This is a genomic window from Prochlorococcus sp. MIT 0603, from assembly GCF_000760215.1.
GTDB lineage: Bacteria > Cyanobacteriota > Cyanobacteriia > PCC-6307 > Cyanobiaceae > Prochlorococcus_E.
This window is the reverse complement of record NZ_JNAW01000001.1, coordinates 230687-327752: the sequence shown is the minus strand read 5'-3', so window position 1 is coordinate 327752 and position 97066 is coordinate 230687. Positions and strand designations below refer to the sequence as shown.

Genomic DNA, 97066 nt, shown 5'->3' with positions numbered 1-97066 from the left:
AGCGATTCCGACTTCATGGAGTCGAGTTGCAGACTCCAATCCGGACTACGACATTCTTTAAGGGGTCCGCTCCACATCACTGTCTCGCTTCCCTCTGTAAATGCCATTGTAGCACGTGTGTAGCCCTACACGTAAGGGCCATGATGACTTGACGTCGTCCCCACCTTCCTCCGGTTTGTCACCGGCAGTCTCCTTAGAGTGCCCAACTTAAGGCTGGCAACTAAGGACAAGGGTTGCGCTCGTTGCGGGACTTAACCCAACATCTCACGACACGAGCTGACGACAGCCATGCACCACCTGTCACTGCGTTCCCGAAGGCACCCTCAAATTTCTAAGAGGTTCGCAGGATGTCAAATCCTGGTAAGGTTCTTCGCGTTGCATCGAATTAAACCACATACTCCACCGCTTGTGCGGGCCCCCGTCAATTCCTTTGAGTTTCACACTTGCGTGCGTACTCCCCAGGCGGAACACTTAACGCGTTAGCTACGACACCGAGGGGGTCGATTCCCCCGACACCTAGTGTTCATCGTTTACGGCCAGGACTACAGGGGTATCTAATCCCTTTCGCTCCCCTGGCTTTCGTCCATGAGCGTCAGTTATGGCCCAGCAGAGCGCCTTCGCCACTGGTGTTCTTCCCGATATCTACGCATTTCACCGCTACACCGGGAATTCCCTCTGCCCCTACCACACTCTAGCCCTACAGTTTCCACTGCGATGATGGAGTTAAGCTCCACGTTTTTACAGCAGACTTGAAGGGCCGCCTGCGGACGCTTTACGCCCAATAATTCCGGATAACGCTTGCCACTCCCGTATTACCGCGGCTGCTGGCACGGAATTAGCCGTGGCTTATTCCTCAAGTACCGTCATATCTTCTTCCTTGAGAAAAGAGGTTTACAGCCCAGAGGCCTTCATCCCTCACGCGGCGTTGCTCCGTCAGGCTTTCGCCCATTGCGGAAAATTCCCCACTGCTGCCTCCCGTAGGAGTCTGGGCCGTGTCTCAGTCCCAGTGTGGCTGATCATCCTCTCAGACCAGCTACTGATCGAAGCCTTGGTGAGCCATTACCTCACCAACAAGCTAATCAGACGCGGGCTCATCCTCAGGCGAAATTCATTTCACCTCTCGGCATATGGGGTATTAGCGGTCGTTTCCAACCGTTATCCCCCTCCTGAGGGCAGATTCCCACGCGTTACTCACCCGTCCGCCACTAACCCGAAGGTTCGTTCGACTTGCATGTGTTAAGCACGCCGCCAGCGTTCATCCTGAGCCAGGATCAAACTCTCCGTTGTATATCAGGCCCTATTGCTAAAAACTTTTAAAGCTTTTAACTCAGTCTGATTTGCTTCATCCACTTTGAAAGCACTGGCGTACAAATTCAAGTAGTTTTAGCCTCCTTATGATTTAAGGGTTCAAAGAGTGCACTAAGAATATTTCCTTGTGACTTTCCGAGATCTCAGATCCGGTTATTGCTATTGGCTAAAAATATTTTCTTAACCATGGGCGTGAATCCCATGAGATCAAGATAATAGGCCAAAGCAATTAATTTTTGACGGGACCTCACACTTATATCGCATTTACATTCAAAAAACACAAAGTTAATTGAACGCGATAAAAGCGTCAGTTCCTAAACTTTTTAGTTGTCCAGGTTCTGCTTTAACCATTTAAAAAATCGTTAAAGCAACTGTGATCTCTAAATTTAAAGACCACCCTAGAAACCTACACCAGCGAGTGAGTAACTCATTCGATGATGTAAGGGCTCACTAACAAAGCGAAAGAAACTTTACGCTTGATTAAATCAGCCTTGAATTAGTGGAATACCAATTCACATCCAGTCCTCGATTTTAGACCACAAACCTCTCTATGCGCAACAAAGAAATATAGAAACTCTTACTAGATCATCTTGATTTTCTTATCTATGATGAAAACAACTTGTCCCAACAAGTTTTTGAGAATTGCATCAAAAAACAAATAAATGCCAGAAAGATTTAGTCAAGAGCGTCAAAGAGTGCGTCCTAATTCCAATGAGGAAGCAGTCATCAAAAGAGCTCAGGAGCATTTTGAGCGAACTCTAATCAAAATAGATGGTCAATTTGCAGGGAGCGTAGCGGCCTTAGAACATCCAGCTAACAATGACGCACTCAACTATGGAGAACTCTTCCTAAGGGACAATGTTCCTGTAATGATTTATCTCCTTACACAGAAGAGATATTCGATAGTCAAGAAATTCTTAACGGTATGTCTTGATCTACAAAGCACAAGCTACCAAACCAGAGGAGTATTCCCAACAAGCTTTGTAGAAGAAAATGATGAGCTTATAGCTGATTATGGGCAAAGATCTATCGGGAGAATAACTTCTGCTGATGCAAGCTTGTGGTGGCCAATTTTATGCTGGCTATATGTAAGGAAGAGCAAAGATACAACATTTGGGGTTAGTCAAAAAGTTCAAAGAGGAATCCAACTTCTATTAGATCTAGTTTTGCATCCAACTTTTGAAGGGACTCCAGTCCTTTTTGTTCCTGATTGTTCATTTATGATTGATCGTCCCATGGATGTCTGGGGCGCTCCTCTAGAAGTAGAAGTTCTTCTTTATGCATCGTTAAGTAGTTGCATAGAGCTAATGGATTTAAGTAGTAAGCATCAAGTAAGTCGTTTACTAGATCAAAGACTTTTGCTTACTAGACAATGGGTTCATGACCTTCGTCAATTCCTTTTAAAGCATTATTGGGTTACAAGCAAAACAATGCAAGTACTGAGGCGAAGACCCACCGAACAATATGGAGAAGATCAACATCAGAACGAATTTAACGTCCAACCACAAATAGTTCCTCCTTGGCTCCAAGATTGGCTGGAAAACAGAGGAGGTTATCTTATTGGGAATATTCGAACAGGCAGGCCAGACTTTCGCTTTTATAGCCTTGGCAACTCTCTTGCATGCATGTTTGGAGTCTTAACTGCACCTCAACAGCGGGCACTCTTTAGATTAGTACTCCATAATCGATCACATTTAATGGCTCAAATGCCTATGAGAATATGTCATCCGCCCATGGAAGTAGAGGAATGGCAAAATAAAACAGGCTCAGACCCAAAAAATTGGCCCTGGAGTTACCATAATGGTGGGCATTGGCCAAGCATCCTGTGGTTCTTTGGAGCTTCAATTCTTCTACATGAACAAAGATATCCTCAGGCAGATGTACTGCTAATGGGACAAATGAGATCTTTATTAGAGGAATGCTATTGGAGCCAATTAAATCAATTACCCAAGCAAAAATGGGCGGAGTATTTTGATGGCCCTACTGGTACATGGGTGGGACAACAATCAAGAACATATCAAACATGGACAATTGTAGGTTTTCTTTTAATGCATCATTTTCTCAAGGTATCCCCTCAAGATGTTTCAATGCTTGATTTAAACCAATAAAAATTAAACTTAAAAAAGGCCCAAGGTCAAAGACTTATCAATAGGCAAACATGCGCCGATCCCCAAATATATTGTCAATAAAGTACCAAACAAGAAGAAAGTCATTGCTACAGGCCTTCTAAAAGGATTGGAGAACTTATTTACATTTTCTATAAAAGGAATAAGCATTAAGCCAAGAGGTATAAGGGTTTGCAATGCAATCCCAAGAAGCTTATTGGGAACGACTCTTAGAATTTGAAAGACTGGGTATAAGTACCACTCAGGCAAAATTTCCAAGGGGGTAGCAAAAGGATTTGCTTTATCACCAAGAAAAGCTGGGTCTAATACTGCTAGGCCTACTATGCAAGCTATAGTTCCAAGAATTACTACAGGAAATATATACAGGAGGTCATTTGGCCAAGCAGGCTCTCCATAATAATTATGGCCCATACCTTTTGCGAGTTTGGCTCTTAGTTTTGTATCTGATAAATCTGGCTTCTTAAGAGTTGACATAATTGAAAGAAAAGTGATTTTTTAGATAAAAGTTGCGAATAAGGGCTCAAAAATCTTTTATTTTGAAAATCTAATTTATAGAGGTCCTGATATTCCCTGTTTTCTTATCATTAGGAAATGCATGAGCATAAAAATGGCAAGTGTCCATGGCAATACAAAAGTATGCAGACTATAAAAGCGAGTAAGTGTTGTTTGCCCTACGCTTTCCCCGCCTCTTAACAGTTCAACCATAAAGTCTCCAATAACTGGGATTGCAGCAGGCACACCTGAAACAATCTTTACAGCCCAATAACCTACCTGATCCCAAGGCAATGAATATCCAGTAACACCAAAAGCTACTGTAATTACAGCCATTACTACCCCTGTAACCCAAGTAAGCTCTCTTGGCCTTTTAAACCCACCTGTCAAATAAACTCTAAAAACATGCAAAATCAGCATCAACACCATCATTGAGGCACTCCAACGATGCACTGATCTAATCAACCAACCAAAACTTACATCTGTCATTAAATAACTGACTGAGTTATAAGCTTCAGTGACAGTGGGCTTGTAATAAAAAGTCATTGCAAACCCAGTTGCAAATTGAATCAAGAAGCAGACAAGTGTGATGCCTCCAAGACAATAAAAGATGTTTACATGTGGAGGTACGTATTTTGAAGTGACATCATCTGCGATGTCTTGAATTTCAAGCCGTTCCTGAAACCAATCGTAGACAGGTGAGGAATTTGCCATTGATCAGATGAGCTTGATACTTAATAACAACACTCTACTGAATGTGCCCCATGGTTCGTGCAATTGATTAATCCAATGCTTCCAACTGTAAAAACCTGTTCAAAATATTTTCGGCAAATCATTGCTGGACTAATCACTTGCTTACTTATTTTCTCCCTAGGAGCAGCACCTGTTTTCGCCCTTAATGATGGGCAGCAACTTGTCTTAGAAACCTGGAACTTAGTAAACGAGGGGTTTTTAAATCCTGACAAATTCAATGATGTTCAATGGCGTCGATTACGGCAACAAGCTCTCGAAAAACCAATTTCTACATCAGATGAAGCATATTCAGCTATTGAGACAATGCTTCTACCTTTAGGAGATCCATATACAAGACTTTTGCGACCAGCTGATTACAAAGCCTTAAAAGAAAGCAATATTGGCAGTGAAATAAATGGAGTAGGACTACAGCTAGGTGCAAGAAGTAATGATGGAGAGATTGTTGTAATAGCTCCTTTAGAAGGTTCTCCAGCGGCAGATGCAGAAATCCCTAGTGGATCCTTACTTCGGAAAGTTGATAATAATTCTCCAAAGAGACTTGGATTAGAAGCAACAGCATCCAAATTAAGAGGGGAGAGTGGTTCAAAGGTTTTATTGGAGATTGAAACGCCAGATCAAGAAATTAAGGAAATTATTCTTGAAAGAAGAAGTGTTGATTTAAGACCAGTAAGAACAAAGCGAATCAGAACGGAAAAGCACACTCTTGGGTATGTAAGAATCACTCAATTCAGCGAAGGAGTGCCTGAAGATGTAAAAGAGGCTTTAAAAGAGCTTTCGGAAAAAGATGTAGAAGGTATTGTATTGGATTTACGTAATAATTCAGGAGGATTAGTTAGTTCAGGCCTTGCAGTAGCAGATGGGTTTTTAAGTGAAAAGCCAATTGTTGAGACAAAAAACCGCGATGAAATAAAAGACCCAATTCCTTCAAGCAAAGATACTCTTTATGACGGCCCTTTAGTTACATTAGTGAATAGTGGCACAGCTAGTGCCAGCGAAATCCTCGCAGGAGCGCTCCAAGATAATGAGAGATCTGTTTTACTAGGTTCAAGGACCTTTGGCAAAGGTCTAATTCAATCGCTTACAAATTTGAGCGATGGCAGTGGACTAGCCTTAACTGTTGCTAGCTATCTAACCCCATCTGGTAGAGACATTCAAAATCTAGGAATAGAACCTGACCGATATCTTGAAATGCCTGAACCTCTAAACCCTGGAGGACCAGAGGATAGGTGGTTACAAGATGCTGAATTATTTATGGAAGCAAATCTTGATCTTCAAAAAATAGAACAAAATACAGAAGAAATTGAACTTGAAAATAATATTTCTTCCAATCCAAAAGAAAATAAGTTGGAGAATAATATTTCATCCGATTCAAAAGAAAATAAGCTGGTAGATAATATTTCCTCCGATCCAAAGAAGATAGACACTTGATTTTATTTAATAATTAATGTCAAAAAGAACTTATTACGATCCTATACATCAAGGAATAACTCTTGACGATGAGATTCCAGAGGAAAGGATGATAATTAGATTAGTCGATTCACCACCATTCCAAAGACTAAGAAGGATCAAACAACTTGGGCCAGCTTCTCTAACATTTCATGGAGCAGAGTCCAGTCGATTTAGTCACTCGCTTGGGGTTTTTCATATTGCAAGAAGGGCATTTAAAAAGATATTAAGAATTAACCCAAAGTTAGAGAAGTACAATGCCTTGCTATATGCTTCTGCACTTTTACATGATATTGGCCATGGACCATTAAGTCATACAAGTGAGGGTATGTTTGGGCTAAAACATGAAGAATGGTCTGCAAAAGTCATTAATGAGAGCCTAGAGATATATCAAAGCTTAAATGATCTCAACCCAAGTCTAAGTAGTCAAGTTGCTGATCTAATAGCAGGAAAAGAAATTGATTGCAAATTAATAAGGTCTTTAGTCAGTAGCCAATTAGATTGTGATCGTCTTGATTATTTAATGAGAGATAGTCATAGCATAGGTGCACATTATGGGAAAATTGATTTAGAACGAATTCTCTCAGCACTAACACTTGCTCCTGATGGTGATCTTGCGATAGATCCAAAAGGTTTAATGGCTGTAGAGCATTATTTAATAGTAAGGAATTTAATGTATAGAGCAATATATAATCATAGGCTAAATGAAGTAAGTAATTGGCTTTTAGAAAAAATAATTGAAACTGCTAGACAATTTGGAGAGAAAAAAGTCTGGGTTGACAATTGCTTAGCAAAATGGCTTTGGGATCCAAAGAAAATTAATCTTGAAACTTTTCTAGCAAATGACGATATGCGTACTCTTTACCATCTTTCAAGGTGGAAAGAAGATGCACCAGAGCCTTTAAAAAGTCTGTGCAGCAATTTTCTTAACAGGAAACTCTTAAAAGCAACTAATATAGAAGACTTAGGAACAGATTTTCAATTAGAAGCTCTTGTAATAACAAGAAATCTTGCTGAGAAAATCAATCTAGACCCGATTATTTGTTGTGGGTTACGGCATAATAAATTCTTTGGATATCAGCCTTATAAAAGCGGTCTTAGAGTTTGGGATGGCAAACAATTAAAAGCCCTTGAGAAAGAATCATTTTTAATAGATAGATTAATTAGCCCATCAAAAACAGCATGGTTAATTTATCCAAAGGGAATCGAAAGTGAACTTAAGAAAAAATTATTAGAATTAAGAGATAAGCAAGCTTATGGTTAATTCTAATAACATCATGGAAATTGATTCAAAAAGAGATAAAGTTATTTTCAGCTCTGTTCTTAAGAAGAACTGGCGTGATAAGATTGAGTTAAATTTAAAAGATTATAAAAAAGATAAAATAACATTCGACTTAGGTGAGGCTACTTTTACTTCAAAGGATATAATTTTTATCAATAAAGTTTGTCAAAAGCAAAAAATTCAAATCATTAATATTGAGTCAACTAATCCACAAACTATTATAAGTGCTTCTGGCTTAGGATTTAAGACATTGCTTAACCCTAAAGAGAGCACATTAAAACAAAGAATCAACTCTAAAGATTCAAATAATGACTTTAAAAGTAAAAATGATTCTTCAACAATATTTTTACATCAAGGTACTCTTAGGTCCGGTGAAGTCTTAGCCGTAAATAATGATGTGCTTATTGTTGGAGATGTAAATCCTGGTGCTTCTGTATTAGCTGGTGGGAATGTAATGATTTGGGGAAGGCTATTGGGAATAGCTCACGCAGGGAAAAATGGAAATATAAAGGCCAAAATAACCGCCCTTCAATTAAGGCCAGTTCAATTGAGAATCGCAAACAAAGTAGCAAGAGGGCCTAAAGAGAAGCCTGAAGAGGGTTTAGCTGAAGAAGCACGCTTAGAGGATGATGTAATTGTCATTAAACCCGCAACAACAATATAAAAAAAGACATCCAGTTAAACAAGAATGCTTGCAATATCAGAAGGAAGAGTAATCATTCGATAACTGAATTTAAGATTTTGCATAATTAACATTGTTATTAGGTGAAATCCAATTAAAATTATTCAACTTCGAAGAGGTCCGTGACGTTAGATACAAGAGTGATCCTTATCTGCTCAGGCAAAGGTGGAGTAGGCAAGACAACTCTCACAGCAAACCTCGGCATTTCCCTGGCTAGAAAAGGTTCTCCAACTGCTGTACTAGATGCTGATTTTGGTCTTCGTAATCTGGATCTATTATTAGGTCTAGAAAATCGAATCGTTTATACAGCACAAGAGGTTCTTGAAGAGACTTGTCGTCTTGATCAAGCATTAGTTAAACATAAACAGGAACCAAACCTCTCTTTGCTTCCTGCTGGCAATCCAAGAATGCTTGATTGGCTTAAGCCAGAGGACATGGTCAAAATAGTTGGCATGCTAAGCAATCAATTTGAATACGTGTTAATTGATTGCCCTGCAGGAGTCGAAGATGGTTTCAAGAATGCAGTCGCAGCATCAAAAGAAGCAATTATTGTCACCAATCCAGAAGTCTCAGCTGTTAGAGATGCTGATAGGGTAATTGGCCTTCTTAATACTCACGGCATTAAGCCTGTTCAATTAGTTCTGAATAGAGTTCGACCAAAAATGATGGAGAGTCAAGAGATGCTATCCATCGAAGATGTAACTGATATTCTCGCGCTGCCTTTATTGGGTTTGGTTCTAGAAGATGAACAAGTCATAGTCAGTACCAATAGAGGAGAGCCTCTCACCCTTATTGGGAGTAATTCACCTGCAGCAAGATGTTATTCCAATATCGCAGGACGTCTTAAAGGAGAAGAAATTGATCTTATTGATCCTTCTCAAGAAGGTTCAGGTCTTCGAGACAAATTCCGTCGTTTGATGCAAACAAAAATCTTCTAAAATCTATGACCCTCAGAGACATCTTAAACAAATTGCTAGGAAGGCAACCTGCAAGTGCTGCTAAAGCTCGTGAAAGGCTCCAGTTAGTTCTAGCTCATGACAGAACTGATTTAAGTCCAGACCTCTTGGACAAAATGAGAGCAGAAATCCTTGATGTGGTTGCGAAATATGTTGAAATTGACTTGGAAGGAGGAGAAGTCAGCCTTGAAACAGAAGACAGAATGACTGCATTAGTAGCAAATCTTCCTATAAAAAGAACGCTTTCAGGACAAATCAAAATGAAACAACAGGAGTCAAATAGTGAATCAATATCGAAGGTGTCAGAAGAAGCATCTTCTTAAAGATTTCACAACATCTAAGAATCATATTTATTAAAGGAAAATCAACGACTCAAAATCATTAAAAATGAATTAAATTTGTTTGATAAGAGTAGCTATCTGATTGGAAAACATTCGTCATTCAATTATTGTTAATGAAATTAAGCCGGCTTAGCTCAGCGGTAGAGCAGCGCTTTTGTAAAGCGAAGGTCATCAGTTCAAATCTGTTAGCCGGCATACAAGCAGTTGATCAATCACTAAGGTTTTTAAGAGCTCCTCTTCCTGAAAAAATCCATGCAATCAAAATTAGAATTAATAAATTCAGAAACCTAAGCTCAAAGAGCTTAGAAGTAACAACTATTGCTGTATTTAGAACCCAATGAAATCCAGCTTGAAGTATGACTACTAATAGAAGAAGCCAAGTCATCACTGTTCTACCTCTAAAGGTATAACAGCACCAATTCTTAATATCTGCCAGCTTCCTGGGGCTTTCCATTCAATCAAAGTACTTGCCTGACCAGATGGTTTAGGCCAAGGCAATGGTCCTAGCAATGGCAGCTGCGGGAAGCATTTGGATACAGCCTTCGGGTCCAGTAGTGGATCATGTCCAGAAATATTTGCACTTGTAGTTGCCAAAGGGCCACTCTTCTCAAGGAAATTAATAGTGAAATCACATGCAGGAACTCTCATTCCAATTGAACTGCCAAATGGATTAAGATTATCAACTAACTCTTTAACGGCAGGAACAACAATAGTTAGAGCGCCTGGCCAGTAAGCAGATCCAATCTTAAAGGCATCTTCTAATGCCTCAGGCATAACGAATTCAAGTAATTTCTCTGACGACGATCCCATCAAAATAAAAGGCTTAGTCATTGGTCTATTTTTTATTTTCCATAAGCAAGAAGCATTCTCAGGACAGGCCGCCAAAGCAGGCAATGTATCAGTTGGGATTAATACTGGAGAGCCTTCTTTCAATAAAAGAAGAAGATCATCATTAAGGAATATAGGGATTTGCATTCTCCTAGAAATATCGCTTACCAATGTCGTGCTAAAGCAAATCGTCTAATCCCTTCAAGATCCGTTGCAAAATCAACATCCACAAAACCAGCTTCAGTCAAAATCTTCAAAGCTTTTTCACTTTGATCAAAGTTGTGCTCAAACATCATCCACCCGCCCGAAGAAAGTCCTTTAATGGCTCCTTCAATAATTTCACGGCAACAATCCATTCCATCATCGCCACCACATAGAGCCAAGTGAGGCTCATGATCTAATACAACTGAATCAAGTTTTTCTAGATTGGAGCTTGGAATATAGGGGGGATTAGCAACTAATAAATCAATTTGACCCCACCAAGGCTCTAAAGGTTCCCACCAATGACCTAAATGCAATACAACCTGAGAATTTCCAGCTAACTTTTTTATATTTTTTTCTGCTAAACAAATAGCACCCTCGCTGCAATCAACTGCATGACCAATCCATCCAGGGAAAGATTTTGCTAATGCAACTGCGAAAGCACCAGATCCTGTACCCAAATCTGCCCATAAACCTGATGTTTTTAAAGCAGGGTTGATTTTTTCTAGTGCAATATCAATTAACAATTCACTCTCTTGTCTAGGAATCAAGGCAGAAGGGTTTACCTCTAACTCAAAGTCTCTCCAAGGACATTTCCCTAAAAGATACTGCAAAGGAGTCTTATCATTTAAATGCTTAAGCCAAAGAGATGAGAGTCTTTCGAGTGAGATGTCTAGCTGATAAGTTTTCCTTTGAAAGATTTTCAAACTTTGCAACTCACTCCAGCCTAATCCTCCCCCTATATCTAATAACCAATCCAAATCCACTGCTCTGCCACCTTTTTTGAGTTGATGCCTCCTCCAATTTAAAATTTCAATAGCTGACACAGACTTTCCCAAAACAATCTAATTAAGAATTTGGACCATGTTGCAAATCAAAAAGAGCTTGAGATAAATAAGATGGTTTTTTTCTTAGTAAATGATGACCTGAGTCCTTTTTCTCGACCAAAACTAAATCAATGTTTGCTATAGCCCCCAAGTCACCAGAATCTTTGAGAAATTTTGTTTTACAATTCCATCGAAGACCTTTCTTAGAAGAAATCCATGTTTTTAGCAATACATCTTCTCCATGCCAAAAGGGCATAATGTATTTTATCCTTAAATCCACTACAGGAAGTTCATATCCCTGATCAGATAAATACTTATATGAAAGCCCAACATCACTAAGGGCATTAATTCTAGCCTCTTCTAGCCACAGCAAATATGAACCATGCCACATAACACCTGCGTGATCAGTGCTTTGAGGTAAAACAATCTTATTAAGAAGCCAAGGCTTTATATCAAGATCTCCAGCCATAAGCTTGCCTTTAGGTCTCAAATAAAAAACTATCCAAGATTATTATTTGAAAATTGAAATTGAAAATTCGGAGAATTAGGCCCTATTAATTAAGTAAGAGCCCTTCTTAGATCTGAACCTTTAGGATTTCTACTTTCTAAAAAGTACTTAGTTTTTTGGACCAAGCTTGCCTTTACCTGAATCAGAGAAGAAGCTTGATTTTTCTCCATCATTAGTGGAGATATATAGACCTACTAAGAAGATCGTTGGAACTCCAACGAAAAGCAAGCTGATAATAAAACCGAAATTGGTGGTTTCCATGAACTCAAAAAGCCGCTAAATGAATTAAGAGATCTTAAGACTATAAAATGGATAAGAGCCAACTCGAATGTAAAAGGCTTGAAGAATTAGATGTTGTAACGAGAAACTTATCAAAGTTACAATTTTAATACCCAAATAAAGAGTTCAAGTTGGAAGGTCCTTAGATAGTGCTTCCTGGATCAAAGCCTGCATATTTCCTGGAGGAGATTGAGGTTTCGTAAATACAACAACTGAAGATTGAACGAGCGCTTGGCAAGAAAGTCTCCAATTAGACGGACGATTACTTAATTTCTCTTTCTCTATATCTGAAAGAGGTGACAATGCTCCCTTTTTCGCTCCTTCAATAGAAACAAAGCAAGTTATGCATTGCCCATAGCCCCCACAATTTCCCAATACGCCTTTAAGTCCATAAAGAGTAATACCTTCCCGCAAGATAACTTCTCGAAGATTTTCGCCTTTTTGACAAGTTACATCTCTTCCTTCCCTAACGAAACGGATAGTTGGCATGGTTCGAAAAGTTACAAAATGGAAACTCAATTGTGACTCCTCATTCGGCCAAACGTGGCTAAATAACTGTCAAGAAAGACATTTAGTCTGATTTTTTAACTGTTTAAAGTCCATTTTTAAAATTGCTGGAATATCAACAGTCATTGCAGCTGGCCATAACCTTCCCATCTTGGCTAGAAGAACCTTTACGATCATCGGGTCTAGCTGCATTAAGCAGCTTCGTTATTCGAAACCTTTACCCATGGGATTGCCCTGGTATCGGGTGCACACAGTCGTAATCAACGACCCCGGCCGACTCTTGGCCGTGCACCTCATGCACACAGCTTTGCTAGCCGGCTGGGCCGGCTCCATGGCCCTATATGAATTGGCCATATTTGATCCTAGTGATCCAGTCTTGAATCCTATGTGGCGCCAAGGCATGTATGTCATGCCATTCATGGCCCGCTTAGGCGTTACAAGTAGCTGGAATGGTTGGGACCTCACTGGAGGTGTCGGCTCATTCGACTTTGATTCATTAGGGTTCTGGGGAAAAGCTCTTCCGTATTCAACTTTTGAAGGCGTAGCAGCTGCTCATATCCTCTTCAGTGGTCTTATGATGCTGGCAGCTATCTGGCATTGGACCTACTGGGATCTTGAACTCTGGGAAGACTCTCGAACCGGAGAACCAGCTTTAGATCTTCCAAGAATTTTTGGGATTCACCTATTGCTCGCAGGTCTTGCTTGCTTTGGTTTCGGAGTATCACTTTCCTCTGTAGGAATGTGGGTTTCCGATTCATATGGTCTTTCTGGACATGTCGAAAAAGTTGCCCCGGTATGGGGTGCAGCTGGTTTCAACCCGTTTAACGCTGGTGGAATAGTTGCAAACCACATCGGAGCAGGTCTTATAGGAATTATTGGAGGAGTCTTCCACATAACCAATAGACCAGGCGAAAGACTCTATAGAAATCTCAGGATGGGAAGTCTGGAAGGAGTTCTTGCAAGTGCATTAGCCGCAGTTCTCTTTGTATCGTTTGTTGTTTCAGGAACCATGTGGTATGGATCAGCAACAACTCCAATTGAGTTGTTTGGTCCAACCAGATATCAGTGGGACTCTAATTATTTCAAAACTGAAATTAATCGCAGAGTTGAAGCAGCTATGAATGATGGTGCTTCTAAAGCAGAAGCTTACGCAGCCATCCCTGAAAAACTTGCTTTCTATGACTATGTAGGAAATAGTCCTGCAAAAGGAGGCCTATTCAGAGCAGGTGCTTTAGTCAATGGAGATGGAGTTCCAACTGGTTGGCAAGGACATGTTTCCTTTACTGACAAAGAAGGTAATGACCTCGAAGTACGAAGAATGCCTAACTTCTTTGAGAACTTCCCTGTAGTTCTTGAAGACAAAGAAGGCAATGTTCGTGCTGACATCCCATTCAGACGAGCAGAAGCCAAATACTCCTTTGAGCAAATGGGCATTACTGCAACTATCTATGGTGGTGAGTTGAATGGTCAAACCTTCACAGATCCAGTTGTAGTAAAGCGTTTGGCTCGCAAAGCACAACTTGGTGAATCATTTAAATTTGATCGAGATCGGTACAAGTCTGATGGTGTGTTTAGAAGCTCACCAAGAGCATGGTTCACATATGCTCATGCATGTTTTGGATTGCTCTACCTATTTGGACATTGGTGGCACGCTGCCAGAACTCTTTACCGTGATACCTTTACTGGTGTCGATCCAGATATTGGAGATCAAGTTCAATTTGGTGTCTTCAAAAAACTTGGAGATGAATCTACTCGTCGTGTTCCTGGGCGTGCTTAATCGCAAGGAATCTTTAGCCACTATCTAAAATCCCTATGGAAGCTTTCTCCTACGTCCTTATTCTCACTCTGGCAGTAGTGACTTTATTCTTCGCTGTCGCGTTTCGCGATCCTCCGAAGTTTGACAAGTAAATGACTAAAAAAGCCCTGCATTAATAAAGCAGGGCTTTTTTAATGGCTTAATTGATAAATAAAATAAAAATCAAGCCTTATATCTATATATCTATCCTTTACCCCTTTCCATAAGCGCAAAGGATAGATAAAGTAAAATTAAACACTATTTTACCCCCTAGGGCACCATGCAATGCCCCTCATGCCAGAACACTGATAGCAGAGTATTGGAATCAAGGTCTGCAGATTCAGGGAAATGTGTCAGAAGACGCAGAGAATGTCTTAATTGTGACTTCCGTTTCACCACCTATGAGAGGGTGGAAACTGTTCCTATAAGCGTTATTAAACGCAGTAACTCTAAAGAAACATATAGCAGAAGCAAATTGATAAATGGTCTTACAAGAGCATGTGAAAAAACTTCTATTAGCAATGAAAAAGTCGAGATGATTGTTGATGAAATTGAAAGTCAACTACAACAACGCAATAACAAGGAAATAAGTAGCTGTGATTTAGGAGAAATGATCCTTCTCCATTTAAAAGAAATTAATGAAGTGGCATATATTCGATTTGCTTCGGTTTATCGACAGTTCAATGGGATCAATGATTTCATTGAAACATTAGAAAGTTTTAAACCTTCTCAGGAATTTGCGACAATTGCTTAATAGCTGAGGTGTAGAGTAGTGTCTCATATCCTTTTGGTTGGCAGGCCCAAAGGAAACACTATCGCATTGCCTTATAGGCATACTGCTAGCAAAACATGTCTGACAATTCCTCTTCTCCTGCAAAAGAATTAGAGATAGAAGAAACTGGAGAAGCAAATCCTCAAGCTGAAATAGCAACTGAGGGCAATGTTGATTCAAAACCTCAAGAGGCTTCTGAAGAAGAATCATTTGCTCAGGAAGATATTCCTTCAGCTGATGATCCAAATAGCAGAGTTAAAAAGTACGACTTTAACGGAGCCGGTTTTTCGCTTGAAGAGTTTGACTCATTATTAGGTAAATACGATTACAACTTTAAACCAGGGGATATTGTTAACGGAACAGTATTCGCCCTGGAGACAAAAGGGGCAATGATTGACATAGGGGCAAAAACAGCTGCCTTTATGCCAATGCAAGAGGTTTCAATTAACCGTGTAGAAGGGCTTAGTGATGTACTTCAACCATCTGAAATAAGGCAATTCTTCATAATGAGTGAGGAGAATGAAGATGGTCAATTATCACTTTCAATTCGTAGGATTGAATATCAACGAGCATGGGAAAGAGTACGTCAGCTTCAGAAAGAAGATGCAACGATTTACTCAGAAGTTTTTGCAACGAATAGAGGTGGAGCATTAGTAAGAGTTGAAGGGTTGCGAGGTTTTATCCCTGGATCTCATATCAGCACCAGAAAACCCAAAGAAGAGCTAGTTGCAGATTTTCTACCTCTCAAATTCCTTGAAGTTGACGAAGAGAGGAACAGATTAGTTCTTAGCCATCGCAGAGCGCTTGTTGAAAGGAAAATGAATCGTCTAGAAGTAGGTGAAGTTGTAGTTGGCGCAGTTCGTGGCATAAAACCATATGGAGCTTTTATTGACATAGGAGGAGTGAGTGGACTTCTCCATATATCAGAAATCAGTCACGAGCATATTGAGACCCCTCATTCTGTCCTCAATGTGAATGATCAAATGAAAGTAATGATTATTGACCTAGATGCAGAGCGAGGTCGAATTTCTCTTTCAACAAAAGCCTTAGAACCTGAGCCTGGAGATATGCTTACAGATCCTCAAAAAGTATTTGACAAGGCAGAAGAGATGGCAGCTAAGTACAAGGAAATGCTATTAGAGCAAGCTGAAGAAGGAGAAAACCCAATAGCATCAATGGAAGTCTGAATTAGGAATCTCAAATGCAAGAGATCCTTCTTAGAGGGAAGCCAATCAAAAAAGTAAGTGGCGTTATCTTCGATAAAGATGGAACATTAGTTAACAGAGAAGAATACTTAATTGCCATAGCTAGATTAAGAGTAAAAGAAGCTGAGAATATATTTAGGGATTCAAATTATCACGCAAATGACATAAGTTCTCTAAGGAAAATGCTATATAATTCATATGGATTAGACCAAAATAATATTAATCCAAATGGTTTAATTGCAATAGCTTCAGAAAGAGATAATTTAATTTCTACTGCAACTATATTTTCAATATTTGGAGAAACATGGGCAAACTCTTTAAAAATGGCAACTAATGTCTTTGAAAAGACATTAGAAGAGATATCAAAATCAACTATTAAAAGCAAAAGTGGTAGCCTTCTCCCAGGATTCAAAAACTTAATCAAAGACTCTCAAATTAAAAAGATCAAGCTAGCCATTATTAGCAATGACTCAAATGAAGGAATAAGAGAGTTTTTAAAATATAATCAACTTGAGAATCAATTTCTTTTTTATTGGAGTTCTGACAATCAACCAGCAAAACCTGATCCAAATGCTGTGATAGAACTATGCAAATCAATGGGTTTAAGCCCATCAGAATGCGCTCTAATTAGTGATGCCGATACAGACATGAGAATGGCACATGATGCAGGCATTTCACTGGCTATTGGATATACAGCTGGCTGGAAGGAGCCACCTTTACTCTATGAACATGATCAACTAATCAGCCATTGGAATGAATTAGGATTCCATTAAGCTTATAAAATAAAAATACAAGTAAATAAATAGCTTTGAGCAACTTCGTTTTTACTTCCGAGTCAGTTACGGAAGGGCATCCCGACAAAATTTGCGATCAAATTAGCGATGCAATATTAGATGCATTGTTAGAACAAGATCCAAGCAGCAGAGTTGCCTGTGAGACTATCGTCAATACAGGATTATGCTTAATTACTGGGGAAGTTACTTCGAAAGCAAACGTAGATTTTATTAATCTTGCACGAGAAGTGATTAAAGAAATTGGTTATTGCGATGCAAAAGCAGGAGGCTTTGATGCTAATAGCTGCTCTGTTCTTATTGCCCTAGATCAACAATCTCCAAATATCGCTCAAGGTGTTGATAATGCGGATGATCATAGTGGAAACCCTTTTGACAAAACAGGTGCAGGTGATCAAGGGATAATGTTTGGATTTGCCTGTGATGAAACACCTGAACTCATGCCATTACCAATAAGTCTTGCGCATCGTCTGTCTAGGCAACTTGCGAAAGTAAGACATGAAAAGCAATTAGGGTATCTTCTGCCTGATGGAAAAACACAAGTCAGTGTTATTTACGAAAATAATGAACCAGTTGCAATTGATACCATAGTTATTTCAACCCAACACACAGAACAAGTTGATGGGATTTCAACTGAAGAAGGGATAAGAAGCCAAATCAGTAAAGACCTATGGGAATTTGTTGTCAAGCCAGCAACAAAAGACCTTTCCCTAAAACCAATCAAAGATAAAACCCGTTTTCTAGTTAATCCAACTGGAAAGTTTGTAGTCGGTGGTCCGCAAGGAGATGCTGGTCTTACTGGCAGAAAAATTATCGTAGATACATATGGAGGATATGCAAGACATGGAGGTGGTGCTTTTTCAGGGAAAGACCCTACGAAAGTTGATAGATCAGCGGCATATGCAGCAAGATTTGTAGCAAAATCTCTTGTTGCTGCAAAATTTGCTCGTCGTGTAGAAGTACAACTTAGTTATGCCATAGGAGTAGCAAACCCAGTTTCAATTTTGGTAGAAACATTTGGTACTGCAAAGTTATCGAATGAAGAATTAACCGATTTAGTAATAAAGAATTTCGACCTTCGTCCTGAAGCAATTATTGAGCAATTTAATCTGAGGAAACTCCCAATGCAAAGAGAAGGGCGTTTTTATAGAGACATTGCATCATATGGACATTTTGGGAGGCCAGATCTAACTCTGCCATGGGAAGATGTCCTTCAAAAATCGAGAGAATTAAACCAAAATCATAAATAAGTCATTGATGTCATCCAATGCACCACTTGTGCTAGGAATAGACCTTGGCACAAGTGGTGTTCGTATAGCTTTAATTAATAATAGATATGAGATAGAACATTTTTCATCCATTAATTATTTAGATGGTTTAGAGAACTGCGAGGGCTGGAAAAAAAGCTGCATGATACTAATTAATGAAATACCTTCTCAGATAAAAGAAAGGCTAATTGGATGTTCTATTGCTGGTACTTCAGGGACACTAATGGGGTGTGATTATGCAGGCAATGCTCTTGGGAAAGCATTGCCATATTTCAAAAAATACATCGTAAAAAACAAGTTTTTGCAAGAGCATTCCACAAACATTCCTCTTCCAGATGGTATTGGAAGAGCATTTCACTTGATTAATATTTTTGGAGAAGAAATCTTACTAAGACATCAGGCAGACTGGATTAGCGGATGGTTACTAGATGATTGGACATGGGGAGAGGAAGGAAACAATATCAAACTTGGCTGGGATCTTTTAAAGAAATCATGGCCAAAAAGTTTCAAGAAGCTTTCTTGGCTAAATGCTCTTCCAAAAATTGTCTCTAGTGGAAAAATAATTGGGAAAATTTCATCAATCAGAGCAAAAGAATTAAATCTTCCTAAAAAACTACAAATCATAGCAGGAACTACTGACTCCAATGCTGCTGTACTTGCAACAGATGCAGCTGCTTCTGAAGGTATTACCATTTTAGGCAGCACTATTGTAATCAAACGTTTTGCAGAGTTTCCGCTTAAAGGCAAAGGAATTACAAACCATTTAGTTGCTGGGCAATGGCTAGTAGGAGGAGCTTCCAATGCAGGTTGCTCAGTTCTTAAAAAATTTTTTAATGATAAAAGTTTAATTGAATTGAGTAGACAAATTAATCCCGAATCAGATAGTGGTTTAACGCTGCTACCTCTTCTATACAAAGGGGAACGGTTCCCTATTGATGACCCCAATTTAGAACCAATTCTTGAGCCAAGACCAGTTAGTGACTCTCTATATCTTCATGGACTACTTGAAGGTCTTGCAAGAATCGAAGCACAAGGTTGGGAAAAAATGAAGGAAATGCAGTTAGGAAAGCCAACAAAAATAATTACTATTGGTGGAGGTGCTAAGAACCCTCAATGGAGAAGAATTAGGGAAAGACAAATTGGCATACCCATTCATAGCTGCTCAAGGCAAGCAGCAGAAGGGGTTGCACGTCTTGCATGGAAAGGAATTATATAGCCAGGCATTAATGAAAGATCTTTTTTCATTAACCGAGGATTCGAAAATGGAAGAATTTCTTTTATAGGAATAAGTGTTGATATAAGATAAATAATGGCTACTTATTTTTTAGCTCTAAGCCGGGATAGCTCAGTTGGTAGAGCAGGCGACTGAAAATCGCCGTGTCCGCAGTTCAAATCTGCGTCCTGGCACCATTAATTCTTAATTTCAGAAGAATAGATGATTCTAGAAATATCTAGGTATATTTATTAATATTGCCCCTAGAAGTGAAACAACCTTAATTTCTAAACGAAGTAATATACTTATTTGAAAAATATTTTCAATCTCAAACTAATCTTCCAAGAAGGTATTAAAAGCAAGGTCTTTAAAATCAAATCTATAGATTATCCTTTTCTAATCACATGATCTATTATCAGATTAAAATTAACTGAAAATGCTAAACCCTAACTCCTACTATAATAATGCTGATAGTTTTGCCATAGTTTTTGATGAGGCTTGGAGGTCCAGTGATTTTGTAAATGATGAAAAATTAACTGTCGAAGAAAAGATACGCATGATCATCGACCAAAATAAAGAGCATCCATATATAAAAAGCTCTCCTTCAGAAGCATTCAATGTTGCAAAGTTTCGCCTACGTTTGCTACAGCTTCAATAACAAAAATCAATTCTTTGATTTTAAATACCATAATTTATAAATTATTAATCTCTATCAGTGAGATAATTTAATTTCGGTCAAATTCTTTTGGAAAACACAAAACAATTACCAAACCTTCAGCTCTTTAGGCTTAGCTTATTTCAAGGGTGTTTAGGCTGCCTAGCAGTAATTTTTGCTGGGATGCTTAATCGCATAATGATTACTGAACTCGCATTCCCAGCTATTCTTGTGGGAGGTGGGCTAGCTTTTGAACAGTTGGTTGCACCTTCAAGGGTCCTATTTGGAAACATTTCAGATAGCTGGCCAATAAAAGGTCGGAAAAGAACCCCATATATTTATTTAGGCTCAGCAGGTTTCTGTTTTTTAGCTGTTTTATCAATACCCATAATTTTCTTAACTGAAAGATCGTTAACACAGGGTTCGTTAACAGCAATTGCAATAAGTGTGATTGGTCTTTGCTCTCTTTTTGCTTTATATGGGTTAGCAATCTCAATGGCTACAACACCTTATTTGGCTCTAATTATTGATCTGACTAATGAAAAGGAAAGGCCTAAAGCTGTTGGTGTGATTTGGTGCATGCTAACGATTGGAATTGTAATTGGGGCAATAGCGATATCTATTACAACCAAGAACCTTGATGGGATTACAGATCCAAGTTTGCTCCAACCAACACTTCAACAATTTATGATTAAGGTTAGTGGGATTATTTTCGCAATAGCAATACTTTCATGCTGGGGCATAGAAAAAAGTGAACATAAGGCATATAAAACTCTTACTAGTAAAAGCAAAGAGATAGGATTAAGAGATGCATGGTCTCTAATTACTTCAAGCAAACAAATATTTATTTTCTTTAGTTTCTTAATCTTTTATACGTTAGGTCTTTTTCTTCAAGATCCAATTTTAGAAAGCTTCGGTGCTGAAGTATTTAGTTTGCCTATTTCAAAAACTACATTGCTTAATGCCTATTGGGGTATAGGCACATTAGTAGGATTATTAATTGGTGGGTTATTAATAATACCTAGAATAGGTAAATATTCAGCAGCAAAGCTTGGATGCTGGATGATTGCTTATTCTTTAGGACTAATAATACTTAGTGGTGTTATTGGCAATAGTAATTTACTATTTGGCATCTTATTTATATTTGGCATAGCTGCTGGAATAGCAACAAACAGTGCATTATCTTTGATGCTTGATCTTACCCTTCCTCAAGTAGCAGGAACCTTCGTAGGCGTATGGGGTCTAGCACAAGCCTTGTCAAGAGCGATGGGGAAGCTAATGGGAGGTGGACTACTTGATTTAGGTAGAATTTTCAGCGGTCAGGACAATCCTTTATCTGCCTTTGCATTTGTATTCACTGTAGAAATAATTATAGTTTTATCTTCAATATTAATACTTAACTATGTAAATGTTAACAAATTCAAAAAGGAAACTTCTGCTAAAATGGAAACGTTAATAATGTCGGAGCTAGAATGAATAAAAATAATTCAAGATACCTTTTATTTTAATAATTATCCTCATGAAAATGATCTCAAAAAATGACCTAGAGAATCGCCTTTCTTATATATATAATTCAGGATCTACTAGTTACAGCAAGAGAAGATTATCAGGGAGCAAAATGAAAACATATATCATGCATTGCAGAAGTAAATGCATGCCTGGCCAACAAAGTCTATTTACAAATAATCCTAATTCTAAACCAAGAGAAGTAAGCAAAAATAGAATGTCGCAGATTAGGGATGCTTTTAAGCTTGCCAATTATGTAAAAGAAAACAATGTAATTGGAGAAAAATCAACCCAAAACTCTAAAGATCTATTTACCTACGAACAATTCCACCCACATAGTGATGAAGCACTTCTTATGGCTATTCAAGCTGTATATATACAAGTCTTTGGCAATTTACGGCCAATGGAAAGTGAGCGGCCAAAAGACATTGAAAGAAGATTGAGGAATGGTGATATCTCAATAAGAGAGTTTCTTAGAAATATATGTAAGTCAGACTTCTATAAAAAGTATTATTTAGAGAACGTTAATCAAAGTAAATGTATAGAGCTTAGTTTTATGCATCTTCTAGGAAGGCCTTTAATTGATAACAAAGAGTTTGAAAGTAATATCAAACTAATTAATGAGGAAGGTTTTGAACGTCATATTGATTCTTTAATTGATTCTTTAGAATATCAGGAAATATTTGGAGAAGATATTGTCCCATATCCAAGATTCTGGAACTCACCATGTGGCAGCACTACATCAATCTTTAAAAAGACAACCTCCTTTAGGATAGGTTCTGCTTCCAGTGATAACGTAACTTATTAAGCAAGCCTCCTCCGCATGACTATAAAAAAGACTTCTTCCAACGAAAGGCCAGGAAATAGATCATCACAAACACCTTCAGGGAAAAAAGTCCCTATGGCCATGTCAATGATGGTTAACTCTATGGTAAGAATGATTCAAAAAGGTAGTAATAATAAAACCTCACTAGATTCTGAAGAGTCATTAAATACTACAAATGGAGATTGAGACATTTGTAGCTAAAAGCCAAGGAGAATGGGTTTCAATGAGAAGTGGGCACTCATTAGCATTTAAACAATTTGAAGAAGTTATTAGCACTATCAAAATCAAACAAATTCCAAAAGAAGACTCAAAAGTTATAGATTTTTTGAAAAAAAATGGATATTCAGAACGCGAGACTCCATCTCCATTCGAAATTTTTTGGGAAGGAGAATCTAACTGGGATGGCAATGATGATACTTTAAGTGGATCAAGCCTATTGATTCCTATTCCAAACTCTAATAATGAAGGAATTATTTTAAGGAGCGCAGGATATGCTGAAAAAGGAAGTGCAATCTCAAAATACAAATTTCTTTCAGATCATACTTTCGTTCTATCAACCGAATACGAGCAAATAATTGCAGAAGAACGTATTTGGTTCATTAACTCAAATACAAGATGCCGTTCCTCCGTTCTTTTTTCAAAAGAATCAAAGGGAATTCTTCAAACTTCCTTTGCCTCAGAAATACGTATAATTAACGAATAAGGATGAAGCCATGAATGGAGAGCATGATAAGAAAATTACTAGGTTTCTGAATACACTTTGTGGGAGTTATAGTAATAAGAAACAAGCTCAAAAACAGCCTAAAGTATACGCACATATCAACATATACTTTAGACTTCTACCATGGGAGTTGTTTCAAAGTATTAGCTTATATTCGGAGCAAAGTTATAACTATTCACCTTGGTCACCGTATAGACAAGCTGTCCATAAATTATCAACTGATGAAAATAATTTGTTATTAGAGAACTATGAAATATATCCATCGGAAAGATTTGCAGGTGCAGGCTTTAACAAACAGATTCTATTATCAATTAAAAAAGAAAATCTCTTAATTAGAAAAAATTGCCAAATGAAATTTAAAGAGATAAGCAAAGGAACATATGTTGGATCTTTAAAAAAAGCTGGTAAATGTATTGTAGAGAGAGATGGTAGGAAAACATATTTAGTGAGCAAGGTGAAGTTTAATAAGAGCAAATTCAAAACTATAGATCAAGGATTCGATATTGAAACAAATAAAAGATTATGGGGATTAGAGGATGGCTTTTTCGAGTTTGAAAAAATACGTTAATCTAAATATTAAATATATTTTGATTGGAATTTCTTAGCTTTTAAGCAGACAAATTTATTTTCATCATATACTCTTTCAATGACATGCTTTATATCAATATTAAGCATATTATTCTTGACCAGTTTCTCAACACATATCAACGCTGCATATCTACAAGCCCAATAAGGTGTTTCCTTCTCGTTTAACCAAGATTCTAAATTTTGAGTAAAGAATTCAATGTCAATTTCCATAGACAATAATATGGCTTGAGGTTTAAATTTCATAAAATCAGGCCACGACTTATCTAAACAATAGTCTACTAATTCCATACTTTTTTTCCTTTGTATTTCTACACTAATTTGAGCATTTCTTAAGAGTATTAAAAGAAAGTAAATGGCTCCATAATCCTTTTTAAATCGCTTTAATTCATCTTGCAAAGCTGGGAATATATAATCAAATCTCATATCTAATAGAGAGCTCAAGGAAGAGTATGCTTTGCAAAAGTCTGTACTAAATAGTCTTTTTATCAATGTTTTAATTTCATTTTGCTTTTGATACTTGTTAGCAGGTCTTATTGCTTTTGGATTATCTAATAAAACAAGATCAATTAAATCTAAAGCATTTGATTTTCCTCGATCATCACTAATTTCAGGCCAAAGTAAATCTATAGCTCGTAATCTGAAAAACGGAGATATTGGAGTTTGAATAATGCTTTCGATTAAGTCATATTCTTTAGCATCAATAATATCTTGAACTGCACATTGGCGATCATTTTGATTAGCAGAACTCAAGTGATCCCTTAACAGGTCAACATTTTGAGATTTGCCTGTCAGGATTTTAATTGCTGCTATAGAAGCACCTTTTACACCTATAGGTATTACCTCACTACTAAGAATTGCATTTATTTTAGATAACTGTGATGTTGCCCCCATCTTTGCCAAGCTCTGAATTAGAACTCTATGGTTTTGATTATTTTCCTCCAATAAAGATCCAATAAGATTATGAATTTCTATATTATCGCAACCAATTTGTTGCAATGCCCAAGCTGAATTCTCAACAATATAAGGGTCTAAGCTCTTAAGGTTTTTTGCTATATGAGGTATTGCTTTTTTTGATCCCATTCGTCCTAAAATTTCAATCGCTTTTCTTTTTGCAAGAAGAATAGGCTTCTCAGCAGATTGGGATTTTACTAAATCCAAAAGAGCTTTTTCGGATTCAGGAGAGGGGTATTTTGCAAGATGAAAAACTGCTTTATAATAATCACTAGATAGATTTAAATCTTGTAAAGGGGTTTTTAAAATACTTAGAGCATCATTTTTGCTTAATTTTGGAAGAGTATCAAAAGCCCCTAAGTTCATCAGTTAAGGAAATCAGGCCAAGTATAAATATATGATTAAAATTAAGATTTTTAATAGATCACTACTTATAAAAACAATTGAAAGAAATCAATAGCCAAAAAAAATTTCCGGAAAGAACTGATTTGAGCGAAGAAGAAGCTTCCGAGCTTGCTTTGGAATTGCAAAAAAAACTAAGGGATGGAGAAAAACCTGAAACAGATACAATTTTAATCAAGAAACTAGTTACTGGTCTAGGAGACAAGAGAGGCCTCCTAAGACGAACTTTTTCAGAAAGTCTTGGCATGATTGGCAAGTCTGCTTTGCCAGAACTTCGATATGCCTTACTGAATAGCTGCAATGTAACGGTTAGAAGAGCAGCAGCTAAAACACTAAAACTTATTGGGGATCCATCTGCCTTACCTGACCTGCTGCAAGCACTTCTTCATGACCATGATCCAGTAGTACAAGGTTCAGCCGTAGGAGCTATGGCAATCTTTGGGGAAGAAGCAGCAGAACTTTTAATAGAAGTTTTGGCGAAACCAAATTCCTCTGAATTACAATGCGGACTTGCAAGCTGGGGGATTTCTTTTATTGGAGCAAGAGCAGGAAGAGTGCTTAAAAGATCAGCTCTTTCAACAAATAAGAAAGTACGTGCATCTTCTATTGCTGCTCTAGGAGACCAAATTCAATTATTTTCTGATAAAGAGGCAAAAAAAATTCTCTGCGATGCTGTAAATGATCCTTCAATAGAAGTACAGATAGAAGCTATTAAATTAATAGGATTCCTTAATGATCATGAATGGGATATCAATCTTATAGCTTCAAAATTAAATGAAGCAAGTCCGGAAATCAGAAGACAGTCTGCATTGACTCTCATGAAATTAAAAGCAATCAATCATATTGCCATCATGAATAATATACTTTTAAAAGAAAAAGATACAGATGTGAAAAATATTCTCAAACTATGCATATCAAATCTTGATGGCATGTCTAAATCAAAATAATGATATTTATAATCATTTATTTAGAACATCCAAAGCACTTTCTCTAACAATTGAATCCAAAGATATATCATCTGCAATCATAACAAGGAAATCCTTAATACTAGGATCAGTTATCTCAGATAATGCAGTTATCTCAGATAATGCAGTTATTGCAGCTTTTGCTCTTAATACATTATTATCCCTACATAATGATTTCAAGCATGGCAGAGATTGATTTCCAAGCTGCCTGAGCAAAGAAACTGTTATTAATATAGATTCAACTGAATCGTCCTTTATAGCAATTTCAATTAAGCTTTTGATTTCTTCTCTTAAATCATCAAGAGAATTTGAAGATGCAACTATTGTTAGGATTTTTAAGCAACTAATTCTTTGAATATTCTCTTTGCTAAGAAAATATAATTGAATAATCTCTTTTACAATTGCTTTCCCAAAAGAAGCAAGTGCCTTAACAGATTTCCTCCTAAGCACAACATTTTTACTATCTAAATTTTTTGTCAATATGGCTATAGACTCTTCTGGCCAAAATTTCTTCATATTTGAAAATGCTTGTTGATTAATATTGGGATTTGGGTGAACAAAATCAACAAAAATATTATCTATGGAAGGTATTTCCTCCTTATCTGACATTTCTAAAAATATTCGAACTATTTATCAAGCTAATGCATTTATCAAATAATCAAGTAGGTTCTTAAACTCTGCCGCAGACTGTTGGCCCATATCATTAGGAACATCTAAATTATCTCTAATAAAAGTGAATGCCTCAATATAAGCTGTAGTTGGAAGTAACTGAGCTCGAATTACCTCACGCATTCCAGCTATTCCCCATTCATCTAGTGGACCTGTTCCACCAGTAACTAAACAGTAATTAATCAGTCGCAAATAATGATGAATATCTCGAGAGCATTTATCTTTATTTGCCTGATTATACGATTCACCTTCTCCAGAATAAACATGATCTAAAGCCTCAGAAGTAAATCTATCTATATGAATAGAAAGTTTTTCAGCTGCTTCTAATCGAGAAGAAGCTCTATCAAAAGATCCTTTAACAGATTCGATGTCGCTAAGAGTAGGGAATCTACCTGCCGCATCAGCCGATGAAATTACTGTAGTAACTGCTGATTTCATTTTCCGATTCCTCCAAAATAAAAAACAAATGTGGTAATCATAAAATCACCATCAACTCAATGCAGTAATAACTCTGTCAAAATAAGAGGCTGCCTCTGCAGCAATATCTTTACACTCTGCACCTGATCCAGAATTTATACCTTCAAACATTTTTCTTCCAGTATTGGTTTCAGTCATAATTGCAACTGTTGCAATCTTCATAATCTCAATTGCTCGAATTGCATTTGCGAGAGGAACACCTAATGCTACATAGGTTTCTTTCAATCCATTAATACATCTATCATCTAAAACAGATGGATCACCAGAAAGGAGCGCATAACTTACATATCTAAGAATAATTTCTCCATCCCGCAAGCATGCAGCCATCCTTCGTGTTGGATAACAATGACCCCCAGGTTGCGTAAGTCCAGTATTTTCACAAACCATTCCTGATATAGCATCTGCAGCTATACAAGATACATTTTGAGTAATTGCAAGGGTTGCATCTATTCTTTTATTTGCATCAGCAACATATTTCCTTAACATAGTAAGCTCTGCACTCCCAATGGGAGATCCTTTAGAATCAGCAGTGACTACAGCTCGTGAGAATGCATCAAGCATCTGGAATATCTAAAAAGCCAGAAAGTTATGTGATCAAAGTGCCCATTACCTAGTATGCAAAAGCACTAAGATCCAATTTAACTCTACTTGAAGCATAGATAAGGCGATGGGATGGCACTCTGCAACGCTTCTTAACTGAAGCATTCTATAGTTATTGAAGATGGCAAACTATTTCAAGAAGAACCTCAATTATCAATAAGTTCTCTGGATTTTAAGCTAGCCTTTTATTGCATTGATTCAAGAAACCTTGAAAGCATCTCAAAAGGAACTCAATGACTCCATAGAAGAATTGAGGAATTATAGTAATAGGCTTACGAAAGAAATTACAACTATGTCGCAGAAACTGCGGATATCAAAAGAAAAAATACAAGCATCAATAAATGAAAATTTGGAATTAAAAAATATAGCCGAAGCAATTAAAGTTCTAATAAATGAACAAAAAAAGATTTCTAATCCAAATAACAACTTAGGTGCAAATCAAGATTTAACTGATTCTTAATTATTCAACTATCTATCAAGAAAAAGTAATATTATGAACAATACACTTTCTTTCCTTAATGGTCTTAACGAAGAGCAATCTAAAGCAGTAAATCACTATGAAGGACCATTGCTTGTTGTTGCCGGTGCAGGAAGTGGGAAAACAAGGGCTTTAACTCATAGGATAGCGCATTTAATAACAGATTATAACGTTGATCCAACAGAAATTCTTGCAGTTACTTTTACAAATAAAGCTGCAAGGGAGATGAAAGAAAGGCTAGAGATATTACTCACTAAAAAGCTCTCTGAGAATGAATTCACTCAACCATTAGAAACATTACATATATCAATACAAGGACAACTTCGCAATCGCATTTACAGGGAAATAACTAAAGATCTATGGATAGGAACATTTCATGCATTATTTGCAAGATTACTACGCTTAGACATTGAAAAGTTCATAGACAACGAAGGACTAAAATGGACTCGTCATTTCTCTATTTATGATGAAACTGATGCTCAGAGTTTAATAAAGGAAATAGTGACTCAGGACATGCAACTGGATCACAAAAGATTTGAGCCTAAAAAGATTCGTTGGGCAATAAGTAATGCAAAAAACAAAGGTATTCTTCCAACTGAATTAATGGCAAAAGCTGAAGGCCAAATAGGTAAGATAACTGCCCAAGTTTATAGTATTTACAGGAAGGCTCTTGCTGCTAACAATGCTTTAGACTTTGATGATCTTCTCTTACTCCCTGTACAACTACTACAGCAAAATAAAGAGGTTAGAGAATATTGGCATAATAGGTTCAAACATTTATTAGTAGATGAATACCAGGATACTAACTGGACTCAATATGAATTGATCAAATTATTAGTTACCAATGGAGAAGAGCCCTCTCTTTTTAAAAAGTGGATAAAGCGTTCTGTTTTTGTAGTTGGAGATGCGGATCAAAGCATATACAGCTTTAGAGCCGCTGACTTCAGAATATTAATGGGTTTTCAAGAGGACTTTAGTAACACAGTTACTGATAATTCTTCCTCAAACATTATCAAACTTGAAGATAATTATAGGTCCACTTCAAATATACTTGAAGCGGCAAACTCATTAATCTCTAATAATAAAGAAAGGATCGATAAAGTATTAAAACCTACGCGCAATAGTGGTGACTTAATAAAGCTTACAAAGTGTGATGATGAAATATCTGAAGCAGAAGCTGTAGTTCATAGGCTAAGGATTATTGATGCAGCTAATAATAATATTAATTGGAGAGATATTGCAATTTTATATAGAACTAATGCTCAATCAAGAGTTATTGAAGAATCTTTAGTGCGTTGGAATATTCCATATATTGTTGTTGGTGGTTTACGCTTTTATGACAGGAGAGAAATAAAGGATGTTTTGGCATATTTAAAACTGCTAATTAATCCATCAGATAGCGTAAGCTTGCTAAGAGTTATCAACGTACCCAAAAGAGGAATTGGTAAAACAACTATTCAAAAATTTACAGATGCAGCGGGTCAATTGGGTATTCCGTTATGGGAAATAGTTACAGACACAGAAGCCATCCGCACTCTAGGAGGACGGTCTTCTAAAGGATTATTGGCTTTTAGAGAAATAATTCAAAGTTTGCAGGCACAAGCAAACAACTTAGATCCTTCTGAAATCATTCAATTAGTTTTAGAGAAAAGTGGGTATTTAAAAGAACTAATTGCAACGGCAACTGATGAAGCTGAAGAACGGAGGAGAAACCTTCAGGAGCTAGTAAATGCTGCTCTTCAATATCAAGAAGAGAATGAAGGCTCTGACTTAGAGGGTTTTCTAGCTACTGCTGCTCTTGCCAGTGATGCAGACAACAAAGAAAACTCTGTTGATCGGGTGACTCTAATGACCTTGCATAGTAGCAAGGGACTTGAATTCCCAGTGGTTTGTCTTGTTGGAATGGAACAAGGGTTATTCCCAAGCTATCGTTCTCTAAATGAACCAGCTTCTTTAGAGGAAGAGCGTAGGCTATGTTACGTGGGCTTAACTAGAGCAAAAGAAAAGTTGTGCCTCTTTCATGCTACTGAAAGAAGACTATGGGGCGGAATGAGAGAGCCTGCTGTTGCGTCAATATTCCTTTCCGAAATTCCCTCTGAACTTCTTGAGGGTGACTTGCCACTTTCAGGGGGGACCGCTCTAAGAAAAGACAATCACCTTGAGAGGTTAACCCGTCTAGACAGATCTCCACATTCATCAAAACCCCATATTGACTCTGAGCAGGAACCAAAGAATTCAATTAGACGTCGTCACTCCGGTCCAGCTCCTGGCAAGTCATGGTCAAAAGGAGATTTAGTTATTCATTCAAGCTTTGGCAAAGGAGAAATTACTCATATTTTTGGGAGCGGAGAAAAAATATCAATTGCTATTAAATTTGATGGAATGAGTCCAAAGATTCTTGATCCAAGGCTTGCACCAATTGAACTAATCCAGCAAGAGCATCCTAATGACCAAAGCAATTAGTATTGGAAATGATAAGTAAAGACTCTAATTTCGTAATCACATGAGGACCCGTGAAAATCGGGAGTTAAAAAATAATCTTCCAGGTGTACTTAAGGATCTTTTGAAAGATTTAGTTACAGCTGCAGATTTAGCTGGAATCCAAAGAATTGCCTTAGTTGGCGGGATTGTTCGTGATCATATTATTGCTCTAACTCAAAACAAATCAATCGAGAAAATTCATGATGTAGATCTTGTCGTGGAAGGCTCTGCAGAAATTCTTGCAAAAAATATAAAAAGCCTTCTTGGTGATTCCAGAGTCGATATCATTCGTTTAAATCCAGATTTTCAAACAGTTGAATTAAAAATTGATGATGTTTCCTTTGATATTGCGAGAGCAAGAATAGAGAATTATCTAATACTTGCAGATAATCCCGAAATAGAGCCCAGTTCTATTGAGAAAGATTTATTAAGACGCGATTTCACAATTAATTCTATGGCATTCGATCTTAGGCATAATAAACTAATAGACCTATTTGAAGGGAGCGATTCAATATTAAGGGGGGAAATTAAATTTCTACACCATAAAAGTGTTGCAGAAGATCCAACCAGAATAATTAGAGCTGCACGTTATTCAGCAAGACTAAATTTTGACCTCTCTAAAGAATCATTACACCAAATAACCTCTACAATCAAGACATGGCCTTGGTTGTCTGTACTTGAAAATTCAAGTAAGAATACTCCTCCAGCTCTCGCCAAAAGGCTTGAGATGGAGCTTAGACTTTTATTAGAGAAAGAAGAGAATTGGGAAAAAGGCATTGAACTATTGCAGCAATGGGGTGCATTAATATTGCTTGACGAAAATATTCAAAATGATAATCAATGGAAACGGAGAGTTCACTGGGCAGTTCGATTGGGAATCAATCCCTTAACTGCATTTATTGCAGGGGCAGCAAATCCATTACATATAGCAACGAGATTACAAATACCAGAATGCCAGAAAAACTTTTTACTTGAAAGTTCTCAAATTACCAAGCACTTTCATTCGCTAAACATGTCAAACACAATTCAAAAATGGGGAGCAGCAAGATGGTGTAATGAGATTGAATCTTCTAATTGGAAAAAGGAATCTATAGGTATTGCAATATGCTTAGGCATACCAGTTTGGAAGCCTTTATTACGATGGTGGGCTAAATGGAGTCTAGTCAAAGCAAAAACATCAGCAAAAGATCTTCTTGCAAATGGATGGCCAGAAGGTCCACTTTTAGGAAAAGAATTAAAAAGGCTTAGAGATATAGAACTTGAAAAATATTGAATGACCTTCTGACTAAATCAAGGAGGTAACAAAGCCAATTCGATACCAATAATTAGACTCATACATCAGTTCCTCGGCCAAATCAGATTGACAAGAGATCACTAATGGGCCGCATGTTTGAGGGTCTATCAATAACTTCTTTACAACATTCAGATCCCCAACGTCAGATGAACTTGCATCAGGAACAAGATTTATACAAGCAGGAAGTTGGTTATTTGGATTTAGCAAAGCCAAGTAATGGCTATTTGCAGGAGAAAGAGAGCTTTCATAACCTGACTTAAGGAGACTCATTGCTCCTTGAAAACTTGGTATTGAACTAGCGAAAAGGTTTATTTTAATTAAAGGCAAGTTTTGCGCAGAATTTCTTTTATTTGTTACTTGAATCATTTCACCTAAATGTCCAAGCAAACCAAAGCCAGTGATATCGGTACAAGCGTGAATCCCAGAACTATTTGACGTTTTTTCCTGCAAGCTATCTACTAGGCAATCTTGACTCTGAGAAAGTTCTAGCAATGCACTGTCAACGTATCTAGAAGGTAATGATCCTTGCATTGCTGCAGCAAAAACAACACCACTACCAATTGCTCTACTAATAAGAATGTCATCACCAGGTTGCAATCCACACTTTCCCCAAAGCTTACGATTCTTAGGAAGCAATCCATTCATAGAAAGAGACAATTCGATTCCCATAGCAATATTTTCATCTAAACCGGATCTTGATTCAAACGTATGTCCTCCTATCAGCTTGGCGCCTTGAGGGCCTAAAACGGACTGAATACCTAATAGACATTGGGTCAAAATTTCTTTCTGTAAAGAGCCATCAGCAGCTGGAAGTGTAATCACAGCTTGTGCAGAGGAAACAGAAGCACCTCTTGCCCATAAATCAGAACAAGAATGCAATGTTGTAAGGCGAGCATTCAACCAAGGGTCACTAATCAAAGCAGGGAAACCATCAACACTTTGTAGCCATGAGAGTCCTTCTTGAGAAGAATCAATTAAGGCAGCATCTACTGGATTATCGGATAACTCAGAAAGCTCGGATTCTTTTAAAGCTGCTGTCAAAGTTTGATAAGCAACTTTTGCAGCACAACCTCTACAGGCCAATTTGTTATAAGCCTGATCTTTCATAATTGAAGTCTTCTGAAACTTTCTAATGAAACTAATATCTATAGTTTTCTTTAATTGCCAAAAGCAGGAGTGAGGTCCTATCAAAAAAGGTCCCCAAATCAAGAATGCTCTAGCTGCAGTCAAAGTGCTTTGCGCACCAACTAATTTCAAAGCTAATTTTTGAGGCTGCCAAGGCATCATTAAACTTCCGCGCAAAGAAGCTTCAATGTTCTTTGCCAAAGGCCTTGCAGCCTTAACCGCCCAAACACCCGATGGGGGAGGATGGTTATTGCATAGCGCAGCACAATCACCAGCTGCCAAAACATTTGGGCCAAAAGATGTAACGAAGGCGGAAGAAGTTTGAACTCTTCCAAAATTATTTACCTTAAGGCCACTGCGCTGAAGCCAGTGTGGGGCTTTACTTCCTGTGCAAATTATGGCAGGTCCAGATAATACCTCTTTAGGATTTATCAAATGAATATTTGCTAAATCCAATGATTTCTTCAAACGTTTATTTAATTTCTTAGGAAAAGCCTGCAATCTTAATTTTCTTGAAGGCCATCTATTTCTCAATGCAAATGAAATCTCAAACGCAGCAAGGCCTGATCCAATAACAGTAAATGACTCATAGCTTCGCATTAAAGACTCATCATCAAACTGCTTTATCCATTCATAAGCTTTTAAAAAAGGCTTGATAGGCATCACAAGGTTGTTATTTCTAATTTCAGAATTGCATTTATCGAGATTAGTTTCAGAACCAACATCAAGGCTTAATAATGAAAAAGCTATAGAAGGACGATTATTTAACACCAATTTCTTTTCATAAAGGTCTAGAGAATTAATTTCACCTAGAATAAAAGAAACCCCTGCTCTATCTGCCAATTTCCTTAAATCTATTGCTACCTCATCAAACTGATACAAGCCCGAAACAAGTCCAGGGAACATACCAGAATAAATCGTTGAACTATCTCTATTTATCAAAGTGATTAAACACTTTGGTCTTAAATGGGGATTCATTATCCAACGCTGCAGAATAAGTGCATGGGTATGACCACCTCCTGCTAAAACAAGATGATCAATCAACATTTACCTTCAGAAATTCAGGAACAAGATAATGATTTTTGTTTCTTAACGAATGCAAGGCTAGGAATTTTGGGGGGAAGTGGGCTCTATTCAATAGATGGTCTTGAAAATATCAAGGAGATAGTCATAGAAACACCTTATGGAAAACCTTCTGACAGTTTGCGCATAGGTGATTTAGGAGGAATGGAAGTCGTTTTCTTAGCTCGGCATGGAAGAGATCACACATATACTCCAACAGAAGTCCCCTATAGAGCAAATATTTGGGCATTACGTTCACTCAATGTTCGATGGATACTTTCTCCATCAGCAGTGGGATCGCTACAAGAACAAGTCCGGCCTTTAGATATGGTTATACCTGATCAATTTATTGATAGAACACATCAAAGGCCATTAACTTTCTTTGGTGAAGGTGCTGTTGCTCATGTCACAATGGCAGACCCATTTTGCCCAACACTTTCAAGATTACTTGCGGAAGAAGGAGAATTGCTAATGCCTGAAGCTCGTCAGCTGCATAAAGGTGGAACATATCTTGCTATGGAAGGGCCTGCATTCTCGACTCGTGCCGAATCACAACTGTATAGAAGTTGGGGATGCAACGTCATAGGTATGACAAATCATACTGAAGCACGATTAGCTAGAGAAGCTGAAATAGCATATACATCATTATCTATGGTTACAGACTATGATTGCTGGCATGAAGCCTTTGGAAATGTAAGTGTAGATATGGTTATAGATAACCTTTATGCAAATGCAAAAGTTGCAAAAAATATAGTAGAAGCTATGGCTAAACGCATCTCATCCTTAAGACCTAAAAGCGAAGCTCATAAAGCTTTAAAAAACAGCCTAATGACTTCTAAAGATAAAGTCTCAGAAAAAACACGCAAAAAAATTAACTTATTTACAGAAAATTACTGGGGTAAATTCAATAAATAAAATCACTGTTAAGAACCAACCTAGAGATTAGGCAGAACCAACACCAGTATAAGAACCATAGAAGAAGATCCCTAATACAAAGATCACTGCAATTCCCCCTGCAGTTGCTACTAACCACAATGGTAATTGCCCCTCTGTCCAACGGCGCTCCCAAGAAACTGCTGGGCGGCCATCAGGGAGCCTGTCAGGAAGGCGACCATCAGGCCCCTTTAATTTAGCGCTCATGATTAAAGAAGAATTTAATTAAAGAAATAGCTTGAGAACAAAATCCCTAGAACAAAAACAAGCAAAAGCCCTAAATAAAGGCTTGTTCGGTTCAGCTCAACCGAAAGCTTGTTTGGATTTGGATTAACTTGCATAGCTAAAAAATAAGTCGTAAATCAACGACGGATGAACTGCATTGCTGCAATAGCACCCAAGAAAAATACTGTTGGGATTGCCAATGCATGAACTGCAAGCCAACGCACCGTAAATATTGGATAGGTGCGGACTTCAACAGCCTGTAAAGGAGAAGAAGAGTTTGTCATTGGTTATTTCAGGCGCAGGTCAAGTTGAGCTTTGGATTCAAAGCGTTGTGACACTACTGGAGCCTTAGTTTCAGAAGCCTGAAAATAGGTGTCTGGTCTAGGAGTTCCAAATGCATCATAGGCAAGGCCTGTAGATACAAATAAAAATCCTGCAATAAAGATCGCTGGCAGAGTCACGGCATGGATAATCCAATAACGGACACTGGTGATGATCTCAAAAAACGGGCGTTCCCCGGTGGAGCCGGCAGCCATAGCCTTTCGCGTATTAGCTGCTTGATCCTACAAGGGTGTAACTAAAGTTAGGTCTGGTGTATCAGCATGGTTACAGAGCGTTGTGGATTAAGACCATCTTTATGCATGCCCTGTCCAACGCAAAACATGCCCTCTTTCCCCTAGTGCAAAGCCTTTAGAAGGATTGCCCGAAGAATTTTCTACAAAAAGCAAGCGAATAAAGTTTGTTGGGGTTGCGTAACCAATTGGATCTTTTTTCCAAGTTTTCCCATCATCTTTGCTGACTAAAAGTGTTCCATTTCCTCCTGCCGCCCAAATACCCCCTTGCGGATCCCATGCCATATCCAAATAGTTATAACCATTTACTAATGGAACTATCGGTTTAGACCAACTTTCCAAATCATCTGGTTTTTCATTAAGGCGAATCTCTGCGCCTCTTGAAAGCATCCACAATTGACCATTAGGCTGAAAACCTAATGTTTGGACTCTTTTACTACTAGCTCTTTGATGAGACTGCCAAGTTTGATCTTCCTTATCCAAGGTGACAAAGAAATTCCCTAAACTACTAACGCTCACATAGGATCCATCAGATCTTCTACGAAGATCACGGACACCACCAGATGCTTCTGAAACCCTTCCTTCCCAATTGTCACCACCATCATTAGTTCTATATACTGCGCCTGCTGTAGTAGCCAACTCTGCTGAACCTTTATCAAGCGTAGTTATTAAATAAGGGTTTCCTGGTAATTTATTTCCAAGAGACAAACGGGTCCAGTTTTTTCCGGCATCTTCACTATGCATAACAAGATTAGGTTGACCAACAAGCCACCCTTCATCACCCTTGAAGTCAATACTGATTAATCTAAAATTCTCTTCACTTGGAATTTCCAAACTTCTCTCTTCCCAAGTTGATCCGCCATCAGAAGTTTCAAGAATCAACCTATTAGCACCTACTAAGAAACCATGCTTGTCATCTACAAACGCGATATCAAGAGGATTATCATTACTTGATAATTCAATCCCTTCCCAAGGGCTGACAGTTTCAAAAGGCAGTCTTGTTGTTGTAACACAACCAGTTAGTGTTATTCCAAGAGCAAAGATCAGAATTAAATTCAAGGAAAAGTTGATTAAACGATTCATGAAGAAGTTAGTGCAAGGAGTAAAGGGACAAAAAGCAAGCAGCAGCAAAAGCTAAACCGCCGAATATAAGTACATTCTTCTGACCAGGAGGAAGAGTATTAAACCCAAACCCATATATAACGTTATCTTCAAATCCATCAGAAGGTTTAAATTTAGCGCCAATATCTTTATAAGCAGCAAACCTAGCTCTACATACTGGGCATCGGAACTTCTCCTGATTAATTTCTAAAAAGGGAGTTCCTGAAGGGATTTGATATTTACGAAGGCCTTCCTTAGGATCATAAATATAACCACAGGAAATACACTGAAACCTATTCAAGGAAAAGTCCTCTTGTAGGCCAGAAAGTTCCTGATCTGATATTTCATCTGCACGGATAGGACTTTCACCAATTGCCTCGGCTTTTGTCGGATCTAATGCAGGGTTTTGTTCATCGCTCACCGTTTGGAGTTTCACACAACCTAACTCTATCGAGGAAAGTGCGCTTAAGTGAGTGTAAGACTAATAAACAAGTATTTAATGCATCATGTTTGCTCTTGAGGGTTACGACGCATTTCTTGGATTTCTCTTAATATCGGCGGCTGTTCCAGTTCTTGCTTTAACAACTAATAAACTTATTTCTCCAAAAAGCGAGCCAGGAGAAAGAGAACTCACATATGAATCTGGAATGGAACCTATTGGAGGGGCATGGATTCAATTCAATATTCGTTATTACATGTTTGCGCTTGTCTTCGTTATTTTCGATGTTGAAACAGTTTTTCTTTATCCCTGGGCGGTAGCATTTCATAAATTAGGCTTACTTGCATTTATAGAAGCACTTATTTTTATTTCAATTCTGATAGTTGCATTAGCATATGCATGGCGAAAAGGTGCACTTGAATGGAGCTGATCCTTTGACTAACTTTTCTTCACCAAAAACAATTCGAGATATTCGTTCAGCCACGTGTGGTCCTATTGGGGCCCCTACAGTGACAAACGAATTAAGCGAGAACATAATTCTTACGAGCCTCGATGATTTACATAATTGGGCAAGGTTGAGCAGTTTATGGCCGCTACTGTATGGAACTGCATGTTGTTTTATTGAATTCGCTGCACTAATTGGCTCTAGATTTGATTTTGACCGTTTTGGACTAGTCCCTCGAAGTTCTCCAAGACAAGCAGATCTACTAATTGTTGCAGGAACAGTAACCATGAAAATGGCGCCTGCTTTAGTAAGACTCTACGAACAAATGCCTGAACCTAAATATGTTATTGCAATGGGGGCTTGCACGATTACTGGTGGAATGTTCAGTGCAGATTCAACTACGGCAGTACGTGGTGTAGACAAGCTCATCCCAGTAGACCTTTATTTACCAGGCTGTCCTCCAAGACCAGAAGCGATTTTCGATGCAGTTATCAAGTTACGCAAAAAAGTAGGAAATGAATCATTTACTGAAAGGGCACAAATAGCTCCAAGTCATCGTTATTTCACTGTCTCTCATCAAATGATAAGAATAGATCCATTAGTAACTGGTGCCTATCTCCAATCAGCAAGTCAGAAAGCAGCTTTAAAAGAAGGGAAAGAAGAAGCAATTCAAACAAAGCTTCAAGAAAGACAAACAACACAAGATTAAATTATTTGCTATGACTGAGAACAATCAAGATCAAGACAATACAATCCCTGAGAATAAACCTCAGGAAGAAGTCTCAATTCAACCTCAAGCTGGGTATGTAAGCAAATTACTCACGAAAGAATGCCTTGAACACGAGATTGTTGAGCCTGATCATATTGGGGTTGAAATTATTCATGTAAAACCAGAATCCCTATTGGCAATTGTCTCGAAACTAAAAAGCGATGGATTCAATTACCTTTCTTGCCAAGGCGGCTATGACGAAGGTCCTGGTAGGAATATCGTTTGTTTTTATCATTTAATTTCACTTGAAGATTATAAAAACAATTCTCATCCCAGAGAAGTTCGTATAAAAGTATCTCTATCAAGAGATGGAGACTTAAAAGTCCCTTCTCTATATAAGATTTTCCGAGGCTGCGATTGGCAAGAAAGAGAAACATATGACATGTTTGGCGTCAACTTTGTGGGGCATCCTCATCCCAAAAGGCTATTAATGCCTGAGGACTGGAAAGGATGGCCTTTAAGAAAAGATTATGTACAACCAGATTTTTATGAAATGCAAGATGCTTATTAAAGATCTTTTCTATCATTTTTATAAACACGTATTACAGCCATTGCAAGACGCCTAGGATCATGCCTTAGGACTGATGTAGAAGAAGCGCTAAATTCTTGGAGTGATGCAGTACAAACTTTATACCCTTTTGCTCTAAGACTATTCAAATCACATTGAACCGGTTCAGCTCCTTTGGAAAGATAGTACTCAAGCAAAGCTGATGGAGCTAAATCCTTCTGAGCAAGAATAGAATTAAAAATTCTTGTTGTAATTCCAAAGCTTGCTAATTGAGCTTCAATGGCTCTGACATGTCCTGTTGCATCAAGACCATCAGTTTCGCCTGGCTGGGTCATTAAGTTACATACATATAGCTTTGTAGCCTTACTCCGTTGAATCGCTTCAACAATCTCAGGGACTAATAGATTAGGCAAAAGTGAAGTATATAAACTTCCAGGACCTAATATAATTAGTTCAGCATTCTCTATAGCTTCAATTGCACTTGGTAGAGCAGAGGGTTGTTCTGGGTAACAACCGATTCTCGCAATTGGAGAACGAACTTGACTAATTGCTGACTCACCTTCAATTCTTTCCCCATTCTCAAGCTCTGCCCATAAACGCACATCAGCATTAGTAGCAGGCACCACCTGTCCCTGTACAGCCAAAACTCTGCTGGAAGCAGTAATTGCTGTTTCCAAATTACCTGTAATCGAAGTTAAAGCAGATAAGAAAAGGTTGCCAAAACTATGCCCAACAAGACCTGTCCCAGAAGAAAAACGATATTGAAAAAGTCTTGTAAGAAGAGACTCTTCGGTTGATAAAGCTGCCAAACAATTCCGTATATCCCCTGGAGGTTGAACGCCAAGCTCTCGCCTTAATATTCCACTACTGCCTCCATCATCAGCAACGGTAACAATGGCTGTAATCCTATTGCTATACCTTTTCAAGCCTTGCAACAATGTTGAAAGGCCCGTACCCCCTCCTATGGCTACAATATTTGGTCCCCTGTTAAGTTTACTTTTTGCCAGCAAAGCATCTATTAAAACATCATCTTTTTCAGGTGCTACCGCCTTCTGAATTGATTTAAAGCTTCTACTCTGACCTAAAATCAAAAGTGAAATACCAACAAGCAAAACTATTGGTCCAGTAATACTTCCAGGCAAAAACTTAGTAATCATTCCTATTAAAAGAAACATTACTTCTATGAGCCAATAAATCGGTCGTAAATCAGCCCATATAGTGACTCCAAACAATGCAACTATTAATCCAAAGCCTGATGTAAGCATCCATCTCTTAACGACCAATCCCGGCACAAGCCATCCAAGTGGTCTTTGAATTCGCCATAGAAAACTTAATTTCCCAGCTCGTCGGGAATTCTTTTTACGCCATCTTAAAGATTTGCGCTTTGTAGAAATCCTTTCTTTCAATAGTCTAAGAGAGAGGACACGTTCAGAATCTAAATGATTGAATTTAAATGAACTCTAAGAGAAACTACTTTATAGTCCAATCAAACAAATATTGATATGCAAGATTTATCAACTAAGACGTTAGAAAAACAAATCTCACCAGTAGTGGAGATGGATAATTTATCAATGGGTTGGGGTTCAAATTCTGTACTAAACAAAGTAACTCTCAAAATGAAGCCAGGAGAAAGGATAGCAATTATTGGCCCATCTGGTTCAGGCAAATCAACAGTCCTGAGATTATTAGCAGGGCTATTACTGCCATCAGCTGGAGATTTAAGATTGTTTGGAATTCTCCAAAATTATCTAAGGCTAGACCAAGATTTACCACCTGATGTAAGATTAGTTTTTCAAAATCCAGCGCTAATTGCCTCTCTAACAGTTGGAGAAAATGTAGGATTTCTTTTACACAAGAATTCAAATATTAGTGAAAAGAAAATCAAAGATATTGTGACTTCATGTCTTGAAGAAGTTGGTTTATATGATGTTGCGGATAAATTTCCAGGACAACTAAGTGGCGGAATGCAAAAACGAGTAAGTTTTGCAAGAGCTTTAATCAATGACCCTTTAAAGCCATCAACATCAATGCCACTATTACTATTTGATGAACCAACAGCAGGATTAGATCCTGTAGCAAGCACAAGAATCGAAGACTTAATAGTTAAAACTACAACTTTGGCAAAAGGTTGTTCAATAGTAGTTAGTCACGTAAAGAGCACTATAGAAAGAGCTGCTGAAAGAGTTGTAATGCTATATGGGGGTGAATTTCAATGGGATGGATCTATGGAAGATTTTAAAAATACTCAAAACCCCTTCATTAAACAGTTCCGAACAGGTAGTCTTGAAGGACCAATGCAACCTAAAGAGATTTCATAATTATGCGTCGCAGCTACCGTGATGCCATTGTCGGCTTCTCCCTTATAGGAGGGGTGGTAATTTTTTCAGGTCTAACTTTTTGGCTTCAAGGAATAAAAGTGAGCAAAGGGACATGGTCTATTACTGCAAAATTTACAGATGCAACAGGTCTATCTGAAGGGACACCAGTTACTTTTAGAGGGATTCAAATAGGAAATGTAAAGCAAATCACTATTACACCAAAAGATGTACAAGCAAAAATAAGAATTAATAGCAAGGATATTATTTTATTTAAACCAGTTTCTGCAAAAATTGAGACAAGTTCACTCCTTGGAGGTGATGCTCAAATCTCTATTATTAGCCAAGGCAAACCAATTGATAAATTAGATTTAAAACCAATTGGGAAAAAATGTTTACCAAAACTAATTCTTTGCGAAGGAGACTATATACAAGGAGCCGACCTTACGAATATATCAAGACTAACTGGTGATATAAATAAACTTCTAAATGAAGCTGAAAACAATGAGGTTATAAAGAAAATTGTTGCTTCTATTGAACAATTTGATAGTACCCAAGAAAATCTAGATGAATTGATTAGGCTCTCAAAGCAAGAGCTTAATAAAGCAAAACCAATAGTAGAAGATCTTAAAAGAACAGTGGATCATATGAATAACATCTTAGGTTCAATAGATGATCCAAAGGTACTTGGGAATATAAAATCAAGCACTAATTCAATTCGTTCTTTTACAGCAAAGATTGACAAGATAAGTGACAAAGTTGATGAGCTAATAAATGACGAAGATCTAACTAATGCAATAAAAGATGCAGCAATTGGTGTAGGCAAGTTGTTCAAAGATATATACGAATAGATTGAATACCCGAAATATTATTTTACAGTATTAATTGCATCCATAGCAATAGAAGCAAGTGCTTGATCAGTTGCTTTAGGCAGTTGAACATATTTCCCCCCAGCAGCATCTGCCAGTTCTTTACCGATGCCACTAGCTATAAACTTTCTTTCTGTATCTATTACTAATAACTTTATCCCTAAAGTGCGATATCTAGCCGCAACATCTAACGTTTCTTGTTTTAAGTCCACAGCCTGTTCTCCTTCCAATTCAGGTTGTCCTAAAGATTTACTAAGAGGAATATTTCCCCTCCCATCAGTTATTGCAACAACAACAACCTGACCCAAATCGCCAGTAGCCAATGCATTTGCTCCTACTCTTGCTGCTTGAGTTAAGCCATGCGCAAGAGGAGAGCCTCCTCCACAAGGCATAGTTTCCAACCTACGTTTTGCAGCAGTAATAGATCTGGTAGGCGGAAGCAATACCTCAGCTTGCTCTCCCCTAAATGGAATCAAAGAAACTTCATCTCTACTTTCATACGCTTCTGTTAATAGTCTGATTAATGCACCTTTAGCACTTTGCATACGATTTAATGCCATTGACCCACTTGCATCAACTAAAAAGATAACCAAAGAACCTGCTTTCTTTTGAAGAAGCTTCGCTCGCAAATCTCCTTCCTCAACGATAACTTTCCTACCAGGCTCACGCTCCCTGCGTGCTTTCTGATATGGCGCAGCTGCTCTTAAAGTTGCATCAACAGCAATTCTCGAAACAGGTCCACGGGGAATAATTGGCTTTACATACCTACCCCTGCTATCACTAAAAACTGCTGATCTACTTCCACTACTTCCACTTTTTGATTTTGCAGCAGAAAAAAGCAGCAGGTCAGGATCAATTGCGCAAGCTTCAGGATCTAATAAAAATTCCTCTGGAACAGGCGGAGCCGACTGATCTTCAGGTGTGTCTTCGTCTTCAATCTCTTCATCATCTGAATCATCATCTATAGAGTCATCTTGAGGCGGCGGAGGCTGCTGCTGATCTTCTGGTTGAGGAGGTTCCATTTGCTCTTCATCTGGTGGCAGCTGCAATGCTCTAGGTGCAATAACCAAACGAACGGCTATTTGCAAATCTTCAGCATCAACCTTGTCTCTTCCACATAAAGCAGCATGAGCTTTTGCTACTCGAGCAGCATAAAGTTCCGAACGATGACCTTCAACACCACCACGAACTGCTTCGTTAACCAAATATTCTATTTGTTCTTTACCAAGTACTACATCAGGAAGCCATTGCCTAGCCAATAACAACTGAGTAGCCAAGGCTTCTGTTGATTCCTCCCATTGCTTCGAAAAATCCTCAGTACTTGTGCCAAAAGCAATTGCAGATTGAGTAATCTCTACTCTTTGCTCAGTAGATATAATCTGATCAGCAGACAACACAATCGCAAAACGATCTAAGAGATGGTCTCGAACAGCTCCTTCCTCAGGGTTGTATGTAGCAATTAAAAGTGGTCGACAAGGATGACTAAGGCTTAGGCCTTCCCGTTCCACCTGGTTTTCCCTTGCTCCAACTGCCGCTAACATAAGATTTACTATTCCATCATCTAAAAGATTTAGTTCATCTATATAAAGAACACCTCTATGTGATTCTGCTAATAAACCTGGTTGAAATACAGCAGAACCGCTCTCTAACGAAGAAGTAACATCTACCGACCCAACTAGTCGATCTTCTGTAATCCCAAGTGGAACTTGTATAAAAGGAGCTTGAATGACTTTTGTAGGTAGTTCTAAGTCTTTTCCAGAAACCTTTAATGTCCTACTTTCTTTAATGAGCTTATTTGTAGCATCATCCCATTCATCAGGGAAATTAGGATCAAGATTTCTGCCAAAAGGTCTAGTGCTATTTAAGCTTGCCAATCCATCAACATCTAAAACCTCAATGGGAGGCAAAAGAGCATGTAAACCTCTTGCTAAAACTGATTTACCAGTCCCTCTACCTCCTGCAATAATAACTCCACCTAAGCCAGGATCAACTGCAGCAAGCATTAAAGCTAATTTCAAAGTCCCATGGCCAGTGATTGCTGCCAATGGGAAAGCTCTTTTAGATTCCTCCAATGAAGGAAGATCGGTAGCAATACCCTTTGCTTCTGCTCCTGTAGAAACCATCGAATCTCTCAATGTGGATCATTCATCATCATTTTGACTCATTAGAGCATGTCTTCCCAAAACAATTCAATTCCGAAAAGTCTTTCAATTGGATTAGGTGGAAACATTAACAGTCCGATTGGTCCACCAGAATTAACTTTAATTAAGGCAAAGCCTTATATAGAACAAGTTATAAATGTATGGACTGATACATTCCTGGAATCAAATGGTAGTAAGAACTCACTAAATCTTGGGGTGGATTTAAAAATCAATTTTCACTGGTCTCCCCTTTATCTAACCGAACCCATAGGTGGTCCAAAAGGACAGCCCAACTTTGTTAATGCTGCATTAGTTGCGGAGGGGGGAGAGCTTGAAAAACTAAATCCTTCTGTATTAGCAGCAAAAGATCTTTTAAAGAGATTTTTGGAAATAGAAAAAATGTTTGGTAGAGATAGAAGCAATGCCTCAATTCATTGGGGGCCTAGATCGTTGGATATAGATTTTCTTTCTTGGGGGAATCTCAAAGTACAAAGTTCAGAATTAACTCTTCCTCACCCTCGTCTATCAGAAAGAGATTTTGTTATTATTCCATTGGCTGAAGCACTCCAAAAAAAATCAAATAGACCAATCAAGATCTCTCCTCAGCATGGGTGGGAAGACTAACAATTTTCAAATAATCAAATAGAAAGAATATGATCAAAATATCTAGAGCCTTTTAGGAACTATTAAGTTATGGCACCCTTAGCACCAACAGAACCATCAAAAATTATAAAAACCATACACTCAGTAAACTCAAAAAAACTTAATTTTGAAATTAAGAAAGTCGAGCTTCCTATTGGTATTCAAGGAACCTTTGGGATGATTCGGCATCCAGGAGCAGCCTTAGCAGTCCCAATTAAAGAGGATGGAAAAATAATTGTTTTGAGGCAATATAGATTTGCAGTATCTAGAAGAATTCTTGAATTTCCTGCAGGAACTCTTGAAACAAATGAAGAACCCCTTGCATCAATCAAGAGAGAATTACAAGAAGAGTCTGGATATAAAGCTTCTCAATGGGATTCTTTAGGGTTAATGATTCCTTGTCCAGGCTACTCAGACGAAGTAATTCATATGTTTCTAGCTCGAACAATCAAAGCCTTAATTAATAAGCCAAAAGGAGATCTAGATGAAGATATTGAGGTTTTAGAAATGACTAAGGAAGAACTTGAGAATTGCATTGCAAGCGGGGAGGAGCCGCTTGACGGAAAGAGCATTACAGCTTGGCATAGAGCATGTCAATTCTTAAATCTTTAAAGAGTATTATTAAATAACTATTATTTATGACAATAATTCTCTAATTACATTCGCAATATACTCTTGCTCATTAAGTTCTAATTCAGGGTAAATTGGCAGGCTAAGAACTTCGCTGCAAAGCATCTCCGTATTTTTCAGTATGGATTTTTCATAGCCAAAATTGTTATAGGCAGGCTGTAAATGTATAGGTATTGGATAGTATATAATTGTATTAATTCCTTTTTCAAAGAGGTTTGCTTTCAACCAATTACGAGCAAAACTATCTGGCAAAGCTGGGTAATTTTTTTCTATATTCTCATCAAATTGATATTCCAAAGTTTTTTTTCGATCATTGCTAAAAGGTTGAACTCTTACTACAAACTGATTCCAGGAATGAATCTGACTATTATTTATAAAGTCATGAGGCAATCCTAACCCAGGCAAGTCTTTTAGCAACTCTTTATAAATAGATGCAATTTCTTTTCGCTTTTTGATCCATTCTGAAAGCATTGGTAATTTGACATTTAATATTGCCGCCTGAATAGCATCCAGTCGACTGTTATAGCCAAGTTCTGTATGAAAATATCTTCTAGGCATTCCATGAACAGCAAGTTCTTTAATCCTTTGAGCAAGTTCTGGGTCATTTGTAGTAACCGCTCCAGCATCACCAGCCGCACCGAGATTCTTCGTGGGGAAAAAACTAAAGCAACCAATATCTCCAATACTTCCTACTGGATGCCCTTCCCATTGAGATCCAGCAGCTTGTGCACAATCTTCAATGACTTTTAATCCATATTCTTTAGCCAAAGAAAGTATTTGAGTCATATCTACAGGGCAACCAAACAGATGGACTGGCAAAATAGCTTTTGTTGAAGAAGTGATGGCCCCCTTAATTAGATTTATATCTAGCAAATAGTTTTCTGGATCAACATCAACAAAAACTGGCTTTGCTCCTACATTACTAATTGCCTCAGCTGATGCAAAAAAGCCAAAAGAGGCTGTGATTACTTCATCACCAGGTCCTATATCAAGTGCTCTTAACGCAAGTATCAGTGCATCTGTCCCACTATTACAGCCTATTGAATAACTAACACCAATGGCTTTTGAAAATGATTTCTCAAAAGCAGTTACTTCTAAACCACCAATGTAATTACCACTATTTAAAACCCTCAACACAGCTGAATCAAGATCCTGTCCGATTTTGGACAGTTGTTTTTCAAGAGTAAAAGGTGGTATCTGCATAAACTTCACCTTAAGGCCTCAAGTACTTTCTTTGAATAATCTTGAGTTGCTATTCATTGAAACCAAGGTGGTTCCAACCCAGGCTTCCACTTAATATTGCATCCTATTGAAGGCTTCTGAACAATCGAAACCTTTCGAGAATTCAAGATAGCGTCTAGTGCACTCCTTATATCAGACCCAGTCGAAGGGATATTGTTACCCGGCCTGCTGCTATCAAGCTGACCACGATAAATCAATCTATGTTCCCCATTCAAAGAAGTAGCAAAAAGGAAGAAGTCTGGAGTACAAGCAGCCTTTAAAGATTTTGCAAAAGCTTGTTCTAAATCAAGTAAATAAGGGAAAGTCCATCGATTTTCAGTTATTTGTTTAGCTAAATATTCAGGTCCATCTTGGGGATGTGTTTCTAAGCAATTACTTGCTATTCCAACCAATTGAATAGTATCTCCAAAATCATCATTCAACTGAGTAATTTGGTGTTCAACATGTTTTACAAAAGGGCAGTGTGCACAAAGCACCATTACCAAGACAGGTTTACTGTTCAGCATATGTATATTCATTCGGTCAGAAGAGTCATCAATAGAATTATCTTTCGGATCATCTACCTTTACTAAAGGCAAATCAAAATCTGGCAAAACAGACCCTAAAGGGAGCATGGTTGATGAAGTTTTAGTCATAATTCCAAAGGCTTCTTGCTATGTGTAATAAAAATAGTTTCTTATTTATATTCCTCAATGCACCCTCAGTAAGAGAGAATTAACAAACCCTTTTCAATCATCCTCGAAAAGATGCTTCTAGATCTCAGTGGCAAAAGAATCCTTGTAACAGGAATTGCCAATAATCGCTCTATAGCCTGGGGTATAGCCCAACAACTTCATGCGGGTGGAGCAGAATTAGGAATCACATATCTACCAGACGATAAGGGAAGATTTGAAAGTAAAGTACGAGAATTAACTGCTCCACTCAAGCCAAGCCTATTTTTACCTCTTAACGTTCAAAACAATAACCAAATTGAAGAAGTTTTCAATGAAATTAAAACCAAATGGGGCAAATTAGATGGATTGGTGCATTGCCTTGCTTTTGCTGGTAAAGAAGAGCTAATTGGAGATTATAGTGCTACCACTTCAGAAGGTTTTGAGAGGGCATTAAACATAAGTGCATATTCAATTGCGCCACTTTGTAGGTATGCAAAACCTCTCTTCAGTGAAAATGCAGGCGTTGTAACTTTGACCTATTTAGGTGCAGAAAGAGCAATCCCCAATTACAACGTTATGGGAGTTGCGAAAGCAGCTCTAGAGGCATCTGTGCGTTATCTTTCCGCAGAGTTAGGTCCTGAAAAACAAATTCGAGTAAATGCAATAAGTGCTGGTCCTATTAGGACCTTGGCCAGTTCTGCAATTGGTGGGATACTTGACATGATCCACAATGTTGAAGAAAAAGCACCATTGCGACGAACAGTGACTCAAAAAGAAGTCGGAAATACTGCCGCATTCCTTCTAAGTGATCTCTCAAGTGGTATATCAGGTCAAACGATTTACGTAGATGCTGGATATTGCATTAACGGAATGTAATTTTGATGTCACCATATCTTATAGATCAACTAAATATATGAATCTTCATCGGCAAGGTAGCATTCATCGAATCACCAATGAAACTGACGTAAATGTTCAGGTGAATCTTGATGGCTCTGGAAAAAACAAAATTTCTTCGGGGATTGCCTTCCTAGATCATATGCTTCATCAACTCTCTAGCCACGGTTTAATAGACCTAGAAGTAATAGCAAAAGGAGATACACATATTGATGATCATCACACTAATGAAGATGTAGGGATTGCTCTTGGACAAGCTATTTCCAAAGCATTAGGTAATAGACGTGGAATTTATAGATTTGGTAATTTTATTGCTCCATTAGATGAAGCCTTAGTTCAAGTTGTACTGGATTGTTCAGGTCGACCTCATATTAATTATGAATTAGATATACCTACTCAAAAAATTGGCACCTATGACACAGAATTAGTTAAAGAGTTCTTTGTTGCTGTAGCAAACAACAGCGGTTTAACTCTTCATATAAGACAATTAAATGGAACAAATTCTCACCATATCGTGGAAGCTTGCTTCAAAGCATTTTCAAAAGCATTAAGAATGGCTATTGAATTAGATCCAAGAAGAGAAGGAGACATCCCCAGCAGTAAAGGAGTTTTGGAACAAGCAGGATAGATAGAGTAAACAATAGGCAAACGAATAGATCACTCGCGTTTTCCTAATAATTACGCGAGTATTAGCCAACCTAAGATCAATTGAGTAATGCAAAATAAAGTGGATACTAAAAAGGCTCAAAATTACACAGGGTTTAATCAACGAGATTGGTCTAGCGCTTATTGCAATGTTGAAAAGGAATGTAGGAATATCCAATTAAAAGTAATTGATGGTCAAGTACCGCAGGATCTAAATGGAACTTTTTATAGAAATGGACCAGGTCGATTAGAAAGAAATGGACATTGGGTTCATCATCCATTCGATGGTGATGGAATGATTTCCTCAATGCGTTTCAACAATGGCGCAGTTACTCTATGCAATCGTTTTATAAAAACAAAAGCTTGGGAAGAAGAAGAAAAAGCAGGGAAATTTCTTTATCGAGGAGTATTTGGCACCAAGAAATCGGGTGCATTAATAACAAATGCATTTGATATTCGTTTGAAAAATATTGCCAATACTCATGTAGTCAAACTGGGTGAAGAACTTCTCGCCCTTTGGGAGGCTGCAAGCCCCCATGCATTAAACCCTGACACCTTAGAGACCTATGGTCTATCTAATCTAAATGGTGTTCTTTCAGAGAACGAAGCATTTAGCGCTCATCCTCGCTTTGATCCTGGTCATTATGAAAACCCAAGAATGGTTACTTTTGGAGTCAAAACAGGCCCAAAAAGCACTATCCGCTTAATGGAATTTGATACCCAAGGGAAACTAGCCGGTCAACTAATAAGTGATAGAAAAGACACCTTCAATGGATTCGCATTCCTCCATGATTTTGCAATTACTCCAAATTGGGCAATATTTTTGCAGAACTCTATAAGATTCAATCCTTTGCCTTTCATTCTTGGGCAAAAAGGAGCCGCACAATGTTTACAATCCAACCCAAAAGAGACAGGAAAATTCTGGTTAATTCCAAGGAACTCCGGTAGCTTTTCTAAGCAGGCACCTAAAACATTTGATGCTCCTGCTGGGTTTGTTTTTCATCATGTAAATGCATGGGAAAAAGCTGAAGAAGTAATTATAGAAAGTATTTTTTATAGAGATTTTCCTACAATTGCTCCAAATAAAGATTTTAAAAAAATCAACTTTGAAGAACTTCCTGAGGGGATTTTGAAAAGGTGTCGCATTAATTTAAAAACCCAACAGGTTCAGGAAGAAACATTAAGCAATCAATGCTGTGAATTTGCCATGGTGAATCCCAAACGATTAGGCCAAGCCGCTAAATATAGCTGGATGGCTACTGCGCAAAAAGATAATGGGAACGGACCATTACAAGCAATCAAAAAATTAAATCTAATCAATCTGGAATCAGATTATTGGAGTGCTGCACCAAGAGGTTTTGTTAGCGAGCCTCTTATGATACCTAATAATAAATCTCAAAATGAAGACGATGGATGGGTATTAGTTTTGATATGGAATGGGCAGCTTCAATCAACTCAATTGGTTATTTTAAAAGCTAATGACCTCAGTCATCAGGCAACGTTAGATTTACCTATAAAAATTCCTCATGGTTTACATGGAAGTTGGGTCAATTCTTAAAATTTAAAAATTTTTTTAATCCCTGGGAGCAATGCTTTAAAGGCAATTCCACGATGACTGAAATATGTTTTCTCCAAGGAAGTCATTTCTGCAAATGTTAATCCTGTTCCAAGAACCTCAAAAATTGGATCATATCCAAAACCTTTATCTCCCCTAGGTTCTTTTACAATGAGTCCATCACAACGACCATCAACTTCTAATAAGATCTTTCCTTCTGGCGAAGCAATGCATAGAGCAGCAGAAAAAAAAGCTCTACGATTTTCAGAACCATTTAACTCTCGCAACAACTTAAGAATGCGCTCCTGATCACTATTTGCATATCTGGAAGAATAAACACCCGGGGCTCCGTCCAAGCATTCAACGCATAACCCCGAATCATCTGCTAGTGCTAGTTTCCCAGTCGCTTTGGAAGCCGCCAAAGCTTTTAAAGATGCATTCTCTGCAAAGCTTTTCCCTGTTTCTTCAATCTCCAATTCATTAGGTTGCCCTATAATGATTAACGGATAACTTACAAAAAGCTTTTCAAATTCTTGAATCTTTCCTTTATTAGTACTCGCTATTACAAGAGAATGGGAAAGATCCTTATTAATAAATTGATTCATGAATTAGAGGCAAATTCCTTAGCCCAATTCAGAGTTACTACAACCTCCTCCTTGGTGGGAGCTTCACAATAAATTCTCAATAAAGGTTCAGTACCTGAAAAGCGAAACATCAACCAATTTCGTTCTCCAAATCGTAATTTGCATCCATCTAAGACTGTTATTTCTTCTACTTTTTTGTTCCTAACAAAAGTAGGAGGTTCTCGCTGCAATAGCTCTTCGAATCTTTTTCTTGAATCGTTATCTGCAAGTAAAAGATCTATCCGATCATAAAAACTAATTCCAACACGATTCTCTAACTCACTTAAACGAACTCCTAAAGGCTTATTTCCATAAACAATCGCCTCAAGCAATAACAAGGCTACATATAAGGCATCTCTTTCTGGCAAATGATCGCCAAAACCTATACCTCCTGACTCTTCACCGCCAAGTAAAACTTTTCTACCAAGCATTTCTTCAGCAATATATTTAAACCCCACTGGTCTTTCAATAACTTCCCTACCAAATATTTTAGCCATTGAACTAATACAATCAGAACCGCTAACCGTTTTAACAACACAACCAGGCATTCCCCTGGCTCCTGCCATATGTTCAATTAAAAGTGGGATCAATAATTGCGTGCTGCAAAATCGGCCTGTTTCATCAATAGCTGATATACGATCACCATCCCCGTCGAAAACCAAACCTATCGAAGAATGGCCTTCAATCGACAGAGTCTTAATCGTCGAAATAAGCTCTGACAAATTTCTCTCCAATGGCTCAGGTGAATTTCCACCAAATAATGGATCTCTTTTGGTACGTATTTCGTGTAGAAAATCAGATGAACCTGTTCCAAAAATTTCTTTCATACAACCTGCTGCTGAACCATGCATTGAATCAACTATGACCTTTAATCCCATATTCTTAATTCCATCTATAAGGTAAGTGATATCAATTTTTCTTTTTAATCCAATTAAATGATTTTTTCGACAAGGGAACCTCTTCGTCCCCCCTTCAACAGGAACTGTTACCCCTCCTATTAAAAGTCTCTTTTCAACAGATTTTGTAAAGTCTTCTTTAACCGATCCCCCCATAGGACCCTTTATTTTTAAGCCCAACCACTCCGGCGGATTATGACTAGCTGTTATAACTAGTGCCCCTAAAGCATTGTTTTGGACGACTGCCCAACTACATGAAGGGGTAGTCACCGAAGTATCTGCTAAAAGCGGCTCTACATCACATGCTCTTACGGCTGATGCTATTGCCTCTGCAAATTCAGGAGCTAAGAACCTTCGGTCATAACCAATGACGACCTTATTAGCTGAATTATTATCACCTCGTCTGGCAACCATTTCCTGAGTGGCAGCCAAGGCTACACACAAAAGTCTTTCAATAGTGATATCAACACCTAAAACACCTCTCCATCCATCAGTGCCAAATTGAATTGGTGCTGCTCGCAATTTCATGGTTTGTTTAAGCATGCAGAAAAATCAATTAAGCAAGTTTGCCAACAAAGCAAATTAATGTGAGCTTATGACATTTCCCATATTAGGAAGTAAAACAATAACTGATAGGGTCTTTTGCAGTTGGATTCGCTGTAAAAGAAAAGCTTGGTTAGATCTTAATCAAAACAGTAAGGAAAGAATTTGGTCAGCCCACAGAGCACTACAACTCGATCATCAACATAAAAGCCTATCTGAGTTTCTTAGTGAAAAGCCTAGAAGAGGACTATCCGCATTGCAAGAAGGTGCAGCAGAGGTCATTGGAATGCGACTTAAAGGTATTACTCCTTTAGGTTTAGATATCGAAGCTCATCCCCCTTTACTTAAAAAAATAAAAGGCAAAAGCAATTGGGGAGATTTCTTATATGTACCAGTAGCAATAAAACAAGGCCAAAGGCTTACAAGAGAAAACCGCCTTTCTTTAGCGCTCTGGGGTTATTTATTAGAACAATTTCAAAAAGTTCAAGTGCAATATGGCCTTGTGATTTCAACCGGTAAAAATGGACTAGAAGTACAAAAAATAGCTTTTACAAAAAAGATCAAAGCTGAATTATTCGAAGCATTGAAGAAATTTCAGAAAGACTTATCTAAAGAAGATCAGCCTGGACTAACTTCGGATAGAAAGAAATGCACTCTCTGCTCATGGAAAAATTATTGTGATCAAAAGGCAGCCCAAGAAGGTGACTTAAGTGAAGTGAATGGAATTGGAGCAAAGAGAAAGAATATCCTTCAAGAAATAGGTATTCAAAACCTTAATGAACTTGCATCAACTAGCGAAGACTATCTTAGAAGCAAGTTAAGTGCTTATGGAACAAATCATGAAAATATTGCATCTCAACTAATCAGACAAGCCAAAGTCCAAAGGGATCTATCGCCAGAAAAATTAACCCCAAATATGGTTTTACCAGAGCTAATATCTGCAAAAGGAGTGCTAATTTATGATATTGAATCTGATCCTGACGCTAGGCATGAATTCCTTCATGGCTTCATATTTATAAAAAGAAAAGAGAATGGAGAGTGGTCTGTAAAAGATAGCGAATATCAACCCATCCTTAATTTGAACAAAAAAAGTGAATCACTTGCTTGGAAGAAAATCAAAAATAAATTAAATTCATTTTCAGATTTTCCAATACTTCATTATGGTGAAACCGAACTTCTATCGATTTCACAACTAGGTAAAAATCAAGGCGAAAATGTAGAGGAAGTAAAAAAGATTATAAGTAATTTTATCGATATTCATTCAAGACTAAAGGAAGGTTGGTTGCTACCAGTTCACAGTTATAGCTTAAAAGTTGTAGCTAAATGGTTAAATTTTAATTGGAATCAAAAAGATGCAAATGGAGCACAAGCATTACTTTGGTGGAGGCAATCGCAAAAACTAAAAGCCGGGGGGGAAGCAGCAAAGAAGTTAAAATCTATATTAAGATACAATCATGATGACTGCATTGCAACCTGGAAAATAGCTGAGTGGATTATCAATAATAACTAGGGTGAACTTAAAAGTATTTCTACAAATCAACAAATCCAATTGGTTTATCTATATGAACAGTTCCTAAATCATTAATTAAATTAAGACACTTTAAAGACAAATATTTTCTTTTTATTAAAGCAAGGCCTATTGTCAAAGATGGTGCTTGATTTAAAACTGAAGTAATAAAGCCAGCTTTTTCAATAGTATTTCCATCTTCAGAAGAGACATCCAAAGTGTCATTTAAAGAAAATTCTCTTGTAGACTTGAAAAATCTTAGCTGATGTTTAAGCTTCCCAATATTCTTTAATTTAGACAGTGTCTCCTGCCCTAAGTAACAACCCTTATCCAAGTTGACTAAATCTGAAAGGCCTAACTCAAAGGGATTATTGACTCCATTTACCTCATTAGAACCATTTAAAAAACCTTGTCTGAGCATCCATTCTCTAACTTTTAGAGTATCAGCTTTCAAATAGTCGTTAAAGGTTTTAGGAAAACTTTTATCGCCTAATATCCATTCAGTTGTACTTGCTTTCCATGACTCTTCATTATTAATAATTTGAATTCTTCTTATATTTTCACAAGCTATAATTTCTACTTTATCTGAAGGAAATATAACCCTACCAAGTCCATTAATCAACTCATGAGCATTACCTCCAAGTACAATAAAATATAAATTTTCATTGATAAGTTTGACTTCTAATAGTGCATTTAACCTTCCAGTTGGAGAAAGCCAACACGTTCTTATAAGACTTCCTTCTTTGATTCCTAGGATATCCGAAGTAGTTTGTCCGTGAAGGAACTTTCGACTATCTAAGCCTTCTAATCTAAATAATGGAAATGAAGAATCCCATAAATAATCTCTTGTAAAAATCATGAGGCCATCTCATTAAATCTTTCAGAAATCTCACCGAGCAAGAAAAGACTTTTCAAATTCAAGCCAGCTTTTTCAATTTTTTCTGCTCCCCCTTCCTGTCTATCAACAATGCAAATAATATTGTTCACAAAATACCCTGCTTGCTTAAGTTGCTCTACGGCCTTTAAAGCAGAACCTCCTGTAGTAACAACATCTTCCAAAACAGTTATCAATGAACCCTTTTGAGGCAGCGGTCCTTCTAGCCAAGCATCCGTCCCATAACCTTTTGGCTCTTTTCGGACGATTAAGGCATCCAAAGGCCTTCTGAGTTGGGCTGCAGCCATGGCTACTGAACTTACCAATGGGTCACCGCCAAGAGTTACACCTGCCACCGCTACAGAATCTGATTCAATCCTTTCAAGAAGCATTCTGCTCAATAAAGACAATCCGATTCCACTCAGACTTACTGACTTGCAATTAACGTAATGATGGCTCTTTTGACCAGAGGCTAATTTGAAATCACCATACCTATAGGCTTTCGTAGCTAAAAGAGTTAGGAGCTTTTCTCGAGAAGCTTCACTAGATTCAGAAGGTAAATTCATGAGGAAAGTTAAATCTTTGGAACATTGACTTAGGTAATCCACTTATCTTCTAATTATTATTGCTCTTAAAGGTCTTCAAATTCACCAAAGGCCATTTCAAGGATCCATTCCTGAAGGGGGTGTAGCAATCTGGTGAATGCAGCGAACTCATAATTCGCCTTAGGCGAGTTCGATCCTCGCCACCCCCATACCAAGTTCATTGATGCAATTTCTTCTAATAGGCATATTAATTGCGTTGCCAGCCTTTTTTGCTGGAATAGAGCTAGCTGTGCTCAGATTACGACCCAGTCGTGTAGAAGTCCTGGTTGAAGAAAAAGCCCCAGGAGCTAATTCAATTCTGAGATTACAAAGAAGACTTCGAAGAGTTCTAATGGTTACTCAACTAGGAGTAACACTTTCTCTGATAACTCTTGGGTGGCTAATAGATAGTTTTTCCAAGCATACTTCGCCCAATCAACTCAAAACAGACAATATTTGGAATTTAGGCCTTTTATTTATCTTTGCATTACTTGCATCTCTCCTGGGAGGCCTAATACCTAAGGCATTTGTGCTTAATAGAACTGAGTCAACAGCTCTAAGAATTGCGCCAATATTCGAAGTAATCATGAACAGCTTTTGGCCATTTATTTATTTATTAGAAAAAATCTCATCTTCTCTACTGAAAATACTCGGGCTAAATTCTAGATGGGACTCATTAGTATCAGCATTGTCAGCAGGAGAATTAGAGACTTTAATCGAGAGAGGAAGAGTAACTGGTTTACATCCAGATGAAAAAAATATTTTAGAAGGTGTTTTCTCCTTACGAGACACGCAAGTTAGAGAAATAATGGTTCCAAGGTCAGGGATGGTTACTTTGCCAATTAATGTTGAATTCTCTCAACTAATGAAAGAAGTACACCTCAGCAGGCATGCTCGCTTCCTAGTGACTGATAAATCACTCGATGATGTAATTGGTGTATTAGATCTTCGTCAACTAGCAGATCCAATATCAAAAGGAACTATGAAATTAGATACACCTTTAAAAAAATACATCCAACCTGTCCCTAAAGTTCTAGAAACATGCACCCTGGAGAAAATACTTCCTTTAATAAAAAAAGGAAATCCATTTTTATTAGTAGTTGATGAGCATGGGGGTACGGAAGGCCTTATTACCTCTGCTGATCTTACTGGCGAAATAGTTGGTGATGAAATTGAGTTAAAGAAAGATCCTTTTTTAAAGCAAATTGGGAGCAATCCTGATATTTGGCTATCTGCAGGTGATCTTGAAATCATTGAAATAAATCGGCAATTAGATATTTCATTACCTGAAGCGAATGATTACCATACTCTGGCAGGATTGCTTTTAGAACAATTCCAAAAAGTACCTTCTAAGGGAGATCGTCTTATAATTAATAATATTTCCTTTAAAATTTCTTCAATGAAAGGTCCTAGAATTGAAACAGTAGAAGTAATGTTCAAGCAAAAAGTTTCAAAAGAAGGGGTATAGAGGATATTCTCATTTAAAATGCAATGAATTCAAAATGACCCTCGCCATGGTTCCGGTGAAGGTTGGTGTAATAGGTATAGGGAACATGGGGTGGCACCATGCAAGAGTTTTGAGTCTATTAAAAGATGCAGAATTAGTTGGGGTAGCAGATCTTGATTCAGAACGCGGTCATCTAGCACAAGATCAATTCAACTGCCATTGGCATGCAAATTACGAAGATCTTCTTCCCAATGTTGAAGCAGTTTGCATTGCTGTGCCAACTTTGTTCCATCATAAAGTTGGAATCAACTGTTTAAAAGCAGGCAAGCATGTCTTAATAGAAAAGCCAATAGCTGCAAGTCAAAAAGAAGCCTCTGATCTCATAGAAGCATCAAATAATGCAAGTAGGTTGCTTCAAGTAGGTCATATAGAAAGATTCAATCCAGCATTTAAAGAGCTTACTAAAGTAGTTACTGATGAGGAAGTCCTTGTTTTAGAAGCAAGGCGACATAGTCCCCATCCTGAACGAGCAAATGATGTTTCGGTAGTCTTAGATCTTATGATCCATGATCTGGATCTAGTTCTTGAATTAGCAAATGCTCCTGTTGTAAAGCTTGCTGCTGTAGGAGGCTGCAGCTTAAATGATCCTATTGACTACGTGAATGCAACTCTCGGATTTAGCAATGGTGTAATAGCAAGTCTTACTGCAAGCAAAATGAGTCACAGAAAAATTAGAACCCTCAGTGCTCACTGCAAGAAAAGTTTAGTAGAAACAGATTTTTTAAATCATACGCTTCATATACACCGAAAAGCTCATGAATGGTATTCAGCTGATCATGGAGAATTGCTTTATCGCACAGATGGCTTTGTAGAAGAAGTCAGCACAACATCTATAGAACCACTTTATGCTGAACTCGAGCATTTTCTTCAATGCGTTAGAGGCTTAGAAGTACCTGCTGTAGATGGATTACAAGCATCCCGAGCCTTACTACTTGCTGATTTAATTGAGAAAGCTTTGGAGAGTCCTGCTCAAAGTATCTCTATTGATGAGCCAATATAAAACTACTCGCTCGTACCTGAATAACAAAAATCATTAATCGTAACTAGAAAATCTCCCTAACAGGTTACAAACCAATTAGGGAGATTTCTAATATCAAGCTAATGAGAATGAACTAAAAAACTTTAGCGAAACCCAACAGCAGCCTGCCAAACGAAGACAAGCAAAAAGAAAAGAAGTGGAATCAACGGAAGCACATCTACCGTTGGTGCATAAATTTGATAAGCCTCAGGCAACTGAGCAAGCAAATCGAGGGTAAGCGGTGCCATCCCTAAAGAATCCTTTGACGTTTGCAAATGACGTTACCACGTGTGATGCGCAATAGAGTCTTTCTGCCACGGAGCGAAATCTTCTGAAAAACATCCATCTTTAATCGCAAGGGTCATAGCACGTGAAAAACGCATTAAATGACTGAGATTGTGCAAGCTCAAGAGTGTTAGACCAAGCAATTCATCATTACGAATCAAATGGTGAATGTATGCTCTGCTATAGCCAGTGCAAGCTTCACACAGACATGTTTCATCTAAAGGATGGTAATCATTCCTAAAACGAGCATTTCGCAAATTCCAACGCTCATCTCGTACCAAAGCAGTTCCATGCCGACCTAATCTAGTGGGAAGAACGCAATCAAAAAGATCAATACCATTTGCAACCGCAATTGCCATTTCCCTAATTGTTCCAATTCCCATTAAATATCTTGGAACTTCTTTAGGTAAAAGTGGTCCTAAGTAACGAACAATCTTATGAATTTCTGAAGCAGGTTCCCCAACACTTACCCCTCCAATTGCTATTCCAGGCAAGCCAAAGCTTTCAATATCTTTAACACTTTGTTCTCTCAAATGAAGAAAACAGCCCCCTTGAACAATTCCAAAAAGCGCCTGATCTTTTTTGGTATGAGCTCGAACGGACCTCTCTAACCAAAGGTTTGTTCGTTTACAAGCAGCCTCTACATCAGCTTCAGATGCTGGGTATGGCGGGCACTGATCAAAAGCCATTGCTATATCTGCACCAAGGTCCATTTGGATTTGCATTGCTTTTTCAGGAGATAATTCAATATCTCTTCCATCACGCGGATTTTTAAATGCAACACCCTCATCATCTATTTTGTTAAGCCTGCCCAAACTAAATACTTGATACCCACCCGAATCAGTAAGTATTGGTCCTTCCCAACTCATAAAGTCATGTAAACCGCCTGCCTCTTTAATAACTGACTCACCAGGTTGAATATGAAGGTGATATGTATTCGCAAGTATCATTTGAGCATTAACTTCTTTTAATTGATTAATTGATACTCCTTTAACTGTAGCCAGAGTCCCCACAGGCATAAATCGAGGGGTATCTACTACACCATGGGGAGTAGAGAAAGTGCCTACTCTCGCCAAGGTTTTAGGGCATTGAGATTTGATCTGAAAATCAAACATATATAGCTCTATAAAAGAAAACTTAAAAGCAATTAGAGCACTAAGCCTTCATCCAACCTACGTTGTTAATTAGCTAATCATCAAAGGTTTTAATTCTGAATTCACCTAATTGGTTAAAAGAACTTTCTGGGGCCTGGACCTTTTATACTGTGTTGCCTCAATGGCCAGTAATAAAACCACGGTTTCAAAGGATTGCTCGTTTCGCCCCTTGCATAGGCTTGGGAATAGGAGTTTTACAAGCATTATTAATAGCAAGTCTCAGTTTTTCAAAGTGGCCTGATCTGTCACTCCCCTTCATCTCAATAGCTTTTGGGCTATGGGTTACAGGTGGGATTCATTTAGATGGCTTAATGGATACAGCCGATGGGATTTCCGCAGGCCAGCAAAGATGTTATGAAGCAATGAAAGATAGTAGAGTTGGTGCAAGTGCGATCATTGCATTATCTATTAATATCTTCCTACAAATAGCTGCTCTAATTAAACTAAAATCACTTTGTATAGTTGCAATTCCACTAGCATATTTCTGGGGAAGATATTCTCAAATAATAGCTATTGGAAATTACCCTTCAATTCAAAAAAGTGTCTCTTCTAAATTCCATAAAAACAAGTGGAAAGGTACTTTAAAGGAATCAATTCCTTCAATAGTTTGTATTTTGATTATGTTATCTGCAATACATAATCTAAATATAATTAACTCGTTTAAATTACATCTAATAATAGGAACTTTTACAGGTCTAGCACCTGCCATTGCAATACCAAGGTTCTTAGCTAATAAACTTGGTGGTCACTCTGGAGATTCATATGGAGCTTGCGTCGTCCTGGTCGAAACTTTGACCCTATTGATGCTTGCAATCATTTTGCCGGCAAACTAATTAAAAATGCATTACCTTCTTTAGGGAGAGCATCATCAAATTCAGAAGGGGAAACACTTAAGGTTAAATCTCCACCAAATTGCCGCGCAAGCTTCCTACCCAAACTTAAGCCTAAGCCTGAACCTTTGAAACCTTTGCTTTTTTGACTTCTAAAACCAGTATTAAATATTTCCTCTCTTTCATCTATAGGTATAGGGATTCCAGCATCCCAAACAGAAATTCCTTGTTCATTAATACAAATGCCAATTTCCGACGATTTCGAAGCATACCTAAATGCATTTTCTAAAAGATTGGCAACTATTTCAGCAATCACACCTTCAGAAGCAGGTCGTGTTTTTTGGATCCAGGAAGGTAATTTCTCTGGTCCCTGCCATTTCCTGCCTTGCAACTTCGCAGTCGCTTTAGCACGGTCAATCAATGGATCTAATAATTGCATAAGATCTAAAGGCTCTTCAGTCTGGATTAAAGGTGGTAAAAGTAATCTTGCTGGAGCAGCAGGCTGAGGGGCCAGCTTAGGCCGGGAGATTTCATCCAATGCTAATAAATACTTATCTACCTGTTGCTGCTCACTGAGCAATCCCTCTACTAGACTTCGCTGTTTGCTATCGGGGCCCAATTTACGCAAAAGGAGTTGAGCATAAGTCCTCAAAGCAGCCAGAGGGTTTCTCAATTGATGAACCAAAACACCAATTTGATCTTTTTGCTCACTTAATTCATTTAGAAGTTTTTCGCGATCAAGCTCCAAGCTCAAATAATTTCCCAGGATAGAAGCACTTATCTGCAATCTTTGATCCAGAGAATCAGGCCATTGTCTATCTGTAGGAAATCTTTCAGCCCGAAGCACACCTAATAAATCCGATCCTTCCTGTAAGGGATACCACCGCCTATTAGATGAAGGAACTCGCAAATCTGGATCATTTTCAATCGGAGCTAATTTTTTTTGGATCTGTTTTGGCCTTTGTCCAACAACTTCCAAAGTAGGTGCATCTTGCTGATTGGCTTGAGCAACATAAGCTACAACAGTCTCAAGCTCCGCGTCTGATTCGAAACCACTCAACTGCTCATCAACAAGACTGAGAAACCTATCTGAAAATTTCATCATTATTTTTCAATCTTAAAATACACAGCGCCAAAAGAAAGTGCTTGAAAAATCAGAAAAAAGTATTAAGATATCTAAGGGCCATTTTAGTTGCTTTGTAAAAGCATACTTAGAAGGTCTTATCACAACAGTCACACAAACACTTGCTAACAAGGCTATATCAGAGGTTGATGGGTCCCCTGAGTAAAGTCTGGCTAATTTGATTTGAGTTTTTTTCAACTGAGTTTTGAAAAAGCTTTTATTAAAAAATCCGCCAATTAAATTTGCCAAATTTTTAATTTAGCTGGCGAATTTTTAATTGGTTTTTAGCTGTTCAATCTTAATTCATTTTCTTACTTCCTCAAAGGTTTTCTCATGTCAAAAAAGCGCAAGAGGATTAGTCGCAGACGATTGGCTGGGCAAAGAGTTATGGCTCATGTTCCAACTTTTCATCTGGAAACTGGGGAATACAAACCAGTAACAGCCGCTAGACGCTACATAGCAGAAACCACTATCAATGCACCTGCAGTGGTTAATGTCCGTAGGAACGAGCACACTACAGATAGATTCTTTTGGGGTGAAAAAGGATTATTTAGTGCTCAATATGCCGAAGAAAACCATTTTCTTTTTCCTTCTTTAAGAACAATTGTTGAAGCAGTAGGAGAACATAATATGTTTGAAGGCTTAGAACTTACTGCAGATGATTGGGAAGAAATTGAAGAGTATGAATATGCTTTTGTTTAGGCAAGTATTTCTTTCTCTATAGAATTCTCAAAGCATTTTTCTATAAAAAGCTGAATCCTGAGATTTATTTCTTGTGGGATTTCATGAACTCCATCAAAAATTTCAAGTTCAATTTTACTGTTTTTTCTCTCTAATAATTCAAAAAGATTTTTTGATGCATTGATAGGCACAACAGGATCTTGAATTCCATGTGTTATTAAAACTGGAGGTAAGTTTGAAGGCGGCATAAAATCAGGATGAGGATATGCACTACAAGCAATTAATCCAGCCAAAGGAAGTTTTGCACCTGTTGCAATAGCCATAGCCCCTCCTTGAGAAAATCCCATTAAAATAGTTTTTCTTAAACTGATTTGAGTTGAATCTAGCTTTTTAAGTCGAATATAAAGTTCGCTAATAGCTTTTCCGGCTTCATTCCAATCTGGAGGGAAAAGACCATACCATTGTCTTCCAACACCTTCAGGGTGTGGGTCTGGAGCACGAAGAGCAATTAATTCAATACTTGTTTGAAGAGATTCAACCAAACTTTGACCTAAAGGAAGTAAATCTTCAGCATCAGCTCCCCATCCATGCAGCAAGACCAATCGATGGCTAGCTGTTTTAGAAGGAAAACAAAAGAGTTCCTCTTCCATCAATCAAATTGCATCATGATGCGTAAGTTAACTCTTGAGATGCCTTTATTTTTTTCTTATGCCACCAATTGCATTATTAAGCGTTTCAAACAAGCAAGGATTAATTCCATTAGCTAAAAAGCTAAGCAATGATCATGGCTTCACAATTATTTCCAGTGGCGGGACTGCCAAGGCACTTGAGAAAGAGTTTATTCCTGTTGTTCGAATATCCGATTACACAGGTGCTCAAGAGATCCTAGGAGGAAGAGTTAAAACGCTTCACCCAAAAGTTCATGGGGGAATACTCGCAAAAAGAAATGATGAATCTCATCAAAGTGATCTTCTAAAGCATGGGATCAATAATATTGATTTAGTCATTGTGAATCTATACCCATTTAAAGAAACCATTGCCAATCCTTCTGTGTCCTGGGAAGAAGCCATTGAAAACATTGATATTGGTGGGCCAACAATGGTTAGGGCGGCTGCAAAAAATCATGATTCTGTAATAGTCCTTACTAGTCCAAACCAATATGAGCCCTTCCTAAAAGTATTGAGCGAAGGAGAAGTCTCCTTAGATATGCGAAAAGAACTTGCCCTAGAAGCTTATGAACATACAGCAAGTTATGACATTGCTATTAGTAGATGGATGAGAAAACAATCTTCAAAGGAAGCATCAGAATGGCTCGAAGCAATCCCTCTCAAACAAACCTTAAGATATGGAGAGAACCCTCATCAAAAAGCATCATGGTATAGCTCAAGCAATCTGGGATGGGGAGGCGCAAAACAATTACAAGGCAAAGAACTTAGTACAAATAATCTTTTAGATTTAGAAGCTGCTATCTCAACAATAAGAGAGTTTGAATATGGGCAAGCTATTAATAATCCCTCATTTAAAAATGCTTCTGTAGTTATTAAACATACCAACCCATGCGGTGTTGCGATAGGTGATTCTATATCTATAGCATTAAAAAAAAGTCTTGACGCAGACCCAATCAGTGCCTTTGGTGGAATAATTGCACTTAATAGTTCCGTAAACTTAGAAGCAGCAAATCAAATACAAAATCTTTTCCTAGAATGTGTGGTCGCTCCAGACTTCGACGATGAAGCAAAATCAGTCCTTTCAAAGAAAAAAAACCTAAGAGTTATTCAACTCAATAAAAGCTTTATAAATCAAGCTCAAAGAGTAAGTATTCGAAGCATTCTTGGGGGCCTAATCATTCAAGAAAGTGACGATATTTCAATAAATAGTAACGACTGGAAGGTCGTAACAAACACACAACCAAACTCTATGCAAAAGGAAGATTTAGAATTTGCTTGGAAAGTAGTAAGACATGTCAGATCCAATGCAATAGCTATTGCTTGTTCAGGTCAAACTATTGGTATAGGTGCTGGACAAATGAACAGAGTTGGTGCTGCAAAGATAGCTCTAGCAGCAGCTGGAGACAAAGCAAATCAAGCAGTATTGGCCAGTGATGGCTTTTTCCCTTTTGATGACACAGTTCGAATAGCAGCTACACATGGTATTGCTGCTATTATTCAACCTGGAGGAAGCATTAGAGATGATTCATCTATAAAAGCTTGTAATGAATTAAACATCTCAATGATATTTACTGGTCAAAGACATTTCTTACATTAGAAATTGAAATTTCCCTGAAAAAGTTATTAATTCAAAACTAGTTTTTATTTCCTTTAGGATAATAAGTTACTTTATTCTTCTTTTTAAAAATAGCCAATCTGCCTGGTCCGGCAAACAAAAAGTACAATGATATCCCAGCATAAATTGCAGACAACTCAAAAGCATAATTATGGGCTTCTACTACAGCAAAGGGAAATCCTTCTAAACCTGTATCAACAAGGTGAAAATAAACCGCAAACAGCATTGTATTCAGCAGGCCTAGTGCACAAAGTCTTGACAAGACACCCAAGGCTAGGCCTATTGGACACAAAATCTGAGTTACTCCTGCTGCAAAAGTCCATATAATGGGATCGCCAGGAAGAAAAGCAAAATATTTACCCACTACAAATTCCGCGAAGCCCTGAGGGTCTTGTAATTTCTCAAGGCCATGATGAATCATAAATAAACTGAAGACCACTCTAAGAAGAAATATTGCTAGCTCTCCTAAAATATTTACGTCCCCTTCGGTAGGACTTGCAACAACAACTTCAACCTTCTGAGGCTGGTTAGATGAAGAAGAACCCGCTGATTGAGAATTACTACCTGAGTCAATCATCATCTTTATGCATTAGACCTACATATTAGTTGTTGATCAGGTATTGCGTTAGAAATTTGTTTTGATGAGATGAGATAAGAAAGTTAAATCAAATAAATCACAACTCTATAAATTGTCTGATTGCATATCAAAAAGCAATAAGTCTTATAAAATTATTCTTTCTCACTGAGATTGATAAGTTTTTGAATCACATGCTCAACAATTCTGTCTGGAGTAGAAGCTCCTGAAGTGATTCCAACATTAATGTTTCCAGCTGGCAAGAAATTAGATTCCACTTTCAAATCATCTCCTAAGGGCTTATGAGTAATTGTATTATCCTCTTCTCCAATTCTTTCAGGCGTATCTATGTGAAACGAGCGTATCCCCTTAGAAAGTGAAATTTCCTGAAGATGAGTGGTATTAGAAGAGTTAAAACCACCGATAACCACTAATAAATCAAGCTTTTCATCAACTAAGGAGAACATTGCATCTTGTCTTTCTTCTGTAGCATCGCAAATAGTGTTGAAAGCTAGAAAATGCTCATTCAATTCTGCAGGTCCATATTTACTCAACATAGTTTTTTCAAAAAGTCTTCCGATTTCTTCCGTTTCACTCTTAAGCATGGTTGTCTGATTAGCAACCCCCAATCGATGAAGATCTCTATCTGGATCAAAGTCTTTAGAAGAAGCCTTGGAAAACTTTCTTAAAAAATCATCTCGATTCCCATTACCTAAAATGTATTCAGAAACATATTGCGCTTCTTCAAGATCCAAAACGACAAGGTATGTTCCTGCAAAAGAACTAGTTGCCAAGGTCTCTTCATGCTTAACCTTTCCGTGGATAATAGATGTGAATTCATGCTTTTTATGTTTCTCTACTGTGTGCCAAACTTTTGAAACCCATGGACATGTTGTGTCAATGATATGACAACCACGCTCATGAAGAAGTTTCATCTCCTGAACTGTTGCTCCAAAAGCAGGCAAAATAACAACATCTCCTTCCTTTACTGAAGAAAAGTCCTTCACACCTTTCTCAGCAGAGATAAAACGAACATTCATATTTCTTAGATGGTCATTCACAGAAGGATTATGAATAATTTCATTAGTTATCCAAATACTTTCATATGGATAATGCCGTCGTGTTTCATAGGCCATTGCAACAGCACGCTCAACTCCCCAACAAAAACCAAATGCTTCAGCAAGTTTGACTGTTAATCGTCCATGTTCCAATAAATATCCATTATCACGAATTGAGCCAATCAAATTACTTTGATAAGCTTTTTCTAAAGCCTGAGCCCTTTTTGCTGGAGACTCAAAGCCTCTTCGGTTATAACGATCAGAATGGTGCAGCGATCGCTTAAAAGCCTGGGTATCCATTAACTATTTTGCTGCATTATTCATACGACTCTATTAGGAAGAAGAAAAAAGCACAAAAAAACCTGGCATAAAGCCAGGTTTTTGTAAGAAAACGATCTAATTAGAAGAAGCAAAGTCTGGATATGCCTCCATTCCATGCTCACCAATATCAAGACCTAAAGTCTCTTCTTCTTCGCTCACACGAATGCCACCAAATAATTGGCCAATAATTGACCAGGCAACAAAACAAGTGACTATTGTCCAAATTGCATAAGCAGCTGCTCCAATTACCTGAACAAGCAAGATTGAGAAACCTCCTCCATTGAGCAAGCCAATTCCTGCTGCTCCTGGATCCATTCCATCAACTCCCCATAAACCAATTACAACTGTTCCCCAAATTCCACATACACCGTGAACTGAGAAAGCGCCTACAGGGTCATCAATACCTAATGAATCCAATGCTGAAACTGCAAATACAACTATTACCCCACCTACAAATCCTGCAAGCCAAGATCCTGAAAGAGTCATGTTTCCACAACCAGCTGTAATACTTACAAGACCTGCAAGAATTCCATTAATGATCATAGTCAAATCAGGCTTACCAGAAGTCAAGGTAGAAATGACTGTGGCTGCAATAGCGCCTCCAGCAGCTGCCAGAGTTGTTGTTACAGCAACATAAGCAACATACTGATCCATAGCTAACTCTGATCCAGGATTGAAGCCATACCAACCTATCCAAAGGATTAGAGCACCTAGTGTTGCAAGCGCCATGTTATGACCTGGCATTGCTTGAGCTTTACCATCTACAAACTTTCCAATTCTTGGTCCTAAAAGCATTGCTCCTACAAGACCAGCCCATCCTCCTACTGAATGAACAATTGAAGAGCCTGCGAAATCAATGAAACCTAATTCACTAAGCCAACCTCCATTCCACTGCCAGCTTCCTGAAATTGGATAGATGAACGCAGTTAATATCAATGAAAAAACTACAAATTCGCCGAACTTAACTCTTTCAGCAACAAGTCCAGAAACAATAGTTGCTGCTGTACCTGCAAATGCAGCTTGAAAAAGAAAGTCAACAGCTGGAACAAGACAACCAGTTCCTCCTTCAGCTGCACATGCAAGCGCTCCTGAAGGATCGGGATCAAAGAATAATCCCTTAAAATAAAGCCATCCGCCAGCTATTGAATCTCCATACATTAATGAATAGCCAATAAACCAATAAGCAGTTACAGCAAGCGCAAATACAAAAAGATTTTTAGCAAGAATGTTTACAGCATTCTTAGAACGACACATCCCAGCTTCAACCATTGCGAAGCCAGCATTCATAAATATGACGAGTATGGTGGCAATAAATAGCCAAAGGTTATCTGCCAAGAAAGTCGCAGCTTGAGCTCCTGTCAGATCAGAAAGACCTACTTCAGCACGAGCAGCGAAGCCAAAAACACCTAAGCCCATAAGAGCCAAAGGGACAGTAGCCAACCAAGTCAGAGTCTGATTTGATCTAAAGCCGCGAATGCTATTAAGGAGAAGCATTGGTCCATCAAGAAGACTTGCTTCCTGTAGACGAGCAATGCGACGCCCTGATGGCGATTGCAAAGCAGTTGTCATAAAAAAATTAAAATTCTGCAAGATGAGCTGATTTTCAAGAAAACAGCTATTACGCATATAAATATGGGCAATTTAGATTCACCCTCTGGTAATCGTTAATACATAATGGAAAATTGATTGCCGTTCTAATAAAAATCAATGAATAAAAATAGCTTAAAGAAAATTAGTAAGACAAAAAAGCCTGATCAGCCAAGACAGTCTCAAAGATCAAATCCAATGATCATACTGGGAACTTTGCTTGCACTGATTTCTATCGGATTGCTTGCATTCGTTATTCGAACAAAAATCATCTGAAAAAATTCATAAAGAATTACTCGTTTGTTACAAAAGGCTTAACTCCTTCCCAAGTTATATGGTCTTGATAGAAGTTAAAGGCACATGGAAAAACCTCTACGCCCTTAGACAAGGCAAGTCTAAAAAGATCCCCATACGATGGATCTGCAGAATCACCAGGAGCAAATATATCTACATCATTTCTGCTGATACATGGAACAAGAACCGCCCTTGAAGAAGGCAATTCCCTCATCATTTCTTTCAAATGTTTTTGCCCTCTTTTTGTAACCGAGTCAGGGAAAAGGGCTTTATTTTCTTTAGTCCAAGTTGTATTTTTAACTTCCAAAAAGATCTTGCGTGTATCTAAATTTTTGGAATTTGGAATTAAGAGCAGGTCAATTCGACTTTTTCTTTCCATACCATATACAACTTCATTTTTAATTTCCTTGATATCTCCCAACTGTTTATTTAAAAAGCCTGATTCAATAGCAAGTCTTACAAGTGTATTTGGCAATGAAGTGTTAACACCAACCCAGCAATAACCTTTTTCACTGGGAACCTGAGCTTGTTCCCAAGACCAAGACAACTTTCTAGTGGGAGAAGGTGCATATCTCAATCTGACTCGACCACCTGGATACAAAACTCCTTTCATTGGTCCTGTATTAGCGCAATGCGCAGTAACGATTTCACCTGTATCTAATTGCACATCAGCTAAAAAACGTTTATATCTTTTTTGCAAAACTCCTTCTACAAGAGTGGGAAAAGTTTTAATAGTCTTGCCAAGCATGAAAAGAAAATCTCTTTTCAATATATTCAAAGAAGCTATATAAGAAATATTCAATAATTTATGAAATTTTCAAGACCTAAGAGATGAAAAGGTCTCTCAAAAGCATTTCTGCTCTAATTAGCCTTGGCACTCTCCTAAGCAAGGCCGGAGGGATGGTAAGGCAAATTGTAATTGCTGGCGTCTTTGGTATTAGCTCAGCATATGACGCATATAATTATGCATATATTTTGCCTGGATTTTTTCTAGTCCTTATAGGAGGAATTAATGGTCCTTTGCATAATGCAATAGTTAGTGTTTTAAGTAGAAAAAGTCCAAAAGAAGGAAGATATATCCTTAGCTCAATAAATACTTCCATTTCTTTCGTCCTAATTATTTGCACTATAGTTTTAGTCTTAGGAGCAGATCAAATTATAAGTATTGTAGGGCCAGGGCTAGATATAAAGACTCATGCTATTGCGGTAGAACAATTAAAAATAATGTCACCTATAACACTATTAGCTGGACTAATTGGGATAGGTTTTGGGGCACTAAATGCTAGGGATAAGTTTCTAATACCTTCTATATCTCCAATAATTTCAAGTTTAGTATTAATAATTGCAGTTAGTGCTTTTGGGCAATATCAGAATAAAGATATTCAGTCAATTGATTTTGCCTTAAAAGGTGGAATTGTTTTAGCAATAGCTAGTTTAATTGGAGCAATAATCCAATGGATAATTCAAATTCCATTCTTAAGACGAGAAGGCCTATTACAGTTTAAATTAGTATTTGATTGGAAAAGTTCTGGGGTAAAAGAAGTTTGGAAAATAATTGTACCTGCAACTCTTTCATCTGGAATGCTGCAAATAAATGTTATAACAGATCTCTTCTTTGCTTCGAGCATAGTTGGTGCAGCCTCTGGTCTGAGTTATGCGAATTTCCTAATACAAGCACCATTAGGATTAATTTCCAATGCTTTATTATTACCATTATTGCCAACATTCTCAAAGCTTAAAGACAAGGAAGAACAAATTGATCTAATAAAACGTGTCAGACAAGGTTTTATATTTTCATCTGCAAGTATGATTTGTCTAGGAGCAATTTTCATAGCTCTCAGTGTATCAATTACTAAAATAATATTTGGGAGAGGTGTATTTGATGGTAACGCAATTAATCTTGTTTCAGGTCTTCTAATCTGCTATGGGATAGGCATGCCTGCTTACCTAATAAGAGATTTATTAGTCCGTATCTTTTATTCACTTGGAGACGGTCATACGCCATTCAAAATATCAGTCATTGGAATTGGTTTAAACATCTTTTTAGATTGGTTTTTCATTGGGGCACCTTTACCTTGGACAAATGAGCTTACTATAAACTTTGGTGCAAAAGGGTTGATTCTAGCCACTGTAGGTGTAAATATTTTTACTTGCCTCGTACTTTTATTAAAGCTCAAGTTAAAGATCAAGAATCTCTTATTAAAGAAATTAGCTATTGACTTTTTAAAACTCTTATTTTGCGGTTTAATCTCAGGTTTAATTGCATCAAATATAAACCTAATATCTTTAAATGAAAGCAATCAAGTTGTTGAAATTTTTAAATTCTGTTCAGCACTTTTAATAAGTACATTGTCATTCTGCATTTTTTCTAATCTGTTAGGTATTAAAGAGGTGAAAGAGATAGTAAAAATATTAAGGTTAAAAATTAAACTGAATTAAACCTAAGATGCATTATCTGATATGTTTCTAAAAAATAAAAAGAGTTATTTTTTTAGGTTCTATATCTGAAAGCATTGATAATTTTCTTGAAAGTGTAAAAAAGCGAAGCCTCACTTAATCAGCAATAAGTCTCTAGAATGTCTTCTAATGCAAAAACCTGAGCGGAAGAAATCAATTTAGACAAGGGTAATTCAGTACTCCCACCCCCAAGTTTCACTTGAACACTGTCTATTGCCCTTCTAGCGGCAATTTTAGCGCCATTGTTCATATGAACTTTACATTCAATTGCTAGAGCTTCTGATAAACCTGCATCGCCCAAATAAAGGTTCCAATTTTCAATTTGAATATATAGACGATCTGCAATTGCAAGCTGAAGATCTCGAAGTTGTTCCGTATCCATATTGAAATAACTAATTAAGTGGGTGAGAACAAATTTGTCTACTCCTTCAATGGAGAGTCTTCTGACGAAGGAGGTCGTCGAATGATCACAAAAATCAAATGGCAAATTACTACAAAAAGCCAAAGCCCAGTAAATAATTCCAAATGTGTCCAACCATGCCTTATCTGCTGAGCAAGCCAAAGGCCTGTATTAACAGCAGCAAAGGCCATAGCATGAATAGTGAAGTTGACTATTCTAGAAAAATGCAAATAAATGGGATCATTTTGATCTCCATTGCCGTACCACCTAAGAGGCATTGTTTTTGTATTAATGTGATCTTTATCCCATCTTATAGTTGACTAAGAGGATCTCAAATCTCTTAATTAAATTATGTGCGCCTGTAGCTCAGCGGATTAGAGCATCTGACTACGGATCAGAGGGTCGGGAGTTCGAATCTCTCCAGGCGCGTTACTAGTTTTTAATGTGATCCACACACAAAAGAAAAATTAAAAAAAGATTTTAAGTACTCAGAGGCAACCTTTGATTACTATCCGGTGAGTAATCACTCCAATAAGGGGAATAGTCATTTGTTTTCAATGAATTCAAAACTAGAAAATACCGATCCTGATATCTCACTTTTAATAAATAAAGAGCTATTAAGACAGCAAACTCACTTGGAACTTATTGCTAGTGAAAACTTTGCATCTCAAGCAGTTATGCAAGCTCAAGGTAGTGTATTAACTAATAAATATGCTGAAGGTCTTCCTAAAAAACGCTACTACGGTGGTTGTGAGCATATTGATGCCATTGAAGAATTAGCTATCTCAAGAGCAAAGTTACTTTTCAATGCAGATTGGGCAAATGTTCAACCTCATAGTGGAGCACAAGCAAATTTTGCAGTCTTACTTGCACTGCTAAAACCAGGAGACACAATCATGGGAATGGATTTATCCCATGGAGGACATTTAACCCACGGATCTCCAGTAAATGTTAGTGGGAAATGGTTTAACGCTGTTCATTATGAAGTTGATCCAGAGACAGAAATGCTGAATATGAAAATGGTTAGAGAAGTTGCTATAAAAAGTCAGCCAAAACTAATTATCTGTGGATATTCTGCGTATCCAAGAACTATTGATTTCGAGGCTTTTAGATCTATAGCAGATGAAGTAGGAGCTTATTTACTAGCAGACATGGCTCATATAGCAGGCTTAGTTGCTAGTGGTATCCATCCTAATCCAATACCATATTGCGATGTGGTAACGACTACTACTCATAAGACACTAAGAGGTCCCAGAGGTGGATTAATACTTTGTAGAAATGAAGAGTTTGGAAAAAAGTTTGATAAAGCTGTATTTCCAGGGAACCAAGGAGGTCCTTTAGAGCACATAATTGCTGCTAAAGCAGTTGCATTTGGAGAAGCATTAGATCCTAAATTTAAAAAATATAGTTATCAAGTAGTAACTAACGCAAAAGCTTTAGCTAAGCGCTTGCAAGAGAGAGGAATAGCAGTAGTTAGCAAAGGCACGGACAATCATATTGTTCTATTAGATTTAAGAAGCATTAGCATGACAGGGAAAAAAGCTGATTATCTTGTTAGCGAAATAAACGTAACAGCCAATAAGAACACTGTGCCTTTTGATCCTGAATCCCCATTTGTAACTAGTGGCCTAAGGTTAGGTACAGCTGCCTTAACAACCAGAGGCTTTACAGAGGCTGCATTTATTGAGGTTGCTGATGTTATAGCTGATTGTCTGTTAAACCCAGAAGATCTATCAATTAAGAAAGCCTGCAAAGAAAAAGTAATCCGTCTATGTAATCGTTTTCCTCTTTATAGTTAAAAAAAAGAATAGTCCTTTGGCTGAAAATATAAAAAATAAAGGGGTTGAAATCCTTTGTATTGGAACAGAGTTGTTACTAGGCAACATTTTAAATAGCAATGCACAGTGGCTAGCAGAGCAATTAGCGCTAATTGGATTACCTCATTATCGACAGGGTGTAATTGGTGATAACTCGAAGCGTTTACAGGAAATTGTTGTTGAAGCATCTCAAAGAAGTCAGGTTTTAATAACAACAGGAGGTTTAGGCCCAACAATCGATGATTTAACCACCGAAGCAATCGTAAAAGCTTTTGGTGAGAACTTAATTGAAGATCAAAAAATTTTAGAAGAGATAAAAAAGAAATTCAATGACCAAGATAGTTTTCCTAAGAGCAATTTTAAGCAAGCACTATTTCCTAAAGATTCAACTGTTATCCCAAACAAAATAGGAACAGCTCCAGGAATGATCTGGAGCCCCAAAAAAGACTTCACTATAATTACATTGCCAGGAGTACCTGCTGAAATGAAACGAATGTGGAAAGATACACTAGAGTTATGGCTCAGTAATCAGTTCAAAGAAAAAGGAATAATAAGAAGTACAGTCCTTAAATTCTCTGGAATATCAGAGTCTAGTCTTGCAGAAAAGATACCAACTTTATTAATAAAAAAGAATCCAACAATTGCACCTTATGCATCTTTAGGAGAAGTCAAAGTACGAATAACAGCTCAAGCAAAGACCAATGAAGAAGCAATTAAGTTAATAATTCCTATCGAATCAGAGTTATGTGATCGCATTGGTTTAAATCCCTTTGGGAAGAATCATGAAACCTTAGCGTCAGTTGTGATTGATTTATTACGCAAACGTTCAGAAACTCTCACTATTGCAGAGTCATGCACAGGAGGGAGGATCGCATCAGCCCTAACCAGTGTTCCAGGATCCTCAGATGTCTTCCTTGGAGGAGTGATCGCATATAACAACTCCATCAAGCAAAAGGTTTTGGGAGTTCCTAATGAGCTAATAAATAAATATGGTGCTGTCTCTGAACAAGTAGCTAAAGAAATGGCATTAGGGGCACTTCAGAAGTTCCAAGCTGATTGGTCTATTGCTATAAGTGGGGTTGCCGGACCAAGCGGAGGCACACCTACCAAACCTATAGGGTTAGTAGAGCTATGCATAGCATCGCCAAAAGGAATTCAATCAACCCAAGAGAATTTCGGAGTGCACAGAGCAAGAGAAGGTATACAAAAATTGAGTGTTGTGAGAGCACTAGACAAACTTCGATTAGCTTTGCTTAAGCAAAGCTAATCTTTCTTTCTATTGGGGTTACAACTTGAGCTCAAATACGCTCTACGACAAGATTTGGGATCTACACAGGGTTACAGAACTTCCTGGTGGAGCAACTCAACTATTTATAGGATTGCACTTGATTCATGAAGTCACTAGTCCGCAAGCATTTGCTGCTCTAGACGAAAAAAAATTAAGCGTTTCCTGCCCAGAAAGAACAATCGCAACAGTTGATCATATTGTCCCTACTACAACTCAAGAAAGACCATTCCTTGATTCTCTTGCAGAAGAAATGCTGCAAACTCTTGAGTTGAATTGCAAAAAACACTCAATAAAATTTTTCGGTTTAGGTTCTGGCAATCAAGGCATTGTTCATGTAATTGCCCCGGAAAAAGGCTTAACCCAACCTGGCATGACGATTGCATGCGGCGATTCTCATACCTCTACTCATGGAGCTTTTGGAGCAATTGCATTTGGGATAGGGACCAGCCAAGTGCGAGATGTCCTTGCAAGTCAAACTTTAACAATGAAAAAACTCAAAGTTCGACGGTTGTGGTTTGACGGTCAGTTAGGACCTGGAGTATTTGCAAAGGATCTAATTCTCCACGTTATTCAGATACTTGGAGTAAAAGATGGTGTTGGTTTTGCATATGAATTTGCTGGGCCTGCAATAGAAAGCCTTTCAATGGAAGAAAGGATGACTATCTGCAACATGGCAATTGAAGGAGGTGCAAGATGCGGGTACATAAACCCTGACAAAACAACTTTCAACTATCTAAAAGGGAAGAGCTATTCACCAAAAGGGCAAAGTTGGGATGCAGCCACTAAATGGTGGGAATCTCTGCAAAGCGATACAAATGCAATCTACGATGACGAAGTAAGATTTAATGCTTCAAAAATACCTCCTACAGTCACATGGGGCATTACGCCTGGCCAAGCAATAGGAGTCAATGCATCGATTCCCAGACCAGAATCACTAGATAAAATTGACCAGCAAATTGCTTTGGAAGCTTATGAATACATGAATCTAGAACCAGGGAAACCTATCGAAGGCCTACCTATAGATGTTTGCTTTATAGGTAGTTGTACAAATGGTCGCTTAAGCGATTTAGAAAAAGCAGCAGAAATAGTCAAAGGGAGACAAGTTGCGAAAGGAGTCAAAGCTTTTGTAGTACCTGGTTCAGAACAAGTTGCTCAAGAAGCTGAAGATCAAGGGTTACACGATATTTTTATAAAAGCTGGTTTCGAATGGAGAAAGCCAGGTTGTTCAATGTGTCTTGCCATGAATCCAGACAAGCTAGAAAAGAATCAAATAAGCGCAAGTTCAAGCAACAGAAACTTCAAAGGCAGGCAAGGATCAGCCAAAGGAAGAACGTTATTAATGAGTCCTGCAATGGTTGCTGCGGCTGCAGTAACAGGAGCTGTAATAGATGTCAGAAAACTTTTTTCCTTAAAATCATAAAATAAATGCAGCACATTTCTCCTTTTCCCTCAGGTCCTGTTCAAACAATCGAAGGTGAATGTCTTTACTTGAAGGGAAATGATATAGATACCGATAGAATTATCCCTGCACGTTTTTTAAAGTGCATCAATTTTGATTCACTTGGTTCTAACGTTTTCGCCGATGATCGTAAAGAAAAAAATGGATTACACCCTTTTGATCAAGATAAAATGAAGTCAATACTTATTGTTGATAGAAACTTTGGATGTGGTTCTAGTAGAGAGCATGCACCACAAGCCCTTATGAGATGGGGAATTAGAGCAATAATTGGTCAAAGCTTTGCTGAAATCTTCTTCGGAAATTGTTTATCAATTGGGATTCCATGTGCATGCATTTCGGAATCACAGCAAAAAACTTTGATTGCCAGTATTCAAAATAGAGAAAAAGCAAAGTTTCAATTGGATATTAAAAAGAAATTACTTACATCTAAAGAAATTAATATACCTTTAAAAATAGATATTGGAGCTATGGAGATGTTGATATCAGGAAGATGGGATGCAACATCAACTTTACTAGAAGAGAAAGAGAAAATAAATATAGTAAGAAGCAATCTTCCTTACTTAAAAAATTTTCAATTTGGTTCTTATTGAGAAAATCGTGACTATGAATAAAAAGCTAAAAGGAACTAGGATTACCTTTAAAGTCAAATCCATTCAAGCGAAAACTTAAGCCACCTGATTCATTCTTATAATCATAGAATAAACCAAATTCATAAGCCCTACGTTGCCACATAATTGCTAGCTTAGAAGATATTGAATCGCCATAATTCGCAGAATTAGTGTCTATATTATATTCATTGATATTTTTAATAATAATTGGTCCTAATAATTGCTGTGTTAAATCAATCTTTAATTTAACTAAATCCCTATCATTATCAAACTTAAATGGGCTATCCCCACTTTTAAATGTATAGCTAGGCAGAATAGATAACTTTGTATAATCAAAATATTTTCTCCGTAAATTACCCAAAATCAACTCTGGTCCCAGCCCAAATGTTATGCTAGTCTGATATTTATTATTGTTATAAGAGCTAATAGATGTATTCATAATAGCATTTAAATTAATTCCAGTTTGTATATTTTCTGCTGAAAAAGGAGAGGCAATGTATTTAGCAGGTAAATTATTTAATGAGGTAAATATTGGGTAATTAAATTTAAACTCTGAAGAGAAATTTGTCCTCAAAGAAGACATAAGTTCTAAAGAGTCAAGCCTTTCAGCCTGATATTCGCCTAATCCAATTCTGAAATTATAATCATATTTAATCTTACCAAATTTTGAAGATCCATTTTTATCAAAATCTATTCCAAATGCTGTATATATATCTGTATTACCCAAAGAGCCATTCCATACTTTCTCGCGATACAATGCAAAAATATTAGCCCTTAAATCTTTTATCTCATTTAAATTAATTTCCTTCGAAAAATTTGCAGCATACCTTGCACCATTTGCAAATTTTTTTCTATTAAAAGTAGTAATATCAGCCTCAATTTTACTATTCCAATTTAGAAAACTACCATCTATCTCCGCCTCTAATCCAAACAAGTCTTCTAAGTTTGTAGAAGTAGTTACTTTTGAACTATTAAATGTTTTACCATTCTCAGGATATGCTGAAGTCTCTCCACTTATTGAGCGTTGTAGTAAGTACTGAGGCTGAAGTGATAAAGAGTATTTATCACCAATTTGTACAGATCTAAGTTGCCTGCCAATAAAAACACCATCCCTATCTTTTCCATCAACTCCTAGAATCCAGTTTTGAGGTTTTTCTTCTTTACCTATTTGAAACCTTCTATTTCCGATAGGTATTCTTAAAAAGTCTTCTAATAGAAGATAACTCTTTTGAGCAGTAATATTTGCATTCTTTAAACCTAAGTTATTTTTCTTAAGTTCAACTTTATAAGATTCAATACGAATTTGAGCAGGGTTAAAAGGATCATTAGTAAAGCTTACTTTTTCAGCTTTCCAGCCATCTTTATAAATAAGCAACTTGGATGCTTTTATGCGCCATTTATTGACAGAATTACTTTCTTCATCAAAATTTTCTATTGTTTCCATATCAAGCCTAAAGCCACCTTGGATAAGGAAGCCATCTACTAACCGAACATCTCCAAAATCAGTCTGATTATTTTCTCTATCCTTAGATTGTTTTAAAGAAATTGGTTTATTTAAATTTAGATCTTTAGGGATTAGTTTTATATCAATTACACCATAAACATCATAAACTTCACCTTTATTTTGAACAAGGTCATATTTAAATGAGCTAGCCTCTAAATAATTACCTTTAGTATTAAAAACAACATTACCTGTAGCTATTATAGTTTTATTTAATCTATCAACTTCAATTCTATCGGCCTTAATATTACCTCCATGAATTAGTGCTTTAACATTGCCTTCTGCAACAAATAAGTTTTCTTTTTCCCAATATTGGCTATCAGCAAGAATTTGCAATTCTAAAAATATATCATCTTTTTCTAGTTTTACGTCCTGATTATTTTGAGCAATCTCACCTAAAGATTTTGAGAATGCCAAACAAGCCTCTGAAGGAGAAAGAAGCAAAAAGGCCACAGATGCTGAACTTGCAAGCCAGCCAATAGATACTATCGCCGCCAAAATCTACTTGCCGACGAAGAAAATAATTGCATAACCTAATAATACTGGCCTAATTTGCACCAATATTTAGTTGTTTTTAGGGGAAGTCAGACTAATCTCTCAATCTTGAGGGCCTTCTAGGTCTTTCCTGGCTGGTGTCCTTGTTGGGTCACTAGCTAAGAAGCCAAAGAGGAAAACACCAACAAAAAAGAAGACGACCGTGTATACCGAAATCTTTAGGGCAAGCATAACTAGCTCAATTGACTATAGAAACAAATGTATCTTATGGGCAGTTGTACCCTGTTTGCCCCAATTATTACCTTGGATTGAAATGTTTCTATGCTGTTTATCTAAAAAGCCGATGTTCATATAGTTATTAATCGTCATGATCATCCCATGGATCCTCAAGGGCTCTAGAGGGCGGACCAAAGGCTGTATAGACCCCAAACCCAGTCAAGCCCAATAAAACTACCAGGACAGAAACTGCTATAGAAAGAGCGGGAGTTGAAGTTTGCATCAAATCTTTTGAAAGGTTGCCAATCTTAGAGGCTATTTCACATACAATATCCAAAATTACTCTTTAACCGAGGCTAGAAACTAAAAATGGGACAAAAAACTGCTCTTGGCTCTCTCCTTAAATCCATTGGTAATTCAGGGCAAGGCAAAGTTGTAGCAGGTTGGGGAGCCGTACCTGTAATGGCCTTAATTGGCTCTCTACTTCTTGTTTTTCTTGTGATAATGCTCCAGATTTACAATCAATCTCTCCTTTTACAAGGCTTCTCAGTTGATTGGAATGGTGTTAATTAAGTCATAGAAATCTGACTTAATATTTTAAGAGTATGAACATCTTTGGTGTGGGACTGCCTGAAATTGCAGTCATAGTTGCACTTGCTTTGGTGGTTTTTGGACCAAAAAAGCTTCCAGAGCTAGGCAGGAATATTGGGAAAACTCTTAAAAGTCTTCAGAAAGCATCTTCTGAGTTTGAAAATGAACTTCAAAAAGCAATAACTGATTCAGATGATGATGACAGGGAAAAAGATGCTGATTCAAATGATCATAAAGATTTACCTTGAGAAAATAAAAAATATAATTCATATAAAGCACTTTCACTAAATAAAATGAGCTTGGGTTATTTCCAGTTGATTGCTGGCCTAGGTAATCCTGGCTCAAAGTATATAAAGACAAGACATAACGTTGGTTTTATGGCTTTAGAAAAGCTAGCTGAAAGGGAATCAGCAACATTCAGCTTCAACAAAAAGCTTTTTGGACATGCAGCGCATATTGGATCTGGAAAGCAACTAAAAAGGCTTTTAATGCCTAATACTTATGTTAATGAGAGCGGGCGTTCTATTGCTTCTGCAATGCAATGGTTTGGACTTGATGAAAAAGAATTGCTGATAATTGTGGATGATATGGATTTACCATTAGGCAAATTAAGGCTGAGAGAAGAAGGAGGCTCTGGAGGACATAATGGACTTAAAAGCATAATTTCACATATAGGAAGTCAAAGCTTTTGCAGATTAAGAATTGGGATTGGCTCGCCTTCAGCAATACAAAAAGAACGTAAGAGTAAAACTGTTAATCATGTTCTTGGAAGGTTCACAAAGGAAGAGAATCAAATCATTGAAAAAGTTTTAGATAAAGTGATTAAAGGGATTGATATTATCGAGGAGTTAGGATTCAAACAAGGCTCAAATTTCATTAACTCTGCTAATTCAGAATTAGAGGCATAACACAATGAGAAGGCAGCCTTCTACAACAGCTTATCTAAAGATTTATAGTCAAAATTTTTCAACAAAATGTATTCAAGGGGAGGTTTCTGCTGGTGATTTTAATTGGTGTTTTGATTGGTATTTTAGCAATGGAGAGCTTCTAGTAGAGCCACCTCTTGGAAGAGCACTTATTCAAGATGCACTATTACGTTTTTTAATTAAATCTGATTACTCTCTTGAAGCTGGAGGGGATTATAACTTTACTATTAGGGCCAAATTCTAATTTCTATAGGCTTTTCCCAGTTAAACTTCTTCTGGTAATAATCTTCTATCAATATCAAGGCAACAATTGCATCGAGATGTTTTGGTGGAAATATTAATGTACTTGGCAACCATCTAAAAACAAGCTTAGGTGGACAAAGTTCTAAATATCTTGTTTTTGCTCGAAGTGTAGTCATAGCCTCATCTACAACTTTAATGATACCAATACCATTTAAAGAAAGTTGATCATTCCAATATTTACTTGTAGTTCCATTGCCAAGAAGAATTAATTCAACAGAATAAGCACTTCTCCAAGAATTAATTAATTTTATTACAGAAGATTTTTCTACTGTTTTACCGTCTATAACATTAAGGCCATTTATTTCAGCTAATAATAATCCACATTTCTTATGGCCAGGGTCTATTGCAATAACATTTGTCATCTATAGTTAAAGTATTGTTTTAGTTGCTCTAAGAGTTACAGAAACCTTTTCTGCAGTATCACTTTTATTCGTAGAAATAGCATCTAATTTTAGAATACTATCTTTATTAGAATCTATTTTTTCTAAGAGATTTTTAACAGAGTTAGAATCTACTTGTATTTCCGAGACAAGGGATCCTCTTCTCTTTACTTCTGCTAAAGTTGATGCCAACAATATTTTTATTTGTTTTTGAAGTAATGTTTTAGATATAGAATTATTTCTTAAGTTAAGGCTTGCTATTACTTCACCCTTTACAACAATGTTCTTATTAGGCAGTGCCTCTGGGAAAGCATAAACAAAACTCTCTCCTAAAAGTACATTACTAGCAGAGCGAATATTTATCACCCAATCCTTATTATCAGAAACCTTTTCTTCCAAGCTAGCAATATGGTCACGCCTTACTAAAACAATTCTCCTTACAGGACTTTTACCAGGACTAACTCTAATAAAAGCATTAAAATTTGCTTTTCTTAGTATATTTTCTATTTCCTCTTTAACATCTGATTTATTATCAAATTTCACTGAGAAAGTTCCTAAAGATTGCCCACTATTTATGACCACTTCCCCTTGACGAAACGCAAATAAATCTTTTCCAAGTTTTACAAGTTCTTTCTCAGCTTTCTTGATTTTCACTTCAAGTGCTTCTCTTTGCATTTTTAAAGGAAGTAAAGCCTGTCTACTCTCTTTCAATCGAGCCTGAATATCATCCAATTCAAACAGGCCTATTCTTAATTCCCGACTCACCAAAAGCATTAAACTCAATGAAAGTGCACTTATCAAACTCCCAGTAAGAATTGTTATCAGAACAGCTGTTCGACGAGGGCGCAATTTAAAAACACTCAATCTTGCCTTACCAATACGGCTGCCGAGCATGTCACCAAGTGTTGAGAGCACTCCCCCAAGAATCAACAAAGCAAAAATAAGTATCCAACCTGCCACTTCAAAAATATTTATTAAGTAATTAGAATAAGTTTAATAGCTTAGGGGAAACAATTTTAATTAAAACGTTTAGCTAAAGCAATTGGGTCAAAAACAGTTATTTTCTTTCTATCAATCTGCAATAAACCAAGGTTCCTTAGATCTCCAAGCAATCTTGTAATAGTAACCCTAGTAGATCCAATAGCTTCAGCAATTGACTGATGAGATAGTTTTAAATCAATCGTAATTCCTTTATCACTCGGCACTCCAAAATCCCTGCAAAGCACTAGGAGGAAACTTACCAGACGAGAAGACATATCGCGATGTGTCAAAGTCTCGATCATAGTCTCTGTTTGCAAAACCCTACTAGACAAGCCTTGAAGAAGAAGCAACCCAACACCACTATCATTTTCTATAGCATTTCTTACTGAACCAGCAGGAGCAGAACTCATTTCAACCTTAGTAAAAGCAACAGCATGATAAAAACGGTCAGATCTATGGCCTGTCAAAAGTGAAAGAACGCCAAATAGACTATTTTCTCGTAACAATGCAACAGTGATTTCCTCACCAGACTCATAAACCCTTGTAAGACGTACAGCTCCTCTTCTGATCAAATAAACTCTTTCTGCAGGATCGCCAGGAAAGAATATTGTCTTAGATCTCTCTACAGCTTCATTAGACGCTCCATCTAAACCTCTAATAACATCAAGAAGGGTCATTGTAGCTTTGGTGCTTCCATTCAGCTGATTTTGCGATTGCATCCCAACTGGCTGGTTGGAATAACGACTGATCGAGCTAGCATTAGCTGCCATCTTCTCTAACCAATTCAAAGGACGATAAGAAGTGCGGATAAAATTACATGTAGCAAAAACAACCGTTTTCAACTTAAACAAGAGTATAAAGACGTTTCCAGTTTTCAAAGAGGTAAAGGAAAGGTTATGAAATTAGAAAAAATATCAATTTATCATCAGATAAACGCTATAGATAGTGTCAAAATACTTGTGAAGGTTTACACCTCCGCTACATTTAAAAAATCCTTCTAAAAGAATGATTTTAAGCATTTCATGACAGCAAGTCCAAGGCTAAAAAGTGAATATTCTACCGATTATCCATACGGGTTAAGGCCAGTCAGTGCATCCAAAGGCAAAGCAAAGCTTCAAATTATTTCTTCACAAGGGCAATTACAGGTCTATACCGCACCTTATAGAGGAAGTTTCTCAGTAGTTCTTAGCGAAGCACTTCGTTCTGCAGGATTAGGTAGCAAGGTTTTGATAGCGCAGTTCTTAAAAGGTGGCGTATCTCAAGGACCAGAAAATTCAACAAGCCTTTGCGGAAACTTAGAATGGCTAAGACCTGATTTTTATGGCTGCATAAGTAAAAGTGAGAATTCTAATAATGCGAATACAGAAGATTTTCTAAGCACTAAAAAGGTTGTGGGTGATATTTGGGAAATATGTAAAGACAACTTGATTAATAATACTTTAGATAAGCTCGTTTTAGATGAGATAGGCCTGGCAATTGATTTTGGCTTTATTTCTGAAGAAGATTTGATAACTACACTAGAAAATCGTCATGATTCTATTGATGTAATTATTACAGGACCATCTATACCCACTAAAGTTTTTGAAGTAGCTGACCAAGTAACCCAATTGAGGTGCTCTAAATAATGTTGAAAAATGATCGCTGGATTATCGAACAATCACAAGTGGGAATGCTTGAACCTTTTCAAGCAAATCTTGTTAGACATCTAGAGCCTAATTCTAAGGAACGACCTGTACTCAGTTTTGGTTGTTCCTCTTACGGTTATGACCTACGTCTTTCTTCAAAAGAATTTCTTATATTTCGACACGTGCCTGGAACAATAATGAATCCCAAAAAATTTAATCCTAAAAATTTAGAATCAACTCCCCTTGAAAAAGATGAAGATGGTGAATACTTCATCCTTCCAGCTCATTCATACGGTTTAGGCGTTGCCCTAGAGAAAATGAAAGTTCCAGCTAATATCACTGTTATTTGCCTTGGGAAAAGCACATACGCAAGACTAGGAATTATTGTGAACACAACACCTGCTGAAGCAAGTTGGGAAGGTCATCTAACACTCGAATTCAGCAATAGCTCTGGGGCAGACTGCCGTATATATGCAAATGAAGGGATTTGCCAATTGCTTTTTTTCGAAGGTGATCCTTGTGAAACAACTTATAGCGATAGAGAAGGTAAATATCAAAATCAACCTGAGAAGGTTACTCTTGCCAAAATTTAACTATGAATAATGTACATCTGGTCACAGCTACTCCAGATGCTGAAAAAACCATGGCATACATTGCCAGGGTTAGTAATCCTAAAAATCAAAGCAACGAAGATTTTGAGAAATTAATTAAATATTGCATAACCCATGAACATTGGAGTGTATTTGAACAAGCATATATGACCCTCCAGATAGAAACTAATAGAGGGATTGCAGCTCAAATTCTTAGACATCGATCATTCACCTTCCAAGAGTTTTCTCAAAGATATGCTGACAGTTCTCAACTAGGCGCAATCCCTATACCTGATTTAAGAAGACAAGATACAAAAAACAGGCAGAATTCAATATCTGATTTAGATGAAAATGTTGCGGACGCCTTTAAAGAGAGAATAGAAAATCAATTTAAAAACACCTTAATTCTTTATCAAGAAATGCTTGAAAATGGAATAGCAAAAGAATGTGCGCGATTCATCCTTCCATTGGCAACTCCTACAAGGATCTACATGACAGGTTCATGTAGATCATGGATACATTATATAAACTTAAGATCTGGACATGGCACTCAACAAGAGCATCTAGAGATAGCAAATAATTGCAAAATAATATTTTCCAAGCAATTCCCCTCAGTCGCCCATGCTCTTAATTGGAGATAAGTTAACCATGACTGCGAGGGGATATATTTCTCGTAGGAATATTTTCATTTAAATTCGAAAATAGAACTTTATTAGTATCAATATATTCTACTCCATTTATTTGTGGCAGTTCTCTTTGATTTAATAAAGAAAGTGCAATTTGATCAAGCTGATTAAAATCTTTTAAACCTATTGATTCTCCTTTCAAATGGCCAAGATCATTAAACAACTCTAATTTAGGTATTCCATTAACATTGTATGTATCGATAAGATCTAACCACTTGTCATTATCAACATTTAATAGCACAAAATCAATAGAATTATCATATCTCTCTTTTAAACTAAGTATAGAAGGACCCATTTCTTGACATGCTTCACACCAATCAGCATAGAATTCTATTATAGTAGGACGGTTATTATTCAAAGCAATCTCTGGCTTAAGTGAATTTCTAGCAAGTAATTCTAATGGATTCTCTTGTTGAAAGCCATTCCTTATAAACAACAGAGCTAAGGCTATGAAAATAGAAATAATTAGCAAAAAAACTCTTTGCCATTTTCCTAATTCCACTAATTTGGAATTTTGCACAACAAAAACATTTCTATTGTTAGTTTGCCATCTTAAAAATCACTTGTGTGTGAAATGTTTCAATATGAGCTAATCTTTCAGTAGTTTGGAATCTTTCTTTTCTCAAATGTCCACCAATGCAATGCATCATGCGGGTGGAAGAAACAAGCATAAAGATATAATTTTCTTTGGTACTGATGGAATTCGTGGAAATGCTAAAAGACTTTTTACAAATCAACTTATTTACAAAATTGGATTTTGGTGTAACAAGATCCTTTCAAACCAAGGTCCGATTCTTATAGGACAAGACTCAAGATCAAGCAGCTCAAGAATTTCAAATGGATTAGCTGATAGCTTAACGTCTCAAGGTAGAGAAGTATGGCTATTAGGACTTTGCCCAACACCTGCAGTTCCACTTTTAATTAAAAAATACAATTTATCAGGAGGGCTAATGATCTCAGCTAGCCATAATCCTCCAGAAGATAATGGAATAAAAATTTTTGATGCTAATGCAAAAAAGATTTCGACTGAAAAGCAAAGAATTATTGATGCAGGACTACAAAAAGAGAAAGTAATCAACTCAGGAAGGAAGGGAGATGTAATCAATCGGCACGAAATCTTAAAAGATTACGAGGAAAGTCTTTTGAAAACAATTGGCTTAGAAAATTTTGGAAAGATACCCATTGTTCTAGATCTTTGCTGGGGATCTGCAACAGCTTGTGGAGAAAAGATTTTTAAAACTTTAGGATCTAAAGTGACCTGCATAAATGCAAAGCCAGATGGGGGGAAAATAAATGTCAATTGTGGCTCGACTCACCTCAATCAACTTATAAAAGCTGTAATCGAAAGCAATTCTGAAATGGGTTTTGCTTTTGATGGTGATGCAGATCGAATGATTGCAGTTGACCGGAAAGGTCGCGTAGTAGATGGAGATAACATTCTTTTTTTATGGGGCTCGGACTTACAAGACAAGAAGAAGCTTAAAAATCAAAGATTAATTGCAACTGTAATGTCTAACTTAGGTTTTGAAAAAGATTGGCAAAAGCGAGGGGGCATACTCCAAAGGACTCCAGTAGGTGATACCCATGTTCATCAAGCAATGATTGATAGCAAAGCAGATTTAGGAGGTGAACAATCAGGGCATATTTTATCTAGGCTTAATGATTTATCTGGAGATGGTCTTTTAACTGCCATACAACTATCCAAAATTTGCAAATGCAAAGGCATGCAACTTTCCGACTTGTTAGATCAGAGCTTCACTCCATACCCACAAAGATTAATTAATATACCTTTAGGGAGTGATAGTTCAGAAGATAATATATACGGATCTGAAAAACTTAGTACATTAATTGCGGATGTTCAATCTGACATAGGCAATGAAGGTAGGGTTTTAGTAAGGAAAAGTGGGACAGAGCCTTTACTGAGAGTAATGATTGAATCAATGGATAAGTTCTTAATAGAGTCTTGGGCAAGTAAAATATCTAAATTAGCTCAAGAAGAGTTAAATTAAATTCATCTAATCTCAAAAGATGAGCTCATGAATCTATTGTTACATCATTTGAATTCCTTACATAAAGCTTGCGATATATGGGTAAACCTTTCTGAATACAATATTCCTCTCTTTCTGTAACAAAGCAATAGGGACTATAAGAATTTAGTGATTCATCTAAGTTGGAAATTGTATTAAAGCAGTTGCTCATATCAATTAAATAAATAATTTCATCCATAAGGCTCAGAACATCTGTCTGTATAAATAGTTCAGCACCTGGATCTAAATTTGCAGCCAATAAAAATAATAAAGAAGGTTGCATAAGTCTTCTTTTCTTATGCCTTTTTTTAAACCAAGGGTCTGGGAATTGAATAGAAACTCTTTTTACTTTGGACCTTCGTAAATTCAAAAATAATTTTTCTAAACTCACATTAGCATTGCAAAATAAAAATCGAAGATTGTTCAAGCCTGATTGAACCCTCTCTTTTTCAGCTGCTATTACAAGTGGTTCGCGAATCTCAATTCCTAAAAAGTTCCATTTGCTAAAAGACCCAGCCATTTTTAATAAAAACCTGCCTCTTGCACAACCAATATCTAAATGAATAGGTAAATTAGAATCATGGAATAATTCGTCAAGTGATGGTAGGTCATGATTAAGCTGAAAAAAACGGCTCAAAGGGTTTACATGTTGACGCACGATCTAATAGTTTTTGATAGTTTTTTAGCTGAAGCTTTCTCTAAGGCATTGTAGGTTGATAATAGTTAAGTAGAAAGTTTTTTTTCTGTGGCAGAAATCTCATACCACTCACTGGTTTGGCTCAACTACAGGCTAGGAGCAACATTTGCATTTGGACTCCCATTAGTCCTTTGGCTTTGGTCTTTTTGGAAAAAAGAGTCCTCTATTACCAGACTTTTATCTATTTACTGGAAAATTGCTAGCCTAATGATAATAAGCATGTTGTTATTAACTGGCAATAGACCTATTGGCTATTTAACTTCTTTTATATCACCATGGTTAATCATCTTTTCGATATGGTTTTGGATAGATCTCAATGAAGAAATCAACGAGCTTCCTACGAAGAAAGCATTACCTTTTCTTCTAAAAGCCTGGCGATGGTCTATTAGTTTTTTTAGTTGTTTTTTTATAGCACTTTCATTTAGAAGTCTAAGTTGCATGAATGAAGTAAGTGGAAATAATTGCACATACTGGAGAGAAGCTCCGTCAGGATTAAATCTATTAATAAAAAGCATATTTAATTTCTTATTTGGTGCAAGCTGGACAGAGGCATTATCAGCATTTATAGGTTACTTAGCATTAATTATTTACTTAGTAGGAATAATTCAATGGGCAATTATAAGACTGCCGAAGCAAGGAAGAATAGCAGGGGGATTTTAAAATTATTTAAATTATTCTATTGAGAGTTTCAACACATCTACTACATAACAATGGATGATTAGCATGCTTACCAATATCACTTTCATAATGCCAGCACCTCGCACATTTAGATCCTCTAGACTTAGATATTTCAATAATAGCCATTTCTTCTTCTTTACAGAAAAGGACTTCAGCCCATGGCTCTCCTCCAATTTGAACTTTAGATACAAGTAACAAATCATGGATATTATCAACTTCTAAATCCCCATTTTCTTGAATAAAGCTCAATGTTTCTTTCAGAGTATCGCTCTTAGGAACAATTCGAACAGAAGATTCAAGAGAAGATCCTATTTCTTGCTTATTTCTACAATCCTCCAATCCACGATTAACAGAAGCTCTTAGTTCTCTAATATGATTTATTGGTTCATTTAATGAGTTATCTCTCCAAGCATCTGGTAGGTTTGGCCATCCTCTTTGAAAAACAGACTTTTCTTCTAATGAATAGGGTATGTTTTGCCATATATCTTCTGCCATATGACATAAAACTGGAGCAATAATTCCAGCTAATTTCTCAATAATCAAAGATAAAACATATTGACAAGATCTACGTCTTGAATCAGAAGGTGCACTTACGTACAACCTATCTTTGGCAATATCTAAATAGAAATTAGATAGGTCAACAACACAAAAAGTTTGTAGTAATTGAAAAAATTTTATGAAATCATAACTTTCAAATGCGTTTGTAATTTCATCAAACACCTCTGCAGTTCTATTCAGCATCCAACGATCTAAAATCGATAAATCATGAACATCTAAAGAATATTTAGAAGGGTCAAAATCATGAAGGTTACCTAATAAATATCTTGCAGTATTTCTTACTTTTCTATAAACATCAGACAATTGTCTCAATATATTTGAGCCAATAGGTACATCCACAGAGTAATCCACAGAACTAACCCAAAGCCTTAAGACATCTGCTCCAAATGGAGGGTCTAACTTCTTGTTATTTCCTCCATTAATGATCACCAAAGGATCAACAATATTACCTAATGACTTACTCATCTTTCGTCCATTTTCATCTAAAGCAAAGCCATGAGTGAGAACTTTTTTATATGGAGCTTGACTGGTTACGGCTACAGAAGTAAGCAATGAAGATTGAAACCAACCTCTATGTTGATCTGTACCTTCTAAATAAAGATCAGCAGGATAATTCAAATCCTCATGTTTAAAGGTGACTGCAGACCAACTCGAACCAGAGTCAAACCAAACATCCATAGTGTCTGTGCCTTTGATCCATTGGTCAGATTGTTCTGAATAGTGACTTGGCAACAATTTCGAGACATCTAATTCCCACCAAATATCTGCACCATGTTTCTTAATCAATTGTTCTATATGGTCAATAGTACTTTTATTCAAAAGCACATCATCACCATCCTTTGAATAAAAAACTGGAATAGGAACGCCCCACGTTCTTTGCCTGGAAATACACCAGTCTCCTCTATCATTCACCATAGCTTTAATACGCTTCTCACCTGAAGCTGGCAACCATTCCACTTCCTCAATTGAATTTAAAGCTTGCTTGCGAAAACCCTCAACAGACGCAAACCACTGTTCTGTTGCACGAAAAATGGTTGGTTTCTTTGTCCTCCAGTCATATGGATATTTATGAACATATGGTCTTTCTTTTAATAATAATCCTGAGATTTTCAAATCCTTAATAATCTCATCATTAGCATCTTTCAAAACATTCAGGCCTTCATATTTCCCTGCTTCTGCAGTGAAAATACCTTTTGAATTGACAGGGCAAATGACAGGTAAATCATATTTGATCCCGGTATTGAAATCATCAAGGCCATGTCCAGGTGCTGTATGAACAATTCCTGTTCCAGACTGGGTTGTTATATAACTTCCACCTATAACAAAAGGACTGATTTTTTCAAGTAGAGGATTCTTATAAAAGCAACCCTCAAACATTGCACCTTTAACACTTGCAATTTTCTCTAAAGAAGAGCCAATCTCTTCGCTTATATCTTGCAAAAGATCCGAAGCAAGAATCAATAATTGATCAGTAGAATCTTGAGCAAGTACATATTCAATATTTTGATTAACAGCTACAGCTGCATTTGCTGGTAATGTCCAAGGAGTAGTTGTCCAAATTGCAACTTTTACTTTTTGGCTTAATTCAGCTTGGTCAAGAGGTAAATTTAATCCTTGACTAGCAAGTGATTTATACAACGGCTCAGAGATTTTAACTACAGGGAACGCAACATATACACTTGGACTTGTATGGCCTTCAGGATATTCTAATTCGGCTTCTGCTAAAGCAGTTCTAGAGCTTGGGCTCCAATGAACTGGCTTAAGGCCCCTATAGATATATCCTTTCAAAGCCATTTCACCAAATAATTTAATCTGGGCTGCTTCATATGTCTTTTGCAGTGTTAAATAAGGGTTACCCCAATCACCCCAAATTCCCCATCTTCGAAAGCCCTCTTTTTGACTTGAAATTTGTTCTGACGCATATTCTGCTGCCTTCTTGCGCAATTGAATAGGGGTTAACTCCTCACGCTCCTTCCTCTTTAATTTTTGCAGTACCTTTAATTCAATAGGCAAACCATGGCAATCCCATCCAGGGATAAAACGAACTTTCCTTCCTCTCAAAATCTGATATTTATTAATAATATCCTTCAAAATCTTGTTTAAAGCATGACCCATGTGGAGAGTTCCATTTGCATATGGGGGGCCATCATGCAAAGTGAAATTGGTGCCCTTATTTTTCAAGCCAAGTTCAAAATCAATCCCATTATCAAACCAGAATTTTTGGAGTTCTGGCTCACGCAAAGTTGCATTGGCTCGCATGCCAAAATTTGTCTTCAAAAGATTTAGAGATTCTTTGTATGAAGGACTATTTTCGCTGTCCTTAGGTTTTTCGTTATTCACAATGAAAACTAATTAGAAAATATTATGAAACATCAGAAGGAATATTCTTAGAAGTTAAGGTTGGATCCTTATCTGGCACTACTAAACTCTCATCTTTAATATTAGCCTCAAGAGAAGAAAGCTGCTCTGATTCAAGAGTCTTATCTGAATTATTTATTTCTGGGCGAACCCATTTCTTGCCGATTTGACTTGGCTTTGGCTTTGGCTTGAAAAGCATGACTATATCAATAAAAATCGACCCTAATTTGGAAAAGGCAGACAAGGTCTGATTCAAACTATTTTTCCAACGCAGAAAAGTTCTTAAGTTATTCTTTTCCTCGACAGTAAGCTGTTGCCATCTAAACTGTGAGATCTCTATCAAAAGCCTAGCAATAATTAACGCACCAAATAAGACCGCAAGCATAGGAGATCCATTAAACCTTTCTTTGCTTGTAATTAATATCAAGCCCAAAACCATTGTTAATGCACCCCAAATTGAATCTCGAGGCCGACTTAATTCAGTAATTAAAACTGGCAATACCAAAATCAAGAGACCTAACAAAATAGAAAGATTTCCAATAATGACTGAAAACATGGCTTCTAAAAGAAAGATCCGTAATCCTTATCCTTATTTTGTCTATATTCTTGAGCAGAGTCCATTCATATAATTAGTCGATAACAAAATTAATTTCTTTTATTAGTTAATGAATATTGTGCCCAAGACCTATATTCATATTTGAGGATTCAAAGAAAATTGTCTTTTCATGAATCATTCAATTCATTGTGAGAAAAATCATGGGTAGAATTATAGGTTTTCATGATTCTGAAAAACACCTGCGAACATCTAGATATCTTGAAAGAAGAGACCCGTAAAGAGCTATTAGGCGAACTAATTAAAAAGATTCAATTAAACTTGAATTAAACAAATCGATTCATCAATACGCTGAACAATTAGTCCTAAAAGACTTAATGAATGGCTTATTAGCAGCTATAATAACCAAAGATCAGGGATCCCAATTCCCAAGATCCATTGGCCCATCTGGCGGAATTGGTAGACGCGCTGGTTTTAGGTACCAGTGACTTCGGTCGTGGGAGTTCAAGTCTCCCGGTGGGCATGTATAAATCTTACGTTCATTCGATATGGATTTTCTACTATGTTGTAATCCAAAGTATCAATGAAAAAAACAATACTCTCAGTTAACGCCAATGCATCATCATCAAAATTTCAATCATATGCTTACTGGCAAGAGCGTATTAAAGAATATCTTGATCCTCCAGGGATAGTAAATCCAACAGTAGGGCTATTTTTAGGTGGCTATACAATAGCCTTTCTTGCAATTTGGCAATGGTACAAAGGTGTTTGGCCACTCCCTGTATTAGTTGGTCTTGCTTTTCTTGCACTACATATGGAAGGAACTGTAATTCATGATGCATGCCACAAAGCAGCCCATCCGAACAGATGGATAAACCAAGCAATGGGTCATGGAGCAGCAATATTACTAGGGTTTAGCTTCCCAGTTTTCACAAGAGTTCATCTGCAACACCACTCAAATGTAAATGATCCCAAAAACGATCCAGACCATATAGTTAGCACCTTTGGGCCAGTATGGCTGATTGCACCAAGGTTTTTTTATCATGAGTATTTCTTTTTCCAAAGAAAACTTTGGAGAAAATATGAATTAATGCAATGGGGAATGGAGAGGGCTTTATTTATTACGATAGTAATTGCGGGAATAAAGTTCAACTTTATGAATGTTATTTATAATCTTTGGTTCGGTCCTGCGTTAATGGTAGGTGTAACTCTTGGGATTTTCTTTGATTACTTGCCTCACCGTCCATTTATGGCTCGCAATAAATGGAAGAATGCGAGAGTATACCCAAGTCGTGTGATGAATATATTAATAATGGGTCAAAATTATCATCTTGTGCATCATTTATGGCCTTCTATACCATGGTTTGAATATAAGCCAGCATATGAAGAAGCAAAGCCACTGTTAGATCAAAAAGGATCCCCGCAAAGAATGGGCATTTTCGAAAGCAAAAAAGATGGTTATAATTTCCTTTATGACATTTTAATAGGAATACGTAGCCATAAAAAAAGCAGGAGCAAAATGCGACCTTTAGCAAGCATTATCCCAAATAAGAAATGGAGAAAAAGATGGATTTCTCTTTTACATAAGACTGCAGTAATACCTGAATAAAATCAATCTGAAAGTATTTTCGGGACTCTATAAAATTCCCCTTCTCTTTTCGGTGCAAGATTTAAAAGTTTATCTCTAATATCTGAAGAGTCCACGATATCATCTCTCATTACATTTACCACTTCAACTGCTCGCGTAGTTGGAGGGACTTCTTTAGTATCAATCTTCTCAAGTTGAGCAATATATTCTAAAATTTCCTCAAGTTGTTTTGAGTAAGTTCTAATATCTTCTTCAGAAATTGCTAATCGTGCAAGATTAGCAACTTTGCGAACATCATCTGAAGTGATTCTAGTCATGACTCATTAAGAAAATTAATTAAATCCTTACTTAAGGAAGTAGCAGCTATATCAAGGAAGATCTCACCATGGCTAGCATTTGCCAAAAATGGATCTGACCCCATTCTGCCATCTGGGTATCTTTGTCGAAAGTCTTCATAATCATATATAGGGCCACTTGCTGAGGGGGAAGGTAATGAACGTTGTTTATTTAATAAGCTTGGCTCCAAATGAAGAGTTACAGCAATTTCACTAGGTGTTGCATGCTGTCCTTCTTGATCTCCATAAAGATCTCTAGCCTTTCTGAAAACTTCTGGAGACATAAACCAATTCGCCAACTTACATCGAAGGGAATGAGAGACATCTAAATCCATACTTCTTGCACTTCTATATGCCTGGGCAAAAGCAGATTTTGCAGTGGCAATATTACCTCCATGGCCATTAACAAAGAAAATCCTTTCAAATCCATGGATAGCTAGAGATATCACGAGATCATGAATTACCGCAAGCAAAGTTGCTGGTCTTAGGCTCATGGTTCCAGGGAAGCCTAAATGATGCTCTGCCATTCCATATGGTTGAGTAGGTGTTACTAAGACCCCTGTTCTATCTGCTACCTGAAGGGCTACAGCATTTGCTGTTAGAGCATCAGTACCTATTGCTCCAGTAGGTCCATGCTGTTCTGTTGATCCAATGGGAACAATGATTCCTTTGCATTGCTTAAGGTACTCTTCAACCTCTGTCCATGTACAAAGATCTAGCCGCTTAGAAGACTTATTAACAGATGAAGATTGTTGGCTTGTTTCGTTTTTTCCAGACATTTCTTACATTAAATATTTATTGATACTTGAGCTAGGAACAGCTTATAATTGTATCAAATATATTATAAAAATATTATTTTTTGTTCATTATCTTTGAAATCAAATAACTAATTCATCTCTACCAGTTGCCTTTTTTGCGCGCCCTGCTGAGCTGGTCGCACCTGATTTAATTGGATGCTTACTAATAAAACGTCAATCCAATAAAAAATTACTTTGGGGAGTAATTGTTGAGACAGAAGCTTATTCGGAATCTGAGCCTGGATGCCATGGTTACAAAAGTAAAACAACTAAAAATAAAACTCTTTTTGGAGAACCCGGACGTTTATATGTTTATCTAACTTATGGAACATATTATTGCGTCAATATTGTTACTTATAAGGCCAATTATGCTAATGGCGTTCTTCTTAGAGCAATAGCTTTGCCAAATGAAAACGAACGTATTGCATCAGGCCCTGGATTATTAGCAAATAAGTTTGGATTAAACAGAAGTCATGACAATTCACAAATTTCAATAGAGAATGGTTTATGGATTAGCAAAGGTCGATCAGCTCCCACAAATATGAACTCAATTATTCAAACAACAAGAATAGGTATTTCAAAAGCAAAAGATTTACCATGGCGCTGGTATTTAAAAAACAGTCGAAGCATTAGCAAACGAGCAAAAGGTGATAGGTCTCCTTCATCTTTGCAATCATGGAAACCAAGTTTTGACGAGCTTCCATGAGCAATTGGAATCATAAGCACATCATTGACTTATCCTCTTTTTCTTTTGAGGACTACCAAAATGTCATACAACTTGCTAATCGTTTCAAAAAACTGCCCAAATCTGGAGCAAGAAAATTGCCTGCTCTTCAAGGACGTCTAATAACAACTTTATTTTTTGAGCCAAGTACAAGGACTAGAAGCAGTTTTGAGCTTGCTGCAAAGCGCCTTTCAGCAGATGTTCAATCTTTTACCCCTTCAACCAGTTCAATATCCAAGGGCGAAACGCCTCTAGATACCGCAATGACTTATGTCGCAATGGGGGCAGATGTCCTTATTGTTCGCCATAGCTGCACTGGAGTCCCTGAACAATTAGCAAAGTATTTAGATCAAAAAGACAAAAAAGTCGCAATCCTCAATGGTGGAGATGGTTTGCATAGCCACCCAAGTCAAGCTCTTCTTGATTTGTTTACATTGACTGAATTTTTCGACAAGAGCAACCCAGCCCCAAAAAATCTTTTCGGAAAGAAAATTACTATTGTTGGAGACATTCTGCATTCTAGGGTGGCTAGATCAAATCTTTGGAGTCTTACAGGATGTGGTGCAAATATTGCTCTTTGCGGACCACCGACTCTTCTTCCAGATGACTTTGCAAAGTTTGCAGAAGAGCCTCCATCAGGACAAGAAAAAGATCCGATAAAAAGTCGTGGGAAAATATCAATAGTTAGATCACTAAAAGACGCTTTAAAAAATACAGACGCTGTTATTGCTCTAAGACTACAAAAAGAAAGAATGACAGAGAACTTAATTGCAAATTTAGACCAATATCATATCGACTATGGACTTACTCATGAGAAACTTAAGTGGAGCGAAAAACATATCCCTGTCTTACATCCAGGACCTGTTAATAGAGGTATTGAAATTAGCAGTGAATTACTTGATGACAATTCGATATGCTTAGTTGATAATCAAGTCGCAAATGGTATACCTGTAAGGATGGCTCTTCTTTATCTTCTTGCAGCAACAAATAATTAAATAGCTATCAATCAGATTTTTAGAATAATTTCAAACCTTCCATAAACAAGCCATATACAAAGCCCATTCTGAAGCTATCAATCATTGGTATTGAAATTGATTGTTTCTCTTTATTAATATTTCTAAAACGTACTAATATTTCTATAATAACAACCGTGAAAAAAGCTCCTATTGGATCCATTAGAGCAAGTACACCATTAATCATTCCTATTGAGCTTCCTAGAAAGAACGCCGAAAAAAAGATGATAATAAAAAAAGAATACTTTCTCCAAGGATTCTCCGCCCATAAATCTAAGCGTCGAATTATATTTATTAAATTACGATTAAACCCTGTTTCGTGATACTTCATTCTAAAGATCTTTAATAATTATCTGATTAGAGCATTTAATTCCAAATGAATCTAAGCGCTCTCTATCTTAGTTTTAGATTTTGATTTGCCCTCAAGCAATTCATACAAAGCTTCCATTTGTGCCATCACACCTCTAATTTCCCCTGGTTCAGGCAATAAGCCATCATCCAAAACTCCTTGATGCATCTCTCTAAGCTCTTGTCTGACGTATCTAAGATGACTAACAACCTGCTCTCTTTTAGTCTGAGACATGAAAACCTCTAAATTCTTAATAACTCCTTTTACATCATTAATTACCTTCTGGCAGGCAGAACCAAGGAATTGCACATAAAGTTATCATTTAAGGCTTAGGCTTAACTATGTGAGAATAAATCAACAAGGAAT

The 97066-nt window shown here is 37.3% G+C and carries 110 protein-coding genes, 5 tRNA genes and 1 rRNA gene; 63 read left to right on the top strand and 53 right to left on the bottom strand.

Annotation, left to right across the window (positions count from 1 at the left end):
- A 16S ribosomal RNA gene (locus tag EV07_RS01720) occupies positions 1 to 1287 on the bottom strand; the annotation flags it as partial.
- Between the two features lie 683 nt (positions 1288 to 1970).
- Between EV07_RS01720 and EV07_RS01715 the strand changes: the two genes are divergently transcribed.
- The gene (locus tag EV07_RS01715; protein WP_036916619.1) at positions 1971 to 3416 is read left to right on the top strand and encodes a glycoside hydrolase 100 family protein; all 1446 of its coding nucleotides are present in this window, start codon (positions 1971 to 1973) and stop codon (positions 3414 to 3416) included.
- Positions 3417 to 3425: 9 nt separating this feature from the next.
- Here the strand turns inward: EV07_RS01715 and petD are convergent, their stop codons facing one another.
- Positions 3426 to 3908: a cytochrome b6-f complex subunit IV gene (gene petD, locus EV07_RS01710; RefSeq protein WP_036916616.1), complete on the bottom strand. Its 483-nt coding sequence runs from the start codon at positions 3906 to 3908 to the stop codon at positions 3426 to 3428.
- A gap of 75 nt (positions 3909 to 3983) precedes the next feature.
- On the bottom strand, positions 3984 to 4640 hold the full coding sequence (gene petB, locus EV07_RS01705; protein WP_036916614.1) for a cytochrome b6: 657 nt from the start codon (positions 4638 to 4640) through the stop codon (positions 3984 to 3986).
- Positions 4641 to 4715: 75 nt separating this feature from the next.
- Between petB and ctpZ the strand changes: the two genes are divergently transcribed.
- From ctpZ to EV07_RS01675, 6 genes are all read left to right on the top strand, one after another.
- The gene (gene ctpZ / locus EV07_RS01700; protein WP_193742678.1) at positions 4716 to 6107 is read left to right on the top strand and encodes a carboxyl-terminal processing protease CtpZ; all 1392 of its coding nucleotides are present in this window, start codon (positions 4716 to 4718) and stop codon (positions 6105 to 6107) included.
- Positions 6108 to 6123: 16 nt separating this feature from the next.
- The gene (locus EV07_RS01695) at positions 6124 to 7389 is read left to right on the top strand and encodes an HD domain-containing protein (RefSeq protein WP_036916613.1); all 1266 of its coding nucleotides are present in this window, start codon (positions 6124 to 6126) and stop codon (positions 7387 to 7389) included.
- 13 nt (positions 7390 to 7402) lie between these two features.
- The gene (gene minC, locus EV07_RS01690; RefSeq protein WP_241433968.1) at positions 7403 to 8071 is read left to right on the top strand and encodes a septum site-determining protein MinC; all 669 of its coding nucleotides are present in this window, start codon (positions 7403 to 7405) and stop codon (positions 8069 to 8071) included.
- 140 nt (positions 8072 to 8211) lie between these two features.
- On the top strand, positions 8212 to 9027 hold the full coding sequence (minD, locus tag EV07_RS01685) for a septum site-determining protein MinD (RefSeq protein WP_036916612.1): 816 nt from the start codon (positions 8212 to 8214) through the stop codon (positions 9025 to 9027).
- Positions 9028 to 9032: 5 nt separating this feature from the next.
- On the top strand, positions 9033 to 9368 hold the full coding sequence (gene minE, locus EV07_RS01680) for a cell division topological specificity factor MinE (protein WP_036916610.1): 336 nt from the start codon (positions 9033 to 9035) through the stop codon (positions 9366 to 9368).
- A gap of 141 nt (positions 9369 to 9509) precedes the next feature.
- Positions 9510 to 9581, top strand: a tRNA-Thr gene (locus EV07_RS01675).
- A gap of 13 nt (positions 9582 to 9594) precedes the next feature.
- Here EV07_RS01675 and EV07_RS09725 read toward each other — a convergent pair.
- From EV07_RS09725 to EV07_RS09720, 7 genes are all read right to left on the bottom strand, one after another.
- Entirely contained in the window at positions 9595 to 9771 is a 177-nt protein-coding gene (locus EV07_RS09725) for a hypothetical protein (RefSeq protein WP_193742679.1), read from the bottom strand.
- Positions 9771 to 10361, bottom strand: a complete 591-nt coding sequence (locus EV07_RS01670) for an L-threonylcarbamoyladenylate synthase (protein ID WP_052043835.1) — start codon at positions 10359 to 10361, stop codon at positions 9771 to 9773. The genes EV07_RS09725 and EV07_RS01670 overlap by 1 nt, the downstream gene beginning before the upstream one ends.
- Before the next feature lie 17 nt (positions 10362 to 10378).
- Positions 10379 to 11242: a peptide chain release factor N(5)-glutamine methyltransferase gene (gene prmC, locus EV07_RS01665; RefSeq protein ID WP_241433967.1), complete on the bottom strand. Its 864-nt coding sequence runs from the start codon at positions 11240 to 11242 to the stop codon at positions 10379 to 10381.
- 22 nt (positions 11243 to 11264) lie between these two features.
- Positions 11265 to 11711, bottom strand: a complete 447-nt coding sequence (locus EV07_RS01660) for an acyl-CoA thioesterase (protein ID WP_036916806.1) — start codon at positions 11709 to 11711, stop codon at positions 11265 to 11267.
- Between the two features lie 147 nt (positions 11712 to 11858).
- Positions 11859 to 12011 (bottom strand): photosystem II reaction center protein PsbM, encoded by a 153-nt coding sequence (gene psbM / locus EV07_RS09325; protein WP_036931433.1) that lies wholly within the window; start codon positions 12009 to 12011, stop codon positions 11859 to 11861.
- Positions 12012 to 12155: 144 nt separating this feature from the next.
- Entirely contained in the window at positions 12156 to 12518 is a 363-nt protein-coding gene (locus EV07_RS01655) for a 2Fe-2S iron-sulfur cluster-binding protein (protein WP_036916606.1), read from the bottom strand.
- 69 nt (positions 12519 to 12587) lie between these two features.
- Positions 12588 to 12728 (bottom strand): hypothetical protein, encoded by a 141-nt coding sequence (locus tag EV07_RS09720; RefSeq protein WP_193742680.1) that lies wholly within the window; start codon positions 12726 to 12728, stop codon positions 12588 to 12590.
- 31 nt (positions 12729 to 12759) lie between these two features.
- Here EV07_RS09720 and psbB point away from each other — a divergent pair, with 31 nt between their 5' ends.
- From psbB to EV07_RS01590, 14 genes are all read left to right on the top strand, one after another.
- A complete protein-coding gene (gene psbB, locus EV07_RS01650; RefSeq protein WP_036916605.1) occupies positions 12760 to 14313 on the top strand; it encodes a photosystem II chlorophyll-binding protein CP47 in 1554 nt (517 codons plus the stop codon).
- Between the two features lie 35 nt (positions 14314 to 14348).
- Complete coding sequence (locus tag EV07_RS09320) at positions 14349 to 14444, top strand: photosystem II reaction center protein T (RefSeq protein WP_072013299.1); 96 nt, start codon at positions 14349 to 14351, stop codon at positions 14442 to 14444.
- A gap of 167 nt (positions 14445 to 14611) precedes the next feature.
- The gene (gene nrdR, locus EV07_RS01645) at positions 14612 to 15085 is read left to right on the top strand and encodes a transcriptional regulator NrdR (RefSeq protein ID WP_036916603.1); all 474 of its coding nucleotides are present in this window, start codon (positions 14612 to 14614) and stop codon (positions 15083 to 15085) included.
- Positions 15086 to 15180: 95 nt separating this feature from the next.
- Entirely contained in the window at positions 15181 to 16290 is a 1110-nt protein-coding gene (locus tag EV07_RS01640; protein WP_036916601.1) for a 30S ribosomal protein S1, read from the top strand.
- Between the two features lie 14 nt (positions 16291 to 16304).
- A complete protein-coding gene (locus tag EV07_RS01635) occupies positions 16305 to 17081 on the top strand; it encodes an HAD family hydrolase (protein WP_036916600.1) in 777 nt (258 codons plus the stop codon).
- A gap of 35 nt (positions 17082 to 17116) precedes the next feature.
- Complete coding sequence (gene metK, locus EV07_RS01630) at positions 17117 to 18349, top strand: methionine adenosyltransferase (protein ID WP_036916597.1); 1233 nt, start codon at positions 17117 to 17119, stop codon at positions 18347 to 18349.
- Between the two features lie 7 nt (positions 18350 to 18356).
- Entirely contained in the window at positions 18357 to 19583 is a 1227-nt protein-coding gene (locus EV07_RS01625; protein WP_036916595.1) for an FGGY-family carbohydrate kinase, read from the top strand.
- A 118-nt stretch (positions 19584 to 19701) separates the two neighbouring features.
- Positions 19702 to 19777: transfer RNA gene (locus EV07_RS01620), tRNA-Phe, on the top strand.
- A gap of 239 nt (positions 19778 to 20016) precedes the next feature.
- On the top strand, positions 20017 to 20238 hold the full coding sequence (locus EV07_RS01615) for a hypothetical protein (RefSeq protein WP_036916594.1): 222 nt from the start codon (positions 20017 to 20019) through the stop codon (positions 20236 to 20238).
- 180 nt (positions 20239 to 20418) lie between these two features.
- Complete coding sequence (locus tag EV07_RS01610) at positions 20419 to 21711, top strand: MFS transporter (RefSeq protein ID WP_081936920.1); 1293 nt, start codon at positions 20419 to 20421, stop codon at positions 21709 to 21711.
- Between the two features lie 49 nt (positions 21712 to 21760).
- Entirely contained in the window at positions 21761 to 22549 is a 789-nt protein-coding gene (locus EV07_RS01605; protein WP_241433965.1) for a phycobilisome rod-core linker polypeptide, read from the top strand.
- Positions 22550 to 22564: 15 nt separating this feature from the next.
- Complete coding sequence (locus tag EV07_RS01600) at positions 22565 to 22753, top strand: hypothetical protein (RefSeq protein WP_036916588.1); 189 nt, start codon at positions 22565 to 22567, stop codon at positions 22751 to 22753.
- Complete coding sequence (locus tag EV07_RS01595) at positions 22743 to 23270, top strand: phycobiliprotein lyase (RefSeq protein ID WP_036916586.1); 528 nt, start codon at positions 22743 to 22745, stop codon at positions 23268 to 23270. The genes EV07_RS01600 and EV07_RS01595 overlap by 11 nt, the downstream gene beginning before the upstream one ends.
- A 10-nt stretch (positions 23271 to 23280) precedes the next feature.
- Complete coding sequence (locus EV07_RS01590; RefSeq protein ID WP_052043788.1) at positions 23281 to 23856, top strand: chromophore lyase CpcT/CpeT; 576 nt, start codon at positions 23281 to 23283, stop codon at positions 23854 to 23856.
- An 8-nt stretch (positions 23857 to 23864) separates the two neighbouring features.
- Here EV07_RS01590 and EV07_RS01585 read toward each other — a convergent pair whose 3' ends face one another.
- Complete coding sequence (locus EV07_RS01585) at positions 23865 to 25193, bottom strand: HEAT repeat domain-containing protein (RefSeq protein WP_052043789.1); 1329 nt, start codon at positions 25191 to 25193, stop codon at positions 23865 to 23867.
- A gap of 122 nt (positions 25194 to 25315) precedes the next feature.
- Between EV07_RS01585 and EV07_RS01580 the strand changes: the two genes are divergently transcribed.
- Positions 25316 to 26176: a HEAT repeat domain-containing protein gene (locus EV07_RS01580; RefSeq protein WP_241433964.1), complete on the top strand. Its 861-nt coding sequence runs from the start codon at positions 25316 to 25318 to the stop codon at positions 26174 to 26176.
- 12 nt (positions 26177 to 26188) lie between these two features.
- On the opposite strand, the gene EV07_RS01575 is transcribed toward EV07_RS01580, so the two are convergent.
- From EV07_RS01575 to EV07_RS01565, 3 genes are read right to left on the bottom strand one after another with little or no spacing between them, the layout of a single operon-like run.
- Positions 26189 to 26803 carry a HEAT repeat domain-containing protein gene (locus EV07_RS01575; RefSeq protein ID WP_036916585.1) on the bottom strand — a complete coding sequence of 205 codons (615 nt, stop codon included), beginning with the start codon at positions 26801 to 26803 and terminating at the stop codon, positions 26189 to 26191.
- Between the two features lie 24 nt (positions 26804 to 26827).
- Positions 26828 to 27301 carry a bleomycin hydrolase gene (locus EV07_RS01570; protein ID WP_036916583.1) on the bottom strand — a complete coding sequence of 158 codons (474 nt, stop codon included), beginning with the start codon at positions 27299 to 27301 and terminating at the stop codon, positions 26828 to 26830.
- Between the two features lie 51 nt (positions 27302 to 27352).
- Positions 27353 to 27901 (bottom strand): bleomycin hydrolase, encoded by a 549-nt coding sequence (locus EV07_RS01565; RefSeq protein ID WP_036916581.1) that lies wholly within the window; start codon positions 27899 to 27901, stop codon positions 27353 to 27355.
- A 247-nt stretch (positions 27902 to 28148) separates the two neighbouring features.
- Between EV07_RS01565 and EV07_RS01560 the strand changes: the two genes are divergently transcribed.
- From EV07_RS01560 to EV07_RS01550, 3 genes are read left to right on the top strand one after another with little or no spacing between them, the layout of a single operon-like run.
- Entirely contained in the window at positions 28149 to 28400 is a 252-nt protein-coding gene (locus EV07_RS01560) for a hypothetical protein (protein WP_072013303.1), read from the top strand.
- Positions 28401 to 28433: 33 nt separating this feature from the next.
- Complete coding sequence (locus EV07_RS01555; RefSeq protein WP_036916578.1) at positions 28434 to 30881, top strand: UvrD-helicase domain-containing protein; 2448 nt, start codon at positions 28434 to 28436, stop codon at positions 30879 to 30881.
- A gap of 40 nt (positions 30882 to 30921) precedes the next feature.
- Positions 30922 to 32172, top strand: coding sequence for a CCA tRNA nucleotidyltransferase (locus EV07_RS01550; protein ID WP_036916576.1), 1251 nt, complete (start codon positions 30922 to 30924; stop codon positions 32170 to 32172).
- 12 nt (positions 32173 to 32184) lie between these two features.
- Here EV07_RS01550 and selD read toward each other — a convergent pair whose 3' ends face one another.
- The gene (gene selD / locus EV07_RS01545) at positions 32185 to 34365 is read right to left on the bottom strand and encodes a selenide, water dikinase SelD (RefSeq protein ID WP_036916575.1); all 2181 of its coding nucleotides are present in this window, start codon (positions 34363 to 34365) and stop codon (positions 32185 to 32187) included.
- Between selD and mtnP the strand changes: the two genes are divergently transcribed.
- Positions 34351 to 35295: an S-methyl-5'-thioadenosine phosphorylase gene (gene mtnP / locus EV07_RS01540; protein ID WP_036916795.1), complete on the top strand. Its 945-nt coding sequence runs from the start codon at positions 34351 to 34353 to the stop codon at positions 35293 to 35295. The two genes, selD and mtnP, sit on opposite strands and share 15 nt — an antisense overlap.
- A 27-nt stretch (positions 35296 to 35322) precedes the next feature.
- Here the strand turns inward: mtnP and EV07_RS01535 are convergent, their stop codons facing one another.
- From EV07_RS01535 to EV07_RS01515, 6 genes are all read right to left on the bottom strand, one after another.
- Positions 35323 to 35520, bottom strand: a complete 198-nt coding sequence (locus EV07_RS01535) for a photosystem II reaction center protein J (RefSeq protein ID WP_036916572.1) — start codon at positions 35518 to 35520, stop codon at positions 35323 to 35325.
- A gap of 14 nt (positions 35521 to 35534) precedes the next feature.
- The gene (locus EV07_RS09315) at positions 35535 to 35654 is read right to left on the bottom strand and encodes a photosystem II reaction center protein L (protein WP_011124485.1); all 120 of its coding nucleotides are present in this window, start codon (positions 35652 to 35654) and stop codon (positions 35535 to 35537) included.
- A 21-nt stretch (positions 35655 to 35675) separates the two neighbouring features.
- Entirely contained in the window at positions 35676 to 35822 is a 147-nt protein-coding gene (gene psbF, locus EV07_RS01530; protein WP_011124484.1) for a cytochrome b559 subunit beta, read from the bottom strand.
- A 3-nt stretch (positions 35823 to 35825) separates the two neighbouring features.
- Positions 35826 to 36074, bottom strand: coding sequence for a cytochrome b559 subunit alpha (psbE, locus tag EV07_RS01525; RefSeq protein ID WP_011124483.1), 249 nt, complete (start codon positions 36072 to 36074; stop codon positions 35826 to 35828).
- Positions 36075 to 36173: 99 nt separating this feature from the next.
- Complete coding sequence (locus tag EV07_RS01520; protein WP_036916571.1) at positions 36174 to 37193, bottom strand: photosynthesis system II assembly factor Ycf48; 1020 nt, start codon at positions 37191 to 37193, stop codon at positions 36174 to 36176.
- Between the two features lie 7 nt (positions 37194 to 37200).
- On the bottom strand, positions 37201 to 37569 hold the full coding sequence (locus EV07_RS01515; protein ID WP_241433975.1) for a rubredoxin: 369 nt from the start codon (positions 37567 to 37569) through the stop codon (positions 37201 to 37203).
- A gap of 148 nt (positions 37570 to 37717) precedes the next feature.
- Between EV07_RS01515 and EV07_RS01510 the strand changes: the two genes are divergently transcribed.
- From EV07_RS01510 to EV07_RS01500, 3 genes are read left to right on the top strand one after another with little or no spacing between them, the layout of a single operon-like run.
- Positions 37718 to 38080, top strand: a complete 363-nt coding sequence (locus EV07_RS01510) for an NAD(P)H-quinone oxidoreductase subunit 3 (protein WP_036916569.1) — start codon at positions 37718 to 37720, stop codon at positions 38078 to 38080.
- A 4-nt stretch (positions 38081 to 38084) separates the two neighbouring features.
- The gene (locus EV07_RS01505) at positions 38085 to 38804 is read left to right on the top strand and encodes an NADH dehydrogenase subunit K (protein ID WP_036916792.1); all 720 of its coding nucleotides are present in this window, start codon (positions 38085 to 38087) and stop codon (positions 38802 to 38804) included.
- Between the two features lie 10 nt (positions 38805 to 38814).
- Positions 38815 to 39375 carry an NAD(P)H-quinone oxidoreductase subunit J gene (locus tag EV07_RS01500; RefSeq protein ID WP_081936914.1) on the top strand — a complete coding sequence of 187 codons (561 nt, stop codon included), beginning with the start codon at positions 38815 to 38817 and terminating at the stop codon, positions 39373 to 39375.
- On the opposite strand, the gene EV07_RS01495 is transcribed toward EV07_RS01500, so the two are convergent.
- Positions 39372 to 40766 (bottom strand): gluconeogenesis factor YvcK family protein, encoded by a 1395-nt coding sequence (locus EV07_RS01495; RefSeq protein ID WP_036916788.1) that lies wholly within the window; start codon positions 40764 to 40766, stop codon positions 39372 to 39374. The genes EV07_RS01500 and EV07_RS01495 overlap by 4 nt on opposite strands.
- Before the next feature lie 108 nt (positions 40767 to 40874).
- Here EV07_RS01495 and EV07_RS01490 point away from each other — a divergent pair, with 108 nt between their 5' ends.
- Both EV07_RS01490 and EV07_RS01485 read left to right on the top strand, forming a co-directional pair.
- Positions 40875 to 41690, top strand: a complete 816-nt coding sequence (locus EV07_RS01490) for an ABC transporter ATP-binding protein (protein WP_152557497.1) — start codon at positions 40875 to 40877, stop codon at positions 41688 to 41690.
- Between the two features lie 2 nt (positions 41691 to 41692).
- Positions 41693 to 42538 (top strand): MlaD family protein, encoded by an 846-nt coding sequence (locus tag EV07_RS01485; protein ID WP_036916568.1) that lies wholly within the window; start codon positions 41693 to 41695, stop codon positions 42536 to 42538.
- A 17-nt stretch (positions 42539 to 42555) separates the two neighbouring features.
- Here EV07_RS01485 and bchD read toward each other — a convergent pair whose 3' ends face one another.
- Positions 42556 to 44679: a magnesium chelatase ATPase subunit D gene (gene bchD / locus EV07_RS01480; RefSeq protein WP_036916567.1), complete on the bottom strand. Its 2124-nt coding sequence runs from the start codon at positions 44677 to 44679 to the stop codon at positions 42556 to 42558.
- Between the two features lie 48 nt (positions 44680 to 44727).
- On the opposite strand from bchD, the gene folK reads away from it, so the two are divergent.
- Both folK and EV07_RS01470 read left to right on the top strand, forming a co-directional pair.
- Positions 44728 to 45321 carry a 2-amino-4-hydroxy-6-hydroxymethyldihydropteridine diphosphokinase gene (gene folK / locus EV07_RS01475; RefSeq protein ID WP_036916566.1) on the top strand — a complete coding sequence of 198 codons (594 nt, stop codon included), beginning with the start codon at positions 44728 to 44730 and terminating at the stop codon, positions 45319 to 45321.
- 69 nt (positions 45322 to 45390) lie between these two features.
- Positions 45391 to 45951, top strand: a complete 561-nt coding sequence (locus tag EV07_RS01470) for an NUDIX hydrolase (RefSeq protein WP_036916565.1) — start codon at positions 45391 to 45393, stop codon at positions 45949 to 45951.
- Positions 45952 to 45975: 24 nt separating this feature from the next.
- Here the strand turns inward: EV07_RS01470 and EV07_RS01465 are convergent, their stop codons facing one another.
- Together EV07_RS01465 and EV07_RS01460 are read right to left on the bottom strand one after the other, a co-directional pair.
- On the bottom strand, positions 45976 to 47172 hold the full coding sequence (locus EV07_RS01465) for a DegT/DnrJ/EryC1/StrS family aminotransferase (RefSeq protein ID WP_036916563.1): 1197 nt from the start codon (positions 47170 to 47172) through the stop codon (positions 45976 to 45978).
- Positions 47173 to 47225: 53 nt separating this feature from the next.
- Positions 47226 to 47846 carry a thioredoxin family protein gene (locus EV07_RS01460; RefSeq protein WP_036916561.1) on the bottom strand — a complete coding sequence of 207 codons (621 nt, stop codon included), beginning with the start codon at positions 47844 to 47846 and terminating at the stop codon, positions 47226 to 47228.
- A 111-nt stretch (positions 47847 to 47957) separates the two neighbouring features.
- Here EV07_RS01460 and fabI point away from each other — a divergent pair, with 111 nt between their 5' ends.
- The 3 genes from fabI (at position 47958) to EV07_RS01445 (ending at position 50961) form a co-directional block, all read left to right on the top strand.
- A complete protein-coding gene (gene fabI / locus EV07_RS01455) occupies positions 47958 to 48740 on the top strand; it encodes an enoyl-ACP reductase FabI (RefSeq protein WP_036916560.1) in 783 nt (260 codons plus the stop codon).
- 37 nt (positions 48741 to 48777) lie between these two features.
- Entirely contained in the window at positions 48778 to 49386 is a 609-nt protein-coding gene (hisB, locus tag EV07_RS01450) for an imidazoleglycerol-phosphate dehydratase HisB (RefSeq protein ID WP_036916558.1), read from the top strand.
- A gap of 99 nt (positions 49387 to 49485) precedes the next feature.
- Positions 49486 to 50961 (top strand): carotenoid oxygenase family protein, encoded by a 1476-nt coding sequence (locus EV07_RS01445; protein WP_036916777.1) that lies wholly within the window; start codon positions 49486 to 49488, stop codon positions 50959 to 50961.
- On the opposite strand, the gene rdgB is transcribed toward EV07_RS01445, so the two are convergent.
- Together rdgB and EV07_RS01435 are read right to left on the bottom strand one after the other, a co-directional pair.
- On the bottom strand, positions 50958 to 51563 hold the full coding sequence (gene rdgB, locus EV07_RS01440; protein WP_052043793.1) for an RdgB/HAM1 family non-canonical purine NTP pyrophosphatase: 606 nt from the start codon (positions 51561 to 51563) through the stop codon (positions 50958 to 50960). The genes EV07_RS01445 and rdgB overlap by 4 nt on opposite strands.
- Positions 51560 to 53020, bottom strand: coding sequence for a phosphoglucomutase/phosphomannomutase family protein (locus EV07_RS01435; RefSeq protein WP_036916556.1), 1461 nt, complete (start codon positions 53018 to 53020; stop codon positions 51560 to 51562). Before EV07_RS01435 ends, rdgB begins: the two co-directional genes overlap by 4 nt.
- A 52-nt stretch (positions 53021 to 53072) precedes the next feature.
- Here EV07_RS01435 and EV07_RS01430 point away from each other — a divergent pair, with 52 nt between their 5' ends.
- The gene (locus EV07_RS01430) at positions 53073 to 54530 is read left to right on the top strand and encodes a TM0106 family RecB-like putative nuclease (protein WP_036916554.1); all 1458 of its coding nucleotides are present in this window, start codon (positions 53073 to 53075) and stop codon (positions 54528 to 54530) included.
- Between the two features lie 19 nt (positions 54531 to 54549).
- Here the strand turns inward: EV07_RS01430 and ygfZ are convergent, their stop codons facing one another.
- On the bottom strand, positions 54550 to 55386 hold the full coding sequence (gene ygfZ, locus EV07_RS01425) for a CAF17-like 4Fe-4S cluster assembly/insertion protein YgfZ (RefSeq protein WP_036916553.1): 837 nt from the start codon (positions 55384 to 55386) through the stop codon (positions 54550 to 54552).
- Positions 55383 to 55967 (bottom strand): orotate phosphoribosyltransferase, encoded by a 585-nt coding sequence (gene pyrE, locus EV07_RS01420; RefSeq protein ID WP_036916770.1) that lies wholly within the window; start codon positions 55965 to 55967, stop codon positions 55383 to 55385. The genes ygfZ and pyrE overlap by 4 nt, the downstream gene beginning before the upstream one ends.
- A 115-nt stretch (positions 55968 to 56082) precedes the next feature.
- Between pyrE and EV07_RS01415 the strand changes: the two genes are divergently transcribed.
- From EV07_RS01415 to EV07_RS01405, 3 genes are all read left to right on the top strand, one after another.
- A tRNA-Ile gene (locus EV07_RS01415) sits at positions 56083 to 56155 on the top strand.
- Between the two features lie 14 nt (positions 56156 to 56169).
- A complete protein-coding gene (locus EV07_RS01410; protein WP_036916769.1) occupies positions 56170 to 57453 on the top strand; it encodes a hemolysin family protein in 1284 nt (427 codons plus the stop codon).
- A 34-nt stretch (positions 57454 to 57487) separates the two neighbouring features.
- Positions 57488 to 58492 (top strand): Gfo/Idh/MocA family protein, encoded by a 1005-nt coding sequence (locus tag EV07_RS01405; protein WP_036916552.1) that lies wholly within the window; start codon positions 57488 to 57490, stop codon positions 58490 to 58492.
- 122 nt (positions 58493 to 58614) lie between these two features.
- On the opposite strand, the gene EV07_RS01400 is transcribed toward EV07_RS01405, so the two are convergent.
- Positions 58615 to 58758 (bottom strand): photosystem II reaction center protein K, encoded by a 144-nt coding sequence (locus tag EV07_RS01400; protein WP_036916551.1) that lies wholly within the window; start codon positions 58756 to 58758, stop codon positions 58615 to 58617.
- A 33-nt stretch (positions 58759 to 58791) separates the two neighbouring features.
- The gene (gene tgt / locus EV07_RS01395) at positions 58792 to 59910 is read right to left on the bottom strand and encodes a tRNA guanosine(34) transglycosylase Tgt (RefSeq protein WP_036916550.1); all 1119 of its coding nucleotides are present in this window, start codon (positions 59908 to 59910) and stop codon (positions 58792 to 58794) included.
- A 92-nt stretch (positions 59911 to 60002) separates the two neighbouring features.
- Here tgt and EV07_RS01390 point away from each other — a divergent pair, with 92 nt between their 5' ends.
- A complete protein-coding gene (locus tag EV07_RS01390; RefSeq protein ID WP_342626377.1) occupies positions 60003 to 60782 on the top strand; it encodes an adenosylcobinamide-GDP ribazoletransferase in 780 nt (259 codons plus the stop codon).
- On the opposite strand, the gene EV07_RS01385 is transcribed toward EV07_RS01390, so the two are convergent.
- A complete protein-coding gene (locus tag EV07_RS01385; protein WP_342626375.1) occupies positions 60763 to 61884 on the bottom strand; it encodes a sensor histidine kinase in 1122 nt (373 codons plus the stop codon). The two genes, EV07_RS01390 and EV07_RS01385, sit on opposite strands and share 20 nt — an antisense overlap.
- A gap of 37 nt (positions 61885 to 61921) precedes the next feature.
- Here EV07_RS01385 and EV07_RS10015 point away from each other — a divergent pair, with 37 nt between their 5' ends.
- Both EV07_RS10015 and EV07_RS01375 read left to right on the top strand, forming a co-directional pair.
- Positions 61922 to 62068, top strand: coding sequence for a hypothetical protein (locus EV07_RS10015; RefSeq protein ID WP_193742681.1), 147 nt, complete (start codon positions 61922 to 61924; stop codon positions 62066 to 62068).
- Positions 62069 to 62235: 167 nt separating this feature from the next.
- Entirely contained in the window at positions 62236 to 62604 is a 369-nt protein-coding gene (locus tag EV07_RS01375; protein ID WP_036916547.1) for a DUF3155 domain-containing protein, read from the top strand.
- Here the strand turns inward: EV07_RS01375 and EV07_RS01370 are convergent.
- The gene (locus EV07_RS01370) at positions 62601 to 63233 is read right to left on the bottom strand and encodes an alpha/beta hydrolase (protein WP_036916546.1); all 633 of its coding nucleotides are present in this window, start codon (positions 63231 to 63233) and stop codon (positions 62601 to 62603) included. The two genes, EV07_RS01375 and EV07_RS01370, sit on opposite strands and share 4 nt — an antisense overlap.
- A 58-nt stretch (positions 63234 to 63291) precedes the next feature.
- On the opposite strand from EV07_RS01370, the gene purH reads away from it, so the two are divergent.
- A complete protein-coding gene (purH, locus tag EV07_RS01365; RefSeq protein WP_036916545.1) occupies positions 63292 to 64848 on the top strand; it encodes a bifunctional phosphoribosylaminoimidazolecarboxamide formyltransferase/IMP cyclohydrolase in 1557 nt (518 codons plus the stop codon).
- Between the two features lie 37 nt (positions 64849 to 64885).
- Here purH and EV07_RS01360 read toward each other — a convergent pair whose 3' ends face one another.
- From EV07_RS01360 to sfsA, 4 genes are all read right to left on the bottom strand, one after another.
- Positions 64886 to 65443, bottom strand: a complete 558-nt coding sequence (locus EV07_RS01360; RefSeq protein WP_036916544.1) for a DoxX family protein — start codon at positions 65441 to 65443, stop codon at positions 64886 to 64888.
- Positions 65444 to 65595: 152 nt separating this feature from the next.
- The gene (locus tag EV07_RS01355; RefSeq protein WP_036916543.1) at positions 65596 to 66798 is read right to left on the bottom strand and encodes a 4-hydroxy-3-methylbut-2-enyl diphosphate reductase; all 1203 of its coding nucleotides are present in this window, start codon (positions 66796 to 66798) and stop codon (positions 65596 to 65598) included.
- 96 nt (positions 66799 to 66894) lie between these two features.
- Positions 66895 to 68388 (bottom strand): ammonium transporter, encoded by a 1494-nt coding sequence (locus tag EV07_RS01350; protein ID WP_036916542.1) that lies wholly within the window; start codon positions 68386 to 68388, stop codon positions 66895 to 66897.
- A 310-nt stretch (positions 68389 to 68698) separates the two neighbouring features.
- Positions 68699 to 69448 (bottom strand): DNA/RNA nuclease SfsA, encoded by a 750-nt coding sequence (gene sfsA, locus EV07_RS01345; protein ID WP_036916767.1) that lies wholly within the window; start codon positions 69446 to 69448, stop codon positions 68699 to 68701.
- An 83-nt stretch (positions 69449 to 69531) separates the two neighbouring features.
- On the opposite strand from sfsA, the gene murJ reads away from it, so the two are divergent.
- Positions 69532 to 71139 (top strand): murein biosynthesis integral membrane protein MurJ, encoded by a 1608-nt coding sequence (gene murJ / locus EV07_RS01340; RefSeq protein WP_036916541.1) that lies wholly within the window; start codon positions 69532 to 69534, stop codon positions 71137 to 71139.
- A gap of 118 nt (positions 71140 to 71257) precedes the next feature.
- Here the strand turns inward: murJ and EV07_RS01335 are convergent, their stop codons facing one another.
- Positions 71258 to 71539, bottom strand: a complete 282-nt coding sequence (locus tag EV07_RS01335; RefSeq protein WP_036916539.1) for a DUF3181 family protein — start codon at positions 71537 to 71539, stop codon at positions 71258 to 71260.
- A 38-nt stretch (positions 71540 to 71577) separates the two neighbouring features.
- Positions 71578 to 71835, bottom strand: coding sequence for a hypothetical protein (locus EV07_RS01330; RefSeq protein ID WP_036916538.1), 258 nt, complete (start codon positions 71833 to 71835; stop codon positions 71578 to 71580).
- A 77-nt stretch (positions 71836 to 71912) separates the two neighbouring features.
- Between EV07_RS01330 and EV07_RS01325 the strand changes: the two genes are divergently transcribed.
- The 5 genes from EV07_RS01325 to EV07_RS01305 all read left to right on the top strand — a co-directional run bounded on the left by EV07_RS01325 (position 71913) and on the right by EV07_RS01305 (position 76711).
- Positions 71913 to 71986: transfer RNA gene (locus EV07_RS01325), tRNA-Arg, on the top strand.
- A 128-nt stretch (positions 71987 to 72114) separates the two neighbouring features.
- On the top strand, positions 72115 to 73356 hold the full coding sequence (gene glyA / locus EV07_RS01320; protein ID WP_036916536.1) for a serine hydroxymethyltransferase: 1242 nt from the start codon (positions 72115 to 72117) through the stop codon (positions 73354 to 73356).
- Positions 73349 to 74641 (top strand): competence/damage-inducible protein A, encoded by a 1293-nt coding sequence (locus EV07_RS01315; RefSeq protein ID WP_413293958.1) that lies wholly within the window; start codon positions 73349 to 73351, stop codon positions 74639 to 74641. Before glyA ends, EV07_RS01315 begins: the two co-directional genes overlap by 8 nt.
- A 25-nt stretch (positions 74642 to 74666) precedes the next feature.
- Positions 74667 to 76082, top strand: coding sequence for a 3-isopropylmalate dehydratase large subunit (leuC, locus tag EV07_RS01310; RefSeq protein ID WP_036916532.1), 1416 nt, complete (start codon positions 74667 to 74669; stop codon positions 76080 to 76082).
- Between the two features lie 5 nt (positions 76083 to 76087).
- Entirely contained in the window at positions 76088 to 76711 is a 624-nt protein-coding gene (locus tag EV07_RS01305) for a 3-isopropylmalate dehydratase small subunit (protein WP_036916530.1), read from the top strand.
- Between the two features lie 25 nt (positions 76712 to 76736).
- Here EV07_RS01305 and EV07_RS01300 read toward each other — a convergent pair whose 3' ends face one another.
- From EV07_RS01300 to psbN, 3 genes are all read right to left on the bottom strand, one after another.
- Positions 76737 to 78728, bottom strand: coding sequence for a DUF3769 domain-containing protein (locus EV07_RS01300; RefSeq protein ID WP_036916529.1), 1992 nt, complete (start codon positions 78726 to 78728; stop codon positions 76737 to 76739).
- A gap of 99 nt (positions 78729 to 78827) precedes the next feature.
- Complete coding sequence (locus tag EV07_RS09310; RefSeq protein WP_072013298.1) at positions 78828 to 78956, bottom strand: photosystem II reaction center protein I; 129 nt, start codon at positions 78954 to 78956, stop codon at positions 78828 to 78830.
- A gap of 127 nt (positions 78957 to 79083) precedes the next feature.
- On the bottom strand, positions 79084 to 79224 hold the full coding sequence (psbN, locus tag EV07_RS01295) for a photosystem II reaction center protein PsbN (RefSeq protein WP_036916761.1): 141 nt from the start codon (positions 79222 to 79224) through the stop codon (positions 79084 to 79086).
- A gap of 86 nt (positions 79225 to 79310) precedes the next feature.
- Here psbN and psbH point away from each other — a divergent pair, with 86 nt between their 5' ends.
- Genes psbH through EV07_RS01275 form a run of 4 tightly spaced genes read left to right on the top strand, consistent with a single transcriptional unit; the run spans position 79311 to position 80702 of the window.
- Positions 79311 to 79514, top strand: coding sequence for a photosystem II reaction center phosphoprotein PsbH (gene psbH, locus EV07_RS01290; RefSeq protein ID WP_036916528.1), 204 nt, complete (start codon positions 79311 to 79313; stop codon positions 79512 to 79514).
- 32 nt (positions 79515 to 79546) lie between these two features.
- Positions 79547 to 79780 carry a TatA/E family twin arginine-targeting protein translocase gene (locus EV07_RS01285; protein ID WP_036916527.1) on the top strand — a complete coding sequence of 78 codons (234 nt, stop codon included), beginning with the start codon at positions 79547 to 79549 and terminating at the stop codon, positions 79778 to 79780.
- Positions 79781 to 79825: 45 nt separating this feature from the next.
- Positions 79826 to 80440, top strand: coding sequence for an aminoacyl-tRNA hydrolase (gene pth / locus EV07_RS01280; RefSeq protein ID WP_036916526.1), 615 nt, complete (start codon positions 79826 to 79828; stop codon positions 80438 to 80440).
- A 4-nt stretch (positions 80441 to 80444) separates the two neighbouring features.
- Positions 80445 to 80702: a DUF3146 family protein gene (locus tag EV07_RS01275; protein WP_036916525.1), complete on the top strand. Its 258-nt coding sequence runs from the start codon at positions 80445 to 80447 to the stop codon at positions 80700 to 80702.
- Here EV07_RS01275 and EV07_RS01270 read toward each other — a convergent pair.
- From EV07_RS01270 to ntcA, 3 genes are read right to left on the bottom strand one after another with little or no spacing between them, the layout of a single operon-like run.
- Complete coding sequence (locus EV07_RS01270; RefSeq protein WP_036916524.1) at positions 80686 to 81123, bottom strand: hypothetical protein; 438 nt, start codon at positions 81121 to 81123, stop codon at positions 80686 to 80688. The genes EV07_RS01275 and EV07_RS01270 overlap by 17 nt on opposite strands.
- A 6-nt stretch (positions 81124 to 81129) precedes the next feature.
- Positions 81130 to 82101, bottom strand: coding sequence for a DUF3084 domain-containing protein (locus EV07_RS01265; RefSeq protein ID WP_036916523.1), 972 nt, complete (start codon positions 82099 to 82101; stop codon positions 81130 to 81132).
- A gap of 56 nt (positions 82102 to 82157) precedes the next feature.
- On the bottom strand, positions 82158 to 82841 hold the full coding sequence (gene ntcA, locus EV07_RS01260; protein ID WP_052043837.1) for a global nitrogen regulator NtcA: 684 nt from the start codon (positions 82839 to 82841) through the stop codon (positions 82158 to 82160).
- Positions 82842 to 83144: 303 nt separating this feature from the next.
- Between ntcA and EV07_RS01255 the strand changes: the two genes are divergently transcribed.
- Genes EV07_RS01255 through thyX form a run of 3 tightly spaced genes read left to right on the top strand, consistent with a single transcriptional unit; the run spans position 83145 to position 84978 of the window.
- Positions 83145 to 83747, top strand: a complete 603-nt coding sequence (locus EV07_RS01255; RefSeq protein ID WP_036916521.1) for a cob(I)yrinic acid a,c-diamide adenosyltransferase — start codon at positions 83145 to 83147, stop codon at positions 83745 to 83747.
- Positions 83747 to 84340, top strand: coding sequence for a dCTP deaminase (gene dcd, locus EV07_RS01250; RefSeq protein ID WP_036916520.1), 594 nt, complete (start codon positions 83747 to 83749; stop codon positions 84338 to 84340). Before EV07_RS01255 ends, dcd begins: the two co-directional genes overlap by 1 nt.
- Positions 84341 to 84342: 2 nt before the next feature.
- On the top strand, positions 84343 to 84978 hold the full coding sequence (thyX, locus tag EV07_RS01245; RefSeq protein WP_036916519.1) for an FAD-dependent thymidylate synthase: 636 nt from the start codon (positions 84343 to 84345) through the stop codon (positions 84976 to 84978).
- 1 nt (position 84979) lies between these two features.
- Here the strand turns inward: thyX and EV07_RS01240 are convergent, their stop codons facing one another.
- Complete coding sequence (locus EV07_RS01240) at positions 84980 to 85543, bottom strand: thioredoxin domain-containing protein (protein WP_036916518.1); 564 nt, start codon at positions 85541 to 85543, stop codon at positions 84980 to 84982.
- Between the two features lie 121 nt (positions 85544 to 85664).
- Between EV07_RS01240 and glmM the strand changes: the two genes are divergently transcribed.
- Positions 85665 to 87032, top strand: a complete 1368-nt coding sequence (gene glmM / locus EV07_RS01235; RefSeq protein WP_241433974.1) for a phosphoglucosamine mutase — start codon at positions 85665 to 85667, stop codon at positions 87030 to 87032.
- Between the two features lie 25 nt (positions 87033 to 87057).
- Here glmM and trmB read toward each other — a convergent pair whose 3' ends face one another.
- On the bottom strand, positions 87058 to 87708 hold the full coding sequence (gene trmB / locus EV07_RS01230) for a tRNA (guanosine(46)-N7)-methyltransferase TrmB (RefSeq protein ID WP_036916517.1): 651 nt from the start codon (positions 87706 to 87708) through the stop codon (positions 87058 to 87060).
- An 87-nt stretch (positions 87709 to 87795) separates the two neighbouring features.
- Here trmB and EV07_RS01225 point away from each other — a divergent pair, with 87 nt between their 5' ends.
- Positions 87796 to 88407 carry a DUF3177 family protein gene (locus EV07_RS01225; protein ID WP_036916516.1) on the top strand — a complete coding sequence of 204 codons (612 nt, stop codon included), beginning with the start codon at positions 87796 to 87798 and terminating at the stop codon, positions 88405 to 88407.
- A 6-nt stretch (positions 88408 to 88413) separates the two neighbouring features.
- Here the strand turns inward: EV07_RS01225 and ileS are convergent, their stop codons facing one another.
- Both ileS and EV07_RS01215 read right to left on the bottom strand, forming a co-directional pair.
- The gene (gene ileS, locus EV07_RS01220; RefSeq protein ID WP_036916515.1) at positions 88414 to 91323 is read right to left on the bottom strand and encodes an isoleucine--tRNA ligase; all 2910 of its coding nucleotides are present in this window, start codon (positions 91321 to 91323) and stop codon (positions 88414 to 88416) included.
- A gap of 22 nt (positions 91324 to 91345) precedes the next feature.
- Complete coding sequence (locus EV07_RS01215; protein WP_052043794.1) at positions 91346 to 91897, bottom strand: hypothetical protein; 552 nt, start codon at positions 91895 to 91897, stop codon at positions 91346 to 91348.
- Between the two features lie 438 nt (positions 91898 to 92335).
- Here EV07_RS01215 and EV07_RS01210 point away from each other — a divergent pair.
- Together EV07_RS01210 and crtR are read left to right on the top strand one after the other, a co-directional pair.
- A tRNA-Leu gene (locus EV07_RS01210) sits at positions 92336 to 92417 on the top strand.
- A 60-nt stretch (positions 92418 to 92477) separates the two neighbouring features.
- Complete coding sequence (crtR, locus tag EV07_RS01205; protein WP_036916514.1) at positions 92478 to 93503, top strand: beta-carotene hydroxylase; 1026 nt, start codon at positions 92478 to 92480, stop codon at positions 93501 to 93503.
- A 2-nt stretch (positions 93504 to 93505) separates the two neighbouring features.
- Here crtR and gatC read toward each other — a convergent pair whose 3' ends face one another.
- Together gatC and EV07_RS01195 are read right to left on the bottom strand one after the other, a co-directional pair.
- Complete coding sequence (gatC, locus tag EV07_RS01200) at positions 93506 to 93799, bottom strand: Asp-tRNA(Asn)/Glu-tRNA(Gln) amidotransferase subunit GatC (protein WP_036916513.1); 294 nt, start codon at positions 93797 to 93799, stop codon at positions 93506 to 93508.
- Complete coding sequence (locus tag EV07_RS01195) at positions 93796 to 94596, bottom strand: creatininase family protein (protein WP_036916512.1); 801 nt, start codon at positions 94594 to 94596, stop codon at positions 93796 to 93798. The genes gatC and EV07_RS01195 overlap by 4 nt, the downstream gene beginning before the upstream one ends.
- Positions 94597 to 94699: 103 nt before the next feature.
- Between EV07_RS01195 and EV07_RS01190 the strand changes: the two genes are divergently transcribed.
- Positions 94700 to 95320, top strand: coding sequence for a DNA-3-methyladenine glycosylase (locus EV07_RS01190; RefSeq protein ID WP_052043795.1), 621 nt, complete (start codon positions 94700 to 94702; stop codon positions 95318 to 95320).
- A complete protein-coding gene (locus tag EV07_RS01185; RefSeq protein WP_036916510.1) occupies positions 95317 to 96333 on the top strand; it encodes an aspartate carbamoyltransferase catalytic subunit in 1017 nt (338 codons plus the stop codon). The genes EV07_RS01190 and EV07_RS01185 overlap by 4 nt, the downstream gene beginning before the upstream one ends.
- 19 nt (positions 96334 to 96352) lie before the next feature.
- On the opposite strand, the gene EV07_RS01180 is transcribed toward EV07_RS01185, so the two are convergent.
- Together EV07_RS01180 and EV07_RS01175 are read right to left on the bottom strand one after the other, a co-directional pair.
- A complete protein-coding gene (locus EV07_RS01180) occupies positions 96353 to 96682 on the bottom strand; it encodes a DUF565 domain-containing protein (RefSeq protein WP_036916509.1) in 330 nt (109 codons plus the stop codon).
- A gap of 51 nt (positions 96683 to 96733) precedes the next feature.
- Positions 96734 to 96934, bottom strand: coding sequence for a hypothetical protein (locus EV07_RS01175; protein WP_036916753.1), 201 nt, complete (start codon positions 96932 to 96934; stop codon positions 96734 to 96736).
- Positions 96935 to 97066: the final 132 nt, after the last annotated feature.

What these genes read in the sequence shown, in the direction of transcription:
- EV07_RS01715 (WP_036916619.1), top strand. Translation starts at nt 1,971, where the DNA reads ATGCCAGAAAGATTTAGTCAAGAGCGTCAAAGAGTGCGTCCTAATTCC.
- petD (WP_036916616.1), bottom strand. Translation starts at nt 3,908, where the DNA reads ATGTCAACTCTTAAGAAGCCAGATTTATCAGATACAAAACTAAGAGCC.
- petB (WP_036916614.1), bottom strand. Translation starts at nt 4,640, where the DNA reads ATGGCAAATTCCTCACCTGTCTACGATTGGTTTCAGGAACGGCTTGAA.
- ctpZ (WP_193742678.1), top strand. Translation starts at nt 4,716, where the DNA reads ATGCTTCCAACTGTAAAAACCTGTTCAAAATATTTTCGGCAAATCATT.
- EV07_RS01695 (WP_036916613.1), top strand. Translation starts at nt 6,124, where the DNA reads ATGTCAAAAAGAACTTATTACGATCCTATACATCAAGGAATAACTCTT.
- minC (WP_241433968.1), top strand. Translation starts at nt 7,403, where the DNA reads ATGGAAATTGATTCAAAAAGAGATAAAGTTATTTTCAGCTCTGTTCTT.
- minE (WP_036916610.1), top strand. Translation starts at nt 9,033, where the DNA reads ATGACCCTCAGAGACATCTTAAACAAATTGCTAGGAAGGCAACCTGCA.
- EV07_RS09725 (WP_193742679.1), bottom strand. Translation starts at nt 9,771, where the DNA reads ATGACTTGGCTTCTTCTATTAGTAGTCATACTTCAAGCTGGATTTCAT.
- EV07_RS01670 (WP_052043835.1), bottom strand. Translation starts at nt 10,361, where the DNA reads ATGCAAATCCCTATATTCCTTAATGATGATCTTCTTCTTTTATTGAAA.
- EV07_RS01660 (WP_036916806.1), bottom strand. Translation starts at nt 11,711, where the DNA reads ATGGCTGGAGATCTTGATATAAAGCCTTGGCTTCTTAATAAGATTGTT.
- psbM (WP_036931433.1), bottom strand. Translation starts at nt 12,011, where the DNA reads ATGGAAACCACCAATTTCGGTTTTATTATCAGCTTGCTTTTCGTTGGA.
- EV07_RS01655 (WP_036916606.1), bottom strand. Translation starts at nt 12,518, where the DNA reads ATGCCAACTATCCGTTTCGTTAGGGAAGGAAGAGATGTAACTTGTCAA.
- EV07_RS09720 (WP_193742680.1), bottom strand. Translation starts at nt 12,728, where the DNA reads ATGCAGCTAGACCCGATGATCGTAAAGGTTCTTCTAGCCAAGATGGGA.
- psbB (WP_036916605.1), top strand. Translation starts at nt 12,760, where the DNA reads ATGGGATTGCCCTGGTATCGGGTGCACACAGTCGTAATCAACGACCCC.
- EV07_RS09320 (WP_072013299.1), top strand. Translation starts at nt 14,349, where the DNA reads ATGGAAGCTTTCTCCTACGTCCTTATTCTCACTCTGGCAGTAGTGACT.
- nrdR (WP_036916603.1), top strand. Translation starts at nt 14,612, where the DNA reads ATGCAATGCCCCTCATGCCAGAACACTGATAGCAGAGTATTGGAATCA.
- EV07_RS01640 (WP_036916601.1), top strand. Translation starts at nt 15,181, where the DNA reads ATGTCTGACAATTCCTCTTCTCCTGCAAAAGAATTAGAGATAGAAGAA.
- EV07_RS01635 (WP_036916600.1), top strand. Translation starts at nt 16,305, where the DNA reads ATGCAAGAGATCCTTCTTAGAGGGAAGCCAATCAAAAAAGTAAGTGGC.
- EV07_RS01625 (WP_036916595.1), top strand. Translation starts at nt 18,357, where the DNA reads ATGTCATCCAATGCACCACTTGTGCTAGGAATAGACCTTGGCACAAGT.
- EV07_RS01615 (WP_036916594.1), top strand. Translation starts at nt 20,017, where the DNA reads ATGCTAAACCCTAACTCCTACTATAATAATGCTGATAGTTTTGCCATA.
- EV07_RS01610 (WP_081936920.1), top strand. Translation starts at nt 20,419, where the DNA reads ATGCTTAATCGCATAATGATTACTGAACTCGCATTCCCAGCTATTCTT.
- EV07_RS01605 (WP_241433965.1), top strand. Translation starts at nt 21,761, where the DNA reads ATGATCTCAAAAAATGACCTAGAGAATCGCCTTTCTTATATATATAAT.
- EV07_RS01600 (WP_036916588.1), top strand. Translation starts at nt 22,565, where the DNA reads ATGACTATAAAAAAGACTTCTTCCAACGAAAGGCCAGGAAATAGATCA.
- EV07_RS01595 (WP_036916586.1), top strand. Translation starts at nt 22,743, where the DNA reads ATGGAGATTGAGACATTTGTAGCTAAAAGCCAAGGAGAATGGGTTTCA.
- EV07_RS01590 (WP_052043788.1), top strand. Translation starts at nt 23,281, where the DNA reads ATGAATGGAGAGCATGATAAGAAAATTACTAGGTTTCTGAATACACTT.
- EV07_RS01585 (WP_052043789.1), bottom strand. Translation starts at nt 25,193, where the DNA reads ATGAACTTAGGGGCTTTTGATACTCTTCCAAAATTAAGCAAAAATGAT.
- EV07_RS01575 (WP_036916585.1), bottom strand. Translation starts at nt 26,803, where the DNA reads ATGTCAGATAAGGAGGAAATACCTTCCATAGATAATATTTTTGTTGAT.
- EV07_RS01570 (WP_036916583.1), bottom strand. Translation starts at nt 27,301, where the DNA reads ATGAAATCAGCAGTTACTACAGTAATTTCATCGGCTGATGCGGCAGGT.
- EV07_RS01565 (WP_036916581.1), bottom strand. Translation starts at nt 27,901, where the DNA reads ATGCTTGATGCATTCTCACGAGCTGTAGTCACTGCTGATTCTAAAGGA.
- EV07_RS01555 (WP_036916578.1), top strand. Translation starts at nt 28,434, where the DNA reads ATGAACAATACACTTTCTTTCCTTAATGGTCTTAACGAAGAGCAATCT.
- EV07_RS01550 (WP_036916576.1), top strand. Translation starts at nt 30,922, where the DNA reads ATGAGGACCCGTGAAAATCGGGAGTTAAAAAATAATCTTCCAGGTGTA.
- mtnP (WP_036916795.1), top strand. Translation starts at nt 34,351, where the DNA reads ATGATCAATCAACATTTACCTTCAGAAATTCAGGAACAAGATAATGAT.
- selD (WP_036916575.1), bottom strand. Translation starts at nt 34,365, where the DNA reads ATGTTGATTGATCATCTTGTTTTAGCAGGAGGTGGTCATACCCATGCA.
- EV07_RS01535 (WP_036916572.1), bottom strand. Translation starts at nt 35,520, where the DNA reads ATGAGCGCTAAATTAAAGGGGCCTGATGGTCGCCTTCCTGACAGGCTC.
- EV07_RS09315 (WP_011124485.1), bottom strand. Translation starts at nt 35,654, where the DNA reads ATGCAAGTTAATCCAAATCCAAACAAGCTTTCGGTTGAGCTGAACCGA.
- psbF (WP_011124484.1), bottom strand. Translation starts at nt 35,822, where the DNA reads ATGACAAACTCTTCTTCTCCTTTACAGGCTGTTGAAGTCCGCACCTAT.
- psbE (WP_011124483.1), bottom strand. Translation starts at nt 36,074, where the DNA reads ATGGCTGCCGGCTCCACCGGGGAACGCCCGTTTTTTGAGATCATCACC.
- EV07_RS01520 (WP_036916571.1), bottom strand. Translation starts at nt 37,193, where the DNA reads ATGAATCGTTTAATCAACTTTTCCTTGAATTTAATTCTGATCTTTGCT.
- EV07_RS01510 (WP_036916569.1), top strand. Translation starts at nt 37,718, where the DNA reads ATGTTTGCTCTTGAGGGTTACGACGCATTTCTTGGATTTCTCTTAATA.
- EV07_RS01500 (WP_081936914.1), top strand. Translation starts at nt 38,815, where the DNA reads ATGACTGAGAACAATCAAGATCAAGACAATACAATCCCTGAGAATAAA.
- EV07_RS01490 (WP_152557497.1), top strand. Translation starts at nt 40,875, where the DNA reads ATGCAAGATTTATCAACTAAGACGTTAGAAAAACAAATCTCACCAGTA.
- EV07_RS01485 (WP_036916568.1), top strand. Translation starts at nt 41,693, where the DNA reads ATGCGTCGCAGCTACCGTGATGCCATTGTCGGCTTCTCCCTTATAGGA.
- bchD (WP_036916567.1), bottom strand. Translation starts at nt 44,679, where the DNA reads ATGGTTTCTACAGGAGCAGAAGCAAAGGGTATTGCTACCGATCTTCCT.
- folK (WP_036916566.1), top strand. Translation starts at nt 44,728, where the DNA reads ATGTCTTCCCAAAACAATTCAATTCCGAAAAGTCTTTCAATTGGATTA.
- EV07_RS01470 (WP_036916565.1), top strand. Translation starts at nt 45,391, where the DNA reads ATGGCACCCTTAGCACCAACAGAACCATCAAAAATTATAAAAACCATA.
- EV07_RS01465 (WP_036916563.1), bottom strand. Translation starts at nt 47,172, where the DNA reads ATGCAGATACCACCTTTTACTCTTGAAAAACAACTGTCCAAAATCGGA.
- EV07_RS01460 (WP_036916561.1), bottom strand. Translation starts at nt 47,846, where the DNA reads ATGACTAAAACTTCATCAACCATGCTCCCTTTAGGGTCTGTTTTGCCA.
- fabI (WP_036916560.1), top strand. Translation starts at nt 47,958, where the DNA reads ATGCTTCTAGATCTCAGTGGCAAAAGAATCCTTGTAACAGGAATTGCC.
- hisB (WP_036916558.1), top strand. Translation starts at nt 48,778, where the DNA reads ATGAATCTTCATCGGCAAGGTAGCATTCATCGAATCACCAATGAAACT.
- rdgB (WP_052043793.1), bottom strand. Translation starts at nt 51,563, where the DNA reads ATGAATCAATTTATTAATAAGGATCTTTCCCATTCTCTTGTAATAGCG.
- EV07_RS01435 (WP_036916556.1), bottom strand. Translation starts at nt 53,020, where the DNA reads ATGCTTAAACAAACCATGAAATTGCGAGCAGCACCAATTCAATTTGGC.
- EV07_RS01430 (WP_036916554.1), top strand. Translation starts at nt 53,073, where the DNA reads ATGACATTTCCCATATTAGGAAGTAAAACAATAACTGATAGGGTCTTT.
- ygfZ (WP_036916553.1), bottom strand. Translation starts at nt 55,386, where the DNA reads ATGATTTTTACAAGAGATTATTTATGGGATTCTTCATTTCCATTATTT.
- pyrE (WP_036916770.1), bottom strand. Translation starts at nt 55,967, where the DNA reads ATGAATTTACCTTCTGAATCTAGTGAAGCTTCTCGAGAAAAGCTCCTA.
- EV07_RS01410 (WP_036916769.1), top strand. Translation starts at nt 56,170, where the DNA reads ATGCAATTTCTTCTAATAGGCATATTAATTGCGTTGCCAGCCTTTTTT.
- EV07_RS01405 (WP_036916552.1), top strand. Translation starts at nt 57,488, where the DNA reads ATGACCCTCGCCATGGTTCCGGTGAAGGTTGGTGTAATAGGTATAGGG.
- EV07_RS01400 (WP_036916551.1), bottom strand. Translation starts at nt 58,758, where the DNA reads ATGGCACCGCTTACCCTCGATTTGCTTGCTCAGTTGCCTGAGGCTTAT.
- tgt (WP_036916550.1), bottom strand. Translation starts at nt 59,910, where the DNA reads ATGTTTGATTTTCAGATCAAATCTCAATGCCCTAAAACCTTGGCGAGA.
- EV07_RS01385 (WP_342626375.1), bottom strand. Translation starts at nt 61,884, where the DNA reads ATGATGAAATTTTCAGATAGGTTTCTCAGTCTTGTTGATGAGCAGTTG.
- EV07_RS01375 (WP_036916547.1), top strand. Translation starts at nt 62,236, where the DNA reads ATGTCAAAAAAGCGCAAGAGGATTAGTCGCAGACGATTGGCTGGGCAA.
- EV07_RS01370 (WP_036916546.1), bottom strand. Translation starts at nt 63,233, where the DNA reads ATGGAAGAGGAACTCTTTTGTTTTCCTTCTAAAACAGCTAGCCATCGA.
- purH (WP_036916545.1), top strand. Translation starts at nt 63,292, where the DNA reads ATGCCACCAATTGCATTATTAAGCGTTTCAAACAAGCAAGGATTAATT.
- EV07_RS01360 (WP_036916544.1), bottom strand. Translation starts at nt 65,443, where the DNA reads ATGATTGACTCAGGTAGTAATTCTCAATCAGCGGGTTCTTCTTCATCT.
- EV07_RS01355 (WP_036916543.1), bottom strand. Translation starts at nt 66,798, where the DNA reads ATGGATACCCAGGCTTTTAAGCGATCGCTGCACCATTCTGATCGTTAT.
- EV07_RS01350 (WP_036916542.1), bottom strand. Translation starts at nt 68,388, where the DNA reads ATGACAACTGCTTTGCAATCGCCATCAGGGCGTCGCATTGCTCGTCTA.
- sfsA (WP_036916767.1), bottom strand. Translation starts at nt 69,448, where the DNA reads ATGCTTGGCAAGACTATTAAAACTTTTCCCACTCTTGTAGAAGGAGTT.
- murJ (WP_036916541.1), top strand. Translation starts at nt 69,532, where the DNA reads ATGAAAAGGTCTCTCAAAAGCATTTCTGCTCTAATTAGCCTTGGCACT.
- EV07_RS01335 (WP_036916539.1), bottom strand. Translation starts at nt 71,539, where the DNA reads ATGGATACGGAACAACTTCGAGATCTTCAGCTTGCAATTGCAGATCGT.
- EV07_RS01330 (WP_036916538.1), bottom strand. Translation starts at nt 71,835, where the DNA reads ATGCCTCTTAGGTGGTACGGCAATGGAGATCAAAATGATCCCATTTAT.
- glyA (WP_036916536.1), top strand. Translation starts at nt 72,115, where the DNA reads ATGAATTCAAAACTAGAAAATACCGATCCTGATATCTCACTTTTAATA.
- EV07_RS01305 (WP_036916530.1), top strand. Translation starts at nt 76,088, where the DNA reads ATGCAGCACATTTCTCCTTTTCCCTCAGGTCCTGTTCAAACAATCGAA.
- EV07_RS09310 (WP_072013298.1), bottom strand. Translation starts at nt 78,956, where the DNA reads ATGCTTGCCCTAAAGATTTCGGTATACACGGTCGTCTTCTTTTTTGTT.
- psbN (WP_036916761.1), bottom strand. Translation starts at nt 79,224, where the DNA reads ATGCAAACTTCAACTCCCGCTCTTTCTATAGCAGTTTCTGTCCTGGTA.
- psbH (WP_036916528.1), top strand. Translation starts at nt 79,311, where the DNA reads ATGGGACAAAAAACTGCTCTTGGCTCTCTCCTTAAATCCATTGGTAAT.
- EV07_RS01285 (WP_036916527.1), top strand. Translation starts at nt 79,547, where the DNA reads ATGAACATCTTTGGTGTGGGACTGCCTGAAATTGCAGTCATAGTTGCA.
- pth (WP_036916526.1), top strand. Translation starts at nt 79,826, where the DNA reads ATGAGCTTGGGTTATTTCCAGTTGATTGCTGGCCTAGGTAATCCTGGC.
- EV07_RS01275 (WP_036916525.1), top strand. Translation starts at nt 80,445, where the DNA reads ATGAGAAGGCAGCCTTCTACAACAGCTTATCTAAAGATTTATAGTCAA.
- EV07_RS01270 (WP_036916524.1), bottom strand. Translation starts at nt 81,123, where the DNA reads ATGACAAATGTTATTGCAATAGACCCTGGCCATAAGAAATGTGGATTA.
- ntcA (WP_052043837.1), bottom strand. Translation starts at nt 82,841, where the DNA reads ATGCAATCGCAAAATCAGCTGAATGGAAGCACCAAAGCTACAATGACC.
- EV07_RS01255 (WP_036916521.1), top strand. Translation starts at nt 83,145, where the DNA reads ATGACAGCAAGTCCAAGGCTAAAAAGTGAATATTCTACCGATTATCCA.
- dcd (WP_036916520.1), top strand. Translation starts at nt 83,747, where the DNA reads ATGTTGAAAAATGATCGCTGGATTATCGAACAATCACAAGTGGGAATG.
- thyX (WP_036916519.1), top strand. Translation starts at nt 84,343, where the DNA reads ATGAATAATGTACATCTGGTCACAGCTACTCCAGATGCTGAAAAAACC.
- glmM (WP_241433974.1), top strand. Translation starts at nt 85,665, where the DNA reads ATGCATCATGCGGGTGGAAGAAACAAGCATAAAGATATAATTTTCTTT.
- EV07_RS01215 (WP_052043794.1), bottom strand. Translation starts at nt 91,897, where the DNA reads ATGTTTTCAGTCATTATTGGAAATCTTTCTATTTTGTTAGGTCTCTTG.
- crtR (WP_036916514.1), top strand. Translation starts at nt 92,478, where the DNA reads ATGAAAAAAACAATACTCTCAGTTAACGCCAATGCATCATCATCAAAA.
- gatC (WP_036916513.1), bottom strand. Translation starts at nt 93,799, where the DNA reads ATGACTAGAATCACTTCAGATGATGTTCGCAAAGTTGCTAATCTTGCA.
- EV07_RS01195 (WP_036916512.1), bottom strand. Translation starts at nt 94,596, where the DNA reads ATGTCTGGAAAAAACGAAACAAGCCAACAATCTTCATCTGTTAATAAG.
- EV07_RS01185 (WP_036916510.1), top strand. Translation starts at nt 95,317, where the DNA reads ATGAGCAATTGGAATCATAAGCACATCATTGACTTATCCTCTTTTTCT.
- EV07_RS01180 (WP_036916509.1), bottom strand. Translation starts at nt 96,682, where the DNA reads ATGAAGTATCACGAAACAGGGTTTAATCGTAATTTAATAAATATAATT.
- EV07_RS01175 (WP_036916753.1), bottom strand. Translation starts at nt 96,934, where the DNA reads ATGTCTCAGACTAAAAGAGAGCAGGTTGTTAGTCATCTTAGATACGTC.